Consider the following 113,090-nt stretch of genomic DNA (forward strand, 5'->3'; position numbering starts at 1 on the left):
CCTGCATCACATCAGGCAGACCAACTCATGAACCTCATCTACAAGCTTGTGTGGAATTCGACCCTGGGCGCTTTCATGGTGGCCAGTGAACTGGCCTCCGGCAAGGGCAAGCGCAGCCGTTCAATTGTCCGTGACCGGCGATCGGCGACGAGTGCGCTCGCGGCATGTATCGCGATGCTGCTGGTTCCAGCCGTAGCACTGGCCGACAACACCAAGCTGGGCACCGGCGCTGTCGCATCGGGCACCTCGACCAACAACACTGCGATCGGCTTCAACGCACAGTCCACTGGAACCATGTGGAATATCGGCGGTAACGGGAACCGCCGTGTAGATGGCCTCGGGCTCAATATCACTTCAAGCTTCGCTACGGTCGGCGGGATCGCGCTCGGTGACACATCCCTGGCATCAGGATCCGGTGCGACCGCACTGGGTGGCCACTCCGTAGCCAGCGCCATCGGTGCGCTCGCCACCGGCGCCTACGCCAATGCCTTGGACCGCAACAGCATCGCCCATGGCTCCGGCTCATATGCCAGTGGTTCGCAAGCGATCTCCTTCGGTTCGTTCTCCGTGGCCAACGCTGCACGCGCCGCTGCGTTCGGTACCAATGCCACGGCTACCGGCACTGATGCCACGGCCATCGGCACATCGTCGACTGCCAGTGGTGCCCGCGCCATCGCGCTCGGTTCAGCACTCACCGCGAGCGCGGATCCCGACACCAAGCAGAACAACACCGATCAGACGCACGCGGCGGGCACCGACTCCATCGCCGTAGGCACGTCAGCCAATGCCACCGGCGACGACGCCATCGCCATGGGCCGTGCCGCAAACGTGACCGTCAAGAATGCCATCGCCATCGGCGTCAATGCCAAGGCTACGCATGAGGGCAGCGTGGCACTGGGTGCCGGCAGCACCACCACCGCCAATCTTGGCGCGGCCGCGTATACGTCCCAGTCGGGCGCCAGCCTGGCAGGCGCGGTTGCAGCCGGGGAAGTCTCGGTCGGCTCGGCTGCCCAGAAGCGCCGCCTCACCAATGTCGCCGCCGGTGCGGAAGGCACTGATGCCGTCAACGTCAGCCAGCTGCAGGCGGAGGCCAACAAGTCCAACGCAACCGCTGCCGGCATTGCCACCGCAATCGGCGGAGGCGCGGCCTATAACGCCGATACCGGTACGTTCAGCGCTCCCACCCTGACGGTGGGCGGCCAGCCGGTGGGCAGCCTCAGCGACGCGATCACCCATATCGATGGCCGCACGGTGTCCAACGCGACCGCCATCGATGCGCTCGCCACCAATCTCACCAATGGCACGGTTGGCCTGGTCAAGCAGGACGCCGATTCCCTGGCCATCACCGTGGCCGCCGACAGGGCCGGCACGCTGGTGAACTTCGCCGGTATCGACGGCGCGCGCACCCTGACCGGCGTGCAGGCCGGTGCAGTGGCTGCTGACAGCACCGATGCGGTCAACGGCGCACAGCTGTTCGCCACCAATGCCAACGTCACCGCCCTGGGCGGCCGCATGGACACTGCCGAGACCAACATCACCGGTCTGGACGGTCGCCTGACCACGGCCGAAGGCAGCATCACCACGCTCAACGGCGACGTCGCTGCACTGGGTGATCGCGTGACCACCACCGAAGGTGACATCGCCTCGATCAACACCAACATCACCAGCCTGCAGGGTGACCTCACCAGCCTGGACAACCGCACCACCGTCAACGAAGGCAACATCACCGCGATCCAGGGCGACATCAACAGCCTGACCACCAACCTCAACAGCGGTGCCGTGGGCCTGGTCAAGCAGGACGCCGATTCCCTGGCCATCGGCGTGGCGGCCGACAAGGCCGGCACGCTGGTGAATTTCGCCGGTACCGACGGCGCCCGCACCCTGACCGGCGTGCAGGCCGGCGCAGTGGCTGCTGACAGCACCGATGCGGTCAACGGCGCACAGCTGTTCGCCACCAATGCCAACGTCACCGCCCTGGGCAGCCGCATGGATACTGCCGAGACCAACATCACCGGTCTGGACGGTCGCCTGACCACGGCCGAAGGCAGCATCACCACCCTCAACGGCGACGTCGCTGCGCTGGGTGATCGCGTGACCACCACCGAGGGCGACATCGCCTCGATCAACACCAACATCACCAGCCTGCAGGGTGACCTCACCAGCCTGGACAACCGCACCACCGTCAACGAAGGCAACATCACCGCGATCCAGGGCGACATCAACAGCCTGACCACCAACCTCAACAGCGGTGCCGTGGGCCTGGTCAAGCAGGATGCCGACTCCCTGGCCATCGGTGTGGCCGCCGACAAGGCCGGCACGCTGGTGAACTTCGCCGGCACCGACGGCGCGCGCATCCTGACCGGTATCAAGGCCGGCGGCCAGTCGCTGGATGCCGTCAACGTCGCCCAGCTGCAGGCCATCGCGGCCGGCCTGGGTGGCGGCGCCACGGTGAATGCCGATGGTTCCATCACCGGCCCCAGCTACAGCGTGACCAACGCCGACGGTACAACCCACACGGCCACCAACCTGGGCGAGGCCATTGCCCACATCGATGACCGTGTTGCCGACAGCAGCACGAAGATCAACGACCTCGACCAGCAGATCAAGGACGGCGCCGTTGGCCTGGTGAAGCAGGATGCCGCCACTGGTGACATCACCGTTGCGGCCGACAAGGGCGGCGCAACCGTCAACTTCGCCGGCACCCAGGGCGCGCGGACGCTGGACGGCATCGCCGCCGGCGCCGTCCACGCCACCAGCCAGCAGGCGGTCAACGGCGCCCAGCTGCATGCCGCCAGCCAGTCCATGGCGGCCCACCTGGGCGGTGGTGCCACGGTGGGCATCGATGGCAGCATCTCTGCACCGAGCTATACGGTCGGCGGCAGGACCGTCAACAACGTCGGCGACGCGTTGACCGACATCGACCAGCGCACCTCGCAGAACGCCAGCGACATCAGCGACCTGAAGAACGGTCTGGGCGATGTGAGCAGCAACATGGCCGGCATCAACGATCGCCTCGATGGCATCGGCAACACCGTCGACCAGCTGGAAGGGCGCTTCACCCAGCTGGAGTCCACCCTCTCCGACGCCAACTTCGGTGACAGCGGCCTGATCTCAAGCAACGTCGGCGAAGGCAACTCGCAGATTGCCCTGGCCTCGGGCGAAGGCGCGCTGGCCATCGGCGACGCTGCGATCGCCTCCGGGACCAACAGCGTGGCGCTGGGTAACGGTTCGATCGCTGACCGCGACAACGCGGTCTCCGTCGGCGCTGCGGGTCAGGAACGCCAGGTGACCAACGTCGCTGCCGGCACCCAGGACACCGACGCGGTGAACGTCGCCCAGCTCAAGCAGACGGTGCGCTATGACCAGAACGCGGACGGCAGCACCGACTACTCGCGCGTCTCGCTCGGCCAGCAGGGCTCGCCGGTGACCATGTCCAATGTCGCCCGGGGCCGCGTCAGTGCCGACAGCACCGATGCCGTCAATGGTGCCCAGCTGTACGACTGGACGATGAACCGCAACAACCAGATCAGCAACGTCAGCCTGGCGTATCGCATCAATGACCTGGAGCGCAGCATGCATGCGGGCATCGCCAGCGCCATGGCGGCACGCCAGGCCCCCTACGTGCCCGGCAAGGTGACCTACGCGGTGGGTGCGGCGGGCTACAAGTCGCAGGGCGCGGTTGGCATCAGCAGCCGCTACACCGCTGACAGCGGCCGTTGGAGCCTGGAAGGCGGCTTCTCCAAGAACGGCGATGGGTCCGGCATGTACGTGGGTGTCAGCGGCGTCCTCGGCGACTGATATCCCGCACTTGCGCCAGCAGATGCCCAGGGCAATCCCCTGGGCATTCTGCTTTCTGCCGGTCCCGTTTGCGCCACGGCGGTGGGCCTTTCCCATGGACCTTTCCACGCGGTGCTCGAACGTGGGCATCGCTCTGCGCCGCCGGCACCGAAGCGGGCCTTCCGCGACCAGATAGAATCCGCTTCCTCCCCCAGCCGGCCATCGCCATGAACGCCTATGCCCTGCTCGCCTGCGCCATCGCGCTGGAGGTGGCTGCCACCTCGCTGCTCAAGGCCTCCGATGGCATGACCCGGCTCTGGCCCACGCTGGGTGCGCTGTTCGGCTATGGGGTGTGCTTCTGGTTGCTGTCGATGGTGATGAAGACCGTGCCCACCGGCATCGCCTATGCCATCTGGTCCGGGGTGGGGATCGTGCTGATCTCGCTGATTGGCCTGTTCGTGTTCAAGCAGAAACTGGACCTGCCGGCGCTGATCGGCATCGGGCTGATCTGCGCCGGCGTGGTGGTGATCAACGTGTTCTCGCACTCCACCGCACACTGAACGCCGCCCGGCACGGCAGCGCCTGCGGCCGGGGCCGGGGCGGACACCCGAGCGTGACGCGCTTCCGGCAGCCGCCGCCTTGCATGGAAACCATCGCTTGACCGCGCGCGCGGTCCGGCCTATTTTGTGCGCGCCTCAGGTATTCATCCCTTTATCCGCATGAAGGGATGAATTTAAACGGGAATCCGGTGAAGCGGCCTCGTGCCGCCATTCCGGAGCTGCCCCGCAGCGGTGAATGGAAACAACCGCCGTCATCCAGCACTGGGTTCATCCCCGGGAAGCGACGGCCAGTAGGTGGGCACCCCGGTGCCCGTGTCCATCAGCCCGAATACCGGCCTTGGCCGGGGGACCTGCCGTCCCTCGATTCGACCTGGAGCCTCCGCGGGGAGGCGGCCGGTACCGATGCCCTGCCTCGCCGCGGGCCGGTCCGCCGTGTCCCCGCCATGAATCCGGTTCGCCCGCGGGGGCGAAGGTCGCTGGCGTGGCGGACGTGGCTGCAAGGCCGCGCACGATGCGCGGTTCCTTCGTTCCTCAATGCCCAATGCAATGAGGACACTGACATGACTATCGTTACCAACCTGGGGTTCCCCCGGATCGGCGCGCGCCGCGAACTCAAGCACGCGCTGGAAAGCTATTGGCGCGGCGAGACCGATGCCGCGCAACTGCAGGCGACCGCCGCCGAACTACGTGCCCGCCACTGGCGGCTGCAACGCGATGCCGGCGTCGACGTACCGCCGAGCAACGACTTCAGCCTGTACGACCAGGTGCTCGACACCGCGGTGCTGTTCGATGCCATCCCGCAGCGTTACCGGGCACTGGCGCAGCGCGCGCCGCTGGACGGCTACTTCGCCATGGCACGCGGCCTGCAGCGCGACGGCGTGGACCTGCACGCGCTGGAGATGACCAAGTGGTTCGACACCAACTACCACTACCTGGTGCCCGAACTCACCCGGGACCAGGCCTTCACGCTGCATGCCGACAAGCCGTTGAGCGAGTACCGCGAAGCCCGGGCACTGGGCATCGAGACCCGGCCGGTGCTGCTGGGCCCGGTGAGCTTCCTGCGGCTGTCCAAGGCCACCGACGGCAGCGATACGCTGGCCCTGCTTGATCGCCTGCTGCCGGTGTACGCGCAGCTGCTGGCCGAACTGAAGGACGCCGGTGCGGCATGGGTGCAGCTGGACGAGCCGGTACTGGTGCAGGACCTGGACGACACTGCCCGCGCGGCCTTCGAGCGCGCCTACCGTTATCTGGCCGATGTGCCGCGCCCACAGCTGCTGCTGGCCACCTACTTCGGTGCGCTGGATGACAACCTCGCGCTGGCCACGTCGCTGCCGGTCGATGGCCTGCACGTGGACCTGGTGCGTGCGCCGGAGCAGCTCGACGCCGTGCTGCGTGCCCTGCCGGCCACGCGCATCCTGTCGCTGGGGCTGGTCAACGGCCGCAACATCTGGCGCGCCGCGCTGGACAATGCGCTGATCCTGGCGCGTTACGCCCTGGGCCATCGGGGACCGGACACGCTGTGGCTGGCACCCTCGTGCTCGCTGCTGCATTGCCCGGTGGACCTTGGCCAGGAGAAGAAGCTCGATGCCGAGCTGCGCAGTTGGCTGGCGTTCTCGCGGCAGAAGCTGCAGGAACTGCGCGTGCTGGCCGATGCCCTGGACGGCAAGGCCTCGGCGGAGGTGGCGCTGGACCAGGCACGTGCGGCCATCGAATCGCGCCGCCACTCGCCACGTGTGCACAACCCGGCGGTGAAGGCACGCCTAGCCGCGCTGACCGCCACCGATGCCGCCCGCGCCACACCGCACGTACAGCGCCAGCTGCAGCAGGCACAGGCACTGCGCCTGCCCGCGTTCCCGACCACCACCATCGGCTCGTTCCCGCAGACCCAGGACGTGCGCCTGGCCCGCGCGCGGAACAAGTCCGGCAAGCTCTCCGATGCCGATTACGATGCCTTCCTGGCCGAGCAGACCGCGCATTGCGTGCGCGTGCAGGAACAGATCGGCCTGGACGTGCTGGTGCACGGCGAGTTCGAGCGCAATGACATGGTCGAGTACTTCGGCGAACAGCTCGATGGCTTCGCCTTCACCGGCAATGGCTGGGTGCAGAGCTACGGCTCGCGCTGCGTGAAACCGCCGGTGATCTTCGGCGACGTCAGCCGGCCGGCGCCGATGACGGTGCGCTGGTCGCGGTACGCGCAGTCGCTCACCGACAAGCCGATGAAGGGCATGTTGACCGGGCCGGTGACGGTGCTGCAGTGGTCGTTCGTGCGTGATGACCAGTCGCGCGCCGATACCTGCACGCAGATCGCGCTGGCGCTGCGCGATGAAGTGAACGACCTGGAGGCGGCCGGCATCCGTGCCATCCAGATCGACGAGCCGGCCCTGCGCGAAGGCCTGCCGCTGCGGCGCGCGCAATGGCAGGACTACCTGGACTGGGCGGTGCGTGCCTTCCGCATCAGCGCCAGCGGCGTGGCCGATGCCACCCAGATCCACACCCACATGTGCTACGCGCAGTTCAACGACATCATCGAAGCGGTGGCCGCCCTGGACGCGGACGTGATCTCGATCGAGACCTCGCGCTCGCGCATGGAACTGCTGGATGCGTTCGCGCGTTTCGACTACCCCAACCAGATCGGCCCGGGCGTGTACGACATCCATTCCCCGCGCGTGCCCGATAGCGCCGAGATGGTGGAACTGCTGCGCAAGGCCAGCGACGTGCTGGCCCCGGGCAAGTTGTGGGTGAACCCGGACTGCGGCCTGAAGACCCGCGGCTGGCCGGAGACCCGGGCCGCGCTGGAAGCGATGGTGGGTGCCGCACGCACGCTGCGTGGGGAAGTGGCCGCGTAGGGCTGCAGTGCGCCGTGCTCCGGTAGATCACCGCAGATGCTGCGTCTGCCCCCTCCCTTTCGCGCAGCGAAGGGGAGGGTTGGGGAGGGGGCCTTTCGCAGCGATGGCGCGCGTTGCTGCCCACGCCGAAGCAACGGCAACGTCCAACCCCTCCCCCGCCCTCCCCTTGCCTTCGGCAAAGGGAGGGAGTGTTCCGCGTGCACTGGCAGATCACCGCAAGGCCCCGCTTTTCCCCTCCCTTTTCGCGCAGCGAAGGGGAGTAACTCCGCGTGCACTGGCAGATCACCACAAGGCCCCGCTTTTCCCCCTCCCTTTCGCGCAGCGAAGGGGAGGGTTGGGGAGGGGTGCTTTCGCCCCGGAAAGTCCACCTCGCCGCGCCACCGCATCCCACCACCGCGCCGGGCAGGAATTCCCTGGTCATGCCCTGCCATGCCCCACCGCTTAGACTGTCGTCACTCCCGCGTCAGGAAACAGTCGATGTACGCAGCCGATGTAGCGTTGCTGGTGGTGGACCTGCAGCCCGATTTCATGCCCGGCGGTGCCCTGCCCTGCCAGCAGGGCGATGCCATCGTTCCCGGGATCGCCGCGCTGCTGGCGTCGCGCCGCTACCGCACGGTGGTCGCCACCCAGGACTGGCACCCGGCCGACCACGTTTCCTTCGCCAGCCAGCATGCCGGGCGTGCCCCGTTCGAGGTGATCGACCTGCATGGCCACGCGCAGACGCTGTGGCCGGACCATTGCGTGCAGGGCAGTCCGAGGGCGGCGCTGGACCCGCGCGTGGGCTGGGACGTGGCCGACCTGATCCTGCGCAAGGGCACCGACCAGCAGGTGGATTCGTACAGCGCCTTCCGCGAGAACCATGGCCCACGCGGTGACCGCCCGGCGACCGGGCTGGCCGGCTGGCTGCACGAGCGCGGCATCACCGAGGTCCATGTCTGTGGCCTGGCGCGTGACTACTGCGTGCTGTGGAGCGCGCAGGACGCGGCGATCAGCGGCTTCCGCGTACGTTTCCTGTGGGAACTGACCCGGCCGGTGTCCTCGGCCAACGACGCGGCCACGCGGATCGCGCTGGTCGAAGGCGGGATTGAAGTAGTGGGATAGGCCTCTGCAGGAACAGCCTTGGTCGCGAAGCCGGGCCGCCTTCCCGGCAACGTGTAGCCCCCCTCCCCCAGCCCTCCCCTTCGCTGCGCGAAAGGGAGGGTGCACGACAAAGCTCCCTCTCCCCCGTCATCCGCTTCGCTACGCGAAGGGGAGAGAGCAGATCAGCGGAACACCACCGTGCGGTGCCCGTTGAGCAGGATGCGGTGCTCCACGTGACGCCGCACCGCGCGTGCCAGCACCAGCGATTCGGTATCGCTGCCCAGCTGTACCAGGTCACGCGGCGTCATCGCATGGTCCACGCGCGCCACGTCCTGCTCGATGATCGGGCCTTCGTCCAGGTCGGAGGTCACGTAGTGCGCGGTGGCGCCGATGATCTTGACCCCGCGCGCATGCGCCTGGTGGTACGGCTGGGCGCCCTTGAAGCTGGGCAGGAAGCTGTGGTGGATGTTGATCGCCCGCCCGGCCAGCGCCTGGCACAGGCGCGGCGACAGGATCTGCATGTAGCGCGCCAGCACCACCAGATCGATGCGCTCACGTTCGACCAGATCGATGATCTGCTGCTCCTGCTGCGCGCGGTTGTCCGCGCTGACCGGCAGGTGATGGAACGGCACCCCGTAGGAACCGGCCAGGCCGGCGAAGTCGGCGTGGTTGGAGGCCACCGCGGCGATGTCCACCTTCAGCTGGCGGCTGTGGGTGCGGAACAGCAGGTCGTTGAGGCAATGGCCCTGCTTGCTGACCAGCACCAGCAAGCGCGCACGACGACGGGCATCATGCAGTTCCCACTGCATCGCGAACGCCTCCCCCAGCGCCTGCAGGCGTGCACGCACGGACGGCACATCGCCGGCATTGCTCATGTCAAAGTGCACGCGCAGGAAGAACCGGCCACTTTCCTCGTCACCGAACTGCTGCGCATCCAGGATGTTGCAACCCGCCTCGAACAGCAGGCCGGACACGCGGTAGACGATGCCGGTGCGATCCGGGCAGGACAGGGTCAGGATGAAATCAGGGCGCATGGCCAGCAACACGGCGGGGGACCGCGCAAGGTAACCGCTCCGGCAGCAGCCCGGCAAAACCGGTTGCAGCTGACACGGTCGCCGCCACCGGCAGCGGAACCGTCGACGAACGCGAACCCGTCAGTCTGGCCGGCCCCGCCACGGCCAGCTAGATGGCTCGGGCTTGGCGCTTTATAAAGAAATACTTGGCAATCCCCCCGGAAAATGCGCGCCGGCATGAACATCCTCCAGTCCCTCCGCAGTTTCATCCGCACCGCCGATGCCGGCAGCCTGGCCGCCGCCGCACGCACCCTGGGCATCAGCCCGGCCGCGGTGGGCCAGAACATCGCCCGCCTGGAAGCCCACCTGGGCGTGCGCCTGCTCAACCGCACCACCCGCCAGCTGGCCCTCACCGAACGTGGCGCGCTGTACCTGGCGCAGGTGCGCCATATCGAACGCGACCTGCAGCGTGCACAGGCAGCCGTCACCGACCCGGATGCCACGCCGGCCGGCCGGCTGCGCATCGCCAGCAGCGCCGCCTTCGGCCGGCATGTCCTCGCGCCCCTGTTGCCAGCGCTGCAGCAGCGCTATCCACGCCTTGCGATCGAGCTGCTGCTGACCGACCGCAGCGTCGACCATGCACACGAGGACGTGGACGTAAGCTTCCGCATCGAAACCCAATTGGAGGAAGGCCTGGTGGCGCGGCCCGTCGCGCAGGTGCCGTTCGTGTTCTGCGCGTCGCCGGCCTATCTTGCCGATGCGGGAACACCGCGCTCGCCGGAAGACCTGCGCGAGCACCGTTGCCTGTTGTTCCGCCATCCGCTGGACGGGCGCTACCTGCACTGGGGCTTCACCCGCGACGGCCTGCATTTCGACGCCGACGTGCAGCCGGCGCTGGTCAGCGACGACATCGACGCGCTCGCCGCGATGGCTGCCAACGGGGGCGGCATCACCCGCCTGGCCGCCTTCGTCGCCGCGCCCTACCTGGCGCGCGGTGAGCTGCAGCCGCTGTTCACCGCCCCGGGCGGCGACGAGGCCCGTGCTGCTCCGGCGCCGATGCGGTTGTTCCTGTGCGTCAGCGACCGGCGCGACCTCACGCCGAAGATCAGGGCGCTGTTGCAGCATGTGGTCGATGCCCTGCCCCCCGCGTGGCGGGTGGACATCGACCACCCGTAGTGCCGGGCCACGCCCGGCGCGGATGCGTTGGCAAAGCCGGGCGCGGCATGGCTGCGCCCGGCCGGGGTCAATCGCAGCGGCCGACGTCGAACAGGCCGCGGGCTTCATGCGGCTCGCAGCGCAGGTACTGCGGCGAGGCGCTGATATGCGTGCCCAGGGCGGCGGCGGCGTGCCACGGCCAGCGCGGGTCGTAGAGGATCCCGCGGGCGAGGCCGATGGCGTCGGCACGGCCGTCGACCAGGATCGCCTCGGCCTGGGCCGGCTCGGTGATCAGGCCCACCGCGATCACCGGCGTGCCGATCTGCGCCTTGATCGCCTCGGCGGCCGGCACCTGGTAGCCCGGGCCCACCGGGATCTGCTGGCGCGGGTCCAGTCCACCGCTGGAAACATGCAGGAAATGGTTGCCACGTGCTTCCAGTGCCTTGGCCAGCGCGATGCTCTGCTCGACGTCCCAGCCGCCATCGACCCAGTCGGTTGCCGAGATGCGCACGCCCACGGCGACCGTGGCCGGCACCGCCGCACGCACGGCATCGAACACCCGCAGCAGCAGGCGCATGCGGTTCTCCAGCGAACCGCCGTATTCATCGGTGCGGTGGTTGCTCAACGGCGACAGGAACTGGTGCAGCACGTAACCGTGCGCGGCATGCAGTTCGATCAGGTCCAGGCCCAGGCGCACCGAACGGCGGGCCGCCGCGGCGAACGCCTCGACCACGCCATCGATGCCGGCTGCATCCAGTGCCTGCGGGGTCGGCTCACCCTCCAGGAACGGCAACGCCGAGGGGGCCAGCACCTGCCAGCCATGCTCCTGGTCCGGCGCGATCGCCCGGCCCCCGTCCCACGGCCGGGCGGTGGACGCCTTGCGCCCGGCGTGGGCCAACTGCACGCCGATCGGCATCTTCGACCAGCGCCGTACCGAGGCCAGCACCTTGCCCAGCGCCGCTTCGGTGGCCTCGTCCCACAGGCCCAGGTCGGCCCAGCTGATGCGCCCTTCCGGCAGCACGGCGGTGGCTTCGAGGATCAGCAGGCCGGCACCGGACTGTGCCAGCTGGCCCAGGTGGATGGTGTGCCAATCACTGGCCTGGCCATCCTCGGCCGAGTACTGGCACATCGGCGCGATGACGATGCGGTTGGAAAGCGACAGCGGGCCCAGCGACAGGGGCGAGAACAGGTGGCTCACGGGAAGATCCGCAAAAAGTGGGGAGCGCACATTGCACGCCCCCGCCGGACCCGATTCAACCGGCGTGGTGGATCACTGCGTCTTGGTCCCGTCGAGCAGGAACCCCAGCGCCTGCGCGCAGGGCATCTGCACCTTCAGCGACAGCAGGTGATCGGCGCGGGTGCGGCCCAGGTTCACCGCCGCGATCGGCAGGCCGGCCTTGGCGGCGGCATCGACGAAACGGAACCCGGAATAGACCATCAACGATGACCCCACCACCAGCACTGCATCGGACTGCTGCAGGTGCGCCTGCACCGCCGCCACGCGTTCGCGCGGCACGTTCTCGCCGAAGAACACCACGTCCGGCTTGAGCAGGCCGCCGCAGTGCTCGCAGTCCGGCACCTGGAAGGCACCGAAGTCGGTTTCCAGGTCGGCATCGCCGTCCGGCGCCATGCCGGCGTCGAGCCGGTCCCAGCCGGGGTTGGCGGCGAGCAGGCGCACCTGCAGCTGTTCACGCGACGAACGCGCTTCGCAGGCCATACAGCGCACCTGGTCCAGCCGCCCGTGCAGGTCGATCACGGTCTGGCTGCCGGCACGCTGGTGCAGGCAGTCCACGTTCTGGGTGAGCAGCAGTTCCACCCGGCCATCGGCTTCCAGTGCCGCCAGCGCGTGGTGGGTGGTGTTGGGCCGCGCCAGGCCGAAGCGTGGCCAACCGAGCAGGCTGCGGGCCCAGTAACGCTGCCGCGTCGCCGCCTCGCCCATGAAGGCCTGGAACGTCACCGGCGGGGTGCGTTTCCACTGGCCGTCGGCATCGCGGTAATCAGGGATGCCCGAGTCGGTGCTGCAGCCGGCGCCGGTCACCACCAGCAGGCGCCGGTGCCGGGCGATGAACTCCGGCAGTTCGGCCACCAGTGCGGGGGACAGGCCACCCAGCGGCGGTGGGGACGAGGTGGTCATCGCAACCGGGTCACAGCGGCGGCAGGGACGGCACGCTGGTCGGATGACCCTCGGCGTCGAGCGCGATCATCACGAAGGTACCCTTGGTGCACAGCTCGCGGGCACCGGTGAGCAGGTCCTCGGTCACCAGCTCCACTTCCACGTGCATCGAGCTGCGGCCCACGCGCACCACGCGGCCGATGGTTTCCACCATCTGGCCGATGCGGATCGGCAGCTTGAAGTCGACCTGGTCCGAGCGCGCGGTGACCACGGTGCGGCGCGAATAGCGGGCGGCGGCGAGGAAGGCCGCCTTGTCCATCCATGCCAGCGCCTGGCCACCGAACAGCGTGCCCATGTGGTTGGTGTGGTTCGGGAAAACGATCTCGGCCATGCGTACTTCAACGGGCGGATCGGTCTGCGGGATCGGAGTCATGGGACGTCGGCAATGGGGGAATGCCGGGATGATACGCCGCACGGGCTGTGCGGCTGGTGTACGCCGATCACATCGGCTTCGCGGCCAAGGCCGCTCCTACGCGGCGATCCTGGCTTCGTCCCCGACTGCAATCCGAAAACAGGAACACCCCGGGCGTTCGCACCGGGGTGTCAGGTACTACCAGCATGCGACGATCAGAACGCTTCGTCGAAGGACACCTCGCCCTGCACGCCGACCTGGTAGGCCGAGACGCGGCGCTCGAAGAAGTTGGTCAGCTCCTGCACGTCCTGCAGCTCCATGAACGGCAGCGGGTTGCGCACGTTGTACTTCTTGGCCATGCCCAGCTTGGCGAAGTGCTGGTCGGCGCAGTGCTGCAGGTACTGGCGCATGTCGCGGGTGGAGATACCGGCCACGCCGCCGGACAGCACGTCCTCGGCGAACTGCACTTCGCACTCGATGGCTTCCTCCAGCATTTCGTAGACCTGCTGTTCCATCCTGGCGTCGAACAGGTCCGGCTCCTCGGCGCGGATGGTGCGCACGCACTCGAAGGCGAACTCCATGTGGCAGCTCTCGTCGCGGAACACCCAGTTGGTGCCCGAGGCCAGGCCCGGCAGCAGGCCACGCGAACGGAAGTAGTACACGTAGGCGAACGCGGCGAAGAAGAACAGGCCCTCGATGCACGCGGCGAAGCAGATCTGGTTGAGCAGGAACTGGCGGCGCTCCTCGCGCGTCTCGATCCGCTTCAGGCCCTGGATGGAGTCGATCCACTTGAAGCAGAAGTCGGCCTTCTTCTTGATCGAATCGATGTTCTCCACCGCGGCGAACGCCTTGAACCGCTCCTCCGGGTCCGGCAGGTAGTTGTCCAGCAGGGTCAGGTAGAACTGCACGTGCAGTGCTTCCTCGTACAGCTGGCGCGACAGGTACATGCGCGCTTCCGGCGCATTGAGGTGCTGGTACAGGTTCAGCACCAGGTTGTTGGAGACGATCGAGTCACCGGTGGCGAAGAAGGCGACCAGGCGGTGGATCAGGTGGCGGTCGGCCGGCGTCATCTTGTGGTGCAGGTCGGTGATGTCGATCTGGAAGTTGATCTCCTCCACCGTCCAGCTGTTCTTGATGGCGTTGCGGTACATCTCGTAGAAGTCCGGGTAACGCATCGGGCGCAGGGTCAGCTCGAAGCCGGGGTCGAGCAGCATCTGGTTGGGTTTCTTGGACATGGGAAATCTCGTTTGCGCTTCTCCGCAGGGAGAAGCTGGCGCGTGGCGCCGGATGAGGGTTGGCTCTTCGAGGTTCAGGGCTGCTTGCTCAGCAGTGCCCTCACCCCAACCCCCGCTTCGCGCCCCGGCCCTTGCACGGGTGCAAGGGCGTTCGATGGGCCGCGAACCGGTGGTTCGCAAAACGGCCCCTCTCACCCCGCAAGCGGGAGAGGGGCTTGAGCGGTGCTTACTGGCAGGCTTCGCAGGCTTCCGGGTTTTCCAGCGAGCAGGCGACGGCTTCCACCGGCGTGTAGGCGCTGACCGTGGTCTTGGCGATCTTGGTCGCCGGGCGCGAACGCAGGTAATAGGTGGTCTTGATGCCCTTCTTCCACGCGTACATGTACATGGACGACATCGCGCCGATGTTCGGGCTTTCCATGAACAGGTTGAGCGAGGCGGACTGGTCGATGAACGCGCCGCGGTCGGCGGCCATGTCGATCAGCGAGCGCATCGGCAGCTCCCACGCGGTGCGGTACACCTCGCGCAGCGTTTCCGGGATCTGCTGCAGGTTGCGGATCGAGCCATCGGCGAGCTTGATCGCATCGCGCATTTCGTCGGTCCACAGGCCCAGCTGCTTCAGCTCGCCGACCAGGTAGCGGTTGATCTGCAGGAAGTCGCCGGACAGCGTCTCGCGCTTGAACAGGTTGGACACCTGCGGCTCCACGCACTCGTAGCAACCGGCGATGGAAGCGATGGTGGCGGTCGGGGCGATGGCGATGATCAGCGAGTTGCGCAGGCCGTGCTGCTTGATGCGCGCGCGCAGGTCGTCCCAGCGCGCGGTGTCTTCCGGCACCACGTTCCAGGCGTCGAACTGCAGCTCGCCGTGGGCGGCGCGGGTGTCGTTGAACGAGGGGTGCCTGCCACGCTCGGTGGCCAGCTCGCACGAGGTTTCCAGCGCGTGGAAGTAGATGGTCTCGGCGATCTTCCTGGACAGCGCGCGGGCCGGCTCCGAATCGAAGGCCAGGCGCTTGCGGAAGAACACGTCCTGCAGGCCCATGCAGCCCAGGCCGACCGGGCGCCAGCGCAGGTTGCCGCGGCGGGCGGTCTCGATCGGGTAGAAGTTCAGGTCGATCACGCGGTCGAGCTGGCGCACGGCCAGGCGCACGGTCTCGGCCAGCTTCTCGAAATCGAAGTCACCATGCTCGTCGAAGTGGTTGCCCAGGTTGATCGAGCCCAGGTTGCACACCGCGGTCTCGTCGTTGGAGCAGACCTCCAGGATCTCGGTGCACAGGTTGGACAGGTGGATGACGTTGCCCGGGCGCAGGGTCTGGTTGCTGGCCAGGTTGCACTTGTCCTTGAAGGTCATCCAGCCATTGCCGGTCTCGGCCAGGGTGCGCATCATCCGGCCATACAGCTTGCGGGCGTTGATGGTGCGCACGGCCTTGCCCTGCGCCTCGGCCTGCAGGTAGGCCTGCTCGAAGGCCGGGCCGTACAGGTCGGTGAATTCCGGCACCACGCGCGGGTCGAACAGCGACCACTCCTGGTCGGCCTCCACGCGCTGCATGAACAGGTCCGGCACCCAGTTGGCCAGGTTGAGGTTGTGGGTGCGGCGCGACTCGTCGCCGGCGTTGTCACGCAGCTCCAGGAAGTCCTCGATGTCGGCGTGCCAGGTTTCCAGGTACACGCAGGCCGCGCCCTTGCGCTTGCCCCCCTGGTTGACCGCCGCGACCGAGGAATCCAGCGTCTTCAGCCACGGCACGATGCCGTTGGAGTGGCCGTTGGTGGACCGGATCAGCGAGCCGCGCGCACGCACGCGGGTGTAGCTCACGCCGATGCCGCCGCTGAACTTGGACAGCTGGGCGATGTCGCCGTACTTGGCGTAGATGGACTCGAGCGAATCCTGCGGCGAGTCCAGCAGGAAGCACGAGGACAGCTGCTCGTGGCTGGTGCCGGCGTTGAACAGGGTCGGGCTGGACGGCAGGTAGTCCAGGCTGCCCAGGCGCTGGTACAGCGCCAGTGCCTCGGGCACGTCCTCGCTCAGCGCGCTGGAGATGCGCAGGAAGAACTGCTGCGGGGTCTCGATGACCTTGCGCGAATGCGGGTGGCGCAGCAGGTAGCGGTCGTACAGCGTGCGCAGGCCGAAGTAATCGAAGTTCAGGTCGTACTCGGGGTTGATCGCATCGTTGAGCTTGCGCGCGTTGATCTGCACGAAGTTCAGCAGGCGGTCGTTGATCAGGCCCACTTCGTGGCCGCGCCCCACTGACTGCGAGAACGCGTGGATTTCCTGGCCGGACACTTCCTTGGCGATGAAGTTGGCCAGCAGGCGCGCGGCCAGGCGGCCGTACTCCGGCTCCTCGCCGATCAGCAGCGCGGCGGTGCGGATGGACAGCTCGTCCAGTTCCTGGGTGGTGGCGCCGTTGTACAGGCCGGAGATGGTGCGGGTGGCCACGCGCATCGGGTCGACCGAATGCAGCCCTTCGCAGCAGCGCTGGATCGCGCGGACGATCTTGTTCAGGTCCACCGGCTCGGTGTTGCCATTGCGCTTGGTCACGCTCATGGCGGTGGCGGTGGGCGGCGGGGTCAGTTCAAAGCCGGCCTCGGCCGGGGCGACTTCGGTAGCGGAAGTGGTCACGACGGTGTGTCCTTCATGGCGTGGTGCACGGGGTGCCTGCCCTCGCAGGAACCGGGGCCGGTGCGGGTCGTGAGCATGGAAGGGCGGCGTCGCAGCGGCCGCGACGGCATCGACCCGGGGGTCGGCGTCAGCAGCACCACGTCACCAGCCGTCTTCCCCTCGAAGACACCGCAGCCGGCACCGCGCGGTGTGCTTCGCGCGGCTGTCGGCAGGTCTTCGGACTCATGGGCATGAAGGCGGGGGCCTTCTCCTACTCCGCCGCTTCCCAAGGCCGCTGCCTCAGTGCTGTGTGGCGGGGTCGTTCCCAATTACCGCTGCGGGGCAGTGCCGGACTGGCCTGAAGGCGTCACCGGCTTCCCTTTGAATCCAGCGGGGAGCAAACCCGCCGGAACCGACGACCCACAAGATAGTGGGGGTGTATGACAGGGTCAACACGAAATGTTGTGAAATTTCGCCAAGCCTTGTGGCACAAGGGCTGCGCCGCAACTGTCCGGATAATCACGATCCGAACTGTCTGAATCGACTGCGCAGTCAAGGGGTTTGACGGATTTCTTTGTGCGGAAATCGGTTGTTCCGATGGCGTGAAAATCACGTCCCGCCGTCAGGCGTGACTTTCGACCGGGGCCAACCTGCCGCCAAGTCGCGAAGCTGGCGCCATCCCAAGGACGACATCGCCATGCGCACCGCTGCCCTCGCCACCCTGCTGCTCCTGCTCCCCGTCGCCGGCCACGCCGCCACGGTGAACGCCCCCTCTCTCTCTGCCGACCAATGCGGCGTGGAAACCGACTACGACGTGCTGGTCGATGGCGGCGGCATCTGGCTGCGACGCGACACGCAGGCGCTGCGCGAGATCGTCTTCCATGACGGCGAGCTGAGCATCGATGGCCGGATGCAGCCGGTCTCGGCGGCCGATGCCCAGCGCCTGCGGGCGCTGGAAAACGGCGTGCGCCAGTTGATGCCAGCGGTCACCGGGATCGCCACCGAGTCGGTGGGCATCACCTTCGATGCGCTGGACGCGGTGTACGAGACGCTGACCGGCGACGCCAACTCGCGCAAGGTACGCAAGCTGCGGCGCGAGGCCGAGGACTTCGTGGCCCATACCATCGGCCGCGGGCGCTGGGAACAGGACGCCTTCGACGAGGGCTTCGAGCAACGCGTGGAAGCCGCCGCCGAGTCGTTGGCCGGCTCGATGGCGCGCAGCGTGTTGTGGACGGTGTTCACCGGCGGCTCGGACCGCCTGGACAAGCGCGCCGACAAGCTCGATGCGGAAATGGAACAACGCCTGGAAGCGCGCACGCAGGTGCTGGAACGGCATGCGCAGTCGCTCTGCAACCAGGTACTGGCGCTGGACCGGCTGCAATCGGCGCTGGAGTTCCGCTACAACGGCCAGCCGCTGCAGATGATGCGCGTCACCGGCGATGCCACCGCCGCCGTGCACGAGCGGGAAACCGGCAACAGCATCCCGCTGCCGTAAGCGCGACCGTGGTGCCTGCCATTGGCTTGGCAGCCGAAGCCGCGCCCATCGCAGCGCGGCGACGCCTTCCTCCGGATCAGCCCTTGGGCAACCGCGCCAGCTCCTCGCGGACCAGGCGCACCACCAGCTGGTCCAGCGTGTCGACCGAATAGTTGCTCACGTCGTGCGTGGTCTGGGTGCCGGCACCGCTGGCCGGGTCGGCGGCGTCCTTGTAGGTCAGGAAGATGAAACGCCCGCCGGTGTACTGCGCGATCTGGCGTTGCACGATCTCGCCGGTGGTGTCCTGGCCGGACGCGGCCACGCTGAACACCTTGATGCCCTTGCCCAGCGCCGCCAACGCGGTCTGGTCATAGCGCGGGGGCGCGTAGTCCATGTGCGGCGGCGCATCGGCCAAGGACACCAGCACGCGGGTGGTCGACGGGCCGCGCCAGCTCAACGACTGCACCGCGTGGTTGAACGCCTCGTTCATGGCCTCGGGATAGTCGCCGCCGCCATTGGCCTGCACGCCGTCGAGCACCTGCTGGAACGCGCCGACATTGCCGGTCAGGTCCCAGCCGCGCACGAAGTACTCATCACCGCGATCGCGGTAGGTCACCAGCCCCAGGCAGATGTCCGGGTTGGACGGCAACCGGCTGATGTCGCGCACGATGCCCTGCAGCGAGCCGCGCAGCTTGTCGATCTCATCGCCCATCGAACCGGTGGCATCGACCATGAACACCAGGTCCAGCCGCGCACGAGCCGGCGGCGCGGCGTCAGGCATCACCACCTGCAGCGCGTTCTTCTGCCCACGCTGCAGGGTCGCCTCCACGCTCCGGCCGCCACGGCGCACCTGCACCTGGTAGCGTGGCGTATCGCGGTCATCGAAGGCATTGGGGTGCACCCACACCTGGCCACCGGCATCGGTACGCGCCCACATCCGCGCGCCATTGGCGGCAACGACCGACACCTCCGCATCCGGCACCGGGCGGCCCCGGGTATCCACCACCTGCAGGCGCTGGCGCACGCGGATGTCGCGGCCCAGTTGCGCGGACTCGCCATGACGCTGCAGGAACTGCTGGAACGCCCCGAAGTCGGCGTTGTCGTCGACCACGCCGGCCGTCACCGGCACCTGCGACTGCTGGCGCACCGCGACCTCACTGGCGCGACCGGCCGGCGCCATCGCCTTTGCCGATGTCCGGTAAGCCGCATCGGCCGCCGGGGCCGGGCGCGGCACCGGCGCCGGCGGAGCCGGCGGCGACGGCGGCATGACCGCCTCGGACACCATCGCCGCTTCGCTCTCGGCGATGGCGTGGCGGCTGCGGCGGGCGTGCTGGACCTGGCCACGATCGGGGTCGGGCACTTCGCTCAGTACCGGGGTGTCGCTGCAGGTGCTGCCTGCCGGCGGCTGGAAGTTGGCGCGTGTTTCGCGCACGCGCTGCACGCCCGGTGCCTGCAGGTCGCCTTCCACCACGGACGACGGTGGCCCGGCGGTGCGCACGGTGGCCAGCACCGGCAAGCCGACCAGCAGGGTGACGGCCGCGGCCAGGGCCGCGGTACGGGCCGGGGACCGCTTCGATGCGTGGGTGTGCTTCATGGCGCTGGCTCCTGTGCCGATGTGGCGTGCGTATACAGGAACGGCCGGGGATGCGGAACGGGGTTAAGCGGTGGTGCGCCGTAGCGCCGAGCGTGGCCCGGCACTCCCGGCGGTGCCCTCAATGACGGTGCGGGGTACCGAGGTACTCGGCGCTCTGCATCTCGATCAGGCGGCTGGCGGTGCGCTCGAAGGCGCCGGCCAGGCGGGTGCCCGAATACAACAGCGGCGGCGGATCCTGCGCGGTGCAGACCAGGTTGACCTGGCGGTCGTACAACTCGTCGATCAGGTTGACGAAACGACGCGCCGCGTCTTCGTTCATCCGGTCGAAATGCGGGATGCCGCCGAGCAGCACGGTGTTGAACTCGCGCGCGATCTCGATGTAGTCCGACGGGCCACGCGGCCCCTCGCACAACGCCGGGAAATCGAACCAGACGATGCTCTTGCCGCGCCCGCGCACCGGGATCTTGCGGCCTTCGATGGCGATGTTGCCGCTGCGCGGATCATCACTGCCGCTCAGCTCCTTCCAGCGCCCGAGCAGCCAGGCATCGCTGTCCGCCTCCAACGGCGCGCGGTAGACCGGCGAGCGGGTCAGCGCACGCATGCGGTAGTCCTCGGTGCCTTCGGCGTACAGCTCCACGCAGTACTTCTGCAGCAGCGCGATCGCCGGCAGGAAGCCCTCGCGCTGCAGGCCGTTGAGGTACAGGTTCTCCACCGCGGTGTTGGAGGTGGTCACCAGCGTCACGCCCTCGGCGAACAAGCGCTCCAGCAGGCGCGCCAGCAACATCGCATCGCCGATGTCGGTGACGAAGAACTCGTCCAGCACCAGCACGCGCAGGTTGTTGCGCCACTCCTGGGCGATCTTGGCCAATGGGTCGCTCTGGCCCTGGTGCTCGCGCAGGCGCTCGTGGATGCCACGCATGAAGCGGTGGAAGTGGGTGCGGTACTTCTGCTCGATCGGCAGGCCGTCGTAGAACAGGTCGACCAGGAAGGTCTTGCCGCGGCCCACGCCACCCCAGAAGTACAGGCCCTTGACCGGCTCGGGCTTCTTCCAGAAGGCGGACAGGCGGTCCAGCCAGCCGTCCTGCGCCGAATCCACCAGCGCCTCGTGGATGCGGTCCAGCTCGGCCAGCGCCGCATGCTGGGCCGGGTCATCGCGCCAGTCGCCACGGGCCACGCCGGCGGCGTAGCGTTGTGAGGGGGTCAGTGCGTCCATGCGGTCAGCTGCTGCTGTCGGGCAGCCAGCGCCGCACTTCATGCTGGATCGCGCCACGCAGGTCGATCAGCTTGCGATGGAAGAAATGCGAGGTGTCGGGCATGCGCACCAGCTGCGGCGGGTTGTCCAGCGACGCCAGCCACTGGTAGACCGCCTGCGCGTCGACCACTTCGTCGGCCTCGCCCTGCACCACCAGCCAGTTCGACGGCGGCTGCACCTGACTGAAATCCCAGGTCCTGCGGCCCACCGGCGGGGCGATCGAGATCAGGGCCTGCGGCTGCAGCGCGCCGGCCGCACGCAACGACACGTAGGCGCCAAAACTGAAACCGGCCAGCCACAGCGTCGCATCCGGCCGCTGGCTGCGCACCCAGTGCGCCACCGCGCGCAGGTCATCGCCTTCGCCTTCGCCATTGTCGTAGACGCCGGCCGATGCGCCGACGCTGCGGAAGTTGAAACGCACGGTGGTGATGCCCAGGTCGCGCAGCGCGCGCGAGACCATGGTGACCACCTTGTTGTGCATGCTGCCGCCTTCGATCGAGAGCGGGTGGCAGATGACGGCGATGACCGGCCGCGGCGCGGCGTCGCCATCGGGCAGGTCGACGGCGACCTCCAGCGGCCCGGCCGGGCCTTCCAGGGTCAGCGTCGCCGATTCGTGGGGGAATGGGGGCGTTTGCATGCCGCCATAATACCGGCCCCGACCGGCGGCATCACCGCCGTGGTCTTCACGGTAGCCGAAACAATGCATTTCCTGTTCCTGAGCGTGGCCTGCAGCGTGCTGGTGTCGGTGTTGCTGAAACTGGTGCCACGCCACGGCATCGACATCGCCCAGGCCGTGACCTGGAATTACCTGGCCGCCAGCGTGTTGTCGCTGCTGGTGCTCAAGCCTTCCCTGCAATCGCTGCAGGGCGGGCACACGCCATGGCTGGCCCTGCTGGGCCTGGCGGTGGCGCTGCCCGGCATTTTCCTGGTGCTGGCGCGGGCGGTGCGGCAGGCCGGCATCGTGCGCAGCGACGTGGCGCAGCGGCTGTCGTTGCTGCTGTCATTGACCGCGGCGTTCGTATGGTTCGGCGAACAGGCCAACGGCTGGAAGCTGGCCGGGCTGGCGCTGGGGCTGCTGGCCATCGTCGGGGTGAGCGCACGCAACGGCGATGCGACGACGCCGACCGGTTCGAGCTGGGGCTGGCTGCTGGGCGTGTGGGCCGGCTTCGCGCTGGTGGACATCCTGCTCAAGCAGGTCGCCGCCGCCGGCACCCCGTCGACATCGGCGTTGCTGGTGAGCTTCGGCATCGCCTTCGTGCTGATGCTGGCCTGGCAGCTGCAACGCCACTTCACCGGCGCCTCGCGATTGGATGCCCGCAATCTGGCCTATGGCCTGCTGCTGGGTGCGATCAACTTCGGCAACATCCTGTTCTACGTGCGTGCGCACCAGGCATTGCCGCACAGCCCGGCGACGATCTTCGCCGGGATGAACATCGGCGTGGTGTGCCTGGGCGCACTGGTGGGCGTGTGGGTGTTCGGCGAGAAGACCAGCGTGCTCAACCGCGTGGGCCTGCTGCTGGCGGTGGCGGCGATTGGCTTGATCGCGCGCGGGACGCTGTAGTGCTTCTTTCGGTGGTGAGGCTTCAACCGCAACGGCAACTGCCCCTCCCCGGCCCTCCCCTGCGCCTTCGGCGCAAGGGAGGGGGCAAAGCCTTTTCCTCCCTTTGCCTCAAGGGAGGGCGGTCTTCGCGTACGGGAACTTACGGTTCGAAGCCCAGCAGCAGCGGATCATGGTCCGAGCTGCGCCACGGGCCCGGGACGTTGCGGCCCTGGTAACCGGCCTCGTCGGCTTCATCGGCGTTGGTATGCCACTCCGCCGCGCCTTTCAGGCGCGCTGCCATGCCCGGGCTCAACAAGGCGTGGTCGAGGCGCCCGGTCAGGCCGTTGTAGACATAGCTGTAGGGCTGCTCCACGCCGGCCAGCTTGAAGGCGTCCTGCCAGCCGTCGGCAGCCAACTGGCGGATCGGGTCTTCCATCGCATAGGCATTGAAGTCGCCAAGCAACACGGCGTCCTTGCTGCCACTGCGGGTCGGGTCGGTCTGCAGCCAGCTGTTGAGCAGGCGTGCCGATTCGACGCGGGTGGCGTTCCAGCAGCCCTGCCCGTCGTTGCGGTCGGCATCGGCGCCGCTGGCTTCCGAGCAGCCCTTGGACTTGAAGTGGTTGGCCACCACCACGAACGGCGTGCCCTTGCGGCCCATGCGGAACGCCTGCGCCATCGGCACGCGGCTGCGCTCGCCGAACGGCTCGCGCTCCAGCACCGCCGGCCTGCCGACCGGGCTCACCTTCGAGCGACGGTAGATGATGCCAACGCGGATCGGGTTGTCGCCCGGCCCGTGGCCGGCATCGACGAACGCCCAGTCGCCGTCCCTGCCCTGCCCTTCGTTGATCGCGCGCACCAGCTGGTCGATCGCCGAACCGGGGCCGTAGCCGTCGTTCTCCAGTTCCATCAGCGCAGCCACGTCGGCGTTGAGGCTGCGGATGGTGGTGACCAGCTTGGCCTGCTGGGCCGCCTGCTGCTCGGGGGTCCTGGCGCCTCGCAGGGTCGGGTAGCCACCGCCCTTGCCGTCACCGTTGAAGTAGTTCTCCAGGTTGAACGCCGCGATGCGCAGGCCGCCGGCCACCGTCGGCGGCTGCTGCGGACGCTGCGCCTCGGCGACGGTCAGCGGTGCGGTCAGCTGCAGGCGGATGTCACCATCAAAACGCTGGTCGACGATGCCCTGCACGTCGGTCAGCTGCGCGCCGGTACGCAGCAGCGTGCCTTCGGCCAGGTACGGCACGCTGCGCGGATCACGCTGGCTGCTGCCATCGTCCAGGCGGATGCGACGGCGGGCGTTGTCGGCGATCACCGCCGCCTGCTCCGGGCTGCCGGCGGCGGCCACTTCGCTGGGCTGCCACAGGCGGCCACCGAAGGCCGCGGTCAGTTCACCGTAACGCGACAGGCCATCCTGGCCGGCCAGGGTCAGCGGCACGGCGATGCGGACCTGCATGCCTTCCAGGGCTTCCCAGTTGGCCGGCACGTCCTGCAGCACGGTCACCGCCGGGGCCGGACGGGCGGCGATGGCGGTGACCTTGTCGGCCTGCAGGGTGGTCAGGCGGTTGTCGCTCTTGCCGGCCGGCAGCTCCTGCACGGTACCGGTGATACGCAGCCACTGCCCGGGCTGCACCGCCTGGTCCTTGGGCAACTGCACGAACAAGCCGTCGGAAGTCCCCGCATCGCCATCGCCGGCGTCCTGCACATAGATGCCACCCAGGCCTTCGCGCAGGTCGGCGCTCACGGCGGCCTCGATGGTGACGGTCTTGCCTTCATGGGCGCTGCGCGCGCCGTTGCCCTGGACCTTGCCGATCGGCAACACCGCCGGCGGGGCGGCCAGCGCGGGACCGGCGCAGGCCAAAGCCAGTGCCAGGGCGAGAAGGGTGGGGGTACGGCGCATGGGCAACTCCGGTTGGCGGCGGCTGGCAAACAAAAAGCGCCGCCCGTCGAGGGCGGCGCCGGATATTGTGCAGCAGCCGATGTGACCGCAAGCCACCGAATCTGGCGGCTTACTTCAGGTTGTCGAGCATCCAGTCCACGGCGGCGTGGATCTGCTCCTCGCTGAGCCCGGCATTGCCGCCCTTCGGCGGCATGATGCCGCCGTCCGGGCCGGTGTAGCCCTCGATGGCGTGCTTGTAGAGGGTGTCCTTGCCCTGCGCCAGGCGGCTGTCCCAGTGCGCGTGGTCCAGCGTCGGCGCCTTGCCCACGCCGGTGGTGTGGCAGGCGGTGCACAGGTTGTCGAAGATCGTCTTGCCGTCGAGGGTGCCGCCATAGGCACCGCTGGCCGAAGCCGCCGCGGCGGCGGCCGCTGCAGCCGCGGCCTGGGCCGAGGCACCGGTCGCACCCGCATACACCGCACCGATCGGCGCGATGCGCTGTTCAACGCGCTTGGCCACGGTGGGCGAGACTTCGGCGGGGATGGAGTGCTGCAGGAAGTAAGCGAAGATGATCAGGCCAACCGTGATGACGGCCAGAATGACGATGACGATGGAAAAGCGCTTGAGAAACTCGAGGTCGTAATTCCGCACGTCTCAATACCCCAGGCGAGTAGTCGAAGGACTATGGCTGCCGGCGAGTATAGACCAGCGTTGGGCCGCGCCTGCAACGGGTTGGCGGCCTCAATGAATGCGGCAACGCACCATCCCACCGGCCTCAACGCGGCGATGCGGCACCGGCTGCACGCAGGCACAGCGCACCGATCGCATCGACCAGATGTTCGCCATCGCGCAGGCCATCGCGGCTGGGCGCGACGGGCCCGACCAGTGCCTCGGTGAAGGCACCGACGATGCAGGCCGCGCTCACGTCCAGGTCCTGCGGCGGCAACTCGCCGGCATGCACGCCGTCGGCAAGGATGCGCTTGAACACGTCACCGAACAGGCGCCGGCAACGGATGCGCTCGGCCTCCACTTCCGGATCCACCGGCTCGGCGATGAAGGCATAGGCCAGCCATGGCCCGGCCATCGCGCGCCGCACGAACGAAGCCACCGCCGCGTGCAGGCGTTGTGGCGCCGGACGCGCTTGCCCGGCAATCGCCGACAGGATCTCCAGCTCATGTTCCACCGCCGCGGTCAGCACCTCGACGAACAGCTCCGCCTTGGACGGGAAGTGGCGGTAGATCAACCCGGTGGAGACCCCGGCCTCGGCCGCCACGGCAGTGACCGGTGCATTGCGGTAGCCGCCGGCCGCGACCAGTCGCCGGGCGGCCGCCAGGATCGCCTCGCGGTTGCCGGCGAGGCGCTTTTCCATCAATTCCGAGCGTTTGTAGGCCATGGAGTGATTCTAAGTTCAATTTTTGAATTTGTATTCACTTTTTCACGAAGACCGGCTAGGCTGCGCGCAAACGCCCGTGCGGACGGCCGCAGCCGTCACCCCCACCCCGGAGCGCCCCCTCGCCTGGTTGTACTGGAGCCGCCCCATGCACGTCCCCACCCTGTCCTTCGATCTCGGCGAAGAGATCGACATGCTGCGCGAAAGCGTGGCCCAGTTCGCCGCCGCGCACATCGCCCCGTTGGCCGCGGAAGCCGACGCCACCAATCACTTCCCCAACCAGCTCTGGCGCCAGCTTGGCGAGCAGGGCCTGCTCGGCATGACCGTGGAAGAGGAGTACGGCGGCACCGGTATGGGCTACCTGGCGCATGTGGTGGCGATGGAGGAAATCTCGCGCGCCTCCGGCGGCATCGGCCTGTCCTACGGCGCGCATTCCAACCTGTGCCTGAACCAGCTGCGTAAGAACGCCAGCCAGGCACAGAAGCAGAAATACCTGCCCAGGCTGTGCAGCGGCGAACACGTCGGCGCACTGGCGATGAGCGAGCCGGGTGCCGGCTCGGACGTGGTGTCGATGAAGCTGCGCGCCGACAAGCGCGGCGACCACTACGTGCTCAACGGCAACAAGATGTGGATCACCAACGGCCCGGATGCGGACGTGCTGATCGTCTATGCCAAGACCGACATCAACGCCGGTTCACGTGGCATCACCGCCTTCATCATCGAGAAGGGCATGAAGGGCTTCTCCACCGCGCAGAAGCTGGACAAGCTGGGCATGCGTTCGTCCAACACCTGCGAGCTGGTGTTCCAGGACTGCGAAGTGCCGGTGGAGAACGTGCTGGGTGAGGTGGGCGGCGGCGTGAAAGTGCTGATGTCCGGGCTGGACTACGAGCGCGTGGTGCTGTCCGGTGGCCCCCTGGGCCTGATGGCCGCGGCGCTGGACGTGGTGCTGCCGTACGTGCACGAGCGCAAGCAGTTCGGCGAGGCGATCGGCACGTTCCAGCTGATCCAGGCCAAGCTGGCCGACATGTATGTCGGCTTCAATGCCTGCCGGGCATACGTCTATGCGGTGGCCAAGGCCTGCGACCAGGGCCGCACCACGCGCCAGGACGCCGCCGGCGCGATCCTGTACTCGGCCGAGAAGGCAACCTGGGCCGCTGGCGAGGCGATCCAGATCCTCGGCGGCAATGGCTACATCAACGAGTACCCGACCGGCCGTTTGTGGCGTGATGCCAAGTTGTACGAGATCGGCGCCGGCACGTCGGAGATCCGCCGCATGCTGATCGGGCGTGAGTTGTTCCAGAAAACCGCATGATGCCGCTTGAGCCCCTCTCACGTTCACGGGAGAGGGGTTGGGATGAGGGGAAGCTCCGAGCACGCGGACTCGACGTCCGAAGAGCCCCCTCATCCGCCCCTTCGGGGCACCTTCTCCCTTGAAAGGGAGAAGGGTTGCAACCGCCCTGCTCCCGCCTCGGCGAGCCCGGGCATGCTCCAGAACCTCCAGGATTCCGCCGCCATGACCATCCTCACCACCCAGCTGCAACCCGGCAGCGACAGCTTCGAAGCCAACCGTGCTGCCATGCAGGCGCAGGTTGACGATCTGCGCGCGACGCTGGAAGCCACCGCGCGTGGCGGCAGCGACGCGGCGCGGGCCAAGCACACCGCGCGCGGCAAGCTGCTGGTGCGCGAGCGTATCGATGCGCTGCTCGACCCCGGCAGCCCGTTCCTGGAAGTCGCGCCGCTGGCCGCACATGGCATGTACGACGACCCGGTGCCTGGCGCGGGCATGGTCGCCGGTATCGGCCGCGTGTCCGGGGTGGAGTGCCTGATCGTGGCCAACGATGCCACCGTCAAGGGCGGCACCTACTATCCGGTCACGGTGAAGAAACACCTGCGTGCGCAGGAGATCGCGCAGCAGAACCGCCTGCCCTGCATCTATCTGGTCGACTCCGGCGGCGCGTTCCTGCCGCTGCAGGACGAGGTGTTCCCGGACCGCGACCATTTCGGCCGCATCTTCTACAATCAGGCCAACCTGTCGGCGCAGGGCATCCCGCAGATCGCCTGCGTGATGGGCAGCTGCACCGCCGGCGGCGCGTATGTGCCGGCGATGAGCGACGAGACGGTCATCGTCAAGGAACAAGGCACCATCTTCCTCGGTGGCCCGCCGCTGGTGAAGGCCGCCACCGGCGAGGTGGTCAGCGCCGAGGAACTGGGCGGTGCCGATGTGCACACACGCATTTCCGGCGTCGCCGACCACATGGCCGACAACGACCTGCAGGCGCTGGCGCGGGTGCGCGCCATCATCGCCAGCCTCAATTGGCGCAAGCCCGCGCCGGGCGTTGCGCTGCAGGACGATGAAGCACCGCTGTTCGACGCGCATGAGCTGTACGGCGTTATCCCAAGCGATACGCGCAAGCCCTATGACGTGCGCGAAGTGATCATGCGCGTGGTCGATGGCTCGCGCTTCGACGAGTTCAAACCGCGCTACGGCAACACGCTGGTCACCGGGTTCGCGCACGTGCATGGCCATCCGGTCGGCATCATCGCCAACAACGGCATCCTGTTCTCGGAGTCGGCGCTGAAGGGCGCGCACTTCATCGAGCTGTGCTGCCAGCGCAACATCCCGCTGGTGTTCCTGCAGAACATCACCGGCTTCATGGTCGGCCGCAAGTACGAACACGGCGGCATCGCAAAAGACGGCGCCAAGCTGGTGATGGCCGTGGCCAACGCGCGTGTACCGAAGTACACCGTCGTGATCGGCGGCTCGTTCGGCGCCGGCAATTACGGCATGTGCGGCCGGGCGTATTCGCCGCACTTCCTGTGGATGTGGCCGAATGCACGGATCGGGGTGATGGGTGGCGAGCAGGCGGCCAGCGTGTTGGCGACGGTGAAGCGTGATGGCATCGAGGCCAAGGGCGGGCAGTGGTCGACGGACGAGGAAGATGCCTTCAAGCAGCCAATCCGTGATCAGTTCGAGCAGCAGGGCCATCCCTACTACGCCAGTGCGCGGTTGTGGGACGACGGCGTGATCGACCCCGCCGACACGCGACGCATCCTCGGCCTGGCGCTTGCCGCCAGCCTCAATGCACCCACGCAGGACACGCGTTTTGGCGTGTTCCGCATGTAACGGCGACCGGAGACCTTCCATGTTCAACAAGATCCTGATCGCCAACCGCGGTGAAATCGCCTGCCGCGTCATCAGCACCTGCCGCCGCCTGGGCATCGCCACGGTGGCGGTGTATTCCGATGCGGACCGCAATGCGCGGCATGTGCGACTGGCCGATGAGGCCATCCATATCGGCGCAGCGCCGGCGGCGGAGAGCTATCTGCGTGCCGATGCCATCCTCGATGCGGCGCGGCGCACCGGGGCGCAGGCGATCCATCCGGGTTATGGCTTCCTGTCCGAGAACGCGGGCTTTGCGCGCGCGTGTGCCGAGGCCGGCGTGGTGTTCATCGGACCGCCGGCGTCGGCCATCGATGCGATGGGCGACAAGAGCGCAGCCAAGGCGCTGATGCAGGCCGCCCGGGTGCCGTTGACGCCCGGCTATCACGGCGAGCGACAGGAACCTGCGTTCCTGCGCGAGCAGGCCGATGCGATCGGCTACCCGGTGCTGATCAAGGCCAGTGCCGGCGGCGGTGGCAAGGGCATGCGCAAAGTCGAGGCCAGTACCGATTTCGAGGCGGCGTTGGCCAGCTGCCAGCGCGAGGCGCAGGCCGCATTCGGCAATGCGCACGTGTTGGTGGAGAAGTACGTCGAACGCCCGCGCCACATCGAGATCCAGGTGTTCGGTGACAGCCACGGCGAGGTGGTGTACCTGTTCGAGCGCGACTGCTCGGTGCAGCGCCGCCACCAGAAGGTGCTGGAGGAAGCGCCGGCACCGGGCATGACCGCCGAACGGCGCGCCGCGATGGGCAAGGCCGCCACCGACGCGGCACGCGCGGTGGGCTATGTCGGCGCCGGCACGGTCGAGTTCATCGCCGGGCCCGATGGCGATTTCTATTTCATGGAAATGAATACCCGCCTGCAGGTCGAGCATCCGGTCACCGAGATGATCACCGGCACCGACCTGGTCGAATGGCAGCTGCGCGTGGCCGCCGGCCAGCCGTTGCCAACGTCACAGGATCAACTGCAGATCCACGGCCACGCCATCGAGGCGCGGCTGTATGCAGAGGACGCGGACCGTGGCTTCCTGCCGTCCACCGGCACGCTGCGCCACCTGCGGCTACCGCAGGCCAGTACCCACGTGCGCGTGGATGCCGGCGTCGAGCAGGGCGATGCGATCACCCCGTACTACGACCCGATGATCGCCAAGCTGATCGTCTGGGACGTGGACCGTGACCGTGCCCTGCAGCGCCTGCAACGCGCCCTGCTGGACTGCCAGGTAGTCGGGGTGACCACCAACGCCGCGTTCCTGCGCCGGCTGGTGATGACCGATTCATTCCGACATGCCAACCTGGACACCGCGCTGATCGAACGCGAGCGCGAGGCGCTGGACATCCGGCACAACGCTGCCACGGCCGCCGACTGGGCGCTGGCCGCGGTGCTGGTCGCCGGGGATGCCACCGACAACGGCGACGACGCCTCGCCGTGGGCGATCCGCGACGGCTGGCGATTGACCGGTGCGGCCGCACGCACGGTCACCCTGGAACACCTGCAGCAGCAACAGACGCTGCAGGTACGCCGCCAGGGCGATGGCTGGCAGGTCACCTCCGGTGATACCCGGGTGCAGCTTGGCGGCGGCGTGCAGGATGGCCGCTACGCGCTGCAGGCCGATGACCGCCTGCACCGCGGCGACAGCGTGCGCGACGGCACTGCCCTGCACGTGTTCGGCGACGACCGCCAGCTGCGCTTCAGCGTGCATGACCCGGTCGCCGACGCGGCCGACACCACCGACCACGGCGGCAGCCTGCTCGCACCGATGCCCGGCCGCGTGGTCACGCTGCTGGTCGCGCCCGGCAGCAGCGTCAGCCGCGGCACACCACTGCTGGTGATGGAAGCGATGAAGATGGAGCACACCCTGCAGGCCCCGGCCGACGGCACGGTACACGGCTTCCGCGCCAAGGCCGGCGACCAGGTGGGCGACGGCGCGGTGCTGGTGGATTTCGAGGCCAGCTGAGCCCGGCCCGGCAGGAGGACGGCAGGCAGCCGGGCCCCAGCCTCACCACACCACCCGGTTCGGGTCGAGCTCGGCGATCTCCTGCTGCTCTGCGCGCCAACCGAACCCGCCCACGGCAAACGGGCCGGCTTCCATCGGCGGCAACCCGAAGGCCTGTTCCAGTTGCACCTCGTTGATCGCCGCGGTGACGAACGCGCCCAGCCCCAGGTCGGTCGCGCTGAGGTACAGGGTCTGCGACAGGTGACCCACGTCCAGCATCAAGGCGCGGTAGGCCTTGGGGTGATGCTGGTACTTCCAGTGGCTGCGTGCGATGCGCGGCGCATAGACGACCAGTACCGGCGCCTGTGCGAACCAGTGCTGGCCGGCCAGGGCATCGCGCGCCAACTGTTGCAATGGCAGCACCGGCGCCGGCAACGGCCGCAACGCATGCTCGCCGGGGCGATAGTGATACAGGCCCGCGGTGATGCCCTCCACGCGCTGGACCAGCAGGTAGGCCTCGGTCGCATGCAGGCTGCCCCCGGAGGGGGTGTACTTCTTCAGGAAGTCGACGCCCTCGCCCTGGCGCACGCATGCCTGCGCGGCGAACACACGCTCCAGCATCCGCGAGAACAGGTCCTGTTCCAGCAACCTGTCCGGGTCGAAGTTCCGGCAGGTCACGCGTTGGGCCATCAGCGCCTCCAGTGCGCCAGGCGCGCTGCGCGGCAGCCACAGGTCCGGCCCGGCCGCTTCCCGCTCGATCGTGGCCGGCGGCGGCGTGCCACAGGCACGCAACAGGCCGGCGATGTTGTCGGTACCCAATCGCTGCATCGACTGGACGCTGTCCACGCCATCCCAACGGGCCGCGTGGTGGGTGATCGCGGCCAGCGGCCACCAGCGCAGCGCGCGATAGCGCTCGTCCGCCTCGCGGTGCGGGCCGGATGCCGGTGCGTCGGCGATCAGCAGGCCACACTGCAGCAACCGCGCCACCGCCGCGTCCAGTGGCACCTGCCGTTCTTCCCAGGCGTCGGGACTGAAGCGGCCCATGAGCAACACCTCGTCATCGGACAGCGGTTGCGCCGCCTCCAGATGCGGTGCCAACGCCAGCCAACGCCGTTCGCGCACCAGTCCATTTCCGCCTGACAGCAGGTCACCAAGATCGAACCGGCAGTTCTCGCGCGGCTCGATCACAACGGCGGTACAGCGACGCACTTTCATCGGTATCATCCTCGGGCCGTGCAGGGGGCACGGCGCAGATACATTTCATTCATGACCGGACGGGCGTCTGCGACGCCTTCCCCGCCGGGCAATGGCGGACGACGATGAACACATCTTCAAACGATTGCGACCAGGCACCCGAGCACCCGGGGCTGGACCCCGTGGTAGCCGACATCCTGCTGGAAAAGCTGTCCACGGACGACGCGTTCCGCGAACGCTTCCAGGAGAATCCGGGCAGCGCACTGGCCAGCCTGGGCGTGGCGGAGGCACAAGCGCTCATCGACCATGCGCCGAAGCCGGGCGACCTGTTCTATTGCATGACCACGCACTCACTGGCCAGCAAGGAAGAGATCGCCTTCGCCCGCGAGCAACTGGCCAAGCACCTTTCCCAGCGGGGCAATCACAACGTGATCTTCTGCTTCGAGGCCGACAGGATAGCCTCTGCCCTGGACCGCAGCTGAGGCGGCATGCGTTCCTGCGGCCAGCGTGCCAGCAGGCGCGCCACTTCCTCACCCGCATGACCTGTCTTTCCCTGCGCGGCCAGGGACTCGGCCAACCACAGGCTGGCCATCTGCGCGTCGGCCACGTTCAACGGCTGCAATGCCTGGGAGGCATTGGCCTCGATGTAGGCGCGGCCGCGTTGGCTTGAAAGCCAGCGCGCCTGCGCTTCAGCCTCCGCATGACGACCGGCCTTGCTCAGCAACCCGTAGAGCATGACCCGTGACTGATACATGTCGTCAGGTCGCGGGGAAAGCAGTGCAATGGCCCCCTCCAGATCACCGGACTCGCCCTGCACCCCTGCACGGAGAATCCGCTCGAAGGCGCTCAGGACGCTGTAGCGGGTGTCATCAGGCAGCCTCCCAACGCGGGCCAGTGCGTCCTGGGCCAGGCGCGTGTTTCCATCACGCAGCCCAAGGCCTGCATTGACGAGCAACATCGTCGCAAGGTCGCCACGATTCTGCGGGTCCCAGCTTGCCTGCGCCAGTTCCTCACTCAGTTCCCGCGCGACCACCTCGCGACGTTGCTGCCTGCCTTCGGACAGCTGCACCTGGTCCACGACGGAGCGGATGAGCTGGAACTGCTGGTACACGAACGGATCGCTCGTCCGGGACGCCGTACGCGCACGCTCGGACAGCATTTCCGCCTTCTGCCAATGCCCCTGGTCCAAGGCGATGCTCACCCGTTCGATGTAGGGCAACAGGTCCACGCCGGGGCTGTCCATTGTGCCGACGCCCTCCAGGATCCGCTCCGCGTCGGCATGCCGGTCCATTACCGCGTAGGCAGCGGCAACCCGCCGGGCATGGCCAATCCTGTTGGCCTCACCCGCTGCGGTGAAGTGGGCCAGCGCCCTGTCCGGCATGCCCTTGGCCAACCACAACCTGCCGACGTAGTCGGCGGCGTAGTTCCGCAGCGGGTCCTGCGGAACATCGGCCGCATCGGCATACGGCAACGCTTCATCGAAGCGATTGGCCACATACAGGTGCCAGGCCGCATTCGCCTGCCCGGCGAAATCATCGGGATACAGGCCCGCCATCACCTGCCACTTCTCCAGGGCCTGCGAAGGCATCCTCAACTCGGCCTGCCAGGCATCCAGATAGAGCCGCTCACGGTCGGGCAAACGTGCGCGCAGGGCCAGCGCCTTGTCCAGCCACGGCAATGCCTTCGGACGCTCCGAGAGCGCGGCGTGGGCACGCGCGATACCCAGATAGGCCTGGGCGAAATCGGGATCGATCCGCGCCGCTTCGAGGTACATCTGCCGCGAAACCTGCCAGTTGCCGTCCCGTGCGTTACGCAATCCAAGCGCATAGGCGCGCAGCGCCTGGAGGTTGGAGGTGGTCACGGCGGGCAGCGGGTCGGATGCGGCCTTCACCGACACCGCCGATTCGCCCAGGCGCGTGCGCAGCCGGGAAGCGAGCCCATCCACCGAACCCAGCACCGAACCCACGCTCGCGCCTTCCATCATCTCGGTCAGCACCGTTGCCTGGGTGCGGGGATCGACCAGTTCAACACGGAGCCGCAGCTTCCCGCCGACTTCGGACGCGGAGGGAAGGATCACTAGGCGCGCCCCATCACGCATCGCCACTTCGGAGGCCAGCTTGCGATCCAGCCGCGTGGTCGCCGGATCACGCCGCATGCGTGACAGCGTGTCACGCGTCTTCATGTCGCTCAGGACATTGACGTACCGCGACTGCTCCAGACTGACCCGGAATGCCTGCGTGACCGAATCATCCAGCATGATGTTGCCGGTACGGTTCTCCAGGTCCGCCAGCACCACCCAGTCCCGTTCGGCGAAGGCAATGGCCGGTTCGGGGCGGACCATCACCCAGGCGGTGATTGCCAGTGCCGCCACCAGCACGACCTCGGCCACCAGCGCCAGCGGCCTGCGCCACATCGGCAGTTCCCTGCGTGCCTTGGCCGAGGCCGCCGGCATGCGCATCGGCGCGCGCCCCGCCTCGCCGACCTCGAATACCTCCTGCGCGGCGGGAACGCCCTTGAAGCGCCAGCGCCCGTGCGACTTCCACTGCAGCCGGCCGCGCCGCTCCCCCATGGCCTGCAGGTTGCCGCGCAACAGCGATTCGGCCACCGGCGACAACAGGATCTGGCCCGGCCGCGCGAGGTTCATCAACCTCGCCGCCATCGACTTGGCCAGGCCTTCCACTTCCAGCGGCTTGGCGCCCACGGCGACGGCTTCGTCGCTGTTCTGCCACGACAGCACGTAGCCCACGTGCAGGCCCACCCGCGCCTGCAGCGACAGGCTCCGCTCCGCCCCCAGCGCCTGCAGTGCCTGCTGGTAGTCCAGGGCGAAGCCCAGGCCACTTGCCGGAGCGTCGAAGAGCAGGAACATGCCGTCGGAGCGGTCGATCAGGCGGCCGTTCCAGACCTGCAGCAGCTGCAGCACGCGGGTGTCCAGGTCACGGAACAACTCGGCCGCGGCGTTGTCGCCGATCCGTTCGATCAGCGCCACCGAGTCGCACAGGTCGGTCAGTACCAGCGTCTTGAGCTGGCGGCGGGCAAGGGAGGGGTCGGCGTCGTCGGCCACGTCATCACTCCACGCGGCCCATCAGCCCGCGAACCACTGGGCGCGGTTGCCGCCCAGGCGCTTGGCTTCGTACAACGCCTGGTCCGCGCGCGCGTAGGCCTCGTTCCAGTGGTAGGCCGCGTTGACCAGCGACACGCCGATGCTGACCGAACGCGCGCCGGGCTCTGCCCCCGGGAACGCGGCCAGGCTGCGCATCGCATCGAGGATGAACTCGGCGGTGCGCATCAGGTGCAGTGCATCGGTACGGCACAAAAGCACGCAGAATTCGTCTCCGCCGAGGCGGCAGGCCAGGTCGTCCTGGCCGACCACCGAGTCGAGGATGCGGGCCAGGCGCTGCAGCGCCTGGTCGCCGGCAAGGTGGCCATGGCGGTCGTTGAGCCCCTTGAAGTCATCGCAGTCGATCAGCAGCAGGCCCTGCGGACGCTGCCCGGAACGGTGCGAGCGCTGCAGGTAGGCGGTCAGCGAGCGCCGGTTGTGCAGCCCGGTGAGATCGTCGTTGTAGACCATCTCGCGGGTGTGGTTGAGCTCGTGGGTGGCGCTGTAGAGATTGCCCAGCGCCGCTTCCAGTTCCTGGTTGCGGCGGCTGAGCTGGCCGATCAGGCGCTGCTCGCTGCCGACCACGCGCGAGACCGTGCGGCGCAGGAAGAACACCACCATCGCCGGGTCCTGCTCGATCAGCTGCTCGAACCCTTCCTGGGTCAACTCGATCAACAGGGTCTCGCAGCTGGCGCGGGCATCGGAGCTGCGCGGGTGGCGCTCCATCAGCATGGCCAGCTCGCCGAAGAAGTCATTGGCCGCCAGCTGCTTGGCCGGCAGGCCGGGACCGAAGTCCAGGCAGATGGCGCCGCTGACGATGATGTACATCGAGGTGCACAGGTCGCCGCGCCGGAACAGCACCTGGTCCGCGGCCAACCGGCGGCGGACACCGAACGAAGCGAACAGGGCGAACTCCACGGGCGAAAGCTGGGCACGCAGTGTCGATCCCCCTGCGGCCGACAGACCTGCGGGGGGATCCGTTTGCTTGGCCAGACCCCCGGACACCATGCCGCTCATTCCCTGCCTCATGGACCCCCGCCATGCATGGCGGGTTGGTTCACGAGGTTATCACCAAAGTAAACGCCCATCCACGCTGTTTCAGCATGAAAGTGCAAGGACGCAAATCACAAAAAAGAAGGGGCTCGTAAGAGCCCCTCCAAAACAACCGGACAAATCTGACTCAGGCAGCCACTTCCGCCTGGAACTGCTCCTCCTCGGTGGAGCCAGTCAGTGCGGTGACGCTGGAGGCGCCGCCCTGGATCACCGTGGTCACGTCGTCGAAGTAGCCGGCCCCCACTTCCTGCTGGTGCGAGACGAAGGTATAGCCCTTCTCGCGCGCGGCGAACTCCGGCTCCTGCACCTGCTCCACGTAGTGGCGCATGCCCTCGCCGCGGGCGTAGTCATGGGCGAACTTGAAGGTGTTGAACCAGTTGATGTGGATGCCGGCCAGGGTGATGAACTGGTACTTGTAGCCCAGCGCCGCCAGCTCGTCCTGGAACCGGGCGATGGTCTTGTCGTCCAGGTTCTTCTTCCAGTTGAAGGAGGGCGAGCAGTTGTAGGACAGCAGCTTGCCGGGGCTGGCGGCGTGCACGGCCTGGGCGAACTCGCGGGCGAAACCCAGGTCCGGGGTGCCGGTCTCGCACCACACCAGGTCGGCATGCGGGGCATAGGCCACGCCACGGCTGATCGCCTGTTCCAGGCCATTCTTCACGCGGTAGAAGCCTTCGGCGGTGCGCTGGCCGGTGACGAACGGCGCGTCGTTCGGGTCGAAGTCGCTGGTCAGCAGGTTGGCGGCCTCGGCATCGGTGCGGGCCAGCACGATGGTCGGCACACCCAGCACATCGGCGGCCAGGCGTGCGGCCGACAGCTTCTGGATCGCTTCCTGGGTCGGCACCAGCACCTTGCCGCCCATGTGGCCGCACTTCTTCACCGCGGCCAGCTGGTCCTCGAAATGCACCGCGGCGGCGCCGGCGGTGATCATGTTCTTCATCAGCTCGTAGGCGTTGAGCACGCCGCCGAAGCCGGCCTCGCCGTCGGCCACGATCGGCAGGAAGAAGTCGATGGCGTCCTCGGCCTTGACCTTGCCGTCGATGATGTTCTTCCACTGGATCTCATCGGCGCGCTGGAAGGTGTTGTTGATGCGGCGGACCATGGTCGGCACCGAATCGTAGGCGTACAGCGACTGGTCCGGGTACATCGTCTCGGAGGTGTTGCCGTCGGCGGCCACCTGCCAGCCGGACAGGTACACCGCTTCCAGCCCGGCCTTGGCCTGCTGCATCGCCTGGCCGGCGCTGATCGCGCCGAAGGCGTTGACGTAGCCCTTCTTCGCGCTGCCGTTGACCAGGTCCCACAACCGCTCGGCGCCACGCTTGGCCAGCGTGTACTCCGGTTGCACGCTGCCGCGCAGGCGCACCACGTCGGCGGCGCTGTAGGTGCGGGTGATGTGCTTCCAACGCGGGTTGTTGTCCCAATCCTGCTGCAGGGCGTCGATCTGTTGCTGGTAGGTGCTCATCGTTGCGTCCTCGAATGATCGTGATGCGTAAGGGGGAAGGTCAGTCGATCTGCCGGTAGGCCGGCAAGGTCAGGAACTCGGCCAGTTCATCGGCGCGGCTGAGTTGGTCGAGCAGGCCGATGGCCTGGGGGATGCGGCTGCCGCCGGGCAGCGCGGCGGTGTCGCCCAGCCGTGCCGGCAGCGCGCGCAGGGTGCTGTCCAGCAGGGCCAGGTCGATGGCGGTGCCGTCGTCCAGGTGCTGGTTGCCGGCGTGCAGCCATTGCCAGATCTGGCTGCGGCTGATCTCGGCGGTGGCCGCGTCCTCCATCAGGTTGTGGATGGGCACGCAGCCATTGCCGTCCAGCCAGGCGGCCATGTAGCGCACGCAGACCTCGACGTTGTTCTCGAAGCCGGCGCGGCTGATGCTGCCGCTGCACGGTGCGACCAGGTCCTCGCGGCCGACCTGCACGTCACGGCGCAGCACGCTGTGCTGGTTGGGCGTGGGCATGTGCTCGTCGAAGATCGCCCTGGCCACCGGGATCAACGCCGGGTGCGCGACCCAGGTGCCGTCGTGGCCGGCGGTCACTTCACGCAGCTTGTCGGCACGCACGCGCGCCATCGCCTGCTCGTTGGCGGCGGCATCGTGGTTGATCGGGATCTGCGCGGCCATGCCACCCATCGCATGCGCGCCACGGCGGTGGCAGGTCTTGATCAGCAGTTCCGAATAGGCCTTCAGGAACGGCTGGGTCATGGTCACCTGGCCGCGCTCGGGCAGCACCTTGTCGGCGTGGTGACGGAAGGTCTTCAGGTACGAAAAGATGTAGTCCCAGCGGCCGCAGTTCAGGCCGACGATGCGCTCGCGCAGCGCGTGCAGGATCTCGTCCATCTCGAACACCGCCGGCAGCGTCTCGATCAGCACCGTGACCTTGATCTGCCCCTGCGGCAGGCCCAGCATGCCCTCGATGTGCGACAGCGCGCATTCCCACAGCGCGGCCTCCTCCATCGACTGCAGCTTGGGCAGGTAGAAGTACGGGCCGCGGTCGATCTCCATCAGCGCATGCGCGTTGTGGAAGGCGAACACCGCCGCGTCGAACAGGCCACCGGCAATCGGCTGGCCGTCGATCAGCACGTGCTTCTCGTCCAGGTGCCAGCCGCGCGGGCGCACGATCAGCACCGCCTGCTCGTCATGCGGACGCAGCGTGTAGTGCTTGCCCGGCTTGCCGTTGGCCGCCGGCGCGGTGAACGCCAGGTCACCGCGCACCGCACCGATCATGGTGCGCTGGCCGGCCAGCACGTTGCGCCAGGTCGGCGAGGTGGAGTCCTCGAAGTCGGCCATGAACACCTTGGCGCCGGAGTTCAGCGCGTTGATGACCATCTTCGGGTCGGTCGGGCCGGTGATCTCGACGCGGCGGTCCTGCAGCGCCGCCGGGATCGGGGCCACCGTCCAGTCGCCCTCGCGGATGGCGCGGGTGTCGTCGCGGAAGTCCGGGCTGCCGCCCTGGTCGAAGAAGGCCTGGCGCTGGCCACGCGCGGCCAGGCGCACCTGCCGCTCCGGCTCCACCGCGCGGTGCAGCGATACGAGCAGCCCCAGCGCACCGGCCGGCAACAGCTCGGACTGGCCGGCCAATTGGGTGGTCACGGTAATGCCCGGGGTCGGGCGGGGGGGGATCGTTGCGGCGACAGCGTGGGCGACGGCGGACATCGGAGGTTCCTGCGGGTGTCGGGGACTCCAACCTGCCGCCGCAACGAGGTATTTAACAAAACAGTTTTTGCAATCTTTTTTATAAGTTGTGCTAATACTTGACCTGCCATGCCCAAGAAGACGCCCGTAAACCCGCGTTTTTCCTACAAGTCGGACCGGCTCAAGCCGCTGCGTGCATTCCTGCAGACAGTTCGACTTGGGTCAGTTTCGCGGGCATCGGAGGCCTTGTTCGTCAGCCAGCCGGCAGTGAGCCTGCAGTTGCAGGCGCTGGAACGGGAGCTGGGGATGGTGCTGTTCGAGCGCAGCGGGCGACGCCTGGTACCCAGCCGCGAGGGCCAGCTGCTGTACGACATGGCCCAGCCGCTGGTGGAGAGCCTGGACGGGCTGCTGCCGCGCTTCCGCGAGAAGGTCGGCGGGCTGGACGCGGGCGAGCTCAACATCGCCGCAAATTCGTCGACCATCCTGTATCTCCTGCCCAAGATCGTCGAAAACTTCCGCCGCCAGTACCCCGACGTGCGCCTGACCCTGCACAACGCGATCAGTGCGGACGGCACCGACCTGCTGCGCAGCGATGCCGCCGACCTGGCCATCGGCTCGATGATGGATGTCCCGGCCGACCTCAGCTACGCGCCGGTGTACCGCTTCGACCAGGTGCTGATCACCCCGCCCGACCACCCGCTGGCGCACAAGAAGCAGCTGAGCCTGGAAGACCTGTCGCCGTGGCCACTGATCCTGCCGCCGCGCCGGCAGATCACCTGGCGGCTGGTGGACCTGGTGTTCCAGCAACACCGCGTGCCCTACACGGTGGCGCTGGAGGTCGGCGGCTGGGAGGTGATCAAGCAGTACGTGGCGATGGGCATGGGCATCTCCATCGTCACCGCGCTTTGCCTGAACGACGCTGATCGCGGCAAGCTGGTCACCCGTGCGATGGGCGACTACTTCCCTTCGCGCAGCTACGGCGTAGTCGTGCGGCGGGGCAAGGTGCTGTCGCCGCAGGCGCGCGCGTTCGTGGAGCTGATCCAGCCGGACCTGTTCGCGCCACGGCAATACGACGACACCGGGCCTTCGGAACGCTGAGCCCGCGCACGACGGCGCGCATCGCCATCGCCCCCATTCGCGGTGGAGTCCGGCGACAATCACCGCACCTTCCCCGGAACCGGCGCATGTCACTGGAACTTCGCCACCTGCGCTACTTCCTCGCCGTGGCCGACACGCTGCACTTCGGCCGCGCCGCCGAACGCCTGGGCATGTCGCAACCGCCGCTCAGCCAGCAGATCCGCCAGCTGGAGACCCTGATCGGCGCGCATCTGTTCGTGCGCAGCCATCGCCGCGTGCAGCTCACGCCCGCTGGCGAAGTGCTGCTGGAGCAGGCGCGCGAGATCCTGCAGCGCGTCGATACCGCGGTGGACAGGGTGCAGCGCGCGCAGCGCGGCGAAAGCGGCGAACTGCGCGTCGGCCTGACCCGCGCCACCCCGTTGCTGCCGCAGATCCCGCGCGCCTTCTTCGCCTATCGACAGCAGCGCCCGCAGGTGCAACTGCAGCTGCGCGAGATGAACAGCCTGCGCCAGATCGATGCGTTGCTGGCCAACGAGCTGGACGTGGGCATCATCCGCAAGCGGGTGCTGCCGTCAGAGCTGGTCGCCAAGCGCCTGCTCGACGATCCGCTGGCGCTGGTGGTGCATGCCACCCATCCGGCGCTGGCCGGCAAGGATCCGGACACGGCCACGTTGTCCCTGCGCCAGTTCGCGTTGGACCCGTTCGTCGGCTTCTCGCGCGATGCCGGTGCCGGCATCCACGACCATGTGATCACGCTGTGCCGCAACGCCGGCTTCAGCCCGCGCATCGTGCAGGAAGCCGGCGAGTCCTCAACCCTGATCAGCCTGGTCGCGGCGGGACTGGGGGTGTGCGTGCTGCCGTCCTCGTGCCGGCATATCCAGGTCGATGGGGCGTGCTTCGTCGCGTTGAGTGATCGCGGCGCCGCATCGGAAATCCAGCTGGCGTGGCGACGCGAAGCGGTGACGCCGCTGATGCGACAGTTCATCGGCCTGATGCGGCAGGAAGTGGTGCGGGGCTGAAGGCGTTTACCCCTCTACCCCTCCCCAACCCTCCCCTTGGCTGCGCCAAAGGGAGGGGGTGGTTCATGCGGGTCGATCAGATCACTGCGAAGCCGTGCTTCTGCCCCCTCCCTTTGGCGCAGCCAAGGGGAGGGTTGGGGAGGGGTAACGCTTTTGGCTTTTGGCTTTTGGCTTTTGGCTTTCAACCCTCAGGGCCCCACCACCACCGGCACGTCGCTCGTCGCCTGCAGGTGACGCCATGCCTGCCAGGCCGCCCCCACGCCCGCCAGCGTCAGTACCAGCACATAGCCACACACGCCGATCCAGCCCCAGCGCGTATAGAACACGCCACCCAGCGCACCCAGCAGGCTGGAGCCCAGGTAGTAGGACAGCAGGTACAGCGCCGAGGCTTCGGCACGCAGGGCGCCGGCGCGCACCCCCACCCAGCTGCTGGCCACCGAATGCCCGCCGAAGAAGCCGAACGTGACCACGGCGATACCCAACGCCATCGCCCACAACCACGGCAGCACCAGCAGCAATACGCCGCCCACCATCAACGTGAACGACAACGCCAGCACCGGACCGCGGCCCAGGCGATTGGCCAGCTGGCCCATCCACGCCGAGCTGAAGCTGCCGACCAGATAGACGATGAAGATCAGGCCCACCACGGTCTGGCTCAGGCCGTACGGCGGCGCCATCAGGTGATAGCCCAGGTAGTTGTAGACGGTGACGAACACCCCCAGCAGCAGGAAGCCGCAGGCAAACAGCCACGGCAACGCCGCGTCGCCGAACACGCCGCCGAAACGTGCGGGCAGCCGCGCCGGTTCGGCATGACGGGCACGGAAGTGGCGCGAAGCCGGCAGCTGCGTCCACAGTGCGAACGTGGCCAACAGCGCGATCACCCCCACCGCACCGATGCCTGCGCGCCAGTCCCAGTGGTCGGCCACCACGCCGGCGACCAGGCGGCCGCTCATGCCGCCCACCGCATTGCCGCCGATGTACAGGCCCATGGCCAGGCCCAAGGCGCGACTGTCCATCTCCTCGACCAGCCAGGTCATCGCCACCGCCGGCACACCGCTCAGGCTGACGCCCAGCAGTGCGCGCAGCACCACCAGGGTGTTCCAGTCATCGACCATCGCCGTAGCCAGGGTCAACAGTGACGAAACCAGCAATGAGGCCACCATCACCGGGCGCCGGCCCACGCGGTCGGAGAGGATGCCGGCCCCCAGCATCGCCACCGCCAGCACGCCAGTGCTGACCGACAACGCCAACGCGCTGTTGGCCGCACTCACGCCAAAGTGGTGGCTGAAGCCGGGCAACAGCGCCTGCACGCAGTACAGCACGCCGAAGGTGGCGAAGCCGGCCATGAACAGCGCCACCACCGCACGCCGGAACGCCGGCGTGCCTTGGCGGATGTGGGGTTGTTCGACGGTGGCGGTAAGCGCAGTCGCAGGCGTCAGGGAATCACGGCAGGTTGGCGTGCCGTTGTGTTCGAGTTCCATCGCATCGAGGCCCATCACCGGGCCGCTTCATTGGAGATGCGGGAAGCTTGGACCTGTTGAACAGGTCGATCCATAACCTGTTGTGTACGGATTGATATGCAGGAAGTATCGATTCAGGAGTCAATGCCGATGCCGATGCCGCGCCCGCGCCGAACGGTATGACGGCGGATGCCGTCCCTTCTCCCGTGTACGGGAGAAGGTGCCCCGAAGGGGCGGATGAGGGCAGCTTTGGCTCTTGGCTCTTGGCTTTGGCCTTTGCCTTTCCAGCTAGAAGCTTCCCCTCACCCCAACCCCTCTCCCGCTCGCGGGAGAGGGGCTTAAGCAAAGGCATGAGCAAGATTCAGCAATCACAGCCCTTCCAACCGGGCTGCTTGCTGGTCTGGCCGATGCCGGGATTGAAGGTATTGCTCGGATCAAGCTGCTTGTAGAACTGCGCCAGCGCCGGTTTGGCCGGATAGAGATGGCCGACGTTGTGCTCGGCCGGGTATTCCGCGCCACGCGCGTCCAGCAACTTCCACATTGCATGCTCGATCGCCATCGGGTCCTCGCCCTTGCGCGCGATGTAGTCCTGATGGAACACGTGACACAGGAAGTGGCCGTAGTACAGCTTGTGCAGAAGACGTGCATCCAGCTCGGCCGGCAACTGCTCGAACCACTCACGGTCATCACGGCGCAGCGCGATGTCCAGCGCAACGATGTCCTGCACCTGCGTGCGATGCACTTCGCGATAGCGCACGGCTGCACCAGCAACGGCGAAGCGGTGCAGGAAGGCCTTGCGCCCTTCTTCCGGCGTGCAATGGAAGTAGTCGCCTTCATGCCTGGCGAAGAACTCCCGCAGCCAGGCCTCGGTCACCGCCGCATCCTGTGCCGACACCTTCAACAGCAGATGATGCTCGTAACGCTGGCGAAACCCGCCCATGCGCGCCGGCAGATGCGAAGGCAGCAGGCTCGTCAGCAGCTGCATCATCCGGTCCGTGACACCGCGCAGGCCAATGCGCTCGAACCAGCCATCGACACGGCTCTTCAACGCGAACGCCGCCGGCACCCGGGCAGTACCCAGCTTGTCGATCAGCAGGAAGGTGTCCTTGCCGTAACGCTCGCCGATGTCATAGGCGACGCGATGGATGTACTCGCCGCTGATCGGCAACCGCTCGAAGCCGGTCAGCAGATGCCGGCGAATGGCGGTCAGACTCTGCGTCTGGTTGCTGCCGATGTAGAACACTTCGGCCGCTTCCCTGGCAAACGTATCCAACCGCACCGCGAACACCGCGAGCTTTCCCGCCGAACCCGCCGCCTCGTAATGGCGGCTCGCATCGGCATTGAAACGTGCCGGCGTGTCCGCATCCACCCGCCGCACCTGTTCGGCGTAATGCGGATCGGACGCGGCCCGGCCGGACTCCAACTGCACGTCCGCGGCGCTGTAGTCGCCCGCCTGCACGCGCTGCAGGATTTCCTCCGGCGTATCACCCAGTGCAATACCCAGGTGATTGACCAGCTGCAGCTCGCCCGTACTGTCCACCCGTGCGAACAGTGCCATCTCGGTATAGGCCGGCCCGCGCCGCACCAGCGCGCCGCCGGAGTTGTTGCACACGCCGCCCAGCACCGATGCACCAATGCACGAGGAACCAATCACCGAATGCGGCTCACGCCCCAATGGCGCCAGCGTCTGTTCGAGGCGATCCAGCGTGGCACCCGGCAGGCACAGTACCTGGCGACCACCGTCGAGCAGTTGCACGCCGGTCAGCCGCAGCGTGCTGATCAATACGACCGGCCGGCCGTAGTCGTCGCCATCCGGCGTGGAGCCACCGGTCAGGCCGGTGTTGGCCGCTTGCAGGATGACCGCCGCCCCGCCCTGCACCGCCGCCTGCAAGGCGCGCCACATCTCCAGCAGCGTGCCGGGGCGCACCACCGCGAGCACCGAGCCATCGCCGAAGCGGTAGCCCTTGCGGAAGCGACGCGTGGCCTTGTCGCCGGTCAGCACGTGGCCATTGCCCACGGCCGCGCGCAGCTGCGCCAGCAAGGTGTCGTGCCTGCTCATGCCAGGTTGACCAGCGAATCGCGGCTGATGTCGGCGATGCGGCGCGCCCCGGTCAGCGTCATCGCCACGCGCATCTCCTTGGCGATCAGGTCCAGCAGGTTGGCCACGCCGGCCTCGCCCTGCGCGGCCAATGCATACACGAAGGCGCGGCCCAGCAGCACGCTGTCGGCACCCAGCGCGAGCATACGCACCACGTCCAGGCCGTTGCGGATGCCCGAGTCCGCGAGGATCTTCAAGTCACCCTGCACCGCATCGGCGATGGCCGGCAAGGCACGCGCGGTGGACAGCACGCCATCAAGCTGGCGACCACCGTGGTTGGACACCACGATGCCGTCGGCGCCGAAGCGCACCGCATCGCGTGCATCGTCCGGATCAAGGATGCCCTTGATCACCATCGGCCCCTTCCAGAACTCGCGGATCCATTCCAGGTCCTTCCACGAGATAGAGGGGTCGAAATTATTGCCCAGCCAACCGATGTAGTCGGCCAGCCCGGTCGGGTGACCACGATAGGCGGAAATGTTGCCCAGGTCGTGCGGACGACCGAACAAGCCCACGTCCCACGCCCAGCGGGGATGGGTCATGGCCTGGCCGATGCGGCGGACGCCGGCGTTCGGCCCGCTCATGCCCGAATGCGCATCGCGGTAGCGCGCACCGGGCACCGGCATGTCGACGGTGAACACCAGCGTGGTTACCCCGGCCGCCTGCGCGCGCTCCAGCGCGTTGCGCATGAAACCACGGTCGCGCAACACGTACAGCTGGAACCACATCGGCCGCTTGATCGCCGGCGCCACTTCCTCGATCGGGCACACCGACACCGTGGACAGGGTGAACGGGATGCCCCGGCTGTCGGCCGCGCGCGCGGCCTGCACCTCACCGCGGCGCGCATACATGCCGGTCAGGCCGACCGGTGCCAGCGCAACCGGCATTGCCAGTGTCTCGCCGAACAACTCGGTTTCCAGGCTGAGCTCGGACATGTCGAGCAGGATGCGCTGGCGCAGCGCGATGTCGGACAGATCGGAAACATTACGTTTGAGCGTGTGTTCGGCATACGCGCCGCCATCGATGTAGTGGAACAGGAACGGCGGCAGGCGACGCTGCGCGGCCGCACGGTAATCGGTGGAGGCGGAGATGATCATGGGGTCAACCGTGGGGGGAAGGCAGGCGCGAGGCGCGTGCACGCCGCGCCTCGTTCTCATCGAGCGTGCGCAGCGTGGTGTGCACGAAGGCGAGGTGGGCATGCGCGGCGGCGCGCGCGCGTTCGGGATCACCGGCCAGCACCGCGTCCATCATCTCGCGGTGCTGGTCGGACAGTGGCGAAAACGTGGTCGCCGAGGTGTAGAGCTTCTCGCGGCTCTGCGAGATGTTGGTCTGCAGCAGCTCGAACAGGCCGCGCATCACCTGCAGCAGCACCAGGTTGTGCGAAGCCTCGGCGATGGACAGGTGGAAGGCCGCATCGGCCTGCGCCTCGCCGGCCGGGTCGTCCTTGCCGTGCGCGTCCATCATCGTCTGGAAGGCCTGCGTGATGCGTACGCGGTCATCGTCGGTCGCGCGCAATGCGGCATGCCAGGCGGTGGCGCCTTCCAGTGCATGGCGGATCTCCAGCACGTCGAAGCGGTACTCCGGGTCACCCTGGAACAGCGGCAGGTAAGGGGCCAGTGGCTCATCCAGTGCCTGCCGCGCACGCGCGGCCGGCTCGGCGACGAAGGTGCCGCCGCCCACCCGCGCCACCAGCAGGCCCTGGCTGCCCAGCTGGGCGATGGCCTCGCGCAGGGCCGTGCGCGACACCCCCAGCTGCACTGCCAGGGTTCGCTCGGCGGGCAGCCGGTCGCCCGGCTGCAGCTGTTGTTCGTCCACCAGCGCGCGCAGCTGCGCGGCCACCTTGTCGGAGATGCGTTGAGTGCTCATGCCGACATTGTGGCCCGAAGCCCATGGGCGGTGGCTGGCAGGCTGTCCATGGCTCAGGGAATCATCCAGGTCAGCCAGTACGCCTGCGCGGTGGTGATCAGGCCGACCATCACGGTGAAGATCAGGCTGTGCTTGACCGTGAAACGGAACAGGTCCGATTCCTTCCCGGCCAGGCCCACCGCCGCACAGGCAATGGCGATGGACTGCGGCGAGATCATCTTGCCGGTGACGCCACCGGTGGTATTGGCCGCCACCAGCAGCACTTCGGACACGCCGATCTGCTGCGCGGTGGTGGCCTGCAGCGCCGAGAACAGGGCGTTGGACGAGGTATCCGAGCCGGTCAGGAACACGCCCAGCCAACCCAGGAACGGCGAGAAGAAGGTGAACGCATCGCCGGTATGGGCCAGAGCCAGTGCCAGCGTTGCCGACAGTCCCGAATAGTTGGCGATGAAGGCGAACGCCAGCACCATGCCGATCGAATAGATCGGCGTCTTCAGTTCGTTGACGGTTTCGCCGAAGGTGCGCACTGCCGCGCGCAGCGGCATGCGCAGGTAGACGATGGCGATCACCGCGGCCAGCATGATCGCGGTGCCGGTGGCCGAGAGCACGTCGAACTTGTAGACGGCCTCGTACGCCGTGGGCGTGGGAACAATCGGCGGCATCTTCTGCACCAGCTGGTCCAGGCCTGGCACTGGCAGTTTCAGCACCCAGCCCTGCAGCGGGCCGCCGGCGGCAAACAGCGCCTTGAACGGCTTGATGCTCCACAGCGTGACCATCGCGGTCAGGATCAGGAACGGCGACCACGCCTTGGCAATCTGCCGGGCGCTGTAGGCCGGCGCGTCCAGCGCCTGCGCAGCCGCCGCCGCACTGGCTTCGGTCTCGAAGCGGAAGATGCGCTTGGGCTGCCAACGGCGCAGGAACAGCGTCAGGCACACCAGCGATGCGAGCGAGGCGGTGATGTCCGGCAGTTCCGGGCCGATGAAGTTGGAGGTCAGGTACTGTGCGATGGCGAACGCGCCACCGGCCACCAGCACCGCCGGCCAGGTTTCCTTGACGCCGCGCCAGCCGTCCATGATGGCCATGATCCAGAACAGCACGATGATGGTCAGGAACGGCAACTGCCGGCCAGCCATCTGTCCGATCTCGAAGGCATCCAGCCCGGTGACCTGGCCGGCGACGATGATCGGGATGCCCATCGCACCGAACGCCACCGGCGCGGTGTTGACGATCAGGCACAGGCCCGCGGCATACAGCGGCTTGAAGCCGAGGCCGACCAGCAAGGCCGCGGTGATCGCCACCGGCGCACCGAAGCCGGCCGCGCCTTCCAGGAACGCGCCGAAGGCAAAGCCCACCATCAGCATCTGCAGGCGCTGGTCCTCGGTCACCGACAGGATCGAGGCGCGGATGATGTCGAACTGGCCGGTCTTGACCGACACCTTGTACAGGAACACCGCGCCGATGATGATCCACGCGATCGGCCACAGGCCGTAGATGAAGCCATAGCCGGCCGCGCCCAGTGCCTGCGCCACCGGCATCCGATAGAACAGCAACGCCACCGCCAGCGCGATGGCCACGGTGATCGTGCCGGCCAACCAGCCCTTCATCCGCAGCACGGCCAGGGCCAGGAAGAAGAAGGCGATCGGCAACAGCGCGATCAGGCTGGACAGCCACAGGTTGCCAGCGGGGTCGTAGAGTTGTTCCCAGGACTGCATGCAGGTTCTCGACAAAGGCGAAAGGCGGCCCACCCGCAGGTGGAGATTTCGTGGTCGCAAATATTGGTATTACCAATATTCAAATTACTCAACCAACGCGCCGCGATTGAATCGCTGTTTCCGCGAAGATCCTATTAGACCATAGGGTTACTACGATTCATTGGTAATACCAATAATCGCCGCGGCAGGAACGTCATCCACGAAAAAGCCGGCGACGTTTCCGTGCCGGCTTCGTGCCTCCCTGGTGTTACCCGCCCGCGCTAGAGCCGCAGCCACTCCAGGCCTTCGCCCCGCCGCCAGTACACCGCCACCGCCTTGCCGTAGACCTTGTCGGCGTCCACCAGGCCGAAGAAGCGCCCATCGAAGCTGTTGCCGCGATGGTCGCCCAGCACCAGCAACTTGCCCTGCGGGATGGTGATGCCGGTGATGTCCGGGCCACCGCCGTCGGCCAGGTCCAGCCGTACCGCCTTGTCGCCGAACAGTTCCTCGGCGACCTGCCGCTGCAACGGCTGCCCATTGATGTGCAGGTAGCCTCCGTGCAGTTCCACCCGGTCGCCGGCCACGGCCACCACCCGCTTGACCAGGCGCGTGCCGTCGGCCGGCGAGTCGAACACCGCCACGTCGCCACGCCGGGGCTGCCCGGTCGCCAGCACCTGCAGCTCGGTGAAGGGCAGGCGCAACCCGTAGGCGCGCATGTCCACCGCGACCCGGTCGCCGGGCTGCAGGGTCGGCTGCATCGATCCACTGGGCACCTGGTAGTGGTTGGCCAGGCTGTCGCGGGCGGCGCCCATCAGCACCAGCATCACCGCCAACGGCAATGCCTCGCGACGCAGCCAGGCCAAGGCGGGGTGGGGTTTGCGCGCGACGGTCGTCTCGTTCATGGCACGTTCCTGAGGGAAGACAAGGCAGTGGACTGGCAGGAAGGAGCGAAGTTCCCCGGTAGGAGCAAGACCGATGGCCGCTGGTGCCCCGCGATGTCCGGGCGTTCTGGACGCAGCGTTGTCACCGGCTTCGCGGCCGAGGCCGCTCCTGCGGCGACGGCAGCGCTACGCAATCTTTACGCGCACACCCCTGCTCCGACGTAGCGGTGTTACCTGCCCGGCGCGCATCGTGTCACCACCGCGCCAAACGGCGCTCCGCAAAGGTGTCACATGAGCATCCTGTTGATCCGGCAAGCACCGCAGGGCGTGCCGCCGGCACCGCTTCCGGCCCGCATCGGTGGCCACGCACTGCACTGCCGCAGCGGCGATTCACTGCCGGCCCTGCTCGACGGCCTGCACCAAGCGCGGGACACACGGCCCGCGTGGGTGCTGATCGAAACCGCCGTGGCGGGCGCGCCGCAATGGGACCAGCACGGCCAGGCCCTGCTGGCGGCACTGGAGGCACTGCCCGTGCCCTACATCGAAATGGTGCGCAACGATGCCGATGCGCTCGACGCGCACCTGCACCCGCAGCACGCACCGGCAGTGGTGGTCTGCACCGCGCAACGCGACCAGGCCTGCCAACTGCCATTGGCCATCGCCGCGCGTCGCCTGCAGGCAATGGAGGCCTGAGCCATGTCGATCAACATCGTGCGCGGCCCCCAAGGCAGCGGGGCGCTGCAACGCGCCGCCGCGCCGCTGCCGGAGGCGGTGATGCACTCGCTGGTGCAGCGCGCCCTGGACAGCGGCACCAGCATCGCCGTGCGTGACTGCCGCTGCGAACAGGAACTGCTGGAAGCGTTGTGCGTGGCCGACCACAGTCCCGGCGAGGTCACCCTGCTCGCGCCCGGCGCCTGCGTGCGCAGCGCCCGCCTGCAGCGGCTGCTGCCGCGCCTGCACAACGTCTACGTGGAAGTACATGACGACGATGGTCAGGAACCGCGCCTGCCTGCCGCGGACGGCCACCGTCTCGGCGTTGCCCAAGGCTTCCGCGCCCAGAGCTATGTCCTGGCGCTGGAGATGGCACTGGAACACTTGGGCTGCAACGAGGCCGGCAACCGCGTGCATGTGGGCACGTGAGATACGCCTGTGTAGGAGCGGCCTTGGCCGCGAGGCCATTGAGGCAGAACGCCGTTCCTGCAGATTGCAATTGCAGACGTCTTGCATACATCGCCAACGCCGGCTTCGCGGCCGAGGCCGCTCCTACGCAGTTGGCCGGATATCGCCGATGACCACCATGAATCTGCATCACGAACACCAATACGTGGCTGGCTACGAAATCTACGTGGACGGCCACCCGTTCTGGTGGGGCCATCTTGCCGTCCGCATCGGTGATGCGGACCCGCTGCTGCAGGACCCACAGGCGCTGCTGGATCGGCTGTGTGCGATGGCCGCGCAGCGCCACGATGTGGCCGCCTCGCAGGTGCGGCTGAAGATGGTCAGCCGGTTGTAGATTGCTGCCGTAGGAGCGGCCTCGGCCGCGAAGCTGACGAGCCGGAACGACGTCATGGCGGATGCAGTTGCAGACTTCATGCAGGCTTCGCCATTACCAGCTTCGCGGCCGAGGCCGCTCCTACAACAACGCTGGATACACGAACGGCAGGGTTTCCCCTGCCGTTCGTCGTTTCAATCAAACCACTGTGATGCCGCGATTACTTCAGGCCGCGGTTGTGCAGCAGCGGCTCCACGCTCGGGTCCTTGCCGCGGAAGTCGCGGTAGGCCGTGGCCAGGTCGCGGGTGTTGCCGATGGACAGGATCTTGTCGCGGAACACCTGGCCGTTCTCACGGGTCAGGCCACCGTTCTCCTTGAACCACTCGAAGGCGTCATGGTCGATCATCTCCGCCCAGAAGTAGGCGTAGTAACCAGCCGAGTAACCGCCACCCCAGATGTGGTCGAAGTAGCTGCTGCGGTAACGCGGCGGCACCTGCGCCAGGTCCACCTTGTAACGCTTGAGCGCATCGGCCTCGAACGTGTCCACGTCCTGCTGCGGGGCATCGGCCGCCTGCGTGTGCCAGGCCAGGTCCAGCAGCGCCGCCGACAGGTATTCGGTGGTCATGTAGCCCTGGTTGAAGGTCTTGGCCTTGGCGATCTTGTCCACCAGCGCCTGCGGCATCGCTTCCTTGCTCTGGTAGTGCTTGGCGTAGTTGGCGAACACCTTCGGGTCCGACGCCCAGTGCTCGTTGAACTGCGAGGGGAACTCGACGAAGTCGCGCGGCACCGCGGTGCCGGCCACGCTCGGGTACTTGGTGTTGGAGAACATGCCATGCAGGGCGTGGCCGAACTCGTGGAACATCGTGGTCACGTCGTCCCAGCTCAGCAGCGCCGGCTGGCCGGCGGCGGGCTTGGTGAAGTTGCACACGTTGTAGACCACCGGCTTGCTGCCGGTCAGGCCGTTCTGCTCGACGAATACGTCCATCCACGCGCCGCCGGACTTGCTGTCACGCTTGAAGTAATCGGCGTAGAACAGCGCCAGCGGCTTGCCGTCGGCGTCGCTGACCTCGAACACGCGCACGTCCGGGTTGTACACCGGCAGGTCCTTGCGCTCCTTGAAGGTCAGGCCGTACAGCTGGTTGGCGGCATAGAAGACGCCGTTCTGCAGCACGTTGTCCAGCTCGAAGTACGGCTTGATCTGCGACTCGTCCAGGTCGTACTTGGCCTTGCGCACCTGCTCGGCGTAGAAGTCCCAGTCCGAGGCGGCGGCCTTGAAGCCACCCTTCTGCGCGTCGATCACCTGCTGGATCTCGGCCAGTTCACCCCGCGCCTTGGCGGTGGCTGCCGGCACGGTGTCGGTCAGCAGCTTCAGCGCGTTGGCCGGGTTCTGCGCCATCTGGTCGGTCAGGTTGTAGGCGGCGTAGTTCGGGAAGCCAAGCAGCTTGGCCTTGGCCGCGCGCAGCTGGGCCAGGCGCTGGATGATGCGGCGGGTGTCGTTGGCGTCACCGTGCTCGGTGCGGGTCTCGGAGGCTTCCAGCACCTTGGCGCGCACGTCGCGGTCCTGCAGCGACATCAACGCCGGCTGCTGGGTGGTGTTCTGCAGGCTCAGCACCCACTTGCCGTCGAGCTTGCGCTCCTTGGCGGTACCTTCGGCGGCGGCGATGTCGGCTTCGGACAGGCCGGCCAGCTGCGCCTTGTCATCCAGGGTCACCGCGCCGGCGGCGGTGGCCGCCACCAGCTTGTTGTGGAAGTCGTTGGAGAGTGTGGCTTCCTCGGCGTTGTACTGCTTCAGGGTTTCCTTGTCGGCGTCGTTGAGTTCGGCGCCGGCCTTGACGAAGCCCTTGTAGGTCTCCTCGACCACGCGCAGCTGCTCGGCGTCGAGCCCGGCGCTGGCGCGTGCGTCATAGACCGCCTTCACGCGCGCGAAGAGCTTGGCATCGAGGTAGATGGCATCGCTGTGCGCGGCCAGCTTCGGCACCACGTCTTCCTGGATCTTCTGGCGCTCGGGGTTGGTATCGGCCTGCACCACGCTGAAGAACACGCGGCTGACGCGGTCCAGGATCGCACCGGACTGCTCCATCGGCAGCAGCGTGTTGTCGAAGGTGGCCGGCTGGGTGTTGTCGGTGATCTGCTTGATCTCGACCAGGTGCTGGCGCATGCCTTCCTCGAAGGCCGGCAGGTAGTCACTGTCCTTGATCTTGTCGAACGCCGGTGCCTGGAACGGCAGGCTGCTGGCGGTCATGAACGGGTTGGTCGAGGCGTCGGCCGGCTGGCCGGCCTGGGCGGGGGCGTTGGCGCTCACGGGGGTGGTGGACTCCTTGCCGGAACAGGCCGCCAGCGCAAGGCTGATGGCAGCGGCCAGAACTACGGTACGCGACATGAAACGGCTCCTTGGGAACGGGCTTCGAACAACCCATCACCCTACTCCGATCACCGGTTTCCAGCATGTGCCGATGGTGGCGCCTTGGGCCTGGCCGGCCCCGCCGCGCGGCCGCTCAGGTGGTGCCGCGGTTGCGGCCCCGCCACGGCCGGTACCACGCGCGGATGGCCGCCATGTCGGCCACGTCGTCACCGCTGGTGTGGAACGGCGGTCCGAAGCCGATCACCCGTTCGGTGTAGTGGAAATAGGCCGGGATCACCGGCACCTGGGCGGTGCGCGCGATGCGCAGGAATCCGGTCTTCCACTCCTTGACCGGCTTGCGCGTACCTTCCGGGGCCAGTGCGAACCAGATCCGCTCGCTGCCCTGGATCATCGCCACCGCCTGCCCGACCGTGCCCTGCGGCGAGCTGCGGTCCAGCGGCACCACGCCCAGCCCGCGCAGCACGCTGCCCAGCGGCCACCAGAACAGCTTGTCCTTGCCCAGGATGCGCGCTTCCACGCCCAGCGCCATCTTGGCCGCCAGCCCCCACAGCCCGTCCCAGTTGGAGGTATGCGGCGCGGCGATCACCACCGCCTTGGACAGGTCCGGGATCGGGCCGCGGATGCGCCAGCCGCCCAGGCGCAGCACGGTGCGCCCCAGCCAACGGACGAACGCATTGGGTTTGACCCTGGGCACATTGGATGGAATGACGGGCACCACGGGCTCGGAATGGCTCAAGTACTACTCCCAATTGCGGGTTGAACGGCCGCGCTTGACCTGGGCGCGTTCCTTTTTCTGGTCCAGCCGGCGCAGCTTGGAACCGTAGGTGGGCTTGGTCGCCACCCGCGCCTTGGGCACCGACAGGCTGGTCTGGATGAAGGCCACCAGCCGCTCGCGGGCATCCTGGCGGTTGCGGTCCTGGGTGCGAAAGCGCTGGGCGTCGATCACCAGCACGCCCTCGCCGGTCATGCGGCGGTCGCGGCGTGCCAGCAGGCGCTGCCGCAACGGCTCGGGCAGCGAGGGCGAGCCGGCCACGTCGAAGCGCAGTTCCACCGCGGTGGATACCTTGTTCACGTTCTGCCCGCCGGCCCCGCTGGCGCGCACGAAGCGTTCGACGATCTCCGTTTCCGGTATCGCCAGCTGCGCCGAGATTTCGATCAGGCCTGTCCCCATCGGCGCATTGTAAGCAGCCGACCCATGCCGGGCCATGCTCGGCGGGCGCGCTCGGCGGAAGTCCCTATCCAACCCTCCCCTTGGCGGCGCCAAAGGGACAGCGGAACGCAGCATCACGATGCGCTTTCCCGTCCAGCGAACCCTCTCCCTGCACGGCCGGGGAAGGCTGGGCAGGAGCCGGCACAGGCGGCCCGGAGAGAACTCAGCGCGCCTGCGCCGGATCCCACTCCCGCGCTTCCCAACGCCGCCAGGCGCGGTAATGGTGGATGGCGAAGCCGGCGAACGACGGGTCCTTGCGCAAGGCACGCTCCACCTTGGCCACTTCCTGCTCGAACACCTCCGGCCCTTCCTCGTCGAAGGTGACCTTGTCGATCTCGTTCGGCGACACCTCCAGCCCGATCACCACCTTCCTGCCCACCTGGTTGGCATAGGCGATCTCGCTGGCCGCATGCGAAAGAATGCTGTCACTGCCTTCTGCCTTGTCGCGATAGTCCATCAGCGCGACGTAGTCATACAGGTCGATCGTGTGCTCGCTGACCGGGCGGCGCCTGCCCTTCCACTCCAGCTCGATGCCATCGAGCCAGAACGGTATCGCCGGCCCCACGCTCAAGGTCGCGCCATGCGCATGCTTGATCTGCATCAACGCATCGCTCATGTCCAGGAAGCCGGCGAGCAGGCCCTCGCGGGTGTCCTCGTCCCATGCATCCAGGATGTGCGGCTCGATGTCCAGGTTGGCGCCGTCGAAGCGCGCCGTCTCCGGCACGCTGGCGTTGTACTCGACCACCCGCAGGAACATCGCCTCGGCCTGCGCGCGATGCGATGGCAGCACGTAGTTCTCGGTGTTCAGGTAGGCCGAACCGAGCAGCGCGTAGACCTTCATGCCCTGCGCATGCATGCGCTCGATGAAGGCACGGTACAGCTGCGGCTGCTCCACGATCAGGTTGCGGCCCTGGTAGGCATCGGCATACAGGTACAGCGTGTCGACATGCCGGGGCTTGAGGTAGGCGATGGCCTCCTCGGCCACGGCCGGATCCTCGACCAGCGCATACGACTCCGCTTCCCAGGTCCAGAACGCGCGGCTGGCGGGGCTGGCCGCCGTGGCCGGCAGCGCGCACATCAACCAGACCAGGCCACCGGCCCACAGCGACCTCATGGCGCGCTCCCGCCGGCGGTGGCGGCACCGGCCTCCACCGGCAGGTGGTAGCGGCCGATGCCGACCGGCTTGCCGTTGTCCGGGTCGGACGGGAACACCGACACGAAGCAGCGGCCGGCGCATGCCTGCGGATAGGGCAGCAGCAGCTGCACCTGCTGTTTGCCGCCCACCGGCAGCTGCACGGCGCTGCCGTACACCTCCTTCAACTCGCGGCCATCCTCGGTCGCCAACACGGCCAGCGGCACGAACGGCTTGCTCGGGACCGCGTCGCCATTGCTGAACACCGCCGTCAACTGCACGCCCCCGCCGATGCGCGCCACCTGCGCGGACTCCATGCCCACGCCGTGCGCGGTCGGTGCGACCACCGCCAGGGCATCCGGCCGTGCCGGTGCCTGGTACGCCACCAGCGGCGCGTTGGCACCGTCCGGGGTCAATGCCCGCCGCTGCATGAAGATCGCATTGGCCTGCACGTAATGCGCCCGTCGCGCGGCCACCCAGTCACGCACCGCCGGATCGTCGGCTTCGGCCAGGTGCATGCCGTCCTGCAGCTCGTACAGCTTGCCCTCGCGCAGCCACCAGCGTTCGGCCAGGTACTCCGGCGCGCTGGTCTTGGTCTGCTGCAGCGGCAGCGCATGGATGTTGCGGAAGCTCTCGGCCATGTCCAGGCCGGTGCCCAGCCACGGCGTCCGCGCCGGGCGTTGCAGGCCGTAGGTATTGGACAGCAGCGCCACCAGCGACGGCGTCACGTCCAGCTGCGAGGACACCGCGCGCACGCGCCGCGGCTGCTTGAGCAGGGGCGAGAAGATGATCAGCGGCACGTGGTAGCGGTCCACGTGCTCGCCCATCGGGATCTCCGGCAGGCGATGGTCGCCGGTCACCACGAAGATGGTATTGGCGTACCACGGTGCACTGGCCACGCTGTCGAAGTAACGGCGCAGCTGGTCATCGGTGTACAGGATGGTGCTGTACTCCGCGGCATTGGCGCGGTACGCCGGCAGTTGCGCGGCGGGCACCTGCAACGCCTGCAGGCGCTGTTCCAGCCGCGCGCGGTAGACCTCCTGGCCGGGGAACGCGTAGCTGGTGTGCATCGAGATGGTCTGGATCGCCGCCAGGAACGGGGCCTGCAGGCGGTTGCTGTCGGCCAGCACGCGCGAGACCAGCTCCTTGTCCGGATAGCCCCAGGCACTGAAGGGGTTGCGCTGGTAGCCGTCGCCGAAGGAGTTCATGTCCACCAGCTGCTGGACCTGCTGCAGCTGCATGTACCCCTTCTCGTCGTCGAAGGCGGTGTCGGTGCCGTTGTAGAAGGCGGTGTGGTAGCCCTGCTGGCCGAGCACGCTGAACAACCCCGGATGCGCCGGCATGCCGGCCCCCAGCGCGGTGAAGCCCTGCTCGGCGAACGGTGCCGAGCCGAACAACGTCGGCAGGACGCCGAAGGTCCGGCCCTGGTTGGCAAGGAAGTTGTCGAAGTACAGGCTGCGCGCGGCCAGTTCGTCGAGGAACGGCGTGAAGCTGCCCAACGATGCCTGCGGCCCGGAGAACGAACGCCCCAGGCCCTCGACCACGATCACCACCACGTTCGGCCGGCTGCCGTCGCGGGTCGGCGAGAAGTAGTCGCCCAGCGTGTCGGGGGTCGACTCCTGGCGCAGGAACGGGTACTGCGGATCCAGCGCCGGCAACTGCGTGGCTGCGGCCACCGGCGGCGGCGAAACGATGCCTGCGCCGTCCCGGCGCCAGCGCCATACATCGCCACTGAACCAGGCCAGCTTGTTACAGGCCAGGCCGCGTGCGGCATCATCGCCCAACACCTTGGCCCCGGCCGGCAGCGGCAGCAGCCATGCGGCAATGCCGGCGACCAGCAGTACCGTCGTGGCCAGCGTCGAGCCCCGCCCGTCGCGGCGATGCCAGAGCAACAGGCCCAGCCACAGCACCACCAGCGGCAGCACCAGGGCGAGCACGCCGCGCGGCTTGAGCGCTGCACCATCGGCCAGCGTGGTGCGGATTTCCGCCGTGCTGTAACCGAACAGGTCCGCGCCCAAGGGCACCTGCGCCACCTGGTAGTACTGGTCGAGCATGGCCTGCACCACCAGCAGCAATGACCACACCACCGCCAGCAGCAGCACGCGCGGCACGCGCCGGCGGATCGCCAGCACCGGCAGGCTCACCAGCAGCAGCAACGGCACCAGCCGCAGCAGCACCAGGCCGGCCTGCACCAGTGCGATGCCCGCGATGGCCCACCGCTGGTTGCCGTCCCAGCTCGCGCCCTGGAGGCCATTGAGCACCGCGCCGGCCACCAGCACCGCCTGCGCCAGCAACAGTGCCGGGAAGGCGGAGGAGAAACGCGACCACGCATTGCCGTTGTGTTCGGTCATCGTCATCACCGCGGCCCGGCTACCAGCGCGTGTACAGCGACGCGGAGACACGCTGCTCGTCGTAGCCGCCGTCGTCATCGGCATAGCCAAGCCCGATCTTGAAGCCCCAATTCGGCGCGAAGTAGTGCTTCCATGCCACCCCGACCGCGGCGTTGCTGTCGCGCACCACGGTGCCGAAGCGGTCCATGTCGGTGCTGCGACCGCTGCTGGCGCTGACCTCCAGGTAGTCGTCGGCATCGCCCTTGTAGTAGTTGCGCAGCAGCACGCGGTGGCTCCAGCTGCCATTGCCGACGCCGGGCACGTGCTGCAGCTTGTAGCGGCCGTACCAGTTGCCGACGTAGCGCCCCACGCCGATCCCGTAGAACTCGGTATCGCCGGAGAAGCGCAGGTGGTCGACGCTGGCCGACAGCTCCCAGCCACTGCCCACGCCCTGGAACACTTCCGCGCGCCAGGCCTGGCGCGGCAGCACCCCGCCGGAAGGGCCGTGCTGGTACCGCAGGTTGGCGTAGGCGCGCGGCCACAACGGGACGTAGCCATCCAGTGCCCAGGCCGTATCGCGGATGCCGAAATGATCGGCGCGCAGCAGCTCCAGGCCCAGCGAGCCGCGGCTGAACTGGCGGCGCACGGTCAGGTCGGCGTCGTTCCAGCTTTCCCGGTCACCGCTGAAGCCGGTGTGGTCCCAACCCGCGCTGGCGCTCCAGCGGTAGCCGGCGACGATCACGTCCGGGTTGGACAGGCGCGGCAACAGGCTCTGCTGCAGGCCGGCGATCTCGCCGGGGTCGGCGCCCAGGCCGGCGGCGGCATCGAAGTCGGCGCGCGCCGCTTCGCGCTGCCCGGCATCGCGCAGGGCGCGCCCGCGGGCGATGCGCGCGGCCGGGTCCTGCGGTGCCAGTTCCACCCAATGGGAGTAGGCATCGGCGGCCGGTTGCGGACGGTCGCTCCAGCGGTACACGTCACCCAGCGCCGACCACGCGTCGGCATAGGTCGGGCTTTTTTCCACCACCGCGCGCAGGTCGTTCTCCGCCGCCGCATACTGGCCGTCCCACGCGTAGGTGCGCCCACGTGCCAGCAACAGGTCGCCATTGCCGGGGTGCTCGACCAGCAGGGCCGTGTAGCGCGCCAGGGCCTCGGTACGCTGCCCGCCGGTGGCCAGTGCCTGCACCTGGCGCATCTGCACGGTGAGCGCGTCCGGCTCGGCATCCTGCGCCATCGCGGCGGCACTGCAGCTGGCCAGCACCAGCAGCAGCGCCACGTGCAGCGTGCGGGGAGTGGAAGGCGGTTGCATGGCCAATGAATCGCTCCTGGTCTTCATGGTAGGTGGCTCCCTTCCGGCGCATGCGGTTGGCTCGCCGGCTCCGCACCGGCCGCGTTCTGCTGCCAGGAACCATCGCGGCTGACGTGTCCCCAGCTGTGGCGCCGGCGCCGGCTGAACAACCAGCGCATGGTGCCGACGAAGCGCCAGCAGGAATTGATCTGGCGGTAGCCGAAGTTCTCCAGCACCGCGACGACGAACATCCGCAGCTGCTGCAGTGGCCGCTTGTACAGGCCGAAGGACAGCTCCTCCAGCAGCATCGCGTTGACCGAGAGCAGGATGCCCATGCCCACCGCGGCGGCCAGGAACACCAGGAACACATCCAGCGGCACCAGCCCCACCAGTGCCAGTACGATCATCGAGGCATAGCCGATCACCTCGATCACCGGGCCCAGGAACTCGAACACCAGCATGAACGGGAACGCCACCCATCCGGCCGCGCCACCGTGGCGGCTGAACATCAGCCGGATGTTCGACCACAGGCTCTCGGCCAGGCCGCGTTGCCAGCGCACGCGCTGGTTGCGCAGCGAGGCCAGGTCGGTCGGTGCCTCGGTCCAGCACACCGGGTCGGGCACGAACACGATGCGGTAGTCGCGCTGTTCTTCGCGCAGGTTGCGATGCAGGCGGATCACCAGATCCATGTCCTCGCCCACGGTATCGGTGCGATAGCCACCGATGGCGATCACCCGTTCCTTGTAGAACACCCCGAACGCGCCGGAGATGATCAGCAGGGCATTCATCGGCGACCAGCCCATGCGCCCGAACAGGAACGCGCGCAGGTACTCCACCAGCTGGAAGCTGGGCAGCAGGCGGCGGGGCAGGCCGACTTCGGACAACATGCCGTCCTTGACCGTGCAGCCGTTGAGCACGCGCACCACGCCACCGCTGGCCATCACCCGGCGGTCCTCCAGGAACGGGCGCACCACCCGCGAGAGGCTTTCCGGCTGCAGGATGCTGTCGGCGTCGATCACGCAGAACAGCGGGTAGCGCACGCAGTTGATCCCGGCGTTGATCGCATCGGCCTTGCCGCCGTTGGCCTTGTCGACCATGCGCACGCGCGGGTAGCGGGCCGAGGCATAGACGCCCTTGACCAGCTCGGTGTGCAGCCGCGCGCGATAGGCCTCCGGCACCAGTACCAGGCCGAAGGCCTCGATCAATGCCTCGCGGGTGCGGTCGCTGGAACCGTCGTTGACCACCACGATCTCGAAGTCGGGGTAGCTGGTCTTGAGCAGCGAACGCACCGAGGACACCACCGAGGTTTCCTCGTTGTAGGCCGGCAGCACGATGCTGACCGGCGGCTGGTACTCGCGCAGCGCCGCCGGCAGGTAGTTGGCCCGGTATTCGCGCATGTAGCGCACGATCTGGTAGGCGGAGATGTAGTTGAGCACCAGGTAGGCCAGGTTGATCGCCACGAAGTAGGCGACGAACAGCCACTGCAGCGCGGCCAGCTGCTGCAGCCATGGCAACTGCTGCAGGTACTCCACGAAGGATTGCCAGTAGTTCATGTCGCCCCCCTGAGCCCGTGCTCGGACAACACCTGGTCGATGATGTCGCGGCCGAAGGCATCCCCCTGCCGCTGCTGCACCTTGCGCATGGCCTCCACGCCGTTGCCGCTCAGCGCCATCAGCGCCTGCGCCGCGCGGTAGCGCACCCACCACACGCTGTCGGCCAGCAACGGCTCCAGCCGCGCGGCGTCGGCGGCCTCGCCGATGCGGCCCAGCGCGACCGCCGCATGCATGCGGACATGCCAGCGCGAGGCGGCAAGGAACCCGATCACCCGCTCGCGCTCGTGGCGGTCGTTCACCAGCTGCAGGCAGACCGAGATGATGTGGTCGTCGACGTGCCCGTCCAGCAGCTGCCGGAGCACGCCGCTGGCGCGTTGCGGATCGATGTCGGCCAGGAAGCGCACCAGCTTCACCGTGGTATCGGCGTTGGCACGCAGCAATGCATTGCCGAGCTCGCGGGCGGCGCTGCCGTCCTTGTTCTCGGCCAGGATGCGTGCGACGTTGCCCGGCACCCAGTCCTCGCGCTCGGCCACCAGTGGCACGAACATCGCCATCGCGCGGGGCGGGTCCACCTGGGCCAGCGCACGCGCCGCGCACAGCGACACGATCGGGCTGCGGTCGGTCAGGAACGGCGACAGCCGGTCGAACAGGCGACGATCGCGCAGGTGGCCCAGGGCGATGATGGTCATCGCACGGTCGTGGTAGCTGCCGCGCAGCAGCCGTGGCGAGACCTCCTCCAGCCCGACCCGCTGCCCGACCGGGACCAGGCGCCGTGCGGCCTCCTCCGGCAGTGATTCGTGCAGGGCGTTCCAGGCGTCGACAAAGCCCTGCACTTCACCCGGCTGCAGCCGCTGCACCTCCACCGGCCCCAGCAGGGCCTGCTGCAGCACCCGCGTCCAGTGCTCGCGTGCCTGCAGGTCGCGTTGCTCGCGGCGCTGCGCGCGCATTCTCAGGATCACGATGAGGGTCAACAGCACGCACGCGAGCAGCAGGGTCAGCACCGCGACCCAGCCCGCGATCATCACGACAGTCGACCCCTTGGCCAGCTCTTCCATCGCCCTTCCCCCCATTGATGCAGGGGCCTGGCTACCGTGCCTGCCCCTCCCCTGTGTCGCACCTTCAGGCAGAGCCTACGCCGAAAAATGTGATTTACATCTCATTTTCCGTAAAATTTTCATCCAGGTGACATCCTGATCTGCTAGGCCCTTCACGCGGATTGCTGTTTTTACATTGAAAACAACAACTTGCCGAAAACATCCGGTCACACGTCCAGTCGGCCAGGCCGGGCGAGCGGCACGCCGATGCTGCACCGCAGGTATGCTCCGGGCATGCCCCGGACTCCAGGAAGGCCCATGTCTGCACATCGCACCGTCCGTTCCCGCCTCACGCCCCTGCTGCTGGCCGGCAGCCTGCTGCTGGCCGGCATCGCGCCCGCCCTGGCCACGCCACCGTCGGACAGCGACATCAACCGCCTGCTCGCCGCCTCCCGTGCGCAGAACATGCTCGACGCGATGCTGCCGCAGATGGAAGCCATGCAGCAGCAGCAGTTCGCCCAGCTCAGCGGCAACCAGCAGCTGAGCCCGGAGCAGAAGCAACGCATCCAGCGCATCCAGCAGCGCACCTCGCAGACCATGCGCGAAGCGCTGTCGTGGTCGCAGATGCGGCCGATGTACGTGGACCTGTACAAGCGTTCGTTCTCGAAGGAGGACGTGCTGGCGATGGCCGAGTTCTACGAGAGCCCGGCCGGCCAGAGCCTGCTCGACAAGACCCCGACGCTGATGCAGAACCTGATGGTCGCCATCCAGCAGAAGATGACGCCGCTGCTGGCGGACCTGGAAAAGGACCTGCAGCAGATCGTCAATGAGCCCGAGGCCAAGGGCGGGAAGTAAACGAAAGAGGAAGCAACGCCCCCGCGTGGTGCTGCCCTTGGCGATGCCAAGGGAGGAGGCGGGAGCGTGGCGATCGCTGTGATCGGACTGACCTGCAGGAACCGTCCCCTCCTTGCACAGCAAGGCGGGGTGCGGTCGGGGCAACGGCCCCCTCACCTCACGGCTGCGGCGACCACCCGAACAGGTCCATCGCCTTGCCGAACTCGCGGTCCAGCGGCGCGCTCACGTCCACCCGGCCGCCCTGCGGATGCGGGAAAGCCAGCCGCTCGGCGTGCAGCAGCATGCGGTGCACGCCCTGCATGCGGAACGTGCGGTTGTGCCGCCCATCGCCGTGGCTGGTATCGCCGATCAGGTGATGGAACAGGTGCTTGAGGTGCCGGCGGATCTGGCGGAAACGCCCGGTCTGCGGCTGGCAGCGCAGCAAGGCATAGCGCGAGGTCGGGAAGCCGTTCGAGGGAATCGGCAGCTCGCCGGTCAGCAGCTTCTGGAAATGGGTGATGGCCGGCTTCTTGACCGGTTTACCCGGGCCGCCGTCCAGGTCGTGGTCGACGGTGAACGCGTCTTCGGCCGGCCAGCCCCGGCACACCGCCAGGTAATCCTTGCTCACCTCGCCACCCATCAGCGCCTTGCCCAGCGCACTGGCCGTTTCACGATCGAAGGCCAGCAGCAGGCAGCCGCTGGTGGCACGATCCAGCCGGTGCACCAGGAAGATCGGCTTGCCCAGCTGCGCGCGCAGGCGGTCGGCGAGGAAGTCATCCTCGCCGCGGGCCAGCTTGCTGTCGTGGACCATCAGCCCAGCCGGCTTGTTCACCACCGCCAGCCACTGGTCCTCGTACAACAACGGCAACGGCTCGAACACGACTTCCGCTTCGGCGGCTTCCACCGTCGCGCTCATCGCCGCAACCAGGCCGACGCCAGCGCCAGCACGCCCACGCCGCCGGTGATCCACGACCACAGCGGCACCGAGGCAAGCAGCGGGCCACCGGTCTGCAGCCCGTACAGCAGCGCCGACACCACCACCAGGCCGACGCCGGTCACCGCGGTGACCACGCGTCGCTGCATGCGGCGCAGGGTCTCGTTGAGGCTGACGATGTCCTGCGAGCGCATCGCCAGCTCGTGCTTGCCCTCGACCTGCTGGCGCAGCCAACTGTGCAGCAGCGCCGGCATGTCCGGGGCCTGGGTCATGATTTCCGGCAGGCGCTTGGCCAGTTCCTTCAACGCGCGGCGCGGGCTGTAGCGCTCGCGCAGGATGCGTTCGAGCACCGGCTTGGCGACCGCCCAGATATCCAGCTGCGGGTCGAGCTGGCGGCCCACGCCCTCGATGTTGAGCAGGGTCTTCTGCAGCAGGATCAACTGCGGCTGCAGGGTCAGCTGGTAGCGCTGCGCGGTGCGGAACAGCTTGACCAGCACCTCGGCCAGCGAGATCTGCGACAGCGGGCGGGTGAAGTACGGCTCGCACACCGCGCGCACGGCCGCTTCCAGCTCGTCGATGCGCACCGTGGCCGGCATCCATTGCGCCTGCAGGTGCAGCTCGGCGATGCGCCGGTAGTCGCGGTTGAAGATCGCCATGAAGTTCTCGGCGAGATAGTACTGATCCTCCTCCGAAAGCTGGCCCATGATGCCGAAGTCCAGCGCGATGAAACGCGGGTTATCGCGGCGCGCCGGGTCGATGTCGACCCAGATGTTGCCGGCGTGCGCATCGGCGTGGAAGAAGTTGTCGCGGAACACCTGCGTGTAGAACACGCGCACGCCCTTGGCCGCCAGCGCCTGGCGGTTGATGCCGGCGGTGTCCAGCGCGGCGATGTCGTCCGAGGGGATGCCCCATACCCGCTCCAGCGTCAACGCGCGTTCGGCGGTGTGGCTCCAGATCACCTCCGGCACGTACAGGTCATCGGAGTTCTCCCAGAACCGGCGCAGCACGCTGGCATTGGCGCCTTCGCGCTGCAGGTCCAGCTCGGCGGCCAGGGTGGTCTCGATCTCGGCCACCACTTCGCGCGGGCGGATCTTGTCCGCACGCGGATGGGTGCGCTCGACCAGCGCGGCCAGCGACTTGAGCAGGGCGATGTCACCGGCGATCTGCTGCTCGATGTCCGGGCGCAGCACCTTGACCACCACCTGGCGGCCACCGTCCAGCGTCGCGGCATGCACCTGCGCGATCGAGGCCGAGGCCAGCGGCGTGGTATCGAAGCTGGCGAACGCCTCGGTGATCGGCAGGCCCAGTGCCTGTTCGACGATCTGCAACGCGCGTTCCCCATCGAACGGCTTGACCCGGTCCTGCAGCAGGGTCAGTTCGGCGGCCACGTCCGGCGGCACCAGGTCGCGGCGGGTGGACAGGATCTGCCCGAACTTGACGAAGATCGGCCCCAGCTCCTGCAGCGCCAGGCGCAGCCGTGCGCCACGCGAGAGCGAGGCGATGTCGGCACTGGCGCGCGGCACGAACGGCTTGGCCAGGCGCAGCCAGCGCTCCACCGGGGTGCCATCGAGCAGCGCGTCCAGGCGGTAGCGCAGGATCACCCGGCCGATGCGGCTGGCGCGGAACATCGCGCGGGTCGCCTTCATGCGGCACCTCCCAGGCGCTGGCGCAGCCGCGCCACGCGCACGCCCAGGCGCTCGACGTCGTCGCGTATCACATCCACGTCGTCGTGGAAGGCCTCCAGCTCGGCGCGCGGCACCACGTCACGCGACTCCTCGGTGACGTACTCAGCGGCGCTTTCGGCCAGGTCCCTTGCACTGCGCCGCGCCTGCACCAGCGCCGCGCGCAGGGTCTGCGCGATCTGTACGCCCAGCACCTCGCCGAAAGCCTTGACGAAGGGCTGCTGCCAATCCGGATCGAAACGGCTGGCCAGCTGCTGCAGCCGGCGCGCCAATTCAGCATCACCGGACACCTTCACCCGCCCGGCCGGCGCGCTGTTGCCGCGCCGTGCATTGGCCAGGAACGGCAATTGCGCCAGCACGCCACCGAGCGTGCTGCGCACGGCAAGGTCGGCCTCCTGCGCGGAATCGACCGGGCCCACGGTCAGGCGCTGCCCGCTGACGCCGATCTGCATCGCCAGTGCCGGCGATTCCAGGGTCAGGGCGATGCGTTGCCCGTCCAGCGTGGCCAGCGCACTGCGGGTATCCGGGTCCAGGGCCAGCGCACGGTTGAGCGCCACTTCCAGCGCTCGCCCGGCCAGCGGCTTGATGACATTGAAGGGGGATGGAGACATGCCGGGCATTCTACCGAAGCAGGCAACCGGGAATGGCCGTGGTCGGGGACCGGGAACGCGGGGGCGCATGCGGCCGGCGGTGCGAGGGGCGTTTGGCTGAATGTCACCTTTCCAGACACACCGGTGCTTTTCGCCGTGGAACGGCAACGGGCGCGGGAGCGCGTGAAACCGCCCTGCCCGTCCCTGCTCGCCCGCTCCCCGCAAGAACATTTCCTGTTCCCCCTGCCCCATTCCCTGCTTCATGCTATGCATACCCCTCACAGGCATTCGGCAGGAGCAACAGGCAATGGGCAAGACCCGGGTAGGCATCATCTTCGGCGGTCGTTCGGCCGAACACGAGGTCTCGCTGCAGTCGGCGAAGAACATCCTCGACGCGCTGGACAAGGAGCGGTTCGATGTCAGCCTGATCGGCATCGACAAGCAGGGCCATTGGCACGTCAGCGACCCGCAGCAGTTCCTGCTCAACGCCAACGACCCGGCGCGGATCGCGCTGAACCGTTCCGGCAATGCCGTGGCAGTGCTTCCGGGCCGCGAGCAGGCGCAGCTGGTACCCAGCGACCCGGCCTCGGCGCTGCAGCAGATCGACGTGGTGTTCCCGATCGTGCACGGCACCCTGGGCGAGGATGGCTCGCTGCAGGGCCTGTTGCGCATGGCCAACCTGCCGTTCGTCGGCTCCGGCGTGCTGGGCTCGGCCGCGGCGATGGACAAGGACGTGACCAAGCGCCTGCTGCGCGACGCCGGCCTGGCCGTCGCCCCGTTTGCCTGCTTCAACCGCAGCACCGCCGCCGGCGCCGACTACGCCACGCTGGTCGCGCAGCTGGGCACGCCGCTGTTCGTCAAGCCCGCCAACCAGGGCTCGTCGGTCGGCGTGAGCAAGGTGCGCAATGCCGGGGAGTTCGCCACCGCCATGGCGCTGGCGCTGTCCTTCGACCACAAGGTGCTGGTGGAATCTGCCATCGTCGGCCGCGAGATCGAATGCGCGGTGCTCGGCAACGACCACCCCGAGGCCAGTGTCTGCGGCGAAGTGGTTGTGCACGACGACTTCTACGCCTATGACACCAAGTACATCAGCGCCAACGGCGCCGAAACGGTGATCCCGGCCGACATCAGCGACGACGCCCAGCAGCGCATCCGCCAGATCGCCATCCGCGCCTACCAGGCGCTGGAGTGCGCCGGCATGGCGCGCGTGGACGTGTTCCTCACCGAGGCCGGCGAGGTGGTCATCAACGAGATCAACACCCTGCCCGGCTTCACCCGGATCAGCATGTATCCCAAGCTGTGGGGCGCCTCCGGCCTGGATTACACCGCGCTGATCACCCGCCTGGTCGAGCTGGCGCTGGAGCGCCATGCCGCCGACAAGGCGCTGTCCAGCTCGATCACCTCCACGCCATGAACCCAGCGCCCGCCGCCGGTGACGCGCCCCGCGCGATCACCGGCGACGACCTGCCTGCACTGCTGGCGTTGAACAACGCCCACGCGCAGGAGCTGTCCTGGCAGGAGCCGGCGGCCTTCGCACGGCTGCTGCGGCAGGCGTTCTTCGCCCGCACCTGCGCCGATGCGCAGGCGCTGCTGATCGCGCTGGACCAGGACGCCGACTACGACAACCCCAACTTCGCCTGGCTGTCGGCGCGCTACCGGCGCTTCGTCTACATCGACCGCGTGGTGGTCGACGCGCGGGCGCGCGGCAAGGGGCTGGCACGGCAGCTGTACGCCGCTTTGGCCGCGCACGCACGCCTGCATGGCCATGATTGCCTGGTCTGCGAGATCAACGCCGATCCGCCCAATCCCGCTTCCGTGGCCTTCCACCAGCAGCTCGGCTTCAGGCCGGTGGGCGAAGCCCGCCTGGACAATGGCAAGACGGTGACCTACTTCGCGTGCCCGCTCGCGCCCTGACCGGCGCCCGGCGGCAAACGCAACGGCCCGCCCTGGGACACCCGGGCGGGCCGTTGTGGTTCAAGCGGTTCAGCCCTTCTTGCGGAACAGCGAGATCACCGCAAGGATCAGGAACACCACGAACAGGATCCAGGCGATGTTGCTCGCCGCACCGGCGATGCCACTGAAGCCCAGCAACGCGGCGATGATGGCGATCACGAAGAAGACGACGGCGTAATGAAGCATGGCGACCTCCTGTATATGAAAACAGGGTCCATGCTGGACAAGACGCGGTGGTCAGACGGTGATGGGGGCGTGAGCGCCGGATGACGACCCTGCGCTTCAGCGACCGGCCGCCAGGCGGCGCAGGCCTTCGGCGATGCTCACCTGCGGGACATAGCCGAAATCGCGGCGCGCCGGTTCCATCGAATACCAATGCGGCGTGCACAGCTGTTCGGCCAGGAAGCGCGTCATCGGCGGCTCGCCGCGCAGCCGCAGCAGCGGCCACAGCCGCTCGCACACCGCGCCGATGCGGTAGGCGGTCTTGAACGAAACGGTCTTGGTCACCGGCGGCGCATCGACCGCGGCCAGCAGCTTGTTGAGCAGCACGCGCATCTCCAGCGGCTCACCGTTGGAGATGAAGTAGGCCTTGCCGGCGCAGGCCGCGCCGACCACCAGGTGATCGAAGGCATCGAAGTGCGCCTGCGCGGCGTTGTCGATGAACGTGGTATCGACCTTGTTGCTGCCGTCGCCCACGAAGCGCAACCGGCCGGCGCGGGCACGCTCGGCCAGGCGCGGCACCAACTGGTTGTCACCCGGGCCCCAGATCAGGCGCGGACGCAATGCCACGGTGGCCAGCTCGGCACCGTTGGCGGCCAGCACTTCCTGCTCGGCGAGGGTCTTGGTGGCCGCATAGGGTGCCTGGAAGTCCTCGCCGTAAGGCACTTCATCCGCACCGAGGCCTTCCACCGGATGGGTCGCGCGATGGGTCACGCTGGGCGTGGAGGTGTAGACCAGCCGGCCGATGCCATGCGCGCGGCACGCGGCCAGCACGTTGCGGGTACCGACCACGTTGGCCTGGAAATAGCTGTCATAACTGCCCCAGGCACCGGCCTTGGCGGCGTTGTGGAAGATCGCGTCAACGCCGGCGGCGGCGTGATGCACCGCATTGGCATCGGCCAGGTCACCCCGGATCTGGCCCACGCCGAGCGCCTGCAGCGCCGGGTAATGGCCGCGATTGAAGCTGAGCACCTCATGCCCGCGCTCGACCAGCCCGCGGCACAAGGCCTGCCCCAGGAACCCACCGCCACCGGTGACAAGAATCTTCATCTGTTCGATCGCCTCTGCTGCCGGCCCCTGTGCCGGCTGTTCGGGTTGCAAGTATCGCAGCAGCGGAGGGCCTGGGGTTTTGGGGATCTGGCCGGAACCGCGTTCTCCCCCTCCCCAGCCCTCCCCTTGGCTGCGCCAAAGGGAGGGGGTGGTTCATGCAGGTCGGTCAGGTCATCGCGAAAGCCATGCTTCTGCCCCCTCCCTTTGGCGCAGCCAAGGGGAGGGCCGGGGAGGGGTCGCGCTTTGGGGCCTTAAGCCCCCAGCTTCTCCGTCGCCCACACCGCCAGCTTCTCGCGCCCGATCTTGGCGTTATGACGGATATCGACCGGAAAACCCGGATGGCGCAGGAACGTGGCAATCCCGGCCAGCGTCTGTTGCGCCGCGGCCAGCGCACGCAGCTGCGCCTCCACCCCCACGGCATCGGCGCCCGGCAGCACTTCGTAGCACAGCACCGGCACCTGGCTGCCCGGTGCGCCGACGCCGACCAGCGCGGTGCGGCGCACCCCGGCGACAGTGTTGAACACCGGCTCGACCTGCTCGGTGTACAGCGGGCCCTGCGCGGTTTCCACGCGCTGGGTCTTGCGCCCGCAGAACCACAGGCGGCCCTGCGCGTCGAACCACCCCACGTCGCCCATGCGATGCACGATGCGCTCACCGCCATCGCCGAGTACCTCGCGGATCTTCGCCGCGGCCGTGGCCTGCGGACGATTGAAATAACTGTCGGTGGTGGTCGGGCCAACCACGGTGATCTCGCCTACTTCGCCAACCGGCAACTCGCGCACCCCGCTCCACTCCGGGATCGGCGCGTCGGTGATGGCGATGATGCGCACCTGGTTGGGCGGCACCACGCGACCCACGCAGGTACCGGCACCGGCCTCGGTGGCGCCGCGCGTGTCCTGCAGCTCGCGGCCCTCGATCACCGCCACCGGCAGGCATTCGGTGGCCCCGTACGGCGTCCAGAACTGCGCATGCTCGGGCAGCAGCGCGCGGATCCTGGCCACCGTCTCCGGTGGCACCGGCGCGCCGGCCGAGGTGGCGCGGGTGATCGTCGGCAGCGGCTGGCCGTGTTCGGCCAGCACCCGCATCAACGCCGGCGAGCCGAACAGCTGGGTCACGCCGAAGCGATTGATCGCGTCATGCAGCTTGCGCGGGTCGGCGCTGCCAGGCCGGGTCGGGTCCATGTCCGGGATCACCGAGGTCAGGCCCAGCGCCGGGTCGAACAAGGCGAACGGCGGGAAGGTCGGCAGGTCCACGCCACCGGGTTGCATGCCGAAGGCATTGCCCAGCAGCTCCACCTGGCCGACGAAATGGCGATGGCGGTACACCACGCCCTTGGGCACGCCAGTCGAGCCACTGGTGAACAGGATCGCGGCCACGTCATCGGGCGCGGTATCAACCAGCTGGCTGCCCTTGCCACTGCCGGCCGCCTCCAGCGCGGCCAGCGTGGTGCCCCCCCAGCCCCAGCGCCGGCCCACCGTGACCAGGCGCGTGGCGGACTTCGACCAGCCCAGCAGCAGGCGCGCCAGGTGCGCCAGCGGGATACCGATGAAGGCCTGCGCCTGGGCTTCGTCCAGGCATTGGCGCAACGCACGCCTGTCGATGCCCGGGTCGACCAGCACCGGCACCGCGCCGATCTTGAACAGGGCGAACATCAGCAGGAAGAACGCCGGCCCCGGGCGCACCATCACCACCGTGCGCACGCCGCGACCGATGCCATACGCGGCCAACCCGGCACCGATCGCATCGCTGCGCGCATCCAGACTGCGGTAATCCAGGGTCACGTCGTAGGCAGCCATGCCCCCGGGACCGGGTCGGCCCGGACAACGGATGGCGATCTGGTCGGGACGTTCACGCGCCAGTTCAGGCAGGCGCGCGGCGATATTGCAGTGTTTGTTCATCTTCCTATTGTCGCCGCTGAAGAAAATTCTTGCGCGCGGCCCGGCAGCGTGGAAAATTCCGTGCCTTCCCCATCGCCCCGCTGCCGCCCGAAGGCCGGCTTCCCATGCCCCATCCCTGCCTGACGTGTGGTGCCTGCTGCACCCAGTACCGTGTCGCCTTCCATTGGATGGAATCGGATGAAGTCACCGAAGGCGGCGTGCCGCACCAGCTGACCCAGCGCCTGGACCCGCATCGCCTGTGCATGCAGGGCACGTACTCGGACCCGATCCGCTGTGTGGCGCTGGATTCTGAGATCGGCGTGTACTCGCGCTGCACCATCCATCCCAACCGGCCCAGCGTGTGCCGCGAGGTGGATGCCTCGTGGGAGTACGGCAAGGCCAGCTCGCAGTGCGACCGCGCGCGCATCGCGCATGGCATGGCGCCGCTGACCCTGGCGGACTGGCGCTGGCGCGATGACGCCGACAATGACGACGACCATCCCGACGACAACGGCAACAGCCCCTCCTCGCCACCGAACACGCCGGTCGCCGCCTGAGCTCCCGCCGCCGCGCTTACCCGGGGCTGCCGAGCCGGCAGCCCGCTGCAGGGCGCTTCACAGCGCGGTGTAACGCCCCCACAGGTCCTCGAACTCCTGCGCGAAGCTGCGCACCAGGTTGCGGTCGTTGGTGACCACCAGGTTCTCGTCGTTGTACGAGGTGGCGGTGCGCGTCCAGTTGAAGCTGCCGTTGGCCAGCAGCTTGCCGTCGAACAGCGCGAACTTGTGGTGCATGTGGTACTGGGTGTGGTCCACATGCACCGCGATGCCGGCCTCGTGCAGGCGACGGATGTCGCTGCCATCGTCGTAGAGCTTGTCGTTGTCGCTGACGATGCGCACCTGCACGCCGCGCTTGTGCGCATCGAGGATGACGCTGGTCAGGCGGTCGTCGGAAATGGTGAACACGCAGATGTCCAGACTCTTCTTTGCACTGGTGCACAGCCCGCGCAGGCGCTGCATGCAGGCATCCCCCGGCGAGAAGTAGACGCTGCTCAGGGTCTCCGGGACATCGGCGCTGGCATCCAGTGTGCGTACGATCTGCTCGACCCACTTGAGCAGCGGCAGCGCGTCGGCCGGATTGGCGGCGATCTGTTCGCGGGCGATGTCGAAGGCCCGGTTGCGCAGGAAACGCACGCGGTCCGGTGGCAGCTCTTCGCCGAGCTCGCGCAGCTCGACCTTTTCCTGCGGGCTGAGCACCCGGTCCTGCACGCTGTCGCGCAACTCACGGTCCAGACTGTCGAAATCCATCCATCGCTCCATGTACGGGTAGGCGGACAGCTTGGCACAGACACCGCCGGCAGGAGCAACCCCGGCGGCGAAGCCACCGATCGTTCAGCGCCCTGCAGCAACGCGGCGTGGAGACACGTGCACCCACCCGGGCGGCCACGCCGCCACGCCAGGCGCATCAGGCGATCGGGTTGCGCTCCAGGAATGCCCGTACCGCCGGCACGATCACCTCGTGCTTGTCTTCCAGCACGTAGTGGTTGGCATCCTCGAACGCGGTCACCTCGGCCTGCGGCAATGCCGCGCGGAAGCCGGCCAGGAAGTGATGGTCGAAGCAGATGTCACGCAGGCCCCAGGCGATGTACACGGGGCGATCGGCGAAGGACGGCAGCGCCGCGGCGGCACGCTCCAGCAGCGACCAGGCCTTGTCGGCCGGCGACAGCGGGATGTCCTGCATGAAGCGGATGGTGGAGATGCGGTTGTCCCAGCTGTCGTACGGGGCCACGTAGGCACGCCGCAAGTCGGCCGGCATGCGCCGGCTCACGCCCAGCCAGGACGCACCGGAGGAGAACGCATTGAAGGTGCGGATGAACCACTCGCCCGGCTTCCAGTGCCGGCCCATGGCGATCTGCCACGGCATCGGCTTGGCCGCCGGCAGCGGGAACGACGCGGTGTTGGTGATCACCAGGCGCTTGACCTGGGCATGGTGCGACAGCGCCCAGCCGAAGCCGATCATGCCGCCCCAGTCGTGCACGGCCAGGGTCACCGGGCCGGTGATGCCCAGGTGGCGCAGCAGCGCGTCCAGGTCATCCACGCGCGACTGCAGGGTGTAGTCGTAGCGGCTGTCGTCCGGCTTGTCGGACAGGCCCATGCCGATGTGGTCCGGCACGATGCAGCGGTATTTGTCGCTCAGCCCGTTGACCAGGTGCCGCCACAGGTAGCTCCACGACGGGTTGCCGTGCAGCATCACCACCACCTCGCCATCGCGCGGGCCCTCGTCGATGTAGTTCATCGACAAGCCGGGGCGTACTTCGAAACGGTGGGTATTGCTGGGGTAGCCGGGGAACGTGCTCATCGGGTCACACCTGCGAAAAAGGCCGGCAGAACCGGCCCCGTGATCAAAGCCCTTCTCCCCTTGGGGAGAAGGGAAAAGCGCGTTACCAGACCACCTCGGCCATCGTGCAGTTCAGGCCCGAGCCAATGCCCATCAGCGCGACGCGGTCGCCCTTCTTGAGCTTGCCGAGCTGGCGCAGCTTGCTCAGCACGATCGGCACCGAGGCCGGGCCGATGTTGCCGTGCTCGCCGAAGATGGTCATCACCTTCTTCGGGTCGATGCCGAAGGCCTTGATGAAGGCGTTGGTATGCGGCTGGCTGACCTGGTGGATGACGAACTGGTCGATCTCCTCCACGGCCCAGCCCAGCGCGATGCGGGTGGCCTCGAAGGTCTTGGTGGCCAGCTTGATGCCTTCGATCAGCAGCAGGCGGGTATCGGTGACCATGCGGTCCAGGTTGCCCACGCACAGCTTGTTCCACTGGTTGGCCGCGCGGGTCACCCCGCCCTTGTAGCGCGGTGCGTCCGGCACTAGCTCCGAGCGTGCCAGCACCATGGCGGCGGCACCGGAACCGGTGGTCAGCGCGGCCACTTCGTCGCGCAGCTGCTGGGCGGTGATGTCCGGGGACATCATGCGCTCGAGCGTCTTCTCGTAGACCAGGTTGGAGGTCTCGCCGTCGACGATCAACGCGTAGTCGATGTCGCCGCGCTCAAGCATGCGCGCGGCCACGTCCATGCCGTTGATGAAGGCCAGGCAGGCGTTGGCGATGTCGAAGGTGACGCAGTCCTCGCCGATGCCCAGGTTGCCGGACACGATCGAGGCGGTGGACGGCTCCAGGTAGTCACGGCTGACCGAGGTATTGACCAGCAGGCCCACCTTGTCGGCGGTGATGCCGGCGTCTTCCAGTGCCTTCTGGCCGGCCATGGTGGCCGCGTCCGAAGCCTGCGTACCCTGGTCCCACAGGCGCCGTGCGTGGATGCCCGCGATGTCGCCAAGCACGTCGGCACGAATCCCCAGGCGCTCCAGCGTGGGCTGGAGACGCTCGTTGATTTCCTTGGAGGTCAGCGTATGCGGCGCATCAATATGCGCCAGTCCCGCGATCGAGACATTCTGGAAAGGCATCGGAAAGCGCCAAGACTCAGGCGAAGGGGGCGCTATTCTAGCGTCTGCGCCTTTTTACCGCATCTTTACAAATTCCGGCCCCGGCGTATGGAGTCGCCAGGGCCGCAGATACCCCCTGCTCAGCGCGGCGGGCACTGGTAGGCGGCGAAGCGCTGGCTGCCATCGGCCGGCTGGCTGGTGGCCTGCACCGCGTTGGCGCCGGCGCTGGGGGCCTCGTTGCGGGCCAGGGTTTCCAGCTCTTCCTGCACGCGCAGCGGGTTGCGGTTGTAGAAGCCCACCTTGTTCTTGACCGAGACCACGATCTCGCCCTTGTTGATGCAGCCCGGCGCCACCGGGCCGGCCGGCAGCACGCGCGTGGCCTTGCCGCTGGACTCGATCGGCACCCAGGTGCAGGCGGCGGTGCTGGCGATGAGGACGGACAGAAGCAGGACGCGCATGGACTATTCCTTGTGAAGTGCAGAACGGATTGTGCCGTCAATGGATGAACGCGTCATGATCCCGGACGCGGGGGGCGGCCCTTACCCCAAACCCTCTCCCGCGGGCGGGAGAGGGGCTTGTTTCTCCTTGCCTGCCCGCTCCCGCGCACGGGAGCGGGCGCTGCGGCTTACTTGGCCTTGGCCACCGGCTTGCCGTCGGCATCGATCACGGTCACTTCGCCCAGCTTGAGCGCACGGACCGGGGCCTCGATCTTGGACAGGTCGCCGACGATCACCCAGGTCAGGGCGTTCGGGTCGATTGCCTTGGCCGCGTCCCTGGCCTGCGCCGGGGTGAAGTTGGCCACCTGCTCGTTGCGCACCTGCACCCAGTTGTCCGGGCGCCCGTAGCGGACGATGCCACCAATGGTGCCCATCACCGCCTGCGCGGTTTCATAGGCGCCGGGCTGGCTGCGCAGGTCGTTGTCGACCACCTTGGTCACTTCGGCCTGGGTGGCCGGCACCTTGCCGGTGCCGTACTCGGCGATCTCGCGCAGCATCTCGGCGGCCGATTCGGCGGTCTTGTCGATCTGCACCGGGGCAATGCCCAGGAACGGGCGCTGGCCCTGCGCCGAAGTGATCACGGTGCGGGCACCGTAGGACCAGTGCTTGTCTTCGCGCAGGTTCATGTTCAGGCGCGAGGTGAACGAGCCGCCCAGCACTTCGTTGGACATCTCCAGCTGCACCGCACCCGGGTCACGGGTGGAGGGCATCAGCTCGCCGGCATAGATGTTGGCCTGCACCGCGCCGGGCTGGTCGATCAGGAACACGCGCGGCGCGGTCGGGCGTGCCACCTGGGCCACGTCCACCTTCGCCGGTGCGGCACCCTCGCCCTTCCAGTCGCCGAAGTGCTTGTCCAGCACCGGCACGATCTTCGCCAGCGTGGTGTCGCCGACCACGATCACCGTGGCCTGCTCCGGGCGCAGCCACTGCTTCTGGTAGTTGAGCAGGTCCTGGCGGCTGATCGCCGCGACCGAGGCTTCGGTGCCGCTGCCGGTGAACGGCATGCCGTACGGATGGTCGGCGCCGTACAGCAACGGCGGCAGCACGCGCAGCGCGGCGGTCTGCGGACGCGCCTTCTCCTGGGCAATCCCGGACAGCCACTGGCCCTTGACGCGGTCGATCTCGGCCTGGTCGAAGCGCGGCGTGCGCAGCATGTTGGCGAACAGCTGCACCGACGCGTCCAGGTTCTCGGTCAGCGCCGACAGGTAGGCGTTGGAACCGTCCAGCGCGGCACCGGCACTGAGCTGCGCGCCCAGGTCCTCGGCACGGGCCTTGAACGCCAGCGAGTTCAGTTCACCCGAGCCCTCGTCGAGCATCTGGCTGGCGAAGTTGGCCGTGCCCAGCTTGCCGCCGTGGTCACTGGAGTAGCCACCGGCGAACTCGTAGCTGATGTTCACCACCGGGGTGTCATGGCGCTCGGCCAGGATCACCTTGCTGCCGTTCTTCAGGGTGGCGTGCTGCAGCGCCGGGAAGACCAGCTGCGGGAAGCTGTCCACGCCCGGCACGCCGGCCTTGCGGTCGACGTTGCTGGCGGTGGTGGTGTACCTGGCATCCACCGCCGGCAACTGGAACGGCGCCGGCTTGGCCGAGGCCTCCTCGACCAGCGGCTTGCGCTCGCCCGGCTTGACCACGAAGGTGTGGCTCGGGTTGCCCAGCCACTTGGCGGTGGCCGCACGCACCGTCGCCGGCGTGGCGCTGGCCACGGTGGCCAGCGACTCGCGGAAGCAGGCCGGGTTGCCGGTGAAGGTGGCGCAGGAAGCCAGCGCATCGGCCTTGCCGCCGAAGCCACCGATGCGCTCGATGCCACGGATGAAGCCTGCACGGTAGTCGGTCTGGGCGCGGGCCAGTTCCTCGGCGGTCGGGCCGTCCTTGATCAGGCGCTGCAGCTCCTCGTCGATCACCGCTTCGACCCTGGCCGGGTCCACGCCCTGCTTGACCAGCGCGCGGATCGAGAAGTTGCCGGCCAGCTGCGAGCCGTAGTTGCTGGTGCTGACGCTGTCCACCAGCTTGTCGCGGTGGACCAGGCGCTCGTCCAGACGCGAGCTGGCGCTGCCGCCAAGCACCTGCGAGGTCAGGTCGAGCAGGTCGGCGTCCTTGTCGCCGACCTGCGGCACGTTCCACATGCGCTGCACCAGCACCTGCGGGACCTTGTCCTCCAGCTCGGTGCGGCCGTTCTGCGCGAGCACCGCCACGTCCACCTTGGGCTGGGACATGGTCGGGGTGGCCGGGATGTCGCCGAAGTAGCGGGCGACCTTTTCCCGGGCGGTGGCCACGTCGATGTCGCCGGCCAGCACCAGCACCGTGTTGTTCGGGCCGTACCAGGTGCGGAACCAGGTCTTCACGTCTTCCAGCGAAGCCGCGTTGAGGTCGTTCATCGAACCAATGGTGGTGTGGTGGTACGGGTGGCCCACCGGGAACATCGTGCGCGAGACGACTTCGCGCAGCTGGCCGTAGGGCTGGTTCTCGCCCTGGCGCTTTTCGTTCTGGACCACGCCGCGCTGTTCGTCCAGGGTCTTCTGGTCGATGGCGCCGAGCAGGTGGCCCATGCGGTCGGACTCCATCCACAACGCCATGTCCAGCGCGGTGGTCGGGATGTTCTCGAAGTAGTTGGTGCGGTCGGTGTTGGTGGTGCCGTTCATGTCGGTGGCACCGGCCGCCTCGAACGGCGTGAAGTATTCGCCCGGCGCGTTTTCGCTGCCGTTGAACATCAGGTGCTCGAACAGGTGGGCGAAGCCGCTGCGGCCAGCCGGCTCGTCCTTGCTGCCCACGTGGTACCAGAGGTTGACCGCCACGATCGGCGCCTTGCGATCGGTGTGCACCAGCACGCGCAGCCCGTTGGGCAGGGTGAACTCGTCGTAGGGGATGTCGACGGTGGCTGCGGCGGTCACCGATTTGGTCTTGGCCTGCGCCGGCAGCGGCGTGCCGACGAATCCCCCGAGGGCAGCACTCAGCGCGAGGGTCAACAGGGCGGTACGGGGTGCAGCGTTCATTCCACTTTCCTTGGGCATGAAGTGAGCGCCGATCCTAACCGTCCTGCGCCTTCCACCGCATACGCCAAGCGTCATGGCCGCCCGTCAACGGCGGCCGGTGTCCGCGGACAACCCCTGCGCACACCCAGTGTCCGGACAGCGGACACTTTCAGAATCAAAAACATCCTTTCAATTCAACAAGATGCAGTTGGCACGCGTCCTGCGTACTCCTGAGTGCGTCCAGATCAACCCCAAAGCAACATGACTGGATGCTGAATAAACATCGGGAAGTTGAAAAAGCTCTTGCATCCCGATATTTGGTGTACTACTTTACTACCACACCGCTGTTCACACACACCACACAGGTATCGCCATGAACGCCAAGTCCCTCGCCTTCGCCATCGCCCTCGTTGCCGGCACCGGGTTTGCCTCCGCGGTGCACGCTTCGGACATCACCACCCTGGAGACCGTGCAGGTCCGCCCGTCGGCCGACCAGATCGCCCAGGCCACCCATGAAGCCAACAGCAGCATCCCGACCCTGGCCGCCGTGCAGGTGCGCCCGACCGTCGGCCAGATCGTCGAGCTGATGGCAGAACAGGCCGCCTCGCGCCTGGCCGCCAACACCCCGGTGGCCATCGGTGCCAACGTTGGCCAGTGGATCGTCTCGCTGCCGGCCGTCAACGTCCGCCCGGACCTGGAGCAGGTGCAGGCCAAGGCCGTGGAAATGGCTGCCGGCGCGGTCGAAGGCGTGGTCGTGCAGAGCGTGATCGCCAAGTAAGCCCACGCCCTGCGGGAGGCACCGCGGCGTAAACTTCGCCGATGACTTCCGCACCCGTTTTCGATGTCCTGCTGTACCAGCCCGAGATCCCGCCCAACACGGGCAACGTGATCCGGCTATGCGCCAATACCGGCGCGCGGCTGCACCTGATCGAGCCGTTGGGCTTCGACCTCAGTGACAAGCAGCTCAAGCGCGCCGGCCTGGATTACCACGAGTACGCGCAGATGCAGGTCCACCCGGACCTGGACACCGCGTTGGCGCGCATCGCGCCCAAACGCCTGTTCGCCATGAGCACCCGCGCCAGCGTGTGCTACGACAGCGTGTCCTTCGCCGACGGTGATGCCTTCCTGTTCGGTCCGGAAACCCGTGGCCTGCCGCAGGAAATACTCGATGCCCTGCCCGACGGCCGCCGCCTGCGCCTGCCGATGCAACCGAACAACCGCAGCCTGAACCTGTCCAACTCGGTCGCCGTGGTGGTGTTCGAGGCGTGGCGCCAGCACGGCTTCCCGGGCGGCGCGTAAACGCGCCCAATCCCTGCCCTGTGCCTGCGACGCAAGGGGGGGATCTTCTGCGCGAGCGGATGGTTCGCAGCAAAACCCGTTTCCGCTCCCTCCCTTTGGCGTAGCCAAGGGGAGGGTTGGGGAGGGGTCGCTTCAACCCACACACTACCCGCCAATCACGCCCTGCCCGCGCAGCCGCTGCAGTTGGGCTTCACCCATGGCCAGCACCTCTCCCAGCACCTGCGTGGTGTGCTGCCCCAGCAGTGGCGCGGCCTGCGTGTACTGCAACGGCGTGGCCGAGAACTTCAGCGGGTTGCGCACCATCGCCACCGTGCCGCCCGCGGCATGCGGCACGTCGATGCGCAGGCCGCGGGCCTGTACCTGCGGGTCGTCGAACACCTGGTCGATGCGGTTGACCGGATTGGCCGGCACCACGGCAGCCTCCAGCGCGGCCAGCCATTCGGCGGCCGGCCGCGTCCGCAGCCGCTGCTGCAGGTGGGGCACCAGCTCGGCACGGTGGGCGACACGGGCACGGTTGGTGGCATAGCGCGGATCAACGGCCAGTTGCGCCTCGCCGATCACCTCGCAGAACCGCGCGAACTGCGCGTCGTTGCCGACGGCGAGCATGAAGTAGCCGTCCGCGGCCGGCATCACCTGATACGGCACGATGTTGGGATGCGCGGTGCCCTGGCGGTCCGGCACCAGACCACCCACCAGGTAATTCGAAGCCTGGTTGGCCAGCCAGGCCACCTGTGTATCCAGCAATGCCAGGTCGATCTGCTGGCCCCGGCCGGTGCGCTCGGCATGGCGCAACGCGGCAAGGATGGCGGTGGCCGCATACATGCCGGTCATCAGGTCGGTGGCGGCGACGCCCACCTTCTGCGGGCCGGCGCCGGGCGCGCCATCCGGCTCGCCGGTGACGCTCATCAACCCGCCGATGGCCTGGATGGCGGCGTCATAGCCGGCGCGCTGCGCGTACGGACCGTCCTGGCCATAGCCGGTGATCGAGCAGTACACCAGCTTCGGGTTGATCGCCAGCAGGCTGGCAGCGTCCAGCCCGTACTTCGCCAGGCCACCGACCTTGTAGTTTTCCACCAGCACGTGGCAGCGCCCGACCAGTGCATGGACCAGCGCCTGCCCTTCGGGGGTGGTGAAGTCGATGGCCAGCGAGCGCTTGCCGCGGTTGGCGCACAGGTAATACGCCGACTCGGCGGTGTCGTTGCCCTGGCCATCCTTCAGGTAGGGCGGGCCCCAACCGCGGGTGTCATCGCCCACGCCGGGGCGTTCGACCTTGATCACGTCGGCGCCGAAATCGGCCAGCACCTGCGTGCACCACGGACCGGCAAGGATGCGCGACAGGTCAAGGACACGGACACCTTCAAGCAACGTCATTTCAGCCACCCTGCAGCACGGACCCGGGGAAGGCGCCACCACTGCGGCGCGTCACCCATGGTAGCGGGCTGCCGGGCTGCCGGGCTGCCGGGCTGCTTCCGGCCAGCCGAGGGCAAGCGCACCGCACCGGGCTTCGGGTATCCTGCGCGGCCCACGCATGCCCGCCAGCGCCTGAAGGCCGCCCGCCAGCCATTGCGTGTGTCCCGTCACCGCACGCCGGCACCGTCGCCACAGGTGTCACCTCGCGTGCACGGGTACGGCAGGTGCCGGCCGCGCGCAACATTCCGTTTCGTGCCGCACGCGCTGCCGGTGATCATTCCACCGGTGGTTCAATCCAAGGGCTGACAGCGGTGGACGTCGCACAAGCGTCACGTCATTGGGACAAGCGGGCAGCGCAAGCGCAGGCACGGGCCTGCAGGCAGGCGACGTGCGGTCATGCCGGTGCTCGCCAACCCACGCCCGGCCACGGCATCATTGCCGTCCCCACCCAACGCGATGCGGCTTCCGGCAACGGCGATCACGGCGTGGTTGGATGCGGACAGCAGCGCCGGCCAACCCCGGCCATCCCACGCACGCCGCTGCCCTGGCCTTACGGGCCGTCATGGGACATCGCAGGGGCCTGGACGTTGCGGGCAGGAGCCTTCGCAATGACGTTGAACAAGGATCCGTACAGATGACTGGTACCAGACGCAGCAAGCCCCGCTACGCCGAACTCGGCGACCTGCTGCAGGCGGCGATCGAGAAAGGTGACCACCCGGTGGGCACCCTGCTGCCGACCGAACTGGAGCTGTGCGAGCGTTTCAACGTCAGCCGCCATACCGCACGCGCGGCGTTGGCCCAGCTGATCAGCGCCGGGCTGGTGCAGCGCCGTCCGGGCGCGGGCACCCGCGTGATCGCGCAGAACGCAGCCATGCGCTATGAACAGCAGATCGACACCGTCGACCTGCTGATGCAGTACGGCAACACCGCCCGCCTGAAGGTGCTCGAAGCCGAACGCCTGATCGCCGACCAAGCCATGGCGCAGTACCTGGACATCGCCGAAGGCAAGGACTACCTGCGCCTGCACTGCCTGCGCCTGGAAGAACACACCCACGCGCCCGGCGCGGTCATCGAGGTGCTGATCCCGATCCGCACCGGCGTGCCCACCGAGCGCTTCCTGGACATCGCCAGCACCGCGCGCACGCTGGCCCGGTTCCTGGAGCCGGGGCGGCTGTCGCGGGTGGAACAGGTGTTCGACGCCACCTCCTTCGACGCCGGTGACGCCAAGCTGCTGGATATCAGGAAGCACGAACCGGCGCTGCGCGTGCAACGCCGTTACCGCGACACCCAGGGCCGCCTGCTGCTGATCACCATCTGCCTGCACCCACCTGGACGCTTCGCCTATTCGATGGTGCTCTCACGCAATCCTCGGTGAACGCTGCCGTGCCCGCCGTCCATCGACACCCTGGCGGCGTCCGGGGGCCGATGGAGGGCAATAGCAACGCGCCGTGCGACCACTGGCGTAAAGTAGCGGCCCGTTACACGCAGCCCCCCATGAAAGTACCCGCCACCGCTGCATGCATCACCGCCGCCCTGCTCTGTCTGCCCCAAGGCCGTGCGCAGGGCCGCACGCAGCAATACGCCCAATGCAGTGGCTACTACTACACACTCTCCTTCGCCACGCCAGAGTTCGTTATGGACCTGACCGAACAACAGGCAAAGCAGGCGGCATTCGCGATGCTGATGAAGGTCAACCCCGACATCACCTCACCGGAGGCCATACGGGTGCTGGGCGAGAACTGGAACGCGCTCCAGGCGCCATTGCCGCGACCGCTCACCCAGCAGGGCATCGACGCATTGCGGGCCGGGCATGACGGAAGCTGCCGGGCCCTGCTCAGGCAGGCCTGGTGCGATGCCTACGGTGACCATGGCCGTTCGACCTGCGATGACTGACCCGCTGCACGCCCGGCGATGGCCCTCGCCATGATCAGCGCGGCGCAAGCGCAGCACATCGTGCTGGAAGCCTGCGAAGCCGAAGCCGGCGAGGCATTCGCCATCGCTTCCTGCCGGCTTACAACGCAAGGTGACTACTGGATCATCGGCTGCAACAGCGCGCGCTTCGTCCTGCACGGCGATGACAGTGCATGCCACGTCGGCGTTGCCGCCTACCTGGTCGACGCCCACAGCGGCGCACTGGAGGTCGTGGGCAGCGCGCAATCCTGCGAGGAATACCTGCAGGACAAGCGCGACCTGGCTGCGGCCGGTGATGGCCGCTACATATTGCAGGCAGGTTTCGGGCGAGCCGACAAGGTGGCTCTGATCCGCCTTCACCAGCGGCTCGGCCTGCCGCTGGCCCACGCCTTGCAACGGACCATGGACGAGCAGCGGCATTGGTTCAGTGGCCGACGCCGCATCCTGCAACAACTACAGGGTCGGCTCGACGCCGAAGGCATCGCCACCGAACTCATCCTGCACGCAGGCAACAGCACGGCCATCCCGATCGAGGACAGCGGCCTGTGCTGGGAGGCGCTTGGCAGGCTGTTGCAGCGGAAAGCCTGATAGCCTGAGATGCAGCGCATGGACAAGGTGGAGCCCCGGCCCGCCGATGACCTGGCCACTCATCCTCCACAACCGGACGTTCCATGCACATGCCCAAGCGACTGCTGTTTCTCCTCCTCGGCCCCTGCGGCATGGCCATGGCCGCGCCGCCCCCGGTCGATTACGAGCGTATGTACAACGATTGCCTGGACCGGACTGGCCCGATTAACAACGGTGTGGTCGACGCCTGCTCATCGGGCACCTCGCAACGGGTGAAGTCGGAGATGAACATGTTGTACACACGCATCCACGACCGGCTGTCCGCCGAAGCCCCGGCCGATGCCGAACGGCTGGAGCAGGCGCAGAAGTCCTGGCTGGTCTACCGCAACACGCATTGCGACCTCGCCGGTGCCTACGTGGGCTCGCCGATGTACGCGTTCTGCCCAATGCAGCTCAACATCGCGCGGGTGGCCGAGCTGCGCGAGCTGGCCGGCGACTGAGCGGCAGCGACGATGACGACCGCGTCCACGCGCGCGACACCCTCGCCCTTTCCCGCGTCAACCAACGTGAGCTGCGGCCATGAAATTCGAATCCGTTTCGCCCCTGCTTTCGGTGCATGACCTTGCGGACGCGTTGGCGTTCTACCAGCACACGCTGGGATTCTCGCTGGCGTGGTCGTGGGGCGAGCCCGCCGAGATCGCCGCCGTGTGCCGGGATAACGTCGAAATCACCCTCACCCGGCGTGCGGATGCCAAGCCGGTCGGCGCCTCGCACCTGTACCTGCATGTGGCCGGAATCGACGACTACCACGCCGCGCTGATGGCCGCCGGCGTGCCGATGCTCGTGCCCATCGGCGACCGCCCGTATGGCATGCGCGATTTCCGCATTGCCGACCCCAGTGGCAATGAACTGAGCATCGGCCAGTCCCTGGCCAATGTTGCAGGCCGCTGAGCACGCCCCCATGTCGAGCGCACGTACCGGTGCCAGCGGCACGCCATCGCGGCATCCGCATGCCATCAGGCGTGGCACTGGCTCCAGGAATCAGTGATCATCACCTGGCGCAGCCTGCATCCCGAACGGAGCCCCCATGTTGAAGTGGGTCGTCCTCAGTCTCGTCCTGTCGATCCCACAGCCGGCCATTGCCGTTTCCTGCGGCAAGCCGTTGCCCGTCAAGCAGGCCCATGCTGCGGCCGACAATGTGTTCTCCGCCCACGTGGAGCAGATCACGATAGGCAACGGCTTCGGCCGCGAGGATGCCCGCCTGGCCAGACTCCGGGTGCTGCAGGTCTGGAAGGGCAACCTGGAGCGGGGTGACGTCGTCACGTCCAGCGCCGAGGATTCGGTCCACTTCACCAGTGATGGATTCGTGCCCGTGACCGGCTCCAACGTGCTCGTCTACACCCACGGGCCGCAACCTTTCATGCTCAGCAGCTGTTCCCGGACCAGCGCGCTGGAACACTCGCGTGACCTTCATGCCTTGCAACGCCTGGCCCACGCAGGAGCCAGGTAGATGCATCGCGCACCGTTGCCGGCAACCGGCTTGGCCTGCTGCTGGTTCCCATGGGCTGCACGCCATTGACCGCTGACATCTTCATCGCACTGTTCTATGCACTGGGCGGCTTCGGCTTCTTCGCCATCACCGCCCTTCCCGTGCGGGCATGGCGGCACCTGCATCGGCATCGCGGGGCCCTGCGTGGCGGGGCTGCCCAATGCCTGGCCTACCTGCTACTGGTGCTGGCCAGCATCGCTGCGATCACCTTCGCCGGCGCCTGCCTGCTGGACGTGGCCCGATGCCTGCTGGGACTCTACTGCGGCCCCAACATCGCCAGTGGCTGGATCAGGCTGGGCTCCATCAGCGTCTTGTACCTCAGCTTCGAACTGTTTGCCTTCGTCATCATCCGCACCACATTGCGCCGGCGCGTGCCGGATGGCACCTCGGCATGAAGCCGCGCAGCCAACTGCAGCAGACGATCCTCAGCACCGGCGTCGTCGGTGCGCTGTTTTCAGCGGTACCGGTGCTGTTTCTGCTGGCGTCCCTGCTTACCGATCCTCCCACGGGAATGCCACCACGCGTGCTGGTCCAACAGGCGATGGAACTGGCCCTGCTGTTCTGCGCGGGCGTTGTGTTGTGCATCACACTCTTTGGGCTTTTGCCCATGGCGATCGTGCATGCCGGCGTGTGGCTGATGCGACGCTGGACGGATTGATCCAGCGTGCACGATGGCGGGCATCAGTGGCAGGATGCAGCGCGTGCTTCTTCCCCCTGCCGTTCCTTTCCACGTTGGACCTCTGCGAGACATTCCATGTCGCTTTCCGATCTGCTAGACGTGCTGGACATCGCCGATTTCCTGATGGCATGGCGGTTCTGGCTGCCCACCTTCGGCGGTGCCGCGCTGGGGCTGCTGATCTACTTCGGCGGCGCGGGAGGCGTGCTCCCGGCCGTGCTTGGGACAGGCATCGGCCTGGCCGGCGTGGTCACCGGCCTGGTGTGGCAACACCGCCACGGCTGAAGCGCGCCACCGACCGGCCGCCGACCTCAACCGGCCGCCATGACCGGCGAACGCCTGGGCCAGTTCACCCAGACCACGTGCAGTGACACCGGCAACACCCAGCTCACCCACAGCAGGACCGCGATCACGTCCGGGGACGGCGCGTTGCCCAGCGCGATCCATGCCGGCAACAACAGGCGGAAGCTCACCGGTGCCAGCGTCACCAGGTAGGCGCGCGTCATCCAGCGACGATGGCGGGCAACGTCGCCGCGCCGGATGCCCCGCATCGCCACCAGTGCGGTCACCAGCCACGCCAGCGCGGTGGCCGCGAAGGCCAGGGTGATCGCCAGCGGCGCCGGCGAGGTGGCGATCAGGCCCACCGCCGCCGCGCAGGCCAGCAGCATCCCGCCGAAGTAGAAGCGGCCGGACCAGCGGTGCAGGCGTGGCCGGGCACGCGGCCAACGGCTCAGGAACTGCACCGGCCCCAGCACGATGCCAAGCACGCCGCCGCTGATGTGCAGCCACAGCCAGCCGCGGCGTGACCAGTACATCGTGTAGTGCTCCGGATCCAACTGTCCGTACTGGCTGAGCACCTTGGACAGGAAATGCAGGCTGATCGCGGCCAGCAGCAGCCAGAGCACCCACCATCCCAGGCGCCGGGCGCCGGAAGCCCCCCCGGCGGGAACCGCAGACTCGAACACGTCGGACATGGCGCCTCCAGGCAATGGGCCAGCGCGAGCATACAAGGCGGCCGGGGAGCCGCGCGTCCATACGGCAATGGCGCACACCGTCCGTTTGGACGGCAAAGCGCAACCGGCCACCTCACCGACAGAACCTGACTGGGCCGGATATTGCAAAATGCAAATCATTCGCATTTAATTTCTCAATCGCTATTGCCTGCCTGTCCATCGGCAGATGCCCACAACGGATGTGGCATGCGCCCGCCTCCGTCACGCGATTTCCCGCCTTCCAACCCCCAGGCCTTCCATGTCCCCCAGTCGCTCCCCCCGCCGTCCGGCCCCTGGCGCCGGCTTGCCTCCCCGTTGCCGCCGTTCCCTTTCCGGCCACCTGCCGTGGGCGATCAGCCTGGCCCTGGCGGCCAGCCCGGGGATGGCAGTGGCCGCCGAAGGCACCGTCGCCGATGCCAGCGCCACCACCCTGGACGCGGTGCGGGTGGTCTCCCAGCGCGCCAACCGGGTCAGCAACGGGGCGACCAACCTGGACCTGGACATCAAGGACACCCCGCAGTCGATCAGCACGGTGGACCGCGCGCAGATGGCCCAGTTCGGCGCCAACAGCATCAACGATGCGCTGCGCCTGGCCACCGGCATCCAGGTGGAGGAATGGGAAACCAACCGCACCAACTACCTGGCCCGCGGTTTCGAGATCAAGAACACCCAGATCGACGGCGTCGGCCTGCCCAATGACTGGGGCATCGTCACCGGCGCGATGGATGCCTTCGGCTACGAGAAGCTGGAGGTCATCCGCGGTGCCAATGGCCTGTTGACCGGCGTGGGCAACGCCTCGGGCACGATCAACTACGTGCGCAAGCGCCCCACCAACGAAGCCAGGGGCGAAGTGGGCGTGAGCGTGGGCTCGTGGGGCAAGCGCCGCGTGGAGGTGGACTACTCCACCCCGATCACCGCCGACGGCCGTTGGGCCGCGCGCGTGGTGGCCGCGCACGAGGACGGCGACTCGTACCTGCGCGGCTTCACCAACGACCGCAACTTCCTGTACGGCGTGGTCGATGGCCAGATCGGCGAGAACGGCACGCTGACGCTGGGCTATTCGTGGCAGAAGGCCAACAGCGACCAGAACATGTGGGGCGCGTTGAGCTTCGCCAACACCGATGGCAGCCAGCCGAGCTGGGGACGCAGCGCGTCCACCACCCAGGACTGGACCTACTGGAACACCCGGACCCAGACCGCCTTCGCCGAGTACACCCACCACCTGGGCGAGAACTGGGAGGTCAAGGCGTCCTACAACTATCGCCAGATCGGCAACGATGACCAGTTGTTCTTCGCCTTCAGCACCACCGGCCTGGACCCGCAGACCCACACCGGCCTGGTCGGCTGGGCCTACAAGGGCATCGATGACATGGACTCGCACCTGGGCGATGTCACCCTCAACGGTCGCTTCCAACTGTTCGGCCGTGAGCAGGAGGCCATGCTCGGCGTCAGCGTGGCCAAGAGCAGCGCCACCACCTGGGAACACCCGGTCGATCCCAACGATCCGGCGTTCGGCGCGCTACCGGCGTTCCCGTATGCCGGCAACGCCATCGCCGAGCCGGAATGGGGCCCGCGCACCCGCTCCAACTGGACCAACCAGCGCCTGAAGCGTGGCTATGGCGCCACCCGCCTGGCCCTGACCGACCGCCTCAAGGCCGTGGTCGGCTTCAACTGGGCGCAGTACCACCGCGATGGGAACAACGGCAACAACTTCGACCAGACCGAAAGCAACATCAGCCCCTACGCCGGCTTGACCTGGGACTTCAACGACCGCGTGCTGGGCTACGTGAGCTACTCGGACATCTACCAGCCGCAGGACCAGTACGACCGCAACCGCGTCTACCTGGACCCGACCAAGGGCGTGAACTACGAGGTGGGCGTCAAGGCCGAGTGGCTGGACCGCCGCCTGCTGACCACGCTGGCGCTGTTCAAGGCCAAGCAGCAGGGCCTGGCGACTTCCGGCGGCTATGACCTGGATACCGCGATGTACTGGTACTACGGCGTGGACGTGGAATCCAAGGGCGTCGAATTCGAGGCCACCGGCAAGCTCGGCGAGCACGCCAGCCTGGTGTTCGGCTTCACCCACCTGTCGATGAACAACCAGGACGGTGGTGATACCTACACCTGGGTGCCGCGCCGCACCGCCAACCTGGTGTTCAGTTCGCGCTTTCCCGGCTACGAGGCGTTGTCCTATGGCATCGGCGGGCGCTGGCAGAGCGCGATCTCCACCCGGGACACCTACACCGGCACCACCATCGCCCAGGGCAGCTATGCCCTGCTCAACGCCTTCATCGGCTGGGACGTGCTGCCCAACGCCACCGTCCGCGCCAACGTCAACAACCTCACCGACCGCAAGTACATCAACAGCCTGTACCAGGTGGGCTACTACGGCGCACCGAGCAACTACACGTTGAGCTTCAACTACCGGTTCTGACCCCAGCCCCTCTCCCGCGCGCGGGAGAGGGGCGATTCGCCGCACCACGCCACTTCCCATCCACCTGAGACCAGCCATCGCCATGCCACAGGTATCCACCGCTTCCGCACCGCCTGCCGCGTCCCGGCGCCTGCAGGTCCTCCCGCGCATCCTTGCCGCCATCCTCGGCGGCTATGTGTTCGCCTGGGGCACGGTGGCATTGACCACCAGCGCGCTGTTCGCGGTGAAGCTGGCGTTCCATGACGCCGAGTTCCTCGGCGCGCTGGTCGGCCTGCTGGCCTACCTGGGCGTATTCCTGTGGGCCATCGCCACCCACCACGTGGCGCGGCTGTGGATGGTGCTGGTCGGCGGCGGTGCGCTGATGGCCGCGGCCGCATCACTCCTGCAATCCCGACTGGTCTGAGCCGGAGGCATCCATGTTCAACAGCTTCCGTCAGGCCATGGCATGGCTGCACACCTGGTTCGGGCTGGTGCTCGGCTTCGTGCTGATGGCCGCCTTCTTCTTCGGCGCGTTATCCGTGTTCGACCGCGAGATCGACCGCTGGTCGATCCCGGCCACGCGCATCGCGCCGCAGCCGATGCCGTCGTTCGACGCCGTGCTGCGGCCGGCCTTCGAGCGCATGCAGCCCACCGCCGAAGCCATCGCCGCGATGCGGCCGATGGTCAACGGCGACATGCCGCAACGCTTCGACCAGGTCGGCAGCTGGAGTGCCTACACCACCCATCGCGACCCGGTGCTTGCGCTGTACGCCGGCTACGACGTGCCCAACGCGAAGAACCCGGACGAGCAGATCTGGGCCTACGCCACCATCGATCCGCGCAATGGCAAGGCCTTGCCGGACGACCAGCTCAAGATCGGCAGCGGCTTCTTCTTCCCGCTGCACTACGGCCTGACCCTGGACTGGAAGAACCTGGGCGTGTGGATCGTCGGCTTCTCGGCGCTGGTGATGCTGGCCGCGCTGGTCAGCGGCGTGGTCATGCACCGCAAGCTCTTCCGCGAGTTCTTCACCTTCCGTCCGGGCAAGGCGCGCCTGCGCAGCGTGCTGGACCTGCACAACCTCACCGGCGTGGTGGCGTTGCCGTTCCATTTCTTCTTCGCGCTGACCGGCCTGCTGATCTTCGCCGGCACCTATTACTTCCCGGTCGGCCACACCCAGCTGCATGGCCTGCATGACCTGCACGAGCAGGTGGAGGCGCGGGAAACCGGCCTGCCGCACACGCGTGCCGGCGTCGCCGCCGGGCTGGCCTCGGTGGATGCGATGGTGGCCCAGGCGCAGCGGCGCTGGCAGGCCCATGACAAGGCCGGCGACGTCGGCTTCCTGGTGCTGCAGCACGTGGGCGATGCCAACGGCTACGTCAGCGTGTACCGCGCCGGTACCGACCGCATCGCCCTGGTCGGCGACGGCATCCACTTCAAGGCCGCCACCGGCGAGCTGATCCGCGAAGACCCGCCGGCCACCCCGGTGGCACGCATGAACGAATTCCTCACCGGCCTGCACCTGCAGCACTTCCGCCATTGGCTGCTGCGCTGGTTGTACGTGCTGGGCGGCTTGGCCGGTGCCACCTGCATCGCCACCGGCTTCATCTTCTTCGTCGAGAAGCGCAAACGACAACACGCGCAGCAGGGCCGCCAGGGCGCGCGCATCGTCGATGCGCTGGCGGTCACCACGGTGACCGGCATGGTCCTGGCGACACTCGGCATCCTGATCGCCAACCGGGTGTTGCCGGAGGCGCTGCCGGCGCGCGGTGACTGGGAGCGCTACGCGTTCTGGGGCACCTGGGCACTGGCGCTGGTGCATGCCGGTTGGCGCAGCGCGCCGGTGGCGCGCGGCCTGGTCAATCCGGCGTGGCGCGAACAGTGCTGGGCGATCGCCCTGTTCGCGCTTGCCGCGGTGCTGTTGAACGGGATGACCACGGGGGATCACCTGCTGCGTACCCTGGCCCAAGGGTATTGGCCGGTGGCCGGCGTGGACCTGTCATTGCTGGCCACCGCCGTGATCGCGGTGATGGCGGCCTGCAAGGTGGGCCAGCGGATGCGGGCGACGGTGGCGCAAGCGCCGCGCGAGGAGGCCGTGCATGCCTGAGTCGTTGCTCGACAACCTGCTGCTTGCCACGGCACTGCTGAGTGCGCTGGCCGGCATGGGATGGCTGGCCCTGTCGATGGACATCCACGCCCGGCAGGTGTGGGCGCGCGCCCCGTCGAGGGGCGGCCTGCGCGTGCTGCGGGGGCTGGGTACGCTGGGCATCGCCATGGCGTTGCTGCTGTGCCTGGCCGTGGACCACGCCTCGATGGCGGTGCTGGTATGGGTGATGGCGTTGGCCGGGGCGGCACTGGTGACCGCGTTCACCCTGTCCTGGCAGCCCACCCGGCTGCGGCTGCTGGCCCCCTGGATCAGGGACCACCGGCTGCGCTAGGCGCGGTCTTCAGCGCGAAGCACGCATACGGCCGGCCTGCCGAAGGCCCCCGTCCCCAACCCTCCCCCTTGCCGCGCAACAGGGGGCCGATCCGTGCACGCTGCGAACCTGGCGGGAACAACCACGGCCGCCAGGCACGCGTACCGCCAACCGGCCCGATGGCAGCCGTCCCGCGTTCCCCGTGCTAACCGCCCACGTGTGCACGATGCTCCGCGGCCTCGTCGTGCAGCCATTGGCGGAAGGCAAGAAAGCCGCGATGCGTGGCCGAACGCTCCGGGTAGACGAGCCAGTGTGACCAGGGCGTCTTCAGACGCTCCGACGACAGCAGCACCAGCTGCCCGGACTCGAGCAGCAGCCGCGCACGCGTGACGCGCCCCAGCGCGACGCCGACGCCATCCAGCGCGGCGCGGTGGTGGGATTCGGAGTCATCGAGGATGGCGATGTAGCGCTTCGGCGGTGCCTCACCAGCCAGCGCAAACCAGCGGTCCCATTCACCATCCGGGTCGCCCAGCAATGGCCATTGCGACAAGGGCAACGCGTCGATGCCGCCCATGCGTGCCACCAATGCCGGGCTGGCCATGGGCACCAGCCATTCGTCGATCAACGGCTCGGCGGTCAGGCCCGGCCAGTGGCCGTTGCCCACGCGCATCGCGGCATCGAACTGCAACTGCTTTTCGAAATCGACCAGGTGCTGGCTGGACTGCAGGTTGATCTCGATCTGCGGATGCAATGCCACGAACCGCCCCAAGCGCGGCACCAGCCAGGCCGATGCCATGCTCGGCACCGCACTCACCGTGAGCACGCAGTCGTGGCGTGCGGGGAAGGGGCGGAACGCTTCGTTGATCGCATCCAGATGCGGGGCAACCTGGTCGAACAGGCGCCGTCCCTCCGGGGTCAGTGCCACGCCACGCGCCTGTCGCAGCAGCAGCGGATAGCCCAGGCGCTCCTCCAGCTGGCGCATCTGGTGGCTGAGTGCACTGACGGTGACATGCATCGTTTCCGCCGCCCGCGAAAGGTTGCCCAGACGGGCGGTGGCGATGAAGCCCTGCAGGAACTGAAGAGGTGGCTTTGACATTGAGCCTTCAATTTTCCTCAAGCCTTGCTTGAGGAATGATCGCTATTCCAGCCAACAGCTTGGACGCAACATGAGCCCTACTCAAGTAGGAGCATGACAATGCGCATCTTCAGCGACCTGTTGTTTCTGCACGGACACCTCACCAAGGCCGATCTGGCACGGCAGCTGGCCGGTGAAGCACCGACATCGGCCGCGAAAGACGTGCACGACCGGCCCGCCAAAGGCACCCCTCCCCAACCCTCCCCTTTGCTGCGCAAAAGGGAGGGGGTCGATCCGTGCACCCTGCGTCCCTCGTAGGCGCGGTCTCGCGCAGGGGCGGCCTCCGCCGCGACGCCCGCCTATGACCAGCCTGCCCAACGCATCCGGCCTCAACCCGTTCCTTTGCGGCGCAAAGGAGCGGACAGGTCTGCACGGCACGTCCGCATTGACGCGCCAACGGTCCCACTTCGGGTAAAAACTCTCCCCGGCGCTGCAAGGCTGCACGCCGTCATCGCACAGGGAGAGAGAACCATGTCCACCCCCCATCCGCCCGCGTCCAGCCGCCGACTGCACTGGATGCTCGCCGGCCTGCTGCTGCCGTTTACCGTGGGCGCGGCACCCCTTGGCCCACTCGGGACCATCAGCGATGTCCGGATCACCGGCCAGGGCGTGGACACGCCCAGCGATGCGCCGCTGTGCGAATCGTTCAAGCCCACCCCGCGCGAGGTCGTGGCGTTCTTCCGGCATGCGGTGGTGATCACGCCACGCCAGGAGCACGACTACTTCCTGCATGGGCCCTGCTATGTCGAGGGCACGCTGCGCACGCGCTACGGGCAGTGGCGATGGCGCCTGCGCAACTTTGGCACGGCCTATGTCAGCGTGGACGGCGGCGAAGATGCCTTCCTGTTCGCCGACCCGCGCCAGGAATCCTCGCTGGGCGACGACTGATGGCCCTGCCTGGCCTCGCCCGCATGGGCATCCATGGGTCGCCGGCGCGCTACGACACGCTACTGATTTCCGCGAGCATCACATGATGAAGAAATTGTTCGACCTGTTGACCGGCAAGCCGTCCACACCCGCACCGGCGTCTGCCACCATCGCCCCGACGCCGGAAGCTCGGGTACGGGCCTTCATCCAGCACTGGCACCGGCAATGGACACATGCCCGCGAAACGATGGGCGACGACGTGGACTTCGGCCGCTGGCACAGCCTCGTTTCCGAAGCCGACCAGGCCCACTTCGACAAGGATTGCGGTTCCGGCACGAGCGATGCGTACGGCTCGGACCCGGACTTCGACCCGGCCACCACCGAGGTCATCGGGCAACGGATCGACGGTACGCAGGCGCAGGTGCATACGCGCCGCAACGGCGCTGCCAGCGCCCGCTATCACGTGTACGACCTGCGGCACGACGCCAATGGCGATTGGCGGATCAGCCAGGTGTTCACGCTGTTCGATCCACCCACCGCCCCGGTGATCAACGCCGCGCGGTATGCCGAACTGGGCACGCTCAGCACGGCGGATGCGCCGTTGGCCGCACCCAACGACGACCTCGCGCTCGACGAGAACCTGCTGTTCCGGGGCGATCGCCGCATCGAGCAGGACGACCTCCGTGGCCAGATCACCCAGCAGGTGATCGGTGAGATCGACATCCGCTCCGGCGTGTTGGCCATCAGCGATTTCGGCTATGGCTTCGATGACCTGCAGCCACTGGCGCGGCGGGCACCGCTAGGCCGCCATCCGGTGGAAACGGTGATGGTCGACCGGCGCGTGGCCGGCATCCGCATCCGCTTCGACCCGCACCGTCGCGCGGTGACCTGGAAGGCCGCGCGCACCCAGCAAGGCACCGGCATCTATGGGGTGGACGCCGGCAACCTGGCGATCTTCGATGTCAGTGGGCTGCAGACGCTGAGCCACATCGCGCAGGAGCGCTGCTTCCGCCAGTGGTCAGGCGCAGGCATCGCGCGGACGTTGGCACTGGCCCACCCGGACGACTGCGTCATCACACCCAGCGGCTACGGCGATGGCGCCTATCCGGCGTTCTGGGGACTGGATGACAGCGGCGCGCTGGTATCGCTGTACGTCGATTTCATGATCCTGATCGAGGAGCGCGACGCGGGCCGCTACGTCTCGCTCTGACCTGCCTTGCAGTTCCACTGCCCCCTTCCCTTGCTGACGCAACGGGAGGGGCGGTTCGCCATGCACTGGCACCCCCCTCGCAGGAGAAGCCGACGCATGCGAACGCAACCCGCGCCTCAGTACCCGTCTTCCTCGGCCGCGGCCTCGCGGCCCTGTTGCCGGATCAGGGCTTCCTCGCGTGCATCGTTGATCGCGTGGCGGACACTGTCCAGGTCCACCGCGCGCTCGTCGGGCGTGTACTGGCCACGCAACTCGGTCTCCGGCAGCAGGTCGCCGGCCTGGAACAACTCCCACATTTCCTCGCCGTACCAGGTATCCAGCAATTCGGGCGCCGAGCGCCCCAGGTAGGCGGTGAGGTTGTTGACGTCGCGCAGCAGCATGGTGCGCGCGGCGTTGTTGCCGCCGGCGCTGACCACCTGCGGGAAGTCGATCACCACCGGGCCATCCGGGCCGACCAGCACGTTGTAGGGCGACAGGTCGCCGTGTATCAGGCCGCAGCACAGCATCAGCTTGACCTGCTGCACCAGCACCGCGTGGAACTGGCGGGCCTGTTCGGCGGCCAGTTCCACCTCGCCCAGGCGCGCGGCGCTGAAGCCCTCGGCGTCGGTGACCAGTTCCATCACCAGCACGCCGTGGAAATAGCCGTACGGCTCGGGCACCCGCAGGCCGGCCTCGCGCAGCTGGTACAGCGCGTCGACCTCGGTGTTCTTCCACGCCACTTCCTGCTGCTTGCGGCCGTACTTGCTGGCCTTGCCGATCGCGCGCGCCTCGCGGCTGCCGCGCACCTTGCGCCCTTCCTGGTACTGCACGCGCTGCTGGAAGCTGCGCTGGGCCATGTCCTTGTAGACCTTGGCGCAGCGCACGTCATCGCCGCTGCGCACGACGTAGACCGCCGCCTCCTTGCCGCTCTTCAGTGGGCGCAACACTTCGTCGATGACGCCATCGTCGATCAGGACCTGGAGTTGGGGGGGTGTCTTCACGGGTTCTCGGTGCTGCCAACAGGAGTGAAATACGCTTGGCCACGTGTGCCAGGCGCGCCCATTGTCACCGATGGTAGGCGAGCGGGGCCAAGGCGGGTGTGACCGCCGTTGTCAGCCAGACATGGAAACGGCCGGCAGGGCCGGCCGTCCGTGTCACGCAGCGCGCGCGTTCAGAACGCGTTGATGCCGGTCAACTCGCGGCCGATCACCAGCTGGTGCACGGTCTCGGTGCCTTCGTACGTGATCACCGATTCCAGGTTCAGGGCGTGCCGGATCGCACCGTGTTCGGTGGTGATGCCGGCACCGCCGAGCAGGTCACGACACTCGCGGGCGATGTCGATGGCCAGGCGGCAATTGTTCCACTTGGCCAGCGACACCTGCTGCGGCTGCATCACGCCGGCATCCTTCAGGCGACCGAGCTGCAACACCAGCAACTGGCCGGCGGTGATGCGGCGGGCCATGTCCGCCATCTTGATCTGCGCGCTCTGGGTGGCCGCGACCGGGCGGCCGAACAGGATCCGCTCCTTGGTGTAGGCCAGCACTTCGTCCAGGCAGGCGATGGCCGCGCCCAGCGGGCCCCAGGTGATGCCGTAGCGGGCTTGGGTCAGGCAGCCCAGCGGCCCCTTCAGGCCCTTCACGTTGGGCAGGCGGTTGGCATCGGGCACGCGTACGTTGTCGAAGAACAGGGCGCCGGTCACCGAGGCACGCAGGCTCATCTTGTGCTTGATCTCCTGGGCGGTGAAGCCCGGGGTGCCCTTCTCGATCACGAAACCCTGCACGCCCTCCTCGGTGTTGGCCCAGACGATGGCGATGTCGGCCACCGAGCCGTTGGTGATCCACATCTTCGAACCGTTGATGACCCAGTCCCCGCCATCCTTCACCGCGCGGGTCTTCATGCTGGCCGGGTCCGAGCCACCGTGCGCCTCGGTCAGGCCGAAGCAGCCGATCACCTTGCCGCGCGCCATGTCCGGCAGCCAACGCAGGCGCTGCTCCTCCGAGCCGTAGGCGTAGATGGGGTACATGCACAGCGAGCTCTGCACCGACACGAAGCTGCGCAGGCCCGAATCACCGCGCTCCAGCTCCTGGCAGATCAGGCCGTAGCTGACACCGTTCAGCCCGGCGCCGCCGTACTGCTCCGGCAGCGTGCTGCCCAGCAGGCCCATCTCGGCGATCTCGGGGATCAGTTCGTTCGGGAAACGCCCCTGGTCGAAGCAGTCGCCGATGATCGGCAACACGCGCTCGTCGGTGAAGCGGGCAACCGAATCCTGCACGGCGCGCTCTTCCTCGCTCAGCAACGAACGCACATCGAACAAATCGTAGGGGTTCAGGGTCTTCAGGCTCATTACGGTCTCTGGAAGGCGCATCCGCGCGCGGAAGGTAGGGATAAGGTAGTTCAATCGGGCGCGGAGGATTGCTGCAGGCGCACGCTCACCGGGCCTCTCGCTCGCTTCCATGCCCTTGCCCGGTGACCGGCCCGCCCCTGCCCAGCGCAGCCAGCCCCTGCACACCGGGCCTGCACACCGGGCTGCGGATACTTGGCCACGGGGGCGCGCCGGTCGATGCCGGTGCCGCTCCCGCCCAGGCAGTCAGGAGTGGTGCGGTAATGCAGGGAACCCAAGGCAACACCGGCGCGCGCGGGACGATCACGGTCACCCTCAACGCACGCCTTCAACCGGCCCACCGGACAGAGCTGGAGGACGCATTCAGCGATGCCTGCCAGCTTCACGGCATCCGTGCCGAGGTGATCGGCGGCGGCACCCTGCTGGCGTCCAGCGGCGAAGTGGCCAACTGCGACCTGCGGATCCGGGTGGATGACCTGGGCGGTGACAGCGTGCTCCTGATCCGGCGCCTGTTCGAGGCGATGCTGGCCCCGGTCGGCTCCAGCATCAGCCTGCCCGGCGGTGGCCCACGCATTCCATTTGGCGTGCACCAGGGCCTGGGCCTGTACCTCAATGGCACCAACCTGCCCGCCGAGGTCTACCAGACCTGCGACATCAACCACGTCCACGAGGAATGCATGCGCCGCCTGGAAGGCGTGGGCATGCTCAACAGCCACTGGCAGGGCCCCACCGAAACCGCGCTGTACATGTACGGCGACAGCTTCGATCGCATGCACGCGGCCATCACGCCGCTGCTGGACAGCTACCCGCTGTGCCAGCGGTGCCGGGTCGAGCGCATCGCCTGAGCACGGCCGCCCCCCTTCACCGACAGGACGCCCATGGACCGCGCACCCGCTGACCCGATGGCAATGGCGCTCTGCCGGGGCATGGAGCACGCCTCGGTGGCGTTCGCGCTGCTGATCGGCCAGGCCACGCGGCCGCACCTGCAGAACGCGGCCTTCGACGCCCTGCTCGTGGCCTGCCATGCGCGCACCGGGGATGCCGCCCACCTGTGGGACGACCCACAGGTACAGGCCGCCGTGCAGGCATGCCGCCGGCACGGCAGTGAACGCCGGCTGGCCCGCGACGGGCTCGGCTACCAGCTGGTGTTCGTGCCGCTGCCGCGCGCGGACGCGCCGCTGCTGGTGCAATGCTTCGCGCTGGCCACGCCCGGGGCCGCGCCACCGGGCCTGTCGCCGCTGCTGCACGACGCCCTGCAGGCGACCGATTGCCAGGTCTGCGTGTTCGGGCAGGGCGGCGAGATCTTCTGGATGAACGATGCCGCCCGGCGGACCCTGTACGGGCGCACGCAGGTGCGGCAGTTCCACGTCGACGACTGGATCCAGCGGGTCCATCCCGACGATGTGATGCACCTCAATGCCGCGGTCAGCCGTGGCATGGCGGCCGGGCGCATGCCACCGGTGGAGTACCGCATGCGCGCCGCCGACGGCAGCTACCACGGCTTCGTCAGCGCCGCCTCGCCGCTGCCTGCCACCGACGGCGTCGCCGGTCACTGGGTCAGCGTCAGCCATGACCTGCACAGCCTGGGACAACGCGGGCTGGACCTGCGTCACGGCGGGCAGGAAAACAGCGAGCAGATCGAGGCGCGCATGCAGCGCCTGCTGCGGATGCAGAGCGAAGTGGCCAACACGCAGAAGATGGAGCTGGTGGGCAACCTGGCCGGCGGCGTCGCCCACGACCTCAACAACCTGCTGACCGTGATTTCGCTGAGCATCTCGCTGCTGCGCAAGGGCAGCGACGAGGACGCGGTGCTGCGCCACGCCGCCATCATCGAGAAGGCGGTGGAGAAGGCCGGGCGCATGGCCAACCAGCTGATGACCTTCACCGGCCGCAAGCCACGCACCGCCACCACCATCGACCCGCGGCAGCTGCTGGCCGATATCGGCGACCTGCTGCACAAGGCGGTGGGCGAGGAAGGGGAGTTCATCCTGCGCTGCGCCGAGGACATCCATGCCGTGCACGTGGACCGCGCGTACTTCGAGAATTCGCTGATCAACCTGGCGGTCAACGCGCGCGATGCCACCCATGGCCGCGGGCGCATCGTGATGTCGCTGGTCAACACCGTCTCCAGCCGCAGCGGCACGCCGGGGCCGTACGTGCAGGTCACGGTCAGCGACAGCGGCATGGGCATGGCCGAGGAAGTGCGGGCCAAGGTGTTCGAACCGTTCTTCACCACCAAGCCCACCGGCAAGGGGTCCGGCCTGGGCCTGCCGATGGTGGCCAGTTTCGTCGAGCAGGCCGGTGGCTTCATCGACGTGGAGTCCAGCCCGGGAGCCGGCACGTCGGTGAGTTTCCTGCTGCCGGTTTCCGGCCACGCCGCCGAGCCGGTCGCGGCAGCGCGCGCCGCCCCGCCGGCCTGCGGCAACGGCGAATCGGTGCTGTTGATCGAAGACGATGCACAGGTCCGCGACGCGCTCGCCGACATGCTGCGCAACCTCGGCTACCGGGTGTCCACCGCCTACAACCCGCAGGCGGCGCTGCATTACCTGGGCACCGGCCTGAAGGTGGAGTTGATCATCTCCGACGTGCGCATGCCCGGTCCGGTCACGGTGCTGGACATGGTGCACACGCTGGAGCGCGCCGGCACCCTGCCGCCCCTGCTGTTCATCACCGGCTACGCCGGCGAGGTGCTGGTGCAGGAGGGCCTGATCGAGGGCCGCTATCGCACCCTGTTCAAGCCGTTCTCGCAGGACGAGCTGTGCGATGCGATACGCGCGGTGCTGCCCGGAGGGAACGGCTGACCGTCGGCCGGTCCCGGTTGGATCGGGGAAGCAAGGCAGCAGCAGAACCACGGCTCTCCTTCGCTGCACGGAAGGGAGCAGGGCGTGCGCGCTGCCGGACCATCGCCAAGGCCGCTACTGCGCCTCCTCCTCGCCGCCGCGCCCGGCGCCATAGCCGAGCCCCGCCCCCATGCCCACGCCGGCCCCCATGCCGCCCATGCCGCCACCGCCACCCTTGCCTGCGCCGCCGGCCGCACCCTCCTTGTCCTTGCCGCCACCTTTTCCGCCACCGCCACTGGAGGTCGGGCGCGCCGGCCCCTGCTGCGGGATCGCCACGCTGGCCGGGATGGTGTCCAGGTCGAGCACGCCCCGGATGAAGTCGCGCAGCGACACCACCAGTGCCGCGGTATGGATCGGCCGGCCCTCGACCATGTCGGTGGCCGCGCGCGCCGCCAACCGCACCTGTTCCTCGGTGCCGAGCAGGATGACGTCCGACAGGGCCGCCTCCACCGCATCGCGGATGCGCCGCGCCCGGTCCCCGGCCTCGCCGCCATCGATCGGCGGCAGCAACAGCGCGCCCTCGGCATTGGGGGTGGCCTGGCCTTGTGCCAGCCCGGCGGCGCGTCGGCGGATCTCGCGCAGGTGGATCGGGTCCACCGACAGGTCACCGGTGAAGGAACCACCCAGGGTCTTGTAGGCGGCGATCAAGGTCTTGAGCCGTTCGTTGATCTGCCGGTTGGCTGCCTCGCGCTTCTGCTGCACCACCTGCATCACCAGCAGGCGGATGCCCACGCCGATCAGGGTGATGATCGCCAGGCCCACCAGGGTGGAAAGCAGGCCCTGCCACGAGCTGAAATCCAGGCCGCGCATCCGTCATCCATTGCTGCAGGCGCACATCGGGCGCCGGGATGTCCATCCTACTGGCAGCGGGCCGTGGCGGGCGCGATGGACAGACACGATGACAATCGAACGCGGTAAGGTGTCGCACTTCTCTACACCAGATCGTTCAGATGTCCGCCAATTCGACCGCCCCGGCCAGTGCGCCGTCGCAGAATCTGGAACGCGCGCTCAAGCCGCGCCAGCTGATCATGATGGGACTGGGCAGCGCCATCGGCGCCGGCCTGTTCCTGGGCTCGGGCGTCGGCATCCACGCCGCTGGCCCGGCCGTGCTGATCTCCTACCTGGTCGCCGGCACCCTGGTGATCATCATGATGCACGCGATGGGCGAGATGGCCGCCGCGCGCCCCACCAGCGGCGCGTTCTCGGTCTACGCGGCCGACGCGCTCGGCCCGACCGCCGGTGCCACCGTGGGCTGGCTGTGGTGGGCGCAGCTGGTGGTGGTGATCGCCGCCGAATCGGTTGGCGCGGCCGGCCTGCTCAAGACGATATGGCCGGAGCTGTCGGTGCCACTGGTATCGCTGGCCTTCATGGTGGTGTTCACCATCATCAACCTGATGGGCGTGCGCAACTACGGCGAGTTCGAGTTCTGGTTCGCCATCCTCAAGGTCGGCGCGATCATCGGCTTCATCCTGATCGGCATCGCCCTGCTGTGCGGGCTGCTGCCCAACGTGCCGTCGCCGGGCCTGTCCAACATCACCGGCCATGGCGGCTTCATGCCCAAGGGCCTGGCCGGCATCGGCGCGGCCTTGCTGGTGGTGGTGTTCGCCTTCGGCGGCACCGAGATCGTGGCCGTCGCCGCGGCTGAAACCCAGGACCCGGAGCGCAGCCTGGCCCGCGCCATCCGCACCGTGGCCTGGCGCATCCTGGTGTTCTACATCGGCTCGATCGGCGTGATCATCGCCGTGGTGCCATGGACCAGCGATGCGCTGCGCTCCCCGTTCGCCGCGGTGCTGCAGGTGGCCAACATCCCCGGCGCGGCCACCGCGATCACGCTGATCGCGGTGATCGCCCTGCTCTCGGCGCTCAACGCCAACCTCTACGGTGCCTCGCGGATGATGTACTCGCTGGCCTCGCGTGGCGAAGCACCGCGCTGGCTGGGCCGCACCAACGCCCGCCAGGTGCCGCTGATCGCGGTGCTGGCCAGCGTGCTGTTCGGTTTCGGCGCGACCGTGCTGGAGCTGCTGTACCCGGACAAGGTGCTGCCGGTGCTGCTCAACGTGGTCGGCTCGACCTGCCTGCTGGTGTGGACCCTGACCCTGGTCTCGCAGTTGATCCTGCGCCGCCGCGCCGAACGCAACGGCACCCCGTTGCCATTCAGGATGGCCGGTTTCCCCTACCTGACGGTGCTGGCGCTGGCCATCCTCGCGCTGATCTTCGCGCTGCTGTTGAGCACCCCGGAGACCCGCCTGCAGTTCCTGTCGATGGCCGTGTTCACCGCCTTCATCGCGCTGTGCAGCGGCCTGGCACGGCGCCTACGCCGCGCCTGACCGTACCCAAACAGGCCGTTGACGAGCCCGCCGCATCGGCGGGCTTGTTTTGCCGGCCGACTGACGGCAGGCTTCGCGCATCCGAGGCCCCGTCATGTCCCCCGATCCCCGCGTCGACGCCTACATCGCCAACGCCGCCGATTTCGCGCAACCCATCCTGCGCGAGATCCGGGCACGCGTGCACGCCGGTTGCAGCCAGGCCGAGGAAGCCATCAAGTGGGGCATGCCCAGCTTTCTGTACAAGGGCAAGCTGCTGTGCGGGATGGCCGCTTTCAAGGCGCATGCCACGCTGGGCTTCTGGCAACGCCAGACCGGCCCGGGCGACAACACCGAGGCCATGGGCCAGTACGGGCGCCTGCAGCACGCCCGGGACCTGCCGGACAAGCGCGCGTTCGCCGCGCAACTGCGCGAGGGCATGCGCCGCATCGACAGCGGCGTGAAGGCCCCGCGGCCTGCGCCGCGGGCCGCCCTGCCGATACCGCCGGCCTTCGCCCAGGCGCTGGCCGCGGCCCCACAGGCCCAGGCCGCCTTTGACGGTTTCGCCCCCGGCTACCAGCGCGACTACCTGGAGTGGATCGGCGAGGCCAAGCGCGAAACCACCCGGCAACAACGCATCACCCAGGCCATCGCGTGGTTATCCGATGGCAAGCACCGCAACTGGAAGCACGAGAAGCATTGACGCAGGACGCGCCAGAGATTCCACTTCACCCGAAATCACGACCCCCAGCCCTACCGTCCCCCCATGATCGACCAAGAAGCCCTCATCCAGCGCGCCATCGACCCGTCATCCGTCAAGCTGGAAGGCACGCTGACCAATCCGCCGTCCTTCGGCGTGTACGCCATCGATACCGATGACGGCAGCACGCATTACCGCTTCGGCAGCCACCCGGTGCGCATGCACGAACTGGAAGACAAGTTCGGCGGCTGCGAGCTGGAATACCTGTTCCTCGCGCGCGAGGACGCCGCGGCGATGACCGCGGCATTGAACCGTCCGGAAGACGAGGAAGGCTGAGCAACGGGGACGACGCCGGGCGCACTGGCTTCCCCCCCCTCCCCGGCCCTCACCCCTGCCTGCGGCACAAGGCAGGGGGCCGTCCATGCGAACGGCCGGTCCACTGCAGTACCGCAATTGCCCCTCGCTTGTGCGGCAGGCATAGGGGAAAGGGGCAAGTGCCACCGGCAAGCCCCTCGAACCCCAACCCCGGCTACTTCAGCCCCAGGCGTTTGGCCAGGCGATTCAGGTTGGCCCGATCCAACCCCAGCAGGCGCGCGCTCTCGGTCCAGTTGCCCGCCGTGCGCTCCAGCGTGGCGGCGATGCGCTGGCGCTGGAAATCATCCACGGCCTTGCGCAGGTCCTCGGCCTGCAGCGCTTCGCCGGCACCGGCCGGGGCCTGCGCGCTGGCATCGCTGTGCACCGGCAACTCCAGCGCCGCCGCATCGACGGTGAGGATGCGCGGGCGCACCGTGCCGCTGGCTGCCAGCGCGCGCAGCACCGCACGACCGATCAGATGCTCCAGTTCCCGCACATTGCCCGGCCAGTCGTAGCCAAGCAGCGCGGCCTGGGCATCGGCGGACAGGCGCAGGCTGCGCAGGCCCATCCGCGAACGCGCCTCTTCGATGAAGAAGCCCGCCAGCAGCAGCACGTCGCGCTCGCGCTCGCGCAGCGGCGGCACCCGTAGCGGATAGGCGCCCAGGCGGTGGTACAGGTCGGCGCGGAAACGCCCCTGCCGCACCGCGTCGGCCAGGTCCAGATTGGTGGCGGCGATCACCCGCACGTCCACCTGGTGTTCGCGGTCCGAGCCCACCCGCTGCAGTTGCCCGCTCTGCAGCACGCGCAGCAGCTTGGCCTGGCTGGCCAGCGGCAGCTCGCCGACCTCGTCCAGGAACAGCGTGCCGCCATCGGCCAGTTCGAACTTGCCGCGCCGCTCGCCCACCGCACCGGTGAACGCGCCGCGCACGTGGCCGAACAGTTCGCTTTCCACCAGTGCATCGGGCAGGGCGGCGCAGTTGATGACCACCATCGGCTTGTCCTTGCGCGCGGACTGGCGATGGATGCCGCGCGCCACCAGCTCCTTGCCGACGCCGGTTTCGCCGCTGATCAGCACGCTCAGGTCACTGGGCGCGACCAGCGCGATCTCCTTGCGCAGCGCCTTGAAGGCCGTGCTCTGCCCCACCACCTCCGGTGGCGTGCGCTGCCCGGCCGCCGCACGCCAGGTTTCGGCCAGCGCCTGCTCCTCGCTCAACCGGGCCGCCAGCGTGCCGATCCGTTCGCCGGCCTTGACCGTGGCCGCGGCGAGGCTGGCGAAGGCTTCCAGCCGGTCGCGCTGGATCTGCTCGAACTGGCCGGGGGTGAGTGCGTCCATGGTCAGCATGCCCCACGGGCGGCCGTCGATGTACAGCGCGCAGCCCATACAGTCATGCACCTCCAGGTGGCCGTGCACCGACTCGACGAGGCCGTCGTAGGGATCGGGCAGGCCGCAGTCGGCGGCGAAGTGCACGGTGCCCTGCCCCTGCAGGATCGCCGCCAGCCGCGGGTGCTCGTCCAGCCGGAAGCGGCGGCCCAGCGTGTCAGTGCTCAACCCTTCCACCGCCAGCGGCACCGCCTGTTCGCCCTCCAGCCGCAGCAGCGCCACCGCATCACTGGGCAACAGCTGCCGCAGCACCCGCAGCAACCGGCCATAGCGCTCGACATCGGCCAGGTCGTCGCGGGCCAGGTCGTCGACCAGCGGGATGATCCCGGACATGAAGGGGTTGCAGGTCATTTCGACACCCATGAGTCATCCCGACCCGGACCGAACCGGGTCGTTTCAACCCGCACATAAGCCAAGTCATTGATTTTCATATGCAGAAAAGCTGGCACGAAACATGGAACCCACAGGGTACCCCAAGCAGAAAGAGAAACACCCATGTTGACTGCTGCACAGCGCGACCTGATCAAGGCCACCGTTCCCCTGCTGGAAACCGGCGGTGAAGCCCTGACCAAGCACTTCTACGGCCTGATGCTGACCGAGAGCGATGCGGCGCGCCCATTGTTCAACCAGGCCCACCAGTCCAGCGGCGACCAGCCGCGTGCGCTGGCCAACTCGGTGCTGATGTACGCCAAGCACATCGACCGGCTGGAGGCGCTGGGCCCGCTGGTCGGCCAGATCGTGGCCAAGCATGTCGCCCTGCAGGTGCTGCCCGAGCACTACCCGATCGTCGGCCACTACCTGCTGCGTTCGATCCGCGAGGTGCTGGGGCCGGAGATCGCCACCGACGAGATCATCGATGCCTGGGGCACCGCCTACCAGATGCTGGCCGACCTGCTGATCGGCGCCGAGGAATCGGTGTACGCGGCCAACGAGCAGGCACCGGGCGGCTGGCGCGGCGGGCGCATGTTCCAGGTGGTCGACAAGGTCCGCGAAAGCGCCGAGATCACCTCCTTCCACCTGCAGCCGGTCGACGGCGGCGCGGTGGTGGACTTCCAGCCCGGCCAGTACATCGGCATGCGCCTGCAGATCGATGGCCAGGAAGTGCGCCGCAACTACTCGCTGTCGGCCGTGCCCAATGGCCGCAGCTACCGCATCAGCGTCAAGCGCGAGGACGGCGGCAAGGTGTCCAACCACCTGCACGACAACGTGCAGCTCGGCGACGCGCTGGAGCTGTTCGCCCCGGCCGGCGACTTCACGCTGGTGGCCGGTGACCGCCCGATCGCCCTGATCAGCGGTGGCGTGGGCATCACCCCGACCCTGCCGATGCTGGAGCAGGCGCTGGCCAGCGGCCGCCCGGTGCACTTCATCCATTGCGCGCGCAACGGCCAGGTACATGCATTCCGCCAGTTCATCGCCGACATGCAGAAGCAGCACCCGCAGCTGCGCAGCTACACCTGCTACAGCGAGGCGCTGCCGGGCGATGCCGCCGATGCCGAAGGCCTGCTCAGCCGCGAACTGCTGCAGCAGTGGCTGCCGGCCGAAGGCAACGTGGATGCGTACTTCCTGGGCCCGAAGCCGTTCATGGCCCAGGTGAAGAAGCTGCTGCGCGACGTGGGCGTGCCGGACGCACAGAGCCGCTACGAGTTCTTCGGGCCGGCGGCGGCGTTGGAGGCCTGATCCCGGCCACCGCCAGGGAACAGGAAGGGCCGGTGGCATGCCACCGGCCTTTTTTTGCCCGCGGACCGCCCGCAGCCCCGCTGTTGGCCCGCGCATGCGGATACGATGCGGGCATCGTCCGGGGAGGGGGAATCGCATGAACGTTTACGCCGTGGTGTTGGCCGCCGTGTCCAGCTTCGTGCTGGGAGGCTTGTGGTACTCACCGGCGCTGTTCGGCCGTGCATGGAACCGGGAGAACGGCGGCGACGTGCCGCAGGGACACCCGGCCAAGGTGTTCGGCGTGAGCTTCGTGTTCTCGCTGGTGGCCGCGTTCGCATTCGCGTGGTGGCTGGGCCCGGCACCGCCGCTGCCGCACGCCGTGCTGAGCGGCCTGGTGGTGGGCTTGGGGATGGTCGCGGCGAGTTTCGGCATCAACTACCAGTTCGCCCAGCGCAGTACCGCGCTGTGGCTGATCGACGGCGGCTACCACACGGTGCAGTTCGTGCTGTTCGGCCTGGTCCTGGGCCTGTGGCACTGAGCAGGGCCAAGGTTGTTGCGGTTGCGCCCGTCTGCTCGCCTTGGCCACGCCGTGGCAGCGGCGTGTCCAAGCAGGAAACCGATCAGCCCAGTCGCGCCTGCAGCCAACGCTCGACCACCACTACCGTCCCCAGCTTCGCCGGCACCTGCAGCGCCAGCACGCGTGCCAGCGCATCGGCATGACGGACGAAGGCCTGCCTGGCCACCCGCTGTGCCTGCTGCACCGTCGATTGCTGCCGACGCAACTGCACGATCTGCAGTGACGGGCGTCCGGGCGGTGCGAACTTCTGGTAGCGACGCAGCTCGTCGGCGACCAGGCCCACGTCCACGCCGCACCTGGCCAGTGCCTGTCCGGCCTGCAGCACCTGCTCCAGCGCACGACCGACTTCGGTCAGCCCGTCGGCGTCGAACAGCGCCAATGACGCCAGCACAGGGGCGTGTTGCTGAAGGCGTTGCAGCTGGGTTTCCCAAGGGAAGGTCGCGGTGAAGTCGGGCATGGGATGGACAGGGATGGAGGAGGAGCGTACGAGGCGGGTATGCGAACCCTTACCCCGCGGGAGAGGGGCTTTTCATCTTTCGGTGGCTAGCCGATCACCCGCTTGAACGGCGGCAACGCGTCGATGATGCGCTTGCCATAACGCCGCGTCAGCAGCCGCGAGTCGAGGATGACCACCCGCCCGGTGTCGGTCGAGGTGCGGATCAGGCGGCCAGCGAACTGCGTCAGCGTGCGCAGCGCGTGCGGGATGGCGATCAGGTTGAACGAGTTCAGGCCACGGCTTTCGAACCACTCGCTCAGGGTCGAGGTCTGCGGATCGGTCGGCACCGCGAACGGCACCTGGGTGATCACCACCGTGGTGCAGGCCTCGCCTGGCAGGTCGAGGCCTTCGCCGAACGAGTTCAGGCCGAACAGCACCGACCCCTCGCCCGCGGCCGTGCGCCGGAGGTGCTCGTCGATCATCTTCTGCTTGGCGCTCTCGCCCTGCACCAACACCTTCCTGCGCAACGATGCCGGCATCAGCTCGGCCACCTTTTCCATCTTCCAGCGCGAGGTGAACAGCACGATGCTGCCCTTGTCCCAATCCAGTTCGGCGGCCAGGTACCTGGCCACTTCCTTGGGATGGCGCTCGCGGTCGTCCGGCGTCACCGGGAACTTCGGCACGACCAGCTCGGCCTGGTTGGGCAGGTCGAACGGCGAGGCCAGCGACACCATCTCCGCGTCCTCGGGAATGCCGTTGTCGATGGCCAGCGACTGGAAATCACCGCCACCGGTGAGCGTGGCCGAGGTCATCACCACCGAATCCACTTCGTCCCACAGCAGCTTGCGCAGCACCATCGCCGCCGACACCGGGGAGCAATGCAACTGGTAGTCGCCCTCGCGCGACAGGGTTACCCAGCGCGCGATCGGCGGCTGGCCTTCCTTGTCCTCGCGGCGCCAGCCCGCCCACAGGTTGTACTGCTGCTCGATCATCTCCAGCGCCATGCCCAGGTTGCGCTGCAGGCGTTCATGGCCGGCATCGTCGGGCTTGCCCTTGGCCACCAGCGCGGTGGCGGCGGTGGCCCAGTTGAGCAGGGTGCGGGTTTCGTCGGCCAGTTCCTCGATGGGCTGCTTCCATGCCTCCGGCAGGCGGCCGTTGGCGGCGCGCCACATCGGCTCGCGCTCATCGGGCTGCGGGATCCAGACGTGGGCGATCTCGTCGCGGAAGCCCTTGAGCAGCTTGCTGACCCGCGAAGCCACCTCGATCGCCTCGTTGGGCAGCAGGTTGCCGATCTTGTCCTTGTCCACCGCGCGATAGGCGCCGGCGATCAGGATCTGCAGGCGGCCGGTGCGCTTGGCCATGTCGTCCAGCGGCAGGAACGCCGCGCCCTGGTCGATGGCGACATTGCCGATGTGGTGGCCTTCGTCCAGCACCAGCAGCATGTCAGCGGGTGGGGCGATCAACGGCTGGCCGCTGTCGCTCTCGCCGATGGACAGCGCCGACAGCAGCAGGGCGTGGTTGGTCACCACGATCTGCGCGTCGCGCACCTCGTTGCGTGCGCGCAGCACCGGGCATTGCGCCGAATAGGCACAGCGCCGGCCGGCGCAGGCCGAGGCCGGCGTGGTGATGCGCATGCGCAAGGTGGGGGTGACGGTTTCCGGCGCGTTGTCCAGGTCGCCGTTCCAGCGGCCCTCGATGAAGGCCTTGGTCAGCTTCTCGGCCACGTCCATCTCGATCGGCGCCAGCGGCCGGTCGTAGAGCGGCACGTCGTCGCCGAACATGCCTTCCTGCACGCCCTCGCCCTGTGCCTCGGCGGCATTGCGCGTGCACAGGTAACGGGTGCGGCCCTTGGCCAGCGCCACCGTGGCCTGCAGGCCGGTGGCCTTGAGGAAATTGGGGATGTCGCGCTCGACCAGCTGCGACTGCAGCGCCACCGTGCCGGTGCTGATGACCAGCTTCTTCCTGCTGGCCAGCGCGATCGGCACGCCGGCGGTGAGATAGCCCAGGCTCTTGCCGACGCCGGTGGGCGCTTCGACCACGCCGACGTTGCCGGTGGCCAGCGCGCGCGAGACCACGCCGATCATCTGGCTCTGCGAGCGGCGCGTGCTGAAGCCGGGGGTATTGGCCTGCAGCTTGGCGTAGGCGTCGCGGATGCCGGCTTTCAGGTCTTCGGTCAGCGTCCGGGGTGCTTCTACTTTTTCCGTCACGCCAACCTGCCACCTGCTCCGTTCAAGGCGGGCATTTTCCCATACCCGCCCGCATTCACCGAATGCGCCGCCGGCTCAGGGTTTGCCGCCCGCGGCAGGACGCCGCAACGCCTGCGCCACGCCCCATGCCAGCAGGATGAAGCCGGCCGCCTCCAGCAGCGAAAGCCCGATGTGGACGACGCTGAGCAGCGTATTCAGCCCGCTCAGCGCGCCGTAGTTGCCCTGCGCCAGGAATAGCAATGGCAGCACCGCCAACCCACCGCCCACCAGGGTGCACAGCAGCAGCACCGACAAGCCCCACAGCGCCATCTGGCGTGGCCGGCTCGACGGGGTATCGAACACCATCATCACCGCCACGCCCAGCGCGATGATGATCGGCAGCCGGTAACCAATGGAAACCAGCAGCGTGGACAACAGCTCGGTACTGTTCATCGCGCCACTCAGTCCGCGGTGACCAGCAGCGCGTCGCCCGCGCGCAGCTCGGCGTAGATCGCATCGGTCTCCGGACGCATGCCGTGCCATTGCTGGAAGCTCTCGGCGGCCTGCTCGACCAGCATGCCCAGGCCATCGAAGCTGTTGCGGCAACCGGCCGCACGCGCCCAGGCCAGGAACGGAATGGAGGCCTCGCCGTAGTTCAGGTCGACCGCGGTGGTCATGCTGTTGACCAGCGACAGCGGCAGGCTGAAGCCACTCTCGTTGCCGCGCGCGGCCGAGGTGGCGTTGATGATCAGTTCGAAGTCGCCCTGCTCGCGCAACTGCTCCCAGTAGGCGGAGATGGCGCGGCCGGGTTCGCTCATCGCATCGACCAGCGCATCGGCACGCTCCGGCGAGCGGTTGACCACGATCAGCTCGAGGATGCCGGCATCCAGCAGCGCCGGCGCCACGCCGCGCGCGGCGCCACCGGCACCGAGCAGCAGCACGCGGCGACCACGCAGGTCCAGGCCGTGGCGGCCGGTGAGGTCACGCACCAGGCCGATGCCGTCGGTGTTGTCACCGTGCCAGCGCTCGCCCTTGCGCAACAGCGTGTTGACCGCGCCGGCGCGCTGCGCGCGCGAGGTGATGGTGCTGCACAGGGCGAAGGCGGCTTCCTTGTGCGGCAGGGTCACGTTGGCGCCCACGCCACCGTCGGCGGCAAAGGCTTCCAGCGCGGCCGGGTACTGTTCCGGCGAGGCCTCGATGGCGCGGTAGTCCACCGCGATGCCATGGGCCTTGCCGAACGCGGTCTGGATGCGCGGTGATTGCGAGTGGGCGATGGGCTGACCAAATACGGCGTAGCGGGGCGCGCTCATGGGTTTCCTCTGCATGACCTAGACTGGACGCGACCTTCACCTGCGGAACCCGGATGCGGACCCGACCACTGCTGCTCGCGCTGACTGCGAGTCTACTCTGTACCCCGGCAGCCTCGGCGCTTTCCGAGTTCGGCATCGAGGGCATGGGGGTGGTCTCCACCCGCGCCGACGAACTGCGCGCCACGCTCAGCGCCGACGGGCAGCGCATCGTCTGGGCCAGCAACCGCGACGGCGGCGCCGGCGGCTGGGACCTGTGGCAGGCCACGCTGCAGGACAAGCGCTGGGTGGACCCACGGCCACTGTCGCTCAACAGCGCGGCCGACGAGGTGGATCCGTTCCTCAGCACGGACGGCCGCTGGCTGTACTTCGCCTCCAACCGCACCGGTGGCCAGGGCGGGTTCGACCTGTACCGTGCGCCGCTCGCAGCCGACGGCCACATCGGTGCACCACAACGACTGGAGGGGCCGGTCAACGGCCGTCAGGACGAACGCTCTCCCGCCCTGGCCGACGACGGGCGGTTGCTGTTCGCCAGCAACCGTACCGGCGGTGTGGGCGGCTGGGACCTGTGGACGGCGGCCCGCGCCGGCGACGGTTTCGCCGCACCGACCCCGATGGCCGGCATCAACAGCGCCGCCGATGAAGTCGATGGCAGCTGGCTGGGCGGTGGCCGCGCGGTGGTGTTTGCCCGTGGCACCGCAACCGGGGCACGGACCTGGGTCGCGCAGTGCCGGCAGGGGGCTTGGGGCGAGGCCACGCTGCTGGGGCTGTCCTTCAACAGCGAGGACGGCGATACCCGCGGGGCTCTGGTGGACGCGAGCAAGCCCGCTGAACTGATGATCAGTGGTCGCGCACGGGCACCGCGTGCCGGCGGGCTGGATCTCTACCGGATGAAGGCGCCGGTGGTGGGTGGCAGCGACGACTGCCGCTAGCCACGCGCGAAGAGCACCCCTCCCCGGCCCTCCCCTTGGCTGCGCCAAAGGGAGGGAGCAGGAGCGTGGTTTCGCGATGACCTTACCTACCGGCGTGAATCACCCCCTCCCTTTGGCGCAGCCAAGGGGAGGGCCGGGGAGGGGTGCCTGACACCACGCGCGGGAAGGAAGCTTCCGCGCGAAAACCGCTCAGCCCTTCAGCAACTCGGCGCGCCGCTTCTCGTACTCGGCCTCGCCGATCTGGCCACGCTCCTTGAGCTGGCTCAACGCGCGCAGGCGGGCATCGGCCTCGGGCTGCAATGCGGCTTCACGCTGCAGCCGCTCGGCGGCCGAGTGCAGCTCGGCAGGGCGACGGCGCGCACGCACGATCGCCACGATCACCGCCAGGGTCACCGCCGCGAATATGCCCACCCCGGCCAACCACACCACCCAGTGGTACACCTGCACGCCTGCACTCGGTTCCATCTCAGTCCTCCTTCAACCAGCGCGCGATCTGCGGCGCGTAGTAGGTCAACACGCCATCGGCACCGGCGCGCTTGAAGCCGATCATCGTCTCCATCACGCACGCGCGCTCGTCCAGCCAGCCGTTGAGCGCGGCGGCCTTGAGCATCGCGTACTCACCGCTGACGTGGTACGCGAAGGTCGGCACACCGAACTCCTGCTTCACCCGGCGCACGATATCCAGGTACGGCATGCCCGGCTTGACCATGACCATGTCCGCGCCTTCCTCCAGGTCCAGCGCGATCTCGCGCATGGCCTCGTCGCTGTTGGCCGGGTCCATCTGGTAGGTCTTCTTGTCGGCCTTGCCCAGGTTGCCGGAGCTGCCCACCGCATCGCGGAACGGGCCATAGAAGGCCGAGGCGTACTTGGCCGAATAGGCCATGATCCGGCAGTTGATGTGGCCGGCGGCGTCCAGCGCGCGGCGGATGGCGCCGATGCGGCCGTCCATCATGTCCGACGGCGAGACGATGTCCACGCCCGCCTGCGCATGCGAGACCGACTGCTTCACCAGCGCCTCGACGGTGATGTCGTTGAGCACGTAGCCGCGCTCGTCGATGATGCCGTCCTGGCCGTGGGTGGTGTACGGGTCCAGCGCCACGTCGGTCATCACTCCCAGCTCGGGGAAGCGCTGCTTCAACGCGCGCACGGCGCGCTGGGCCAGGCCGTCCTCGTTCCAGGCCTCGGCCGCGTCCAGCGACTTGCGCGAGGGGTCGATCACCGGGAACAGGTCGATCACCGGCACGCCCAGCTCCAGCGCCTGTTCGGCCTCGCGCAGCAACTCGTCGATGGACATGCGGTCCACGCCCGGCATCGAGCCGACCGGCGCGCGGCCGTCCAGCTCGTGCACGAACACCGGCCAGATCAGGTCGTCGGTGGTCAGCGTGTGCTCGCGCATCAGGCGGCGCGAAAACGCGTCATGGCGCATGCGGCGCGGACGGTAGAGGGGGTGGCCCATCGCGGTACTCCTTGGTTCCAATGGCAATGATTCAGTGCAGCAGGTAGCCCTGCGGCTGCAGGGGCTCGGGCAGCGGCCGATGGCCGAGCGCGTCCAGCACGTCGATCTCGATGGTACGCACCATCGCATCGAGCGGCAGGTCGTTGGGCTCCAGGCCGAACGGCTCTTCCATTTCCTCGCCCAGCTGGTCCAGGCCGAAAAAGGCATAGGCCAGC

Annotated in this window: 102 protein-coding genes and 2 riboswitches (1 of these 104 only partly in view); of the genes, 46 read left to right on the forward strand and 56 right to left on the reverse strand. The window is 67.9% G+C overall.

The window, feature by feature from the left end; translation table 11 throughout:
* The first annotated feature begins 27 nt into the window (after positions 1-27).
* The 4 genes from IB227_RS08225 to IB227_RS08240 all read left to right on the forward strand — a co-directional run bounded on the left by IB227_RS08225 (position 28) and on the right by IB227_RS08240 (position 8,284).
* A complete protein-coding gene (locus IB227_RS08225) occupies positions 28-3,798 on the forward strand; it encodes an ESPR-type extended signal peptide-containing protein (RefSeq protein WP_192286936.1) in 3,771 nt (1,256 codons plus the stop codon).
* A gap of 206 nt (positions 3,799-4,004) precedes the next feature.
* Positions 4,005-4,337, forward strand: coding sequence for an SMR family transporter (locus IB227_RS08230; RefSeq protein ID WP_132863597.1), 333 nt, complete (start codon positions 4,005-4,007; stop codon positions 4,335-4,337).
* A 120-nt stretch (positions 4,338-4,457) separates the two neighbouring features.
* Positions 4,458-4,692, forward strand: a riboswitch (cobalamin riboswitch).
* Positions 4,693-4,897: 205 nt separating this feature from the next.
* On the forward strand, positions 4,898-7,183 hold the full coding sequence (gene metE / locus IB227_RS08235) for a 5-methyltetrahydropteroyltriglutamate--homocysteine S-methyltransferase (protein WP_192286937.1): 2,286 nt from the start codon (positions 4,898-4,900) through the stop codon (positions 7,181-7,183).
* A gap of 477 nt (positions 7,184-7,660) precedes the next feature.
* A complete protein-coding gene (locus tag IB227_RS08240) occupies positions 7,661-8,284 on the forward strand; it encodes a nicotinamidase (RefSeq protein ID WP_192286938.1) in 624 nt (207 codons plus the stop codon).
* A gap of 161 nt (positions 8,285-8,445) precedes the next feature.
* Here the strand turns inward: IB227_RS08240 and purU are convergent, their stop codons facing one another.
* Complete coding sequence (gene purU / locus IB227_RS08245) at positions 8,446-9,297, reverse strand: formyltetrahydrofolate deformylase (RefSeq protein WP_192286939.1); 852 nt, start codon at positions 9,295-9,297, stop codon at positions 8,446-8,448.
* 216 nt (positions 9,298-9,513) lie between these two features.
* Between purU and IB227_RS08250 the strand changes: the two genes are divergently transcribed.
* Positions 9,514-10,452 (forward strand): LysR family transcriptional regulator, encoded by a 939-nt coding sequence (locus IB227_RS08250; RefSeq protein WP_192286940.1) that lies wholly within the window; start codon positions 9,514-9,516, stop codon positions 10,450-10,452.
* Between the two features lie 67 nt (positions 10,453-10,519).
* On the opposite strand, the gene IB227_RS08255 is transcribed toward IB227_RS08250, so the two are convergent.
* From IB227_RS08255 to IB227_RS08275, 5 genes are all read right to left on the reverse strand, one after another.
* Entirely contained in the window at positions 10,520-11,629 is a 1,110-nt protein-coding gene (locus IB227_RS08255) for an NADH:flavin oxidoreductase/NADH oxidase (RefSeq protein ID WP_192286941.1), read from the reverse strand.
* 72 nt (positions 11,630-11,701) lie between these two features.
* On the reverse strand, positions 11,702-12,520 hold the full coding sequence (locus IB227_RS08260) for an NAD-dependent protein deacetylase (RefSeq protein WP_225591761.1): 819 nt from the start codon (positions 12,518-12,520) through the stop codon (positions 11,702-11,704).
* Between the two features lie 55 nt (positions 12,521-12,575).
* Complete coding sequence (locus IB227_RS08265; protein ID WP_132863610.1) at positions 12,576-12,977, reverse strand: acyl-CoA thioesterase; 402 nt, start codon at positions 12,975-12,977, stop codon at positions 12,576-12,578.
* Positions 12,978-13,171: 194 nt separating this feature from the next.
* Complete coding sequence (locus IB227_RS08270; RefSeq protein WP_132863611.1) at positions 13,172-14,191, reverse strand: ribonucleotide-diphosphate reductase subunit beta; 1,020 nt, start codon at positions 14,189-14,191, stop codon at positions 13,172-13,174.
* Between the two features lie 226 nt (positions 14,192-14,417).
* Positions 14,418-16,727, reverse strand: coding sequence for a ribonucleoside-diphosphate reductase subunit alpha (locus tag IB227_RS08275; protein WP_225591762.1), 2,310 nt, complete (start codon positions 16,725-16,727; stop codon positions 14,418-14,420).
* A gap of 264 nt (positions 16,728-16,991) precedes the next feature.
* A riboswitch (cobalamin riboswitch) is annotated at positions 16,992-17,213 on the reverse strand.
* Between the two features lie 265 nt (positions 17,214-17,478).
* Between IB227_RS08275 and IB227_RS08280 the strand changes: the two genes are divergently transcribed.
* Positions 17,479-18,276, forward strand: a complete 798-nt coding sequence (locus IB227_RS08280) for a DUF2884 family protein (RefSeq protein WP_192286944.1) — start codon at positions 17,479-17,481, stop codon at positions 18,274-18,276.
* 76 nt (positions 18,277-18,352) lie between these two features.
* On the opposite strand, the gene IB227_RS08285 is transcribed toward IB227_RS08280, so the two are convergent.
* The 3 genes from IB227_RS08285 to IB227_RS08295 form a co-directional block, all read right to left on the reverse strand.
* Positions 18,353-19,849, reverse strand: a complete 1,497-nt coding sequence (locus IB227_RS08285; protein ID WP_192286945.1) for a VWA domain-containing protein — start codon at positions 19,847-19,849, stop codon at positions 18,353-18,355.
* 118 nt (positions 19,850-19,967) lie between these two features.
* Positions 19,968-21,062 (reverse strand): cell division protein ZapE, encoded by a 1,095-nt coding sequence (gene zapE / locus IB227_RS08290; protein WP_192286946.1) that lies wholly within the window; start codon positions 21,060-21,062, stop codon positions 19,968-19,970.
* A gap of 4 nt (positions 21,063-21,066) precedes the next feature.
* On the reverse strand, positions 21,067-21,738 hold the full coding sequence (locus IB227_RS08295) for an alpha/beta family hydrolase (RefSeq protein WP_132863620.1): 672 nt from the start codon (positions 21,736-21,738) through the stop codon (positions 21,067-21,069).
* Between the two features lie 63 nt (positions 21,739-21,801).
* On the opposite strand from IB227_RS08295, the gene IB227_RS08300 reads away from it, so the two are divergent.
* Positions 21,802-22,662 carry an EamA family transporter gene (locus IB227_RS08300; protein WP_192286947.1) on the forward strand — a complete coding sequence of 287 codons (861 nt, stop codon included), beginning with the start codon at positions 21,802-21,804 and terminating at the stop codon, positions 22,660-22,662.
* A gap of 139 nt (positions 22,663-22,801) precedes the next feature.
* Here the strand turns inward: IB227_RS08300 and IB227_RS08305 are convergent, their stop codons facing one another.
* From IB227_RS08305 to IB227_RS08315, 3 genes are all read right to left on the reverse strand, one after another.
* Entirely contained in the window at positions 22,802-24,532 is a 1,731-nt protein-coding gene (locus IB227_RS08305; protein WP_192286948.1) for an ExeM/NucH family extracellular endonuclease, read from the reverse strand.
* A 109-nt stretch (positions 24,533-24,641) separates the two neighbouring features.
* Positions 24,642-25,160: a c-type cytochrome gene (locus IB227_RS08310; protein WP_132863625.1), complete on the reverse strand. Its 519-nt coding sequence runs from the start codon at positions 25,158-25,160 to the stop codon at positions 24,642-24,644.
* A 124-nt stretch (positions 25,161-25,284) separates the two neighbouring features.
* The gene (locus IB227_RS08315; RefSeq protein WP_192286949.1) at positions 25,285-25,902 is read right to left on the reverse strand and encodes a TetR/AcrR family transcriptional regulator; all 618 of its coding nucleotides are present in this window, start codon (positions 25,900-25,902) and stop codon (positions 25,285-25,287) included.
* Between the two features lie 145 nt (positions 25,903-26,047).
* On the opposite strand from IB227_RS08315, the gene IB227_RS08320 reads away from it, so the two are divergent.
* The 3 genes from IB227_RS08320 to IB227_RS08330 all read left to right on the forward strand — a co-directional run bounded on the left by IB227_RS08320 (position 26,048) and on the right by IB227_RS08330 (position 31,013).
* Positions 26,048-27,211, forward strand: a complete 1,164-nt coding sequence (locus IB227_RS08320) for an isovaleryl-CoA dehydrogenase (protein ID WP_192286950.1) — start codon at positions 26,048-26,050, stop codon at positions 27,209-27,211.
* Positions 27,212-27,412: 201 nt separating this feature from the next.
* On the forward strand, positions 27,413-29,023 hold the full coding sequence (locus IB227_RS08325) for a carboxyl transferase domain-containing protein (protein WP_192286951.1): 1,611 nt from the start codon (positions 27,413-27,415) through the stop codon (positions 29,021-29,023).
* 19 nt (positions 29,024-29,042) lie between these two features.
* Positions 29,043-31,013, forward strand: coding sequence for an acetyl/propionyl/methylcrotonyl-CoA carboxylase subunit alpha (locus IB227_RS08330; RefSeq protein WP_192286952.1), 1,971 nt, complete (start codon positions 29,043-29,045; stop codon positions 31,011-31,013).
* A gap of 42 nt (positions 31,014-31,055) precedes the next feature.
* Here the strand turns inward: IB227_RS08330 and IB227_RS08335 are convergent, their stop codons facing one another.
* The gene (locus IB227_RS08335; protein WP_192286953.1) at positions 31,056-32,207 is read right to left on the reverse strand and encodes a putative peptide maturation dehydrogenase; all 1,152 of its coding nucleotides are present in this window, start codon (positions 32,205-32,207) and stop codon (positions 31,056-31,058) included.
* 104 nt (positions 32,208-32,311) lie between these two features.
* Between IB227_RS08335 and IB227_RS08340 the strand changes: the two genes are divergently transcribed.
* Positions 32,312-32,668: an NHLP-related RiPP peptide gene (locus IB227_RS08340; RefSeq protein WP_192286954.1), complete on the forward strand. Its 357-nt coding sequence runs from the start codon at positions 32,312-32,314 to the stop codon at positions 32,666-32,668.
* Here IB227_RS08340 and IB227_RS08345 read toward each other — a convergent pair.
* The 4 genes from IB227_RS08345 to aceB form a co-directional block, all read right to left on the reverse strand.
* Positions 32,608-35,247 carry a putative peptide modification system cyclase gene (locus IB227_RS08345; RefSeq protein WP_318639528.1) on the reverse strand — a complete coding sequence of 880 codons (2,640 nt, stop codon included), beginning with the start codon at positions 35,245-35,247 and terminating at the stop codon, positions 32,608-32,610. The genes IB227_RS08340 and IB227_RS08345 overlap by 61 nt on opposite strands.
* Positions 35,248-35,268: 21 nt before the next feature.
* Positions 35,269-36,201: a GGDEF domain-containing protein gene (locus IB227_RS08350; RefSeq protein WP_318639529.1), complete on the reverse strand. Its 933-nt coding sequence runs from the start codon at positions 36,199-36,201 to the stop codon at positions 35,269-35,271.
* Between the two features lie 262 nt (positions 36,202-36,463).
* Entirely contained in the window at positions 36,464-37,795 is a 1,332-nt protein-coding gene (aceA, locus tag IB227_RS08355) for an isocitrate lyase (protein ID WP_192286956.1), read from the reverse strand.
* 40 nt (positions 37,796-37,835) lie between these two features.
* A complete protein-coding gene (gene aceB / locus IB227_RS08360) occupies positions 37,836-39,476 on the reverse strand; it encodes a malate synthase A (protein WP_192286957.1) in 1,641 nt (546 codons plus the stop codon).
* A 108-nt stretch (positions 39,477-39,584) separates the two neighbouring features.
* Here aceB and IB227_RS08365 point away from each other — a divergent pair, with 108 nt between their 5' ends.
* Both IB227_RS08365 and IB227_RS08370 read left to right on the forward strand, forming a co-directional pair.
* A complete protein-coding gene (locus IB227_RS08365) occupies positions 39,585-40,553 on the forward strand; it encodes a LysR family transcriptional regulator (protein WP_132863642.1) in 969 nt (322 codons plus the stop codon).
* Positions 40,554-40,639: 86 nt separating this feature from the next.
* Entirely contained in the window at positions 40,640-41,551 is a 912-nt protein-coding gene (locus IB227_RS08370) for a LysR substrate-binding domain-containing protein (protein ID WP_192286958.1), read from the forward strand.
* A 188-nt stretch (positions 41,552-41,739) separates the two neighbouring features.
* On the opposite strand, the gene IB227_RS08375 is transcribed toward IB227_RS08370, so the two are convergent.
* From IB227_RS08375 to lepB, 6 genes are all read right to left on the reverse strand, one after another.
* Complete coding sequence (locus tag IB227_RS08375) at positions 41,740-43,047, reverse strand: MFS transporter (protein WP_225591764.1); 1,308 nt, start codon at positions 43,045-43,047, stop codon at positions 41,740-41,742.
* 325 nt (positions 43,048-43,372) lie between these two features.
* A complete protein-coding gene (gene dld, locus IB227_RS08380) occupies positions 43,373-45,070 on the reverse strand; it encodes a D-lactate dehydrogenase (RefSeq protein WP_192286959.1) in 1,698 nt (565 codons plus the stop codon).
* Entirely contained in the window at positions 45,067-46,206 is a 1,140-nt protein-coding gene (gene lldD / locus IB227_RS08385; RefSeq protein WP_192286960.1) for an FMN-dependent L-lactate dehydrogenase LldD, read from the reverse strand. Before lldD ends, dld begins: the two co-directional genes overlap by 4 nt.
* Before the next feature lie 4 nt (positions 46,207-46,210).
* Positions 46,211-46,975: a transcriptional regulator LldR gene (gene lldR / locus IB227_RS08390; protein ID WP_192286961.1), complete on the reverse strand. Its 765-nt coding sequence runs from the start codon at positions 46,973-46,975 to the stop codon at positions 46,211-46,213.
* A 53-nt stretch (positions 46,976-47,028) separates the two neighbouring features.
* Positions 47,029-48,687: an L-lactate permease gene (gene lldP / locus IB227_RS08395; RefSeq protein WP_192286962.1), complete on the reverse strand. Its 1,659-nt coding sequence runs from the start codon at positions 48,685-48,687 to the stop codon at positions 47,029-47,031.
* 260 nt (positions 48,688-48,947) lie between these two features.
* Positions 48,948-49,568 carry a signal peptidase I gene (gene lepB / locus IB227_RS08400; protein ID WP_192286963.1) on the reverse strand — a complete coding sequence of 207 codons (621 nt, stop codon included), beginning with the start codon at positions 49,566-49,568 and terminating at the stop codon, positions 48,948-48,950.
* Between the two features lie 270 nt (positions 49,569-49,838).
* Between lepB and IB227_RS08405 the strand changes: the two genes are divergently transcribed.
* The 3 genes from IB227_RS08405 to IB227_RS08415 all read left to right on the forward strand — a co-directional run bounded on the left by IB227_RS08405 (position 49,839) and on the right by IB227_RS08415 (position 51,060).
* On the forward strand, positions 49,839-50,240 hold the full coding sequence (locus IB227_RS08405; protein WP_192286964.1) for a hypothetical protein: 402 nt from the start codon (positions 49,839-49,841) through the stop codon (positions 50,238-50,240).
* A gap of 3 nt (positions 50,241-50,243) precedes the next feature.
* On the forward strand, positions 50,244-50,687 hold the full coding sequence (locus tag IB227_RS08410) for a 3-dehydroquinate dehydratase (RefSeq protein WP_192286965.1): 444 nt from the start codon (positions 50,244-50,246) through the stop codon (positions 50,685-50,687).
* 148 nt (positions 50,688-50,835) lie between these two features.
* Complete coding sequence (locus IB227_RS08415) at positions 50,836-51,060, forward strand: hypothetical protein (protein ID WP_192286966.1); 225 nt, start codon at positions 50,836-50,838, stop codon at positions 51,058-51,060.
* Positions 51,061-51,259: 199 nt separating this feature from the next.
* On the opposite strand, the gene dcp is transcribed toward IB227_RS08415, so the two are convergent.
* The 8 genes from dcp to IB227_RS08455 form a co-directional block, all read right to left on the reverse strand.
* Complete coding sequence (gene dcp / locus IB227_RS08420; RefSeq protein ID WP_192286967.1) at positions 51,260-53,419, reverse strand: peptidyl-dipeptidase Dcp; 2,160 nt, start codon at positions 53,417-53,419, stop codon at positions 51,260-51,262.
* Between the two features lie 115 nt (positions 53,420-53,534).
* Positions 53,535-54,119, reverse strand: coding sequence for a lysophospholipid acyltransferase family protein (locus IB227_RS08425; RefSeq protein ID WP_318639537.1), 585 nt, complete (start codon positions 54,117-54,119; stop codon positions 53,535-53,537).
* Positions 54,120-54,140: 21 nt separating this feature from the next.
* Positions 54,141-54,572 (reverse strand): alternative ribosome rescue aminoacyl-tRNA hydrolase ArfB, encoded by a 432-nt coding sequence (arfB, locus tag IB227_RS08430; RefSeq protein ID WP_192286969.1) that lies wholly within the window; start codon positions 54,570-54,572, stop codon positions 54,141-54,143.
* A gap of 202 nt (positions 54,573-54,774) precedes the next feature.
* Positions 54,775-55,725, reverse strand: coding sequence for a hypothetical protein (locus IB227_RS08435; protein ID WP_192286970.1), 951 nt, complete (start codon positions 55,723-55,725; stop codon positions 54,775-54,777).
* Positions 55,722-58,094: an LTA synthase family protein gene (locus tag IB227_RS08440; protein ID WP_192286971.1), complete on the reverse strand. Its 2,373-nt coding sequence runs from the start codon at positions 58,092-58,094 to the stop codon at positions 55,722-55,724. The genes IB227_RS08435 and IB227_RS08440 overlap by 4 nt, the downstream gene beginning before the upstream one ends.
* Positions 58,095-58,113: 19 nt before the next feature.
* The gene (locus IB227_RS08445) at positions 58,114-59,406 is read right to left on the reverse strand and encodes a YaiO family outer membrane beta-barrel protein (protein WP_192286972.1); all 1,293 of its coding nucleotides are present in this window, start codon (positions 59,404-59,406) and stop codon (positions 58,114-58,116) included.
* Positions 59,403-60,911 carry a glycosyltransferase gene (locus tag IB227_RS08450; protein ID WP_192286973.1) on the reverse strand — a complete coding sequence of 503 codons (1,509 nt, stop codon included), beginning with the start codon at positions 60,909-60,911 and terminating at the stop codon, positions 59,403-59,405. The genes IB227_RS08445 and IB227_RS08450 overlap by 4 nt, the downstream gene beginning before the upstream one ends.
* A complete protein-coding gene (locus IB227_RS08455) occupies positions 60,908-61,966 on the reverse strand; it encodes a HEAT repeat domain-containing protein (RefSeq protein WP_192286974.1) in 1,059 nt (352 codons plus the stop codon). Before IB227_RS08455 ends, IB227_RS08450 begins: the two co-directional genes overlap by 4 nt.
* A 297-nt stretch (positions 61,967-62,263) precedes the next feature.
* Between IB227_RS08455 and IB227_RS08460 the strand changes: the two genes are divergently transcribed.
* Positions 62,264-62,800 (forward strand): DUF2059 domain-containing protein, encoded by a 537-nt coding sequence (locus tag IB227_RS08460; RefSeq protein ID WP_132863666.1) that lies wholly within the window; start codon positions 62,264-62,266, stop codon positions 62,798-62,800.
* A gap of 157 nt (positions 62,801-62,957) precedes the next feature.
* On the opposite strand, the gene IB227_RS08465 is transcribed toward IB227_RS08460, so the two are convergent.
* The 3 genes from IB227_RS08465 to IB227_RS08475 are packed head-to-tail and all read right to left on the reverse strand — an operon-like array spanning position 62,958 to position 66,015.
* The gene (locus IB227_RS08465) at positions 62,958-63,695 is read right to left on the reverse strand and encodes a pseudouridine synthase (RefSeq protein ID WP_192286976.1); all 738 of its coding nucleotides are present in this window, start codon (positions 63,693-63,695) and stop codon (positions 62,958-62,960) included.
* Positions 63,692-65,359 (reverse strand): ubiquinone biosynthesis regulatory protein kinase UbiB, encoded by a 1,668-nt coding sequence (gene ubiB, locus IB227_RS08470; RefSeq protein ID WP_192286977.1) that lies wholly within the window; start codon positions 65,357-65,359, stop codon positions 63,692-63,694. The genes IB227_RS08465 and ubiB overlap by 4 nt, the downstream gene beginning before the upstream one ends.
* Complete coding sequence (locus IB227_RS08475; protein ID WP_192286978.1) at positions 65,356-66,015, reverse strand: SCP2 sterol-binding domain-containing protein; 660 nt, start codon at positions 66,013-66,015, stop codon at positions 65,356-65,358. The genes ubiB and IB227_RS08475 overlap by 4 nt, the downstream gene beginning before the upstream one ends.
* Before the next feature lie 277 nt (positions 66,016-66,292).
* Here IB227_RS08475 and ddlA point away from each other — a divergent pair, with 277 nt between their 5' ends.
* Both ddlA and IB227_RS08485 read left to right on the forward strand, forming a co-directional pair.
* A complete protein-coding gene (ddlA, locus tag IB227_RS08480) occupies positions 66,293-67,399 on the forward strand; it encodes a D-alanine--D-alanine ligase (protein WP_132863671.1) in 1,107 nt (368 codons plus the stop codon).
* A complete protein-coding gene (locus tag IB227_RS08485) occupies positions 67,396-67,899 on the forward strand; it encodes a GNAT family N-acetyltransferase (protein ID WP_192286979.1) in 504 nt (167 codons plus the stop codon). Before ddlA ends, IB227_RS08485 begins: the two co-directional genes overlap by 4 nt.
* A gap of 69 nt (positions 67,900-67,968) precedes the next feature.
* On the opposite strand, the gene IB227_RS08490 is transcribed toward IB227_RS08485, so the two are convergent.
* The 3 genes from IB227_RS08490 to oleC form a co-directional block, all read right to left on the reverse strand.
* A complete protein-coding gene (locus tag IB227_RS08490; protein WP_104940304.1) occupies positions 67,969-68,124 on the reverse strand; it encodes a DUF1328 domain-containing protein in 156 nt (51 codons plus the stop codon).
* 96 nt (positions 68,125-68,220) lie between these two features.
* On the reverse strand, positions 68,221-69,207 hold the full coding sequence (oleD, locus tag IB227_RS08495; RefSeq protein ID WP_192286980.1) for a 2-alkyl-3-oxoalkanoate reductase: 987 nt from the start codon (positions 69,205-69,207) through the stop codon (positions 68,221-68,223).
* 251 nt (positions 69,208-69,458) lie between these two features.
* Positions 69,459-71,105 (reverse strand): olefin beta-lactone synthetase, encoded by a 1,647-nt coding sequence (oleC, locus tag IB227_RS08500; protein ID WP_192286981.1) that lies wholly within the window; start codon positions 71,103-71,105, stop codon positions 69,459-69,461.
* A gap of 104 nt (positions 71,106-71,209) precedes the next feature.
* On the opposite strand from oleC, the gene IB227_RS08505 reads away from it, so the two are divergent.
* Positions 71,210-71,641, forward strand: a complete 432-nt coding sequence (locus tag IB227_RS08505; RefSeq protein WP_132863676.1) for a YkgJ family cysteine cluster protein — start codon at positions 71,210-71,212, stop codon at positions 71,639-71,641.
* 57 nt (positions 71,642-71,698) lie between these two features.
* On the opposite strand, the gene IB227_RS08510 is transcribed toward IB227_RS08505, so the two are convergent.
* The 5 genes from IB227_RS08510 to IB227_RS08530 form a co-directional block, all read right to left on the reverse strand.
* Entirely contained in the window at positions 71,699-72,388 is a 690-nt protein-coding gene (locus IB227_RS08510; protein ID WP_192286982.1) for a phospholipase D-like domain-containing protein, read from the reverse strand.
* Positions 72,389-72,545: 157 nt separating this feature from the next.
* The gene (locus tag IB227_RS08515; RefSeq protein ID WP_192286983.1) at positions 72,546-73,439 is read right to left on the reverse strand and encodes an alpha/beta fold hydrolase; all 894 of its coding nucleotides are present in this window, start codon (positions 73,437-73,439) and stop codon (positions 72,546-72,548) included.
* An 82-nt stretch (positions 73,440-73,521) separates the two neighbouring features.
* A complete protein-coding gene (locus tag IB227_RS08520; protein ID WP_132863681.1) occupies positions 73,522-74,538 on the reverse strand; it encodes a 3-oxoacyl-ACP synthase III in 1,017 nt (338 codons plus the stop codon).
* A 119-nt stretch (positions 74,539-74,657) separates the two neighbouring features.
* Positions 74,658-74,975: a DUF4156 domain-containing protein gene (locus IB227_RS08525; RefSeq protein WP_132863682.1), complete on the reverse strand. Its 318-nt coding sequence runs from the start codon at positions 74,973-74,975 to the stop codon at positions 74,658-74,660.
* A 167-nt stretch (positions 74,976-75,142) separates the two neighbouring features.
* Complete coding sequence (locus tag IB227_RS08530; RefSeq protein WP_192286984.1) at positions 75,143-78,004, reverse strand: pitrilysin family protein; 2,862 nt, start codon at positions 78,002-78,004, stop codon at positions 75,143-75,145.
* A 352-nt stretch (positions 78,005-78,356) separates the two neighbouring features.
* On the opposite strand from IB227_RS08530, the gene IB227_RS08535 reads away from it, so the two are divergent.
* Both IB227_RS08535 and IB227_RS08540 read left to right on the forward strand, forming a co-directional pair.
* Complete coding sequence (locus IB227_RS08535; protein WP_192286985.1) at positions 78,357-78,761, forward strand: hypothetical protein; 405 nt, start codon at positions 78,357-78,359, stop codon at positions 78,759-78,761.
* Between the two features lie 41 nt (positions 78,762-78,802).
* Entirely contained in the window at positions 78,803-79,282 is a 480-nt protein-coding gene (locus tag IB227_RS08540) for a tRNA (cytidine(34)-2'-O)-methyltransferase (protein WP_192286986.1), read from the forward strand.
* A gap of 144 nt (positions 79,283-79,426) precedes the next feature.
* On the opposite strand, the gene IB227_RS08545 is transcribed toward IB227_RS08540, so the two are convergent.
* A complete protein-coding gene (locus IB227_RS08545; RefSeq protein ID WP_192286987.1) occupies positions 79,427-80,653 on the reverse strand; it encodes a CaiB/BaiF CoA-transferase family protein in 1,227 nt (408 codons plus the stop codon).
* A gap of 673 nt (positions 80,654-81,326) precedes the next feature.
* Between IB227_RS08545 and IB227_RS08550 the strand changes: the two genes are divergently transcribed.
* The 9 genes from IB227_RS08550 to IB227_RS08590 all read left to right on the forward strand — a co-directional run bounded on the left by IB227_RS08550 (position 81,327) and on the right by IB227_RS08590 (position 85,680).
* On the forward strand, positions 81,327-82,067 hold the full coding sequence (locus tag IB227_RS08550) for a GntR family transcriptional regulator (RefSeq protein ID WP_192286988.1): 741 nt from the start codon (positions 81,327-81,329) through the stop codon (positions 82,065-82,067).
* A gap of 119 nt (positions 82,068-82,186) precedes the next feature.
* Entirely contained in the window at positions 82,187-82,585 is a 399-nt protein-coding gene (locus tag IB227_RS08555; RefSeq protein WP_192286989.1) for a hypothetical protein, read from the forward strand.
* 18 nt (positions 82,586-82,603) lie between these two features.
* The gene (locus IB227_RS08560; RefSeq protein ID WP_192286990.1) at positions 82,604-83,191 is read left to right on the forward strand and encodes a hypothetical protein; all 588 of its coding nucleotides are present in this window, start codon (positions 82,604-82,606) and stop codon (positions 83,189-83,191) included.
* A gap of 89 nt (positions 83,192-83,280) precedes the next feature.
* The gene (locus IB227_RS08565) at positions 83,281-83,670 is read left to right on the forward strand and encodes a lysozyme inhibitor LprI family protein (RefSeq protein WP_192286991.1); all 390 of its coding nucleotides are present in this window, start codon (positions 83,281-83,283) and stop codon (positions 83,668-83,670) included.
* A 79-nt stretch (positions 83,671-83,749) separates the two neighbouring features.
* Entirely contained in the window at positions 83,750-84,121 is a 372-nt protein-coding gene (locus tag IB227_RS08570; protein WP_192286992.1) for a glyoxalase superfamily protein, read from the forward strand.
* Positions 84,122-84,257: 136 nt separating this feature from the next.
* Complete coding sequence (locus IB227_RS08575; protein WP_192286993.1) at positions 84,258-84,680, forward strand: hypothetical protein; 423 nt, start codon at positions 84,258-84,260, stop codon at positions 84,678-84,680.
* Between the two features lie 65 nt (positions 84,681-84,745).
* Positions 84,746-85,114: a hypothetical protein gene (locus IB227_RS08580; RefSeq protein ID WP_192286994.1), complete on the forward strand. Its 369-nt coding sequence runs from the start codon at positions 84,746-84,748 to the stop codon at positions 85,112-85,114.
* Entirely contained in the window at positions 85,111-85,377 is a 267-nt protein-coding gene (locus IB227_RS08585) for a hypothetical protein (RefSeq protein WP_192286995.1), read from the forward strand. Before IB227_RS08580 ends, IB227_RS08585 begins: the two co-directional genes overlap by 4 nt.
* Positions 85,378-85,473: 96 nt before the next feature.
* Positions 85,474-85,680, forward strand: a complete 207-nt coding sequence (locus IB227_RS08590; RefSeq protein ID WP_192286996.1) for a hypothetical protein — start codon at positions 85,474-85,476, stop codon at positions 85,678-85,680.
* A 26-nt stretch (positions 85,681-85,706) separates the two neighbouring features.
* On the opposite strand, the gene IB227_RS08595 is transcribed toward IB227_RS08590, so the two are convergent.
* Positions 85,707-86,369: a DUF2306 domain-containing protein gene (locus tag IB227_RS08595; protein WP_225591627.1), complete on the reverse strand. Its 663-nt coding sequence runs from the start codon at positions 86,367-86,369 to the stop codon at positions 85,707-85,709.
* A 322-nt stretch (positions 86,370-86,691) separates the two neighbouring features.
* Between IB227_RS08595 and IB227_RS08600 the strand changes: the two genes are divergently transcribed.
* The 4 genes from IB227_RS08600 to IB227_RS08615 all read left to right on the forward strand — a co-directional run bounded on the left by IB227_RS08600 (position 86,692) and on the right by IB227_RS08615 (position 91,236).
* Positions 86,692-88,821, forward strand: a complete 2,130-nt coding sequence (locus tag IB227_RS08600; RefSeq protein WP_225591628.1) for a TonB-dependent siderophore receptor — start codon at positions 86,692-86,694, stop codon at positions 88,819-88,821.
* Positions 88,822-88,903: 82 nt separating this feature from the next.
* Positions 88,904-89,224, forward strand: coding sequence for an iron uptake protein (locus IB227_RS08605; protein WP_192286997.1), 321 nt, complete (start codon positions 88,904-88,906; stop codon positions 89,222-89,224).
* Positions 89,225-89,237: 13 nt separating this feature from the next.
* On the forward strand, positions 89,238-90,905 hold the full coding sequence (locus tag IB227_RS08610) for a PepSY-associated TM helix domain-containing protein (RefSeq protein ID WP_192286998.1): 1,668 nt from the start codon (positions 89,238-89,240) through the stop codon (positions 90,903-90,905).
* Entirely contained in the window at positions 90,898-91,236 is a 339-nt protein-coding gene (locus IB227_RS08615; RefSeq protein ID WP_192286999.1) for a DUF3325 domain-containing protein, read from the forward strand. Before IB227_RS08610 ends, IB227_RS08615 begins: the two co-directional genes overlap by 8 nt.
* Positions 91,237-91,420: 184 nt before the next feature.
* On the opposite strand, the gene IB227_RS08620 is transcribed toward IB227_RS08615, so the two are convergent.
* Positions 91,421-92,311 carry a LysR substrate-binding domain-containing protein gene (locus tag IB227_RS08620; RefSeq protein ID WP_192287000.1) on the reverse strand — a complete coding sequence of 297 codons (891 nt, stop codon included), beginning with the start codon at positions 92,309-92,311 and terminating at the stop codon, positions 91,421-91,423.
* A gap of 99 nt (positions 92,312-92,410) precedes the next feature.
* Between IB227_RS08620 and IB227_RS08625 the strand changes: the two genes are divergently transcribed.
* The 3 genes from IB227_RS08625 (at position 92,411) to IB227_RS08635 (ending at position 94,427) form a co-directional block, all read left to right on the forward strand.
* A complete protein-coding gene (locus IB227_RS08625; protein ID WP_192287001.1) occupies positions 92,411-92,608 on the forward strand; it encodes a hypothetical protein in 198 nt (65 codons plus the stop codon).
* 213 nt (positions 92,609-92,821) lie between these two features.
* Positions 92,822-93,238, forward strand: a complete 417-nt coding sequence (locus tag IB227_RS08630; protein ID WP_192287002.1) for a hypothetical protein — start codon at positions 92,822-92,824, stop codon at positions 93,236-93,238.
* An 82-nt stretch (positions 93,239-93,320) separates the two neighbouring features.
* Positions 93,321-94,427 (forward strand): DUF4241 domain-containing protein, encoded by a 1,107-nt coding sequence (locus IB227_RS08635; protein ID WP_192287003.1) that lies wholly within the window; start codon positions 93,321-93,323, stop codon positions 94,425-94,427.
* Between the two features lie 116 nt (positions 94,428-94,543).
* Here IB227_RS08635 and IB227_RS08640 read toward each other — a convergent pair whose 3' ends face one another.
* On the reverse strand, positions 94,544-95,407 hold the full coding sequence (locus tag IB227_RS08640; protein ID WP_132863708.1) for a PA4780 family RIO1-like protein kinase: 864 nt from the start codon (positions 95,405-95,407) through the stop codon (positions 94,544-94,546).
* A gap of 170 nt (positions 95,408-95,577) precedes the next feature.
* Positions 95,578-96,750 carry an acyl-CoA dehydrogenase family protein gene (locus tag IB227_RS08645; protein WP_192287004.1) on the reverse strand — a complete coding sequence of 391 codons (1,173 nt, stop codon included), beginning with the start codon at positions 96,748-96,750 and terminating at the stop codon, positions 95,578-95,580.
* Positions 96,751-97,010: 260 nt separating this feature from the next.
* Here IB227_RS08645 and IB227_RS08650 point away from each other — a divergent pair, with 260 nt between their 5' ends.
* Positions 97,011-97,592: a hypothetical protein gene (locus IB227_RS08650; protein ID WP_192287005.1), complete on the forward strand. Its 582-nt coding sequence runs from the start codon at positions 97,011-97,013 to the stop codon at positions 97,590-97,592.
* A gap of 33 nt (positions 97,593-97,625) precedes the next feature.
* Positions 97,626-99,548, forward strand: a complete 1,923-nt coding sequence (locus IB227_RS08655; RefSeq protein ID WP_192287006.1) for a PAS domain-containing hybrid sensor histidine kinase/response regulator — start codon at positions 97,626-97,628, stop codon at positions 99,546-99,548.
* Between the two features lie 114 nt (positions 99,549-99,662).
* On the opposite strand, the gene IB227_RS08660 is transcribed toward IB227_RS08655, so the two are convergent.
* A complete protein-coding gene (locus IB227_RS08660; protein WP_192287007.1) occupies positions 99,663-100,397 on the reverse strand; it encodes a hypothetical protein in 735 nt (244 codons plus the stop codon).
* A 140-nt stretch (positions 100,398-100,537) separates the two neighbouring features.
* Between IB227_RS08660 and IB227_RS08665 the strand changes: the two genes are divergently transcribed.
* The 3 genes from IB227_RS08665 to IB227_RS08675 all read left to right on the forward strand — a co-directional run bounded on the left by IB227_RS08665 (position 100,538) and on the right by IB227_RS08675 (position 102,926).
* Positions 100,538-101,914: an amino acid permease gene (locus IB227_RS08665; protein ID WP_192287008.1), complete on the forward strand. Its 1,377-nt coding sequence runs from the start codon at positions 100,538-100,540 to the stop codon at positions 101,912-101,914.
* A 94-nt stretch (positions 101,915-102,008) separates the two neighbouring features.
* Positions 102,009-102,593 carry a YdeI/OmpD-associated family protein gene (locus IB227_RS08670; protein WP_192287009.1) on the forward strand — a complete coding sequence of 195 codons (585 nt, stop codon included), beginning with the start codon at positions 102,009-102,011 and terminating at the stop codon, positions 102,591-102,593.
* A gap of 63 nt (positions 102,594-102,656) precedes the next feature.
* Positions 102,657-102,926: a hypothetical protein gene (locus IB227_RS08675; RefSeq protein ID WP_192287010.1), complete on the forward strand. Its 270-nt coding sequence runs from the start codon at positions 102,657-102,659 to the stop codon at positions 102,924-102,926.
* 193 nt (positions 102,927-103,119) lie between these two features.
* Here IB227_RS08675 and norR read toward each other — a convergent pair whose 3' ends face one another.
* Positions 103,120-104,658: a nitric oxide reductase transcriptional regulator NorR gene (norR, locus tag IB227_RS08680; protein WP_225591629.1), complete on the reverse strand. Its 1,539-nt coding sequence runs from the start codon at positions 104,656-104,658 to the stop codon at positions 103,120-103,122.
* A 162-nt stretch (positions 104,659-104,820) separates the two neighbouring features.
* Here norR and hmpA point away from each other — a divergent pair, with 162 nt between their 5' ends.
* Together hmpA and IB227_RS08690 are read left to right on the forward strand one after the other, a co-directional pair.
* Entirely contained in the window at positions 104,821-106,002 is a 1,182-nt protein-coding gene (gene hmpA / locus IB227_RS08685; protein ID WP_132863720.1) for an NO-inducible flavohemoprotein, read from the forward strand.
* A 136-nt stretch (positions 106,003-106,138) separates the two neighbouring features.
* Positions 106,139-106,519 (forward strand): DUF1761 domain-containing protein, encoded by a 381-nt coding sequence (locus IB227_RS08690; protein ID WP_225591630.1) that lies wholly within the window; start codon positions 106,139-106,141, stop codon positions 106,517-106,519.
* Between the two features lie 82 nt (positions 106,520-106,601).
* On the opposite strand, the gene IB227_RS08695 is transcribed toward IB227_RS08690, so the two are convergent.
* From IB227_RS08695 to aroE, 4 genes are all read right to left on the reverse strand, one after another.
* On the reverse strand, positions 106,602-107,015 hold the full coding sequence (locus IB227_RS08695; protein WP_192287013.1) for a hypothetical protein: 414 nt from the start codon (positions 107,013-107,015) through the stop codon (positions 106,602-106,604).
* Positions 107,016-107,101: 86 nt separating this feature from the next.
* Entirely contained in the window at positions 107,102-109,201 is a 2,100-nt protein-coding gene (gene dinG, locus IB227_RS08700) for an ATP-dependent DNA helicase DinG (RefSeq protein ID WP_192287014.1), read from the reverse strand.
* A 75-nt stretch (positions 109,202-109,276) separates the two neighbouring features.
* Positions 109,277-109,633 carry a hypothetical protein gene (locus IB227_RS08705; RefSeq protein ID WP_192287015.1) on the reverse strand — a complete coding sequence of 119 codons (357 nt, stop codon included), beginning with the start codon at positions 109,631-109,633 and terminating at the stop codon, positions 109,277-109,279.
* A gap of 8 nt (positions 109,634-109,641) precedes the next feature.
* Positions 109,642-110,490 (reverse strand): shikimate dehydrogenase, encoded by an 849-nt coding sequence (aroE, locus tag IB227_RS08710; protein WP_192287016.1) that lies wholly within the window; start codon positions 110,488-110,490, stop codon positions 109,642-109,644.
* Positions 110,491-110,543: 53 nt separating this feature from the next.
* Between aroE and IB227_RS08715 the strand changes: the two genes are divergently transcribed.
* Complete coding sequence (locus tag IB227_RS08715) at positions 110,544-111,419, forward strand: PD40 domain-containing protein (protein WP_192287017.1); 876 nt, start codon at positions 110,544-110,546, stop codon at positions 111,417-111,419.
* A 189-nt stretch (positions 111,420-111,608) separates the two neighbouring features.
* On the opposite strand, the gene IB227_RS08720 is transcribed toward IB227_RS08715, so the two are convergent.
* The 3 genes in view from IB227_RS08720 to IB227_RS08730 are tightly spaced (at most 31 nt apart) and all read right to left on the reverse strand, a layout consistent with a single transcriptional unit that may run on beyond the window.
* Positions 111,609-111,884 (reverse strand): SHOCT domain-containing protein, encoded by a 276-nt coding sequence (locus tag IB227_RS08720; RefSeq protein ID WP_132863732.1) that lies wholly within the window; start codon positions 111,882-111,884, stop codon positions 111,609-111,611.
* A 1-nt stretch (position 111,885) separates the two neighbouring features.
* Positions 111,886-112,875, reverse strand: coding sequence for a porphobilinogen synthase (hemB, locus tag IB227_RS08725; RefSeq protein WP_192287018.1), 990 nt, complete (start codon positions 112,873-112,875; stop codon positions 111,886-111,888).
* 31 nt (positions 112,876-112,906) lie between these two features.
* A protein-coding gene (locus IB227_RS08730; protein WP_192287019.1) for a bestrophin family ion channel crosses the window boundary here: on the reverse strand, positions 112,907-113,090 show its 3' portion. It continues 731 nt past the right edge of the window; only the last 184 of its 915 coding nucleotides appear in the window; its start codon lies off the right edge, out of view; its stop codon occupies positions 112,907-112,909.

It is taken from the genome of Stenotrophomonas sp. STM01, from assembly GCF_014852135.1.
In the GTDB taxonomy this organism is placed as follows: domain Bacteria; phylum Pseudomonadota; class Gammaproteobacteria; order Xanthomonadales; family Xanthomonadaceae; genus Stenotrophomonas; species Stenotrophomonas capsici.

Bases quoted from the DNA above. Each gene is read 5' to 3' on its own strand.
- IB227_RS08225 (WP_192286936.1), top strand. From the start codon at position 28: ATGAACCTCATCTACAAGCTTGTGTGGAATTCGACCCTGGGCGCTTTC.
- IB227_RS08230 (WP_132863597.1), top strand. From the start codon at position 4,005: ATGAACGCCTATGCCCTGCTCGCCTGCGCCATCGCGCTGGAGGTGGCT.
- metE (WP_192286937.1), top strand. From the start codon at position 4,898: ATGACTATCGTTACCAACCTGGGGTTCCCCCGGATCGGCGCGCGCCGC.
- IB227_RS08240 (WP_192286938.1), top strand. From the start codon at position 7,661: ATGTACGCAGCCGATGTAGCGTTGCTGGTGGTGGACCTGCAGCCCGAT.
- purU (WP_192286939.1), bottom strand. From the start codon at position 9,297: ATGCGCCCTGATTTCATCCTGACCCTGTCCTGCCCGGATCGCACCGGC.
- IB227_RS08250 (WP_192286940.1), top strand. From the start codon at position 9,514: ATGAACATCCTCCAGTCCCTCCGCAGTTTCATCCGCACCGCCGATGCC.
- IB227_RS08265 (WP_132863610.1), bottom strand. From the start codon at position 12,977: ATGACTCCGATCCCGCAGACCGATCCGCCCGTTGAAGTACGCATGGCC.
- IB227_RS08270 (WP_132863611.1), bottom strand. From the start codon at position 14,191: ATGTCCAAGAAACCCAACCAGATGCTGCTCGACCCCGGCTTCGAGCTG.
- IB227_RS08275 (WP_225591762.1), bottom strand. From the start codon at position 16,727: ATGAGCGTGACCAAGCGCAATGGCAACACCGAGCCGGTGGACCTGAAC.
- IB227_RS08280 (WP_192286944.1), top strand. From the start codon at position 17,479: ATGCGCACCGCTGCCCTCGCCACCCTGCTGCTCCTGCTCCCCGTCGCC.
- IB227_RS08285 (WP_192286945.1), bottom strand. From the start codon at position 19,849: ATGAAGCACACCCACGCATCGAAGCGGTCCCCGGCCCGTACCGCGGCC.
- zapE (WP_192286946.1), bottom strand. From the start codon at position 21,062: ATGGACGCACTGACCCCCTCACAACGCTACGCCGCCGGCGTGGCCCGT.
- IB227_RS08295 (WP_132863620.1), bottom strand. From the start codon at position 21,738: ATGCAAACGCCCCCATTCCCCCACGAATCGGCGACGCTGACCCTGGAA.
- IB227_RS08300 (WP_192286947.1), top strand. From the start codon at position 21,802: ATGCATTTCCTGTTCCTGAGCGTGGCCTGCAGCGTGCTGGTGTCGGTG.
- IB227_RS08305 (WP_192286948.1), bottom strand. From the start codon at position 24,532: ATGCGCCGTACCCCCACCCTTCTCGCCCTGGCACTGGCTTTGGCCTGC.
- IB227_RS08315 (WP_192286949.1), bottom strand. From the start codon at position 25,902: ATGGCCTACAAACGCTCGGAATTGATGGAAAAGCGCCTCGCCGGCAAC.
- IB227_RS08320 (WP_192286950.1), top strand. From the start codon at position 26,048: ATGCACGTCCCCACCCTGTCCTTCGATCTCGGCGAAGAGATCGACATG.
- IB227_RS08325 (WP_192286951.1), top strand. From the start codon at position 27,413: ATGACCATCCTCACCACCCAGCTGCAACCCGGCAGCGACAGCTTCGAA.
- IB227_RS08330 (WP_192286952.1), top strand. From the start codon at position 29,043: ATGTTCAACAAGATCCTGATCGCCAACCGCGGTGAAATCGCCTGCCGC.
- IB227_RS08335 (WP_192286953.1), bottom strand. From the start codon at position 32,207: ATGAAAGTGCGTCGCTGTACCGCCGTTGTGATCGAGCCGCGCGAGAAC.
- IB227_RS08340 (WP_192286954.1), top strand. From the start codon at position 32,312: ATGAACACATCTTCAAACGATTGCGACCAGGCACCCGAGCACCCGGGG.
- aceA (WP_192286956.1), bottom strand. From the start codon at position 37,795: ATGAGCACCTACCAGCAACAGATCGACGCCCTGCAGCAGGATTGGGAC.
- aceB (WP_192286957.1), bottom strand. From the start codon at position 39,476: ATGTCCGCCGTCGCCCACGCTGTCGCCGCAACGATCCCCCCCCGCCCG.
- IB227_RS08365 (WP_132863642.1), top strand. From the start codon at position 39,585: ATGCCCAAGAAGACGCCCGTAAACCCGCGTTTTTCCTACAAGTCGGAC.
- IB227_RS08370 (WP_192286958.1), top strand. From the start codon at position 40,640: ATGTCACTGGAACTTCGCCACCTGCGCTACTTCCTCGCCGTGGCCGAC.
- IB227_RS08375 (WP_225591764.1), bottom strand. From the start codon at position 43,047: ATGGGCCTCGATGCGATGGAACTCGAACACAACGGCACGCCAACCTGC.
- dld (WP_192286959.1), bottom strand. From the start codon at position 45,070: ATGAGCAGGCACGACACCTTGCTGGCGCAGCTGCGCGCGGCCGTGGGC.
- lldD (WP_192286960.1), bottom strand. From the start codon at position 46,206: ATGATCATCTCCGCCTCCACCGATTACCGTGCGGCCGCGCAGCGTCGC.
- lldR (WP_192286961.1), bottom strand. From the start codon at position 46,975: ATGAGCACTCAACGCATCTCCGACAAGGTGGCCGCGCAGCTGCGCGCG.
- lldP (WP_192286962.1), bottom strand. From the start codon at position 48,687: ATGCAGTCCTGGGAACAACTCTACGACCCCGCTGGCAACCTGTGGCTG.
- lepB (WP_192286963.1), bottom strand. From the start codon at position 49,568: ATGAACGAGACGACCGTCGCGCGCAAACCCCACCCCGCCTTGGCCTGG.
- IB227_RS08405 (WP_192286964.1), top strand. From the start codon at position 49,839: ATGAGCATCCTGTTGATCCGGCAAGCACCGCAGGGCGTGCCGCCGGCA.
- IB227_RS08410 (WP_192286965.1), top strand. From the start codon at position 50,244: ATGTCGATCAACATCGTGCGCGGCCCCCAAGGCAGCGGGGCGCTGCAA.
- IB227_RS08415 (WP_192286966.1), top strand. From the start codon at position 50,836: ATGACCACCATGAATCTGCATCACGAACACCAATACGTGGCTGGCTAC.
- dcp (WP_192286967.1), bottom strand. From the start codon at position 53,419: ATGTCGCGTACCGTAGTTCTGGCCGCTGCCATCAGCCTTGCGCTGGCG.
- arfB (WP_192286969.1), bottom strand. From the start codon at position 54,572: ATGGGGACAGGCCTGATCGAAATCTCGGCGCAGCTGGCGATACCGGAA.
- IB227_RS08435 (WP_192286970.1), bottom strand. From the start codon at position 55,725: ATGAGGTCGCTGTGGGCCGGTGGCCTGGTCTGGTTGATGTGCGCGCTG.
- IB227_RS08440 (WP_192286971.1), bottom strand. From the start codon at position 58,094: ATGACCGAACACAACGGCAATGCGTGGTCGCGTTTCTCCTCCGCCTTC.
- IB227_RS08445 (WP_192286972.1), bottom strand. From the start codon at position 59,406: ATGAAGACCAGGAGCGATTCATTGGCCATGCAACCGCCTTCCACTCCC.
- IB227_RS08450 (WP_192286973.1), bottom strand. From the start codon at position 60,911: ATGAACTACTGGCAATCCTTCGTGGAGTACCTGCAGCAGTTGCCATGG.
- IB227_RS08455 (WP_192286974.1), bottom strand. From the start codon at position 61,966: ATGGAAGAGCTGGCCAAGGGGTCGACTGTCGTGATGATCGCGGGCTGG.
- IB227_RS08460 (WP_132863666.1), top strand. From the start codon at position 62,264: ATGTCTGCACATCGCACCGTCCGTTCCCGCCTCACGCCCCTGCTGCTG.
- IB227_RS08465 (WP_192286976.1), bottom strand. From the start codon at position 63,695: ATGAGCGCGACGGTGGAAGCCGCCGAAGCGGAAGTCGTGTTCGAGCCG.
- ubiB (WP_192286977.1), bottom strand. From the start codon at position 65,359: ATGAAGGCGACCCGCGCGATGTTCCGCGCCAGCCGCATCGGCCGGGTG.
- IB227_RS08475 (WP_192286978.1), bottom strand. From the start codon at position 66,015: ATGCCCGGCATGTCTCCATCCCCCTTCAATGTCATCAAGCCGCTGGCC.
- ddlA (WP_132863671.1), top strand. From the start codon at position 66,293: ATGGGCAAGACCCGGGTAGGCATCATCTTCGGCGGTCGTTCGGCCGAA.
- IB227_RS08485 (WP_192286979.1), top strand. From the start codon at position 67,396: ATGAACCCAGCGCCCGCCGCCGGTGACGCGCCCCGCGCGATCACCGGC.
- IB227_RS08490 (WP_104940304.1), bottom strand. From the start codon at position 68,124: ATGCTTCATTACGCCGTCGTCTTCTTCGTGATCGCCATCATCGCCGCG.
- oleD (WP_192286980.1), bottom strand. From the start codon at position 69,207: ATGAAGATTCTTGTCACCGGTGGCGGTGGGTTCCTGGGGCAGGCCTTG.
- oleC (WP_192286981.1), bottom strand. From the start codon at position 71,105: ATGAACAAACACTGCAATATCGCCGCGCGCCTGCCTGAACTGGCGCGT.
- IB227_RS08505 (WP_132863676.1), top strand. From the start codon at position 71,210: ATGCCCCATCCCTGCCTGACGTGTGGTGCCTGCTGCACCCAGTACCGT.
- IB227_RS08510 (WP_192286982.1), bottom strand. From the start codon at position 72,388: ATGGATTTCGACAGTCTGGACCGTGAGTTGCGCGACAGCGTGCAGGAC.
- IB227_RS08515 (WP_192286983.1), bottom strand. From the start codon at position 73,439: ATGAGCACGTTCCCCGGCTACCCCAGCAATACCCACCGTTTCGAAGTA.
- IB227_RS08520 (WP_132863681.1), bottom strand. From the start codon at position 74,538: ATGCCTTTCCAGAATGTCTCGATCGCGGGACTGGCGCATATTGATGCG.
- IB227_RS08525 (WP_132863682.1), bottom strand. From the start codon at position 74,975: ATGCGCGTCCTGCTTCTGTCCGTCCTCATCGCCAGCACCGCCGCCTGC.
- IB227_RS08530 (WP_192286984.1), bottom strand. From the start codon at position 78,004: ATGAACGCTGCACCCCGTACCGCCCTGTTGACCCTCGCGCTGAGTGCT.
- IB227_RS08535 (WP_192286985.1), top strand. From the start codon at position 78,357: ATGAACGCCAAGTCCCTCGCCTTCGCCATCGCCCTCGTTGCCGGCACC.
- IB227_RS08540 (WP_192286986.1), top strand. From the start codon at position 78,803: ATGACTTCCGCACCCGTTTTCGATGTCCTGCTGTACCAGCCCGAGATC.
- IB227_RS08545 (WP_192286987.1), bottom strand. From the start codon at position 80,653: ATGACGTTGCTTGAAGGTGTCCGTGTCCTTGACCTGTCGCGCATCCTT.
- IB227_RS08550 (WP_192286988.1), top strand. From the start codon at position 81,327: ATGACTGGTACCAGACGCAGCAAGCCCCGCTACGCCGAACTCGGCGAC.
- IB227_RS08555 (WP_192286989.1), top strand. From the start codon at position 82,187: ATGAAAGTACCCGCCACCGCTGCATGCATCACCGCCGCCCTGCTCTGT.
- IB227_RS08560 (WP_192286990.1), top strand. From the start codon at position 82,604: ATGGCCCTCGCCATGATCAGCGCGGCGCAAGCGCAGCACATCGTGCTG.
- IB227_RS08565 (WP_192286991.1), top strand. From the start codon at position 83,281: ATGCCCAAGCGACTGCTGTTTCTCCTCCTCGGCCCCTGCGGCATGGCC.
- IB227_RS08570 (WP_192286992.1), top strand. From the start codon at position 83,750: ATGAAATTCGAATCCGTTTCGCCCCTGCTTTCGGTGCATGACCTTGCG.
- IB227_RS08575 (WP_192286993.1), top strand. From the start codon at position 84,258: ATGTTGAAGTGGGTCGTCCTCAGTCTCGTCCTGTCGATCCCACAGCCG.
- IB227_RS08585 (WP_192286995.1), top strand. From the start codon at position 85,111: ATGAAGCCGCGCAGCCAACTGCAGCAGACGATCCTCAGCACCGGCGTC.
- IB227_RS08590 (WP_192286996.1), top strand. From the start codon at position 85,474: ATGTCGCTTTCCGATCTGCTAGACGTGCTGGACATCGCCGATTTCCTG.
- IB227_RS08595 (WP_225591627.1), bottom strand. From the start codon at position 86,369: ATGTCCGACGTGTTCGAGTCTGCGGTTCCCGCCGGGGGGGCTTCCGGC.
- IB227_RS08605 (WP_192286997.1), top strand. From the start codon at position 88,904: ATGCCACAGGTATCCACCGCTTCCGCACCGCCTGCCGCGTCCCGGCGC.
- IB227_RS08610 (WP_192286998.1), top strand. From the start codon at position 89,238: ATGTTCAACAGCTTCCGTCAGGCCATGGCATGGCTGCACACCTGGTTC.
- IB227_RS08615 (WP_192286999.1), top strand. From the start codon at position 90,898: ATGCCTGAGTCGTTGCTCGACAACCTGCTGCTTGCCACGGCACTGCTG.
- IB227_RS08620 (WP_192287000.1), bottom strand. From the start codon at position 92,311: ATGTCAAAGCCACCTCTTCAGTTCCTGCAGGGCTTCATCGCCACCGCC.
- IB227_RS08625 (WP_192287001.1), top strand. From the start codon at position 92,411: ATGCGCATCTTCAGCGACCTGTTGTTTCTGCACGGACACCTCACCAAG.
- IB227_RS08630 (WP_192287002.1), top strand. From the start codon at position 92,822: ATGTCCACCCCCCATCCGCCCGCGTCCAGCCGCCGACTGCACTGGATG.
- IB227_RS08635 (WP_192287003.1), top strand. From the start codon at position 93,321: ATGATGAAGAAATTGTTCGACCTGTTGACCGGCAAGCCGTCCACACCC.
- IB227_RS08645 (WP_192287004.1), bottom strand. From the start codon at position 96,750: ATGAGCCTGAAGACCCTGAACCCCTACGATTTGTTCGATGTGCGTTCG.
- IB227_RS08650 (WP_192287005.1), top strand. From the start codon at position 97,011: ATGCAGGGAACCCAAGGCAACACCGGCGCGCGCGGGACGATCACGGTC.
- IB227_RS08655 (WP_192287006.1), top strand. From the start codon at position 97,626: ATGGACCGCGCACCCGCTGACCCGATGGCAATGGCGCTCTGCCGGGGC.
- IB227_RS08660 (WP_192287007.1), bottom strand. From the start codon at position 100,397: ATGCGCGGCCTGGATTTCAGCTCGTGGCAGGGCCTGCTTTCCACCCTG.
- IB227_RS08665 (WP_192287008.1), top strand. From the start codon at position 100,538: ATGTCCGCCAATTCGACCGCCCCGGCCAGTGCGCCGTCGCAGAATCTG.
- IB227_RS08670 (WP_192287009.1), top strand. From the start codon at position 102,009: ATGTCCCCCGATCCCCGCGTCGACGCCTACATCGCCAACGCCGCCGAT.
- IB227_RS08675 (WP_192287010.1), top strand. From the start codon at position 102,657: ATGATCGACCAAGAAGCCCTCATCCAGCGCGCCATCGACCCGTCATCC.
- norR (WP_225591629.1), bottom strand. From the start codon at position 104,658: ATGTCCGGGATCATCCCGCTGGTCGACGACCTGGCCCGCGACGACCTG.
- hmpA (WP_132863720.1), top strand. From the start codon at position 104,821: ATGTTGACTGCTGCACAGCGCGACCTGATCAAGGCCACCGTTCCCCTG.
- IB227_RS08690 (WP_225591630.1), top strand. From the start codon at position 106,139: ATGAACGTTTACGCCGTGGTGTTGGCCGCCGTGTCCAGCTTCGTGCTG.
- IB227_RS08695 (WP_192287013.1), bottom strand. From the start codon at position 107,015: ATGCCCGACTTCACCGCGACCTTCCCTTGGGAAACCCAGCTGCAACGC.
- IB227_RS08705 (WP_192287015.1), bottom strand. From the start codon at position 109,633: ATGAACAGTACCGAGCTGTTGTCCACGCTGCTGGTTTCCATTGGTTAC.
- aroE (WP_192287016.1), bottom strand. From the start codon at position 110,490: ATGAGCGCGCCCCGCTACGCCGTATTTGGTCAGCCCATCGCCCACTCG.
- IB227_RS08715 (WP_192287017.1), top strand. From the start codon at position 110,544: ATGCGGACCCGACCACTGCTGCTCGCGCTGACTGCGAGTCTACTCTGT.
- IB227_RS08720 (WP_132863732.1), bottom strand. From the start codon at position 111,884: ATGGAACCGAGTGCAGGCGTGCAGGTGTACCACTGGGTGGTGTGGTTG.
- hemB (WP_192287018.1), bottom strand. From the start codon at position 112,875: ATGGGCCACCCCCTCTACCGTCCGCGCCGCATGCGCCATGACGCGTTT.